General features: G+C 64.2%; 61 protein-coding genes, 5 pseudogenes and 1 riboswitch. Of the genes and pseudogenes, 34 read left to right on the forward strand and 32 right to left on the reverse strand.

All coding sequences use genetic code 11. The features are described from left to right. Positions 1–387 precede the first annotated feature (387 nt). From hemA to murI, 5 genes are read left to right on the forward strand one after another with little or no spacing between them, the layout of a single operon-like run. Positions 388–1665 (forward strand): glutamyl-tRNA reductase, encoded by a 1278-nt coding sequence (gene hemA, locus PPA02S_RS20825; RefSeq protein ID WP_028631686.1) that lies wholly within the window; start codon positions 388–390, stop codon positions 1663–1665. Then, positions 1662–2744 carry a peptide chain release factor 1 gene (prfA, locus tag PPA02S_RS20830; RefSeq protein WP_028631685.1) on the forward strand — a complete coding sequence of 361 codons (1083 nt, stop codon included), beginning with the start codon at positions 1662–1664 and terminating at the stop codon, positions 2742–2744. The genes hemA and prfA overlap by 4 nt, the downstream gene beginning before the upstream one ends. Continuing rightward, complete coding sequence (gene prmC / locus PPA02S_RS20835; RefSeq protein WP_028631684.1) at positions 2744–3574, forward strand: peptide chain release factor N(5)-glutamine methyltransferase; 831 nt, start codon at positions 2744–2746, stop codon at positions 3572–3574. The genes prfA and prmC overlap by 1 nt, the downstream gene beginning before the upstream one ends. Then, a complete protein-coding gene (locus tag PPA02S_RS20840) occupies positions 3568–4323 on the forward strand; it encodes a molybdopterin-synthase adenylyltransferase MoeB (RefSeq protein WP_028631683.1) in 756 nt (251 codons plus the stop codon). The genes prmC and PPA02S_RS20840 overlap by 7 nt, the downstream gene beginning before the upstream one ends. Then, positions 4316–5113: a glutamate racemase gene (gene murI, locus PPA02S_RS20845; RefSeq protein ID WP_028631682.1), complete on the forward strand. Its 798-nt coding sequence runs from the start codon at positions 4316–4318 to the stop codon at positions 5111–5113. Before PPA02S_RS20840 ends, murI begins: the two co-directional genes overlap by 8 nt. A 37-nt stretch (positions 5114–5150) precedes the next feature. Here murI and PPA02S_RS20850 read toward each other — a convergent pair whose 3' ends face one another. The 5 genes and pseudogenes from PPA02S_RS20850 to PPA02S_RS20870 form a co-directional block, all read right to left on the reverse strand. Next, positions 5151–5837 (reverse strand): SDR family NAD(P)-dependent oxidoreductase, encoded by a 687-nt coding sequence (locus PPA02S_RS20850; RefSeq protein ID WP_028631681.1) that lies wholly within the window; start codon positions 5835–5837, stop codon positions 5151–5153. Positions 5838–5860: 23 nt separating this feature from the next. Then, a complete protein-coding gene (phrB, locus tag PPA02S_RS20855; protein ID WP_028631680.1) occupies positions 5861–7279 on the reverse strand; it encodes a deoxyribodipyrimidine photo-lyase in 1419 nt (472 codons plus the stop codon). Then, positions 7270–8170 (reverse strand): annotated as a pseudogene (locus PPA02S_RS20860) (MerR family transcriptional regulator). Before PPA02S_RS20860 ends, phrB begins: the two are co-directional and overlap by 10 nt. After that, positions 8160–9128, reverse strand: a complete 969-nt coding sequence (locus tag PPA02S_RS20865) for a YbgA family protein (RefSeq protein ID WP_028631679.1) — start codon at positions 9126–9128, stop codon at positions 8160–8162. Before PPA02S_RS20865 ends, PPA02S_RS20860 begins: the two are co-directional and overlap by 11 nt. A gap of 98 nt (positions 9129–9226) precedes the next feature. Next, a complete protein-coding gene (locus PPA02S_RS20870; RefSeq protein WP_028631678.1) occupies positions 9227–10213 on the reverse strand; it encodes an NAD(P)/FAD-dependent oxidoreductase in 987 nt (328 codons plus the stop codon). Between the two features lie 186 nt (positions 10214–10399). Here PPA02S_RS20870 and PPA02S_RS20875 point away from each other — a divergent pair, with 186 nt between their 5' ends. Next, on the forward strand, positions 10400–11305 hold the full coding sequence (locus tag PPA02S_RS20875; protein ID WP_028631677.1) for a TIGR01777 family oxidoreductase: 906 nt from the start codon (positions 10400–10402) through the stop codon (positions 11303–11305). 13 nt (positions 11306–11318) lie between these two features. After that, on the forward strand, positions 11319–12335 hold the full coding sequence (hemH, locus tag PPA02S_RS20880; RefSeq protein WP_028631676.1) for a ferrochelatase: 1017 nt from the start codon (positions 11319–11321) through the stop codon (positions 12333–12335). A 66-nt stretch (positions 12336–12401) separates the two neighbouring features. On the opposite strand, the gene PPA02S_RS20885 is transcribed toward hemH, so the two are convergent. After that, positions 12402–13676 (reverse strand): uracil-xanthine permease family protein, encoded by a 1275-nt coding sequence (locus PPA02S_RS20885; protein ID WP_028631675.1) that lies wholly within the window; start codon positions 13674–13676, stop codon positions 12402–12404. Between the two features lie 2 nt (positions 13677–13678). Then, the gene (gene upp / locus PPA02S_RS20890; protein ID WP_028631674.1) at positions 13679–14317 is read right to left on the reverse strand and encodes a uracil phosphoribosyltransferase; all 639 of its coding nucleotides are present in this window, start codon (positions 14315–14317) and stop codon (positions 13679–13681) included. Positions 14318–14477: 160 nt separating this feature from the next. On the opposite strand from upp, the gene PPA02S_RS20895 reads away from it, so the two are divergent. The 3 genes from PPA02S_RS20895 (at position 14478) to PPA02S_RS20905 (ending at position 15931) form a co-directional block, all read left to right on the forward strand. Then, on the forward strand, positions 14478–15035 hold the full coding sequence (locus tag PPA02S_RS20895) for a hypoxanthine-guanine phosphoribosyltransferase (RefSeq protein WP_028631673.1): 558 nt from the start codon (positions 14478–14480) through the stop codon (positions 15033–15035). 66 nt (positions 15036–15101) lie between these two features. Next, complete coding sequence (locus PPA02S_RS20900; RefSeq protein ID WP_028631672.1) at positions 15102–15572, forward strand: hypothetical protein; 471 nt, start codon at positions 15102–15104, stop codon at positions 15570–15572. 68 nt (positions 15573–15640) lie between these two features. After that, positions 15641–15931, forward strand: a complete 291-nt coding sequence (locus PPA02S_RS20905; protein ID WP_028631671.1) for a PA4642 family protein — start codon at positions 15641–15643, stop codon at positions 15929–15931. 39 nt (positions 15932–15970) lie between these two features. Here the strand turns inward: PPA02S_RS20905 and mqo are convergent, their stop codons facing one another. Continuing rightward, complete coding sequence (gene mqo, locus PPA02S_RS20910) at positions 15971–17479, reverse strand: malate dehydrogenase (quinone) (RefSeq protein ID WP_028631670.1); 1509 nt, start codon at positions 17477–17479, stop codon at positions 15971–15973. A 603-nt stretch (positions 17480–18082) separates the two neighbouring features. Continuing rightward, a complete protein-coding gene (locus PPA02S_RS20915) occupies positions 18083–18316 on the reverse strand; it encodes a hypothetical protein (RefSeq protein ID WP_028631669.1) in 234 nt (77 codons plus the stop codon). A 155-nt stretch (positions 18317–18471) separates the two neighbouring features. Here PPA02S_RS20915 and PPA02S_RS20920 point away from each other — a divergent pair, with 155 nt between their 5' ends. Further along, positions 18472–19056 carry a YajG family lipoprotein gene (locus tag PPA02S_RS20920; RefSeq protein WP_028631668.1) on the forward strand — a complete coding sequence of 195 codons (585 nt, stop codon included), beginning with the start codon at positions 18472–18474 and terminating at the stop codon, positions 19054–19056. Positions 19057–19127: 71 nt separating this feature from the next. Here PPA02S_RS20920 and PPA02S_RS20925 read toward each other — a convergent pair whose 3' ends face one another. Then, entirely contained in the window at positions 19128–19334 is a 207-nt protein-coding gene (locus PPA02S_RS20925) for a hypothetical protein (protein ID WP_028631667.1), read from the reverse strand. Positions 19335–19445: 111 nt separating this feature from the next. After that, complete coding sequence (locus tag PPA02S_RS20930) at positions 19446–20612, reverse strand: 1-acyl-sn-glycerol-3-phosphate acyltransferase (protein WP_028631666.1); 1167 nt, start codon at positions 20610–20612, stop codon at positions 19446–19448. Between the two features lie 125 nt (positions 20613–20737). Here PPA02S_RS20930 and PPA02S_RS20935 point away from each other — a divergent pair, with 125 nt between their 5' ends. The 4 genes from PPA02S_RS20935 (at position 20738) to PPA02S_RS20950 (ending at position 22787) form a co-directional block, all read left to right on the forward strand. After that, the gene (locus PPA02S_RS20935) at positions 20738–20923 is read left to right on the forward strand and encodes a CPXCG motif-containing cysteine-rich protein (protein WP_028631665.1); all 186 of its coding nucleotides are present in this window, start codon (positions 20738–20740) and stop codon (positions 20921–20923) included. Beyond that, positions 20923–21183: a putative signal transducing protein gene (locus PPA02S_RS20940; protein WP_028631664.1), complete on the forward strand. Its 261-nt coding sequence runs from the start codon at positions 20923–20925 to the stop codon at positions 21181–21183. The genes PPA02S_RS20935 and PPA02S_RS20940 overlap by 1 nt, the downstream gene beginning before the upstream one ends. 15 nt (positions 21184–21198) lie before the next feature. Beyond that, entirely contained in the window at positions 21199–21819 is a 621-nt protein-coding gene (locus tag PPA02S_RS20945) for an SOS response-associated peptidase (RefSeq protein ID WP_028631663.1), read from the forward strand. Between the two features lie 149 nt (positions 21820–21968). Then, entirely contained in the window at positions 21969–22787 is an 819-nt protein-coding gene (locus PPA02S_RS20950) for a M48 family metallopeptidase (protein ID WP_028631662.1), read from the forward strand. A gap of 44 nt (positions 22788–22831) precedes the next feature. Here PPA02S_RS20950 and PPA02S_RS20955 read toward each other — a convergent pair whose 3' ends face one another. The 3 genes from PPA02S_RS20955 to PPA02S_RS20965 form a co-directional block, all read right to left on the reverse strand. After that, positions 22832–23416 (reverse strand): TMEM165/GDT1 family protein, encoded by a 585-nt coding sequence (locus PPA02S_RS20955; protein WP_028631661.1) that lies wholly within the window; start codon positions 23414–23416, stop codon positions 22832–22834. An 87-nt stretch (positions 23417–23503) separates the two neighbouring features. Continuing rightward, positions 23504–23645, reverse strand: a riboswitch (yybP-ykoY riboswitch). Between the two features lie 38 nt (positions 23646–23683). Beyond that, positions 23684–24682 (reverse strand): methyltransferase, encoded by a 999-nt coding sequence (locus tag PPA02S_RS20960; RefSeq protein WP_028631660.1) that lies wholly within the window; start codon positions 24680–24682, stop codon positions 23684–23686. Between the two features lie 52 nt (positions 24683–24734). After that, positions 24735–25700 (reverse strand): 2-hydroxyacid dehydrogenase, encoded by a 966-nt coding sequence (locus PPA02S_RS20965; protein WP_028631659.1) that lies wholly within the window; start codon positions 25698–25700, stop codon positions 24735–24737. Positions 25701–25884: 184 nt separating this feature from the next. Here PPA02S_RS20965 and PPA02S_RS20970 point away from each other — a divergent pair, with 184 nt between their 5' ends. The 7 genes from PPA02S_RS20970 (at position 25885) to PPA02S_RS21000 (ending at position 37409) form a co-directional block, all read left to right on the forward strand. Further along, a complete protein-coding gene (locus tag PPA02S_RS20970; RefSeq protein ID WP_028631658.1) occupies positions 25885–27567 on the forward strand; it encodes a fatty acid--CoA ligase in 1683 nt (560 codons plus the stop codon). 321 nt (positions 27568–27888) lie between these two features. Continuing rightward, positions 27889–29775 carry a DUF1302 domain-containing protein gene (locus tag PPA02S_RS20975; RefSeq protein ID WP_028631657.1) on the forward strand — a complete coding sequence of 629 codons (1887 nt, stop codon included), beginning with the start codon at positions 27889–27891 and terminating at the stop codon, positions 29773–29775. A 25-nt stretch (positions 29776–29800) separates the two neighbouring features. Next, complete coding sequence (locus tag PPA02S_RS20980; protein WP_028631656.1) at positions 29801–31165, forward strand: DUF1329 domain-containing protein; 1365 nt, start codon at positions 29801–29803, stop codon at positions 31163–31165. Between the two features lie 251 nt (positions 31166–31416). Next, positions 31417–34134 (forward strand): winged helix-turn-helix domain-containing protein, encoded by a 2718-nt coding sequence (locus PPA02S_RS20985; RefSeq protein ID WP_028631655.1) that lies wholly within the window; start codon positions 31417–31419, stop codon positions 34132–34134. A 159-nt stretch (positions 34135–34293) separates the two neighbouring features. After that, on the forward strand, positions 34294–35901 hold the full coding sequence (locus PPA02S_RS20990) for a response regulator (protein WP_028631654.1): 1608 nt from the start codon (positions 34294–34296) through the stop codon (positions 35899–35901). Continuing rightward, the gene (locus PPA02S_RS20995) at positions 35898–36590 is read left to right on the forward strand and encodes a sensor histidine kinase (RefSeq protein ID WP_028631653.1); all 693 of its coding nucleotides are present in this window, start codon (positions 35898–35900) and stop codon (positions 36588–36590) included. The genes PPA02S_RS20990 and PPA02S_RS20995 overlap by 4 nt, the downstream gene beginning before the upstream one ends. Positions 36591–36692: 102 nt before the next feature. Further along, positions 36693–37409, forward strand: coding sequence for a YiaD family glycine zipper/OmpA-like lipoprotein (locus PPA02S_RS21000; RefSeq protein ID WP_028631652.1), 717 nt, complete (start codon positions 36693–36695; stop codon positions 37407–37409). 241 nt (positions 37410–37650) lie between these two features. Here the strand turns inward: PPA02S_RS21000 and pta are convergent, their stop codons facing one another. Both pta and PPA02S_RS23405 read right to left on the reverse strand, forming a co-directional pair. Beyond that, positions 37651–39738 (reverse strand): phosphate acetyltransferase, encoded by a 2088-nt coding sequence (pta, locus tag PPA02S_RS21005; RefSeq protein WP_028631651.1) that lies wholly within the window; start codon positions 39736–39738, stop codon positions 37651–37653. Positions 39739–39832: 94 nt separating this feature from the next. After that, positions 39833–39952, reverse strand: a pseudogene (locus PPA02S_RS23405) (DUF3565 domain-containing protein); the annotation flags it as partial. On the opposite strand from PPA02S_RS23405, the gene PPA02S_RS21010 reads away from it, so the two are divergent. Together PPA02S_RS21010 and PPA02S_RS21015 are read left to right on the forward strand one after the other, a co-directional pair. Beyond that, on the forward strand, positions 39951–40436 hold the full coding sequence (locus PPA02S_RS21010) for an FKBP-type peptidyl-prolyl cis-trans isomerase (RefSeq protein ID WP_028631650.1): 486 nt from the start codon (positions 39951–39953) through the stop codon (positions 40434–40436). The pseudogene PPA02S_RS23405 and the gene PPA02S_RS21010 sit on opposite strands and share 2 nt — an antisense overlap. A gap of 145 nt (positions 40437–40581) precedes the next feature. Further along, positions 40582–41064, forward strand: coding sequence for a glutathione peroxidase (locus tag PPA02S_RS21015; RefSeq protein ID WP_042141859.1), 483 nt, complete (start codon positions 40582–40584; stop codon positions 41062–41064). A gap of 85 nt (positions 41065–41149) precedes the next feature. Here the strand turns inward: PPA02S_RS21015 and PPA02S_RS21020 are convergent. Continuing rightward, positions 41150–42301 (reverse strand): annotated as a pseudogene (locus PPA02S_RS21020) (glycosyltransferase family 4 protein); the annotation flags it as partial. Positions 42302–42562: 261 nt separating this feature from the next. On the opposite strand from PPA02S_RS21020, the pseudogene PPA02S_RS23715 reads away from it, so the two are divergent. Together PPA02S_RS23715 and PPA02S_RS23720 are read left to right on the forward strand one after the other, a co-directional pair. Next, positions 42563–43249, forward strand: a pseudogene (locus PPA02S_RS23715) (PAS domain-containing protein); the annotation flags it as partial. A gap of 126 nt (positions 43250–43375) precedes the next feature. After that, a pseudogene (locus PPA02S_RS23720) lies at positions 43376–43789 on the forward strand (methyl-accepting chemotaxis protein); the annotation flags it as partial. A gap of 90 nt (positions 43790–43879) precedes the next feature. On the opposite strand, the gene cysZ reads toward PPA02S_RS23720, so the two are convergent. Further along, positions 43880–44608, reverse strand: coding sequence for a sulfate transporter CysZ (gene cysZ, locus PPA02S_RS21030; protein WP_028631648.1), 729 nt, complete (start codon positions 44606–44608; stop codon positions 43880–43882). A gap of 332 nt (positions 44609–44940) precedes the next feature. On the opposite strand from cysZ, the gene trxB reads away from it, so the two are divergent. Then, positions 44941–45903, forward strand: a complete 963-nt coding sequence (trxB, locus tag PPA02S_RS21035; RefSeq protein WP_028631647.1) for a thioredoxin-disulfide reductase — start codon at positions 44941–44943, stop codon at positions 45901–45903. A gap of 33 nt (positions 45904–45936) precedes the next feature. On the opposite strand, the gene nadC is transcribed toward trxB, so the two are convergent. Continuing rightward, positions 45937–46785, reverse strand: coding sequence for a carboxylating nicotinate-nucleotide diphosphorylase (nadC, locus tag PPA02S_RS21040; RefSeq protein ID WP_028631646.1), 849 nt, complete (start codon positions 46783–46785; stop codon positions 45937–45939). 239 nt (positions 46786–47024) lie between these two features. Here nadC and PPA02S_RS21045 point away from each other — a divergent pair, with 239 nt between their 5' ends. The 3 genes from PPA02S_RS21045 (at position 47025) to ampE (ending at position 50635) form a co-directional block, all read left to right on the forward strand. Beyond that, entirely contained in the window at positions 47025–49151 is a 2127-nt protein-coding gene (locus PPA02S_RS21045) for a DUF1631 domain-containing protein (protein ID WP_028631645.1), read from the forward strand. Positions 49152–49235: 84 nt separating this feature from the next. Then, positions 49236–49808: a 1,6-anhydro-N-acetylmuramyl-L-alanine amidase AmpD gene (ampD, locus tag PPA02S_RS21050; RefSeq protein WP_028631644.1), complete on the forward strand. Its 573-nt coding sequence runs from the start codon at positions 49236–49238 to the stop codon at positions 49806–49808. Next, on the forward strand, positions 49805–50635 hold the full coding sequence (gene ampE, locus PPA02S_RS21055; RefSeq protein WP_028631643.1) for a regulatory signaling modulator protein AmpE: 831 nt from the start codon (positions 49805–49807) through the stop codon (positions 50633–50635). The genes ampD and ampE overlap by 4 nt, the downstream gene beginning before the upstream one ends. Before the next feature lie 25 nt (positions 50636–50660). On the opposite strand, the gene PPA02S_RS21060 is transcribed toward ampE, so the two are convergent. After that, positions 50661–51449, reverse strand: coding sequence for a TatD family hydrolase (locus PPA02S_RS21060; RefSeq protein WP_028631642.1), 789 nt, complete (start codon positions 51447–51449; stop codon positions 50661–50663). A 2-nt stretch (positions 51450–51451) separates the two neighbouring features. Then, positions 51452–52447: a catabolite repressor/activator gene (gene cra / locus PPA02S_RS21065; RefSeq protein ID WP_028631641.1), complete on the reverse strand. Its 996-nt coding sequence runs from the start codon at positions 52445–52447 to the stop codon at positions 51452–51454. 285 nt (positions 52448–52732) lie between these two features. On the opposite strand from cra, the gene ptsP reads away from it, so the two are divergent. From ptsP to PPA02S_RS21080, 3 genes are read left to right on the forward strand one after another with little or no spacing between them, the layout of a single operon-like run. Then, positions 52733–55585, forward strand: coding sequence for a phosphoenolpyruvate--protein phosphotransferase (ptsP, locus tag PPA02S_RS21070; protein WP_028631640.1), 2853 nt, complete (start codon positions 52733–52735; stop codon positions 55583–55585). After that, entirely contained in the window at positions 55586–56533 is a 948-nt protein-coding gene (gene pfkB / locus PPA02S_RS21075) for a 1-phosphofructokinase (RefSeq protein WP_028631639.1), read from the forward strand. Further along, a complete protein-coding gene (locus PPA02S_RS21080; protein WP_028631638.1) occupies positions 56530–58266 on the forward strand; it encodes a PTS fructose-like transporter subunit IIB in 1737 nt (578 codons plus the stop codon). Before pfkB ends, PPA02S_RS21080 begins: the two co-directional genes overlap by 4 nt. A gap of 58 nt (positions 58267–58324) precedes the next feature. On the opposite strand, the gene PPA02S_RS21085 is transcribed toward PPA02S_RS21080, so the two are convergent. Next, a complete protein-coding gene (locus tag PPA02S_RS21085; protein WP_028631637.1) occupies positions 58325–58549 on the reverse strand; it encodes a DUF3820 family protein in 225 nt (74 codons plus the stop codon). A gap of 201 nt (positions 58550–58750) precedes the next feature. On the opposite strand from PPA02S_RS21085, the gene PPA02S_RS21090 reads away from it, so the two are divergent. Beyond that, on the forward strand, positions 58751–59227 hold the full coding sequence (locus PPA02S_RS21090; RefSeq protein WP_028631636.1) for a ferritin-like domain-containing protein: 477 nt from the start codon (positions 58751–58753) through the stop codon (positions 59225–59227). Here the strand turns inward: PPA02S_RS21090 and PPA02S_RS21095 are convergent. The 10 genes from PPA02S_RS21095 to PPA02S_RS21140 form a co-directional block, all read right to left on the reverse strand. After that, the gene (locus tag PPA02S_RS21095; protein WP_028631635.1) at positions 59224–60720 is read right to left on the reverse strand and encodes a sensor domain-containing diguanylate cyclase; all 1497 of its coding nucleotides are present in this window, start codon (positions 60718–60720) and stop codon (positions 59224–59226) included. The two genes, PPA02S_RS21090 and PPA02S_RS21095, sit on opposite strands and share 4 nt — an antisense overlap. A gap of 143 nt (positions 60721–60863) precedes the next feature. Beyond that, positions 60864–62198 carry an OprD family porin gene (locus tag PPA02S_RS21100; RefSeq protein WP_028631634.1) on the reverse strand — a complete coding sequence of 445 codons (1335 nt, stop codon included), beginning with the start codon at positions 62196–62198 and terminating at the stop codon, positions 60864–60866. 195 nt (positions 62199–62393) lie between these two features. Next, the gene (locus tag PPA02S_RS21105; protein ID WP_028631633.1) at positions 62394–62618 is read right to left on the reverse strand and encodes a hypothetical protein; all 225 of its coding nucleotides are present in this window, start codon (positions 62616–62618) and stop codon (positions 62394–62396) included. Between the two features lie 219 nt (positions 62619–62837). Continuing rightward, a complete protein-coding gene (locus PPA02S_RS21110; protein ID WP_028631632.1) occupies positions 62838–63572 on the reverse strand; it encodes a YkgJ family cysteine cluster protein in 735 nt (244 codons plus the stop codon). Next, a complete protein-coding gene (locus tag PPA02S_RS21115) occupies positions 63569–63880 on the reverse strand; it encodes a hypothetical protein (protein WP_028631631.1) in 312 nt (103 codons plus the stop codon). Before PPA02S_RS21115 ends, PPA02S_RS21110 begins: the two co-directional genes overlap by 4 nt. Positions 63881–63963: 83 nt before the next feature. After that, the gene (locus PPA02S_RS21120; protein ID WP_028631630.1) at positions 63964–64863 is read right to left on the reverse strand and encodes a chemotaxis protein; all 900 of its coding nucleotides are present in this window, start codon (positions 64861–64863) and stop codon (positions 63964–63966) included. A gap of 71 nt (positions 64864–64934) precedes the next feature. Next, positions 64935–66119 carry an HlyD family type I secretion periplasmic adaptor subunit gene (locus PPA02S_RS21125; RefSeq protein WP_028631629.1) on the reverse strand — a complete coding sequence of 395 codons (1185 nt, stop codon included), beginning with the start codon at positions 66117–66119 and terminating at the stop codon, positions 64935–64937. Continuing rightward, on the reverse strand, positions 66116–68278 hold the full coding sequence (locus PPA02S_RS21130) for a type I secretion system permease/ATPase (RefSeq protein ID WP_028631628.1): 2163 nt from the start codon (positions 68276–68278) through the stop codon (positions 66116–66118). The genes PPA02S_RS21125 and PPA02S_RS21130 overlap by 4 nt, the downstream gene beginning before the upstream one ends. Next, positions 68275–69711, reverse strand: a complete 1437-nt coding sequence (locus PPA02S_RS21135; protein ID WP_028631627.1) for a TolC family outer membrane protein — start codon at positions 69709–69711, stop codon at positions 68275–68277. Before PPA02S_RS21135 ends, PPA02S_RS21130 begins: the two co-directional genes overlap by 4 nt. 64 nt (positions 69712–69775) lie before the next feature. Continuing rightward, positions 69776–83509 carry a BapA/Bap/LapF family large adhesin gene (locus tag PPA02S_RS21140; RefSeq protein ID WP_439646129.1) on the reverse strand — a complete coding sequence of 4578 codons (13734 nt, stop codon included), beginning with the start codon at positions 83507–83509 and terminating at the stop codon, positions 69776–69778. Positions 83510–83569: the final 60 nt, after the last annotated feature.

Raw genomic sequence — 83569 nt, forward strand, 5'->3', positions numbered from 1 at the left:
CCATGCCCGTCACCTCCCTCCGCAAGCCCTTCGTTCGGCCTCCTGAAGTCGCGAAGATCAAGATCAAGATCAAAAGCCAGATCAAAAGCCAAGTCAAAAGCGAGAGTAAGAGCACGCGCGAGATTAAGTTTTGCCTGATTAAAAGGCCATGGGAATGGCGAGTGTCGGGGCGTTGACGGAATGCGGCGTAGGGCCGGGAGGGTGTGGAACTTATTTGGCGTGCTTTATAAATAGATGTTAATAATTTACAGCGTATTTTGTGAGTAAGGTTAATTACCGCTTACATACTATCGGTCGTCGTCCGGTTGAAGTTTCCAGCGTCAAGCTTGTCCTGCAACCGCCGAAGGAGGACAATTACCGGCTTCTCGTCACAACCAGCGATTTTGCATGGCCTTTCTCGCACTTGGTATCAACCATAAGACTGCCTCGGTAGACGTACGCGAGCGCGTGGCGTTTACCCCTGAGCAGTTGGTAGACGCCCTGCAGCAGCTCTGCCGCCTCACCTCAAGCCGTGAAGCGGCGATCCTGTCCACCTGCAACCGCAGCGAGCTTTACCTGGCGCAGGATCAGCTGTCCGCCGAGGACGTGCTGCTGTGGCTGGCCGACTATCACCGCCTCAGCCTGGACGAACTGCGTGCCAGCGCCTACGTGCACGAAGAGCACGACGCCGTGAAGCACATGATGCGCGTGGCCTCCGGCCTTGACTCGCTGGTGCTTGGCGAGCCGCAGATTCTCGGCCAGATGAAATCCGCGTATGCCGTGGCCCGCGAGGCCGGTACCGTCGGGCCGTTGCTCGGGCGCCTGTTCCAGGCCACTTTCAGCGCCGCCAAGCAGGTGCGCACCGACACGGCCATTGGCGAAAACCCCGTGTCGGTGGCATTTGCCGCAGTCAGCCTGGCCAAACAGATCTTCAGTGACCTGGCACGCAGCCAGGCCCTGCTCATCGGGGCTGGCGAAACCATCACCCTGGTCGCCCGCCACCTTCACGAGCAAGGTGTACGCCGCATTGTCGTGGCCAACCGTACCCTGGAACGCGCCAGTATCCTGGCCGAGCAGTTCGGTGCCCACGCTGTGCTGCTGGCTGACATCCCCCAGGAACTCGCCAACAGCGACATCGTCATCAGCTCCACCGCCAGCCAGTTGCCGATCCTGGGCAAGGGGGCGGTGGAGAGTGCCTTGAAGCAACGTCGCCACAAGCCCATCTTCATGGTCGACATCGCCGTACCCCGCGATATCGAAACCGAAGTGGGCGAGCTGGATGACGTGTACCTCTACACCGTCGACGACCTGCACGATGTGGTTGCCGAAAACCTCAAGAGCCGCCAGGGCGCCGCTCAGGCCGCCGAAGAGCTGGTTGCCGTGGGTGCTGAAGACTTCATGGCGCGCCTGCGTGAACTGGCTGCGGTGGATGTGCTGCGGGCCTACCGCCAGCAAAGCGAGCGCCTGCGCGACGAAGAACTGCAAAAAGCCCAGCGCCTGCTGGCCAATGGCGGCAACCCCGAAGAGGTGTTGGCCCAGTTGGCCCGGGGGCTTACCAACAAACTGCTGCATGCACCCAGCGTGCACATGAAAAGGCTCTCGGCCGAAGGCCGCCTTGAAGCGCTGGCCATGGCCCAGGAACTGTTTGCCCTCAACGAGGGCTCCACGGACAAATCCCCGCAATGAAAGCGTCGCTGCTGAACAAACTGGACATTCTCCAGGACCGCTTCGAAGAACTCACCGCACTGCTCGGTGATGCCGAAGTTATCTCCGACCAGACTCGCTTTCGTGCCTATTCCCGCGAATACGCCGAAGTTGAGCCGGTGTACGCCGCCTACAGAGAGTGGCGCAAGGTGCAGGCTGACCTTGAGGGCGCCCAGGCGCTGCTCAAGGACAGTGACCCGGACATGCGTGAAATGGCCGTGGAAGAAGTCCGCGAAGCCAAGGAGCAACTGGTGGTGCTGGAGTCCCAGCTGCAGCGCATGCTGTTGCCCAAGGACCCCAACGACGGGCGCAACGTGTTCCTCGAGATCCGCGCCGGTACCGGGGGCGACGAGGCGGCGATTTTCTCGGGTGACCTGTTCCGCATGTACTCGCGGTATGCCGAAAAGCGCGGCTGGCGGCTGGAAATCCTCTCCGAGAACGAGGGCGAGCATGGCGGCTACAAGGAAATCATCGCCCGCGTCGAAGGCGAGAATGTGTACGGCAAGCTCAAGTTCGAGTCCGGCGCGCACCGTGTTCAGCGTGTGCCGGAGACCGAGTCCCAAGGCCGTATCCATACCTCGGCCTGCACTGTGGCGGTACTGCCTGAGCCCGACGAACAGGCTGCCATCGAGATCAACCCTGCCGACTTGCGCGTAGACACTTACCGCGCCTCCGGCGCGGGCGGGCAGCACGTCAACAAAACCGACTCGGCCATCCGCATTACCCACCTGCCGACCGGCATCGTGGTCGAGTGCCAGGAAGAGCGTTCGCAGCACAAGAACCGAGCCCGCGCCATGTCGTGGCTGTCGGCCAAGCTCAATGACATGCAGACCAGCGCCGCACAGAACGCCATTGCCAGCGAGCGCAAGCTGCTGGTGGGGTCCGGTGACCGCTCCGAGCGTATCCGCACCTACAATTATCCACAGGGCCGTGTGACCGACCACCGTATCAACCTCACGCTGTACTCGCTGGACGATGTGCTGGCAGGCGGTGTCGAGGCCGTGATTGAACCGCTGTTGGCCGAATACCAGGCCGATCAACTGGCCGCCCTGGGGGACTGATGACCATCATCGCCAGCCTGCTGCGCAACGCGCAGTTGCCCGAGTCGCCCACCGAGCGCCTGGATGCCGAGCTGTTGTTGGCTGCAGCCATCGGCAAGTCGCGCAGCTACCTGCACACCTGGCCCGAACGCATTGTCAGCAGCGAGGCCGCGCAGACCTACGCCGGTTACCTGCAACGCCGCCGTGGCGGCGAGCCGGTTGCCTATATTCTTGGTCAGCAGGGCTTCTGGAAGATCGACCTGGAAGTGGCACCGCACACGCTGATCCCGCGGCCAGACACCGAACTGCTGGTGGAAACGGCGCTTGAGGTGCAGCCCGCGCTGCCGGCCCGGGTGCTTGACCTGGGTACCGGCACCGGTGCCATCGCCCTGGCCCTGGCCAGCGAGCGCCCGGCCTGGCAGGTGACGGCGGTCGACCGGGTACCCGAGGCCGCAGCGCTGGCCGAGCGCAACCGCCAGCGCCTTGGCCTGGCCAATGCCCGCGTGCAGTTGAGCCACTGGTTCGACAGCCTCGGCGACCAGCGCTTTGACCTGATCGTCAGCAACCCACCCTACATTCGCGCTGCAGACCCGCACCTGGGCGCCGGCGATGTACGGTTCGAGCCCAGCAGTGCACTGGTGGCCGGCGCCGACGGCCTGGATGACCTGCGCATCATCGCCGCCCAGGCACCGGCTTACTTGGTCCCGGGTGGCTGGCTGTTGCTGGAGCACGGTTATGATCAGGCTGCGGCGGTTCGCGCGCTGCTGGCCAGTCACGGTTTTGCTGATGTTGGCAGCCGCACCGACCTTGGCGGCCATGAGCGCATGACCCTGGGGCGTCTGCCATGCTGAGCGACCAGGAGCTGCTGCGCTACAGCCGCCAGGTACTGCTGTCGCAGATCGATATCGAGGGCCAGTTGCGCCTCAAGCAGAGCAAGGCGTTGATCGTCGGCCTGGGGGGGCTGGGGTCCCCTGTGGCCCTGTATCTGGCGGCGGCAGGGGTTGGGGAGCTGCACCTGGCGGACTTCGACACTGTCGACCTGACCAACCTGCAACGCCAGGTGATCCACGACAGCGCCAGCGTTGGCATGACCAAGGTCGACTCGGCCATGCAACGCTTGCAGGCGATCAACCCCGAAATCACCCTGGTTGCCCACCGGCAAGCGCTGGACGATACGTCGTTGGCCGCTGCGGTGGCGGCGGTAGACCTGGTGCTGGACTGCTCGGACAACTTCGCTACCCGCGAGGCGGTGAATGCCGCCTGCGTTGCCGGCAGCAAGCCGCTGGTCAGTGGGGCGGCCATTCGTCTTGAGGGGCAACTGTCGGTTTTCGACCCTCGCCGTGACTACAGCCCGTGCTACCACTGCCTGTATGGGGAGGGTAGCGAGGCTGAGCTGACCTGCAGCGAAGCTGGCGTGATCGGCCCGCTTGTAGGCCTGGTGGGCAGCCTGCAGGCGCTCGAGGCCATGAAGCTGCTGGCTGGCTTTGGTGAACCCCTGGTGGGCAGGCTGTTGCTGATCGATGCGCTGGGTACCCGTATTCGCGAGCTGCGGGTCAAGCGCGACCCGGCCTGCCCGGTCTGCGGCAAGCGCGATGGCTGAGGGCTCGGCGCCCATCGGCGTCATGGACTCGGGCGTGGGTGGCCTGTCAGTGCTGGCCGAGATCCGTCGCCTGCTGCCCAACGAAACGCTGTGGTATGTGGCCGACTGTGGCCATGTGCCCTATGGCGAGAAATCCCCCGATTACATCCGCAGCCGCTGCCGTCGTATCGCGGGGTTCTTCCACGAGCAGGGCGCCAAGGCCATGGTGCTGGCCTGCAACACGGCTACCGTCGCGGCAGTTGCCGACCTTCGCGCGCATTACCCGGGTTGGCCATTGGTGGGCATGGAGCCAGCGGTCAAGCCCGCTGCAGCGGCGACCCGCTCTGGGGTAGTCGGGGTGTTGGCCACAACCGGTACGCTGCAGAGTGCCAAATTTGCTGCCTTGCTCGATCGCTTTGCCAGCGACGTCCGCGTCATCACCCAGCCGTGCCCGGGGCTGGTCGAGTTGATTGAAACCGGAGACCTGGCAAGCCATGCATTGCGTGAACGGCTGCAGGGTTACGTTGAGCCATTGCTGGGCGCCGGATGCGACACGCTGATATTGGGCTGCACCCATTACCCGTTCCTGCGCCCGTTGCTGGCGCAACTGGTGCCTGCTCACGTGGCAATCATCGACACCGGCGCTGCGGTGGCGCGTCAACTGCACAGGCTTCTGGAAGGTGCAGACCTGCTGGCTACCGGGCCAGCACGCGATACGCAGCTGTGGACCAGTGGCGACCCGGCTTCGCTCTTGGGCGTGCTGCCGGTGTTGTGGGGGCAGCCGGGTAGCGTTGAACGGTTTGGGTTGTAGAAGGTAAGCGCGGCAAACGCTGCAATGCGGTTGCTTGTCACTTGCCTGGCATCGGCCAGAGGCTGGCCGGGTGCAGCACCTCGAGCACAAGCTCGGGTAGGCGCTCGGGCAACCGTTTGAGCAGTTCCTGCGCCGCAGTCTCAGCCGTCCACGCCTCAGGTATGACGGGTGCAGCCGTGACCTGGGAATCGACTGCAAGCGGCGCTACCACCGTTACATCAATCCCTTGTGCCTGAAGCGCTACGCGCTGTTCACGCACCCATTGCACCGTGTTGTTCCAGCCGGCGGCGACTTGTGTAGGTGCGTACATCTGCAATGCCGTGTATCGGCTGAATACGGCCATTACCTGAGGCGCGCTACCGCGCTCCAGCAAAGGCACCGCCGCAGCCAGGCTCAGCTGCGTGGCCAGGTGGTTGGACTCGATAAGGTGCTCGAACAGCGCATCACGGGCTATGTCACCGGCCAGGTAATCACTGGTGCCGGCATTGATGATCAGGCAATCAAGCGCCCCCCAGGCCTGCTCGAGCAACTGCCCGGCTTCAGCCGCTTCCGGTGCCCCCTGCAACAGCCCTGGCAGCTGTAGAAACCGGTCATGATGAAGGGGGGCGGCACCGGGGCAATCGCTGGCGGCAACGCGGTGCCCTTGCAGCAGCAGGTGCTCTACCAGCGCCATTCCTAGCCCGTTTGATGCTCCTGTAACCCAGAAACTACGTGAGTTAGACAAGATCGATGCCCTCTATACGACTGCTAGCGCGGGAGAGCTTTGAACGCCTCCAGTGCTCGCTGGCGACTGCTACGGAGATCTACAAGTGGACGTGGATACAGACTAGCACTGATTTTGGCAGCAGAACCGCTAGGGTCATGAATACTTTTGTCATCAAGGTCCCGCAGTTCAGGCACCCACTCACGAATGAAACGCCCCTGGGGATCGAACCGCTGCGATTGCGAGACGGGGTTGAAGATGCGGAAATAGGGCACTGAATCGGTACCGGTCGAGGCACTCCACTGCCAGCCACCATTGTTGGCCGCCAGGTCACCGTCGATGAGGTGGCGCATGAAGTGCCGTTCGCCATGGCGCCAGTCGATCAGCAAATTCTTGCTGAGAAACATGGCAGTGACCATGCGCAGCCGGTTGTGCATCCACCCGGTTTCCAGCAACTGGCGCATGGCCGCATCGATGATCGGGAAGCCCGTACGGCCTTCTTCCCAGGCCTTCAGCTCTTTGGGGGCGTTGCGCCAGGGCAATGCCTCGGTATGGGAGCGGAATGCACGGTGACGCGACACCTGTGGGTAACCGGTCAGGATGTGTTTGTAGAACTCGCGCCAGATCAGCTCGTTGATCCAGGTCTGCACACCTGGGTTGCCACTGTCGAACTCGCCATGGTTGCTGGCCAAGGCGCCGTGCAGGCATTGGCGGGGCGAAATCACGCCAGCTGCCAAGTAGGCGGAAAGGCGGCTGGTACCAGGCTTGGCCGGCAGGTCACGCAAATGTTCATAATCCACGATGGTTTCGTCGGCGAACCGTGACAACCGTTCCTGTGCTTCGGTTTCCCCGGCAGGCCAAAGGTCTCGCAGGGACTTGGCCGGCTTATCGAAGCCGTCTACATGCTGCGGGATGGGGTCGCTGCTGATCGACAGGGCCGCCTGGCGTTTCACCCGCGGCGCCAGTGACGGCAGCCCACGGTGCAGGTGCTCCAGGCAGTTCTTCTTGAATTGGCTGAACACCTGAAAGTAGTCGCCGCTTCGTGTCAGTACGGTGCCCGGGCGGAACAACAACTGGTCCAGGTGGCTGTGGGCCTGAATATCGGAACGCTCCAGCAAGGCCCTGGTTGCGTCATCGCGGCGCTGCTCGTGGATGCCGTATTCCTCGTTCCAGTGCACGCTTTGCACGTGGTGCTTGCGACATACCTGCAGTACGGCGTCCGGTGCCTGGTCCCAGGTGTCGACCTTGCGAATCAACAACGGAATATTCAACGCTTCGAGCGACTGGCGCAGTTCACGCAGGTTGCGCAGCCAGAAGTCGACCTTGCACGGGGCGTCGTCGTGGGCCAGCCATTGTTCGGGGCTGACAAGCCAGAGGGCGAGGGTAGGGCCGCGCTCACTGGCGGCGCTGAGTGCGGTGTTGTCATCGGTGCGCAGGTCGCTGCGTAGCCAGGTCAGGTGCATGGGCTAACGAATTCTCCGGGCTGGCGGCTATGGGTTCTGAAGCAGTCGCAAGGCAGTTTGCGGGGTGTCGAACAGGGCAAGGTTGGGTAAGTCGAGGTGGCTCAGTTGCGCTTGATGCAACGCCACCAGGCTACCGCCAGCGAGTGTCGGCACACCCAGTCCATGCAGCGAACGCTGCAGGGCCCTGGCATCGATGCGGGGCCCCAGGTGCAGCAATACGGCACGTGGGTGCAGCGTCGCCACTGCGCTTTGCAGCTGCGCGCCGGCCAGCGCCTGTTCGAGCACTTCCACGGCAAACCCGTTGCTGGTAAGCAGCCAGGCGCACAACCACAGCTCAGGGTTGAATGCACGATCGCTGTCTTCGGCCAGCAGCACCGCCGGGCCCTGCAGCAACTGATTGTCATGGTAGACGCGCGCGCCCAGCTTGCTGCGCAACCAGGTATGGAAGAACGCCTGTTCCAGGCGTGCGTTGAAATAGGTGCGCCAGCGAAGCTCCAGGTGGTTCAGCAAGGGGAGCAGCAGCTGTTCGCACAGGGTCACGGCCGGGTACAGTGCCATCGCCTGATTGAGCTGATGGTCAAGGGTGCGCTGGGACAGGTTGGCAATGGCCTCCAGCATCTGCACCTGCCTGGCTTGCCAGTCGCTCTGGGGCGGCGTACCCAGCGGTTTGTCGAGCAGCTCGCCCACCTGGCTGACCGACGCGCCGCGCTGTAGCCAGGCCAGGATCGATTCAACGCGCTCGACCTGTTCCACCGGGTACAAGCGATGCCCCTTTGGCGTACGTTGGGGCTTGAGCAGCCCGTAGCGGCGCTCCCAGGCACGTAAGGTAACCGGGTTGACGCCAGTGCGGCGGGCCAGCTCACCGATAGGCAACAGTACTTCAGACCGCATTGCGCAGCCCCAGGCTTTCAGGGTGCGGCTGCAGGTACGCCTGCTGCTGCAGATACGGGTCGGGGTGGTTGCGCAAGTGGTGCTTGAGCAGGGTCAGCGGCACGACCAGGGGTACGACCCCTTGCTGGTATTGGCCGATCAGTTCCTGTAGCTCGCTTTTGTCCGAAGGCGTAAGGGCATCCTTGAAGTAACCGCTCAGGTGCTGCAGCACGTTACTGTGAGTGCCGCGGCTGGCGCAGCGACGCAATGCCTGCATCAGCTCGGAGAAATACTGCGGGCCCACCACCAGCGGATCATCGTCCTTGCTCAGGGTACCCAGCATGCGCCCCAGGGTTCGGTAGGCCTGGGGGTTATTGGCCATCAACAGGTACTTGTAGCGCGAATGGAAATTGACCAGCGCCCCGCGGTTCAGGCCTTCGGCCAGTACTCGCTGCCAGTCGGCGTAGGCATACACACGGCTGATGAAGTTTTCACGCAACACGGGGTCATGCAGGCGGCCTTCTTCTTCCACGGGCAGGTCAGGCCGGCGTTCGCAAAATGCCTGAGCGTAGGCACCGCGCCCGCTGTGGAAGGCGGGGTGGCCGTTGTCCTGGTACACCTTTACCCGCTCCAGGCCACACGAGGGGGACTTCTGCATGAAGATATAGCCGCAGATGTCGTCAAGCTCGTTGGCCATTTGCTCACCATAGGTGCGCAGGGGGCCGGTGAGGTCCATGCCGGGGTTGCGCGTGCCCACCACTTCAGGGTGATCCGGGTTACCGACCAGGCGGATCGGGTCCCTGGGCACACCCAGGCCGATGGCAACCTCGGGGCATACTGGGGTCCATTCGAAATGCTCTTCCAACTGAGTACGGCACAGGTCGGAGGCCTTGTGGCCACCGTTATAGCGAACGCTGTGCCCGGTCAGGCAGGCGCTGATGGCGATGCGTGGCTTGTGGTGGGTTGCAGGGTCGTGCATGGCTGCCTCCGTTAAACCTGTACGTGAATTTAACCTTGTACAAGTTTATTCCAGCACATCGCTGGCTTCATTGAAACCAGTATTTTGTATATACGCCTTCACTCCAGGTGCTCGAGCAGGCGTCTTGCAGCCTCCTGGCCACTGAGCCAGGCGCCCTCCACGCGCCCCGACAGGCACCAGTCACCGCAGGCGTACAAGCCTTGGTCGGCGTCGGCCAGGGCACCCCATTCATGGTTGCCACCTGGGCGTGCATACAACCAGCGGTGTGCAAGGGCGAACGTCGGTGCAGGCACCACGCAGCCTACCAGCTCGGCGAATTCGCCCCACAGCTGCTCTACCACCTCGTCCTTGGCCAGGTCGATATGTTGCCGGCTCCACGTGGAGGTGGCATGCAGCACCCAGGTGTCCAGCTGCTCGTCACGGCCGGGTTTGCTGCGGTTGCGGGCCAGCCAGTCGAGCGGGTTGTCCTGCACGAAGCACCCTTGCATAGGCGTCTCCAGGGTTGCCTGGAAACCGAGTGCAACGGCCCAGGTGGGCTCCATCTGCACGCCTGCCGCGACGGCGGCGAGCTTGGGCGTGGCCGCCAGCAAAGGCGTAGCCTGGGGGGCCGGTACCGCGATGATTACCCGGCTGTAGGGCCCATGGCTGCACCCCTCGGTGTCCTGCAGGTGCCAATACTGCTTGCCGCGAAACACTTCGGCGATGCGGCAACTGAAATTCACCGTCATGTCTGTCAACAGGCCGCGAGTGATCGCACTCATGCGCGGCACGCCCACCCAGCGGGTCTGCTCATCCGGGGAGGGCGTCAGTTGGCCATCGCGGTAGTTGTACAGTTGGGGTTTCCACTGGGCGGCCCAGCCGGCCGCCACCCACTGCTGCACCTGGTCGACGAAGCGACGGTCGCGGGCGGTGAAGTACTGCGCGCCCAGATCAAGGGCGCCAGCCTCGCTGCGTTTGCTGGCCATGCGCCCGCCACTGCCGTGCCCCTTGTCGAACAGGTGCACGGTCTGCCCGGCCTTCTGTAGCGCCTGAGCGGCGGACAGGCCAGCGATTCCGGCCCCGATGATGGCAATAGGTACAGTCATGATGGCCTCTCAAACCTTGCTATGAGCAGACTACGCTGTCAGGCAAACCTGTACAATCCAGAAAATCTGTATAAGGTTATTCCGCTTCCACGGAAAGGTTGGCCTATGTTTATCGGAGAGCGTCGGGTCCAAAAAGTGCCTTGATGTTAAAAATAGACCACCGCCATATTCTGCGAGGACACAGCCATGCACATATTGCTGACGGGCGGCACCGGATTGATTGGGCGGCATCTGTGCCGTCACTGGCTTGCACAGGGCCATCGGCTGACGGTATGGAGCCGCCGCCCGGACCAGGTGCCTGCGCTGTGCGGCAAGGGGGTACGGGGTATCGCTCGGCTGGAGCAGTTACCCGCCGATGAACCGCTGGACGCCGTGGTCAACCTTGCCGGTGCGCCCATCGCTGATCGGCCCTGGACAGCGTCCCGGCGCAGCGTGCTGTGGGCCAGCCGTATCACCCTGACCGAACAGTTGCTGGCGTGGCTGGGTAGCCGCGAACAACGGCCGCAGGTATTGATTTCCGGTTCCGCGGTGGGTTGGTATGGCGATGGCGGCGAACGTGAGCTCACCGAGGAATCCCCGCCAGTACGGGAAGACTTTGCCAGCCAGCTGTGCATTGCCTGGGAAGAAACCGCCCAACGTTCCCAGGCCCAGGGTATTCGTGTGGTACTGGTGCGCACCGGGCTGGTGCTGGCCAGCGATGGCGGGTTCCTGTCACGTCTGCGCTTGCCGTTCAAGCTGGGCCTGGGTGGCCCGTTGGGTAACGGCAGGCAGTGGATGCCGTGGATCCATATAGACGACCAGGTCGCCCTGATTGATTTTCTGTTGCAGCATGGCGAAGCCAGCGGTCCTTATAATGCCTGCGCCCCTGAGCCGGTGCGCAACCGTGACTTTGCCCGGGCGCTGGGCAAGGCGTTGCACCGCCCCGCGGTGCTGCCGGTACCTGCACTGTTGCTCAAGGCTGGGCTAGGTGAAATGTCCAGCCTGCTGCTGGGCGGCCAGCGGGCACGCCCGGCGCGCTTGCTGGCTGCAGGCTTCAGCTTTCGCTTCAACGATCTGCAATCGGCGCTGGGCAACCTGTCCAGCCGCCTCTGACTAAGGATGTTGCATGACTGATCACGCCCTGTTGCTGGTCAACCTGGGTTCACCGGCCTCCACCTCGGTAGCCGACGTGCGCCGCTACCTGAACCAGTTTCTGATGGACCCGTATGTGGTCGACCTGCCCTGGCCTATCCGCCGCCTGCTGGTATCGCTGATCCTGATCAAGCGGCCCGAGCAGTCTGCCCATGCCTACGCCTCTATCTGGTGGGATGAAGGCTCGCCACTGGTGGAGCTGACCCGCCGCTTGCAGGCGGCGATGGTCGAGCACTGGCCCCACGGCCCGGTAGAGATTGCCATGCGCTATGGCCAGCCGGCCCTGCCAGACGTGCTGGAGCGGCTGGCCGCGCAAGGCGTGCGCAAGGTGACCCTGGCGCCGCTGTATCCACAGTTCGCCGACAGCACCGTCACTACGGTAGTTGAGCTTGCCAAGGACACCATCACCGAGCGCCACCTGCCCCTGCAGATGCGCGTGCTGCAGCCGTTCTATGATCAGCCGGACTACATCGATGCGCTGGTGGCCAGCGCACGGCCGTATCTGCAGCAGGATTACGACCACGTGCTGCTCAGCTTCCATGGCCTGCCAGAGCGGCACCTGAAAAAACTCTACCCCAAGGGCACCCGGCATGACTTGCGGGCAGCCGACTGTTGCGAGGGGGCCAGTGCTGAGGTGCAGGCGGTGTGCTACCGCGGCCAGTGCCTGGCTACTGCCAAAGCCTTTGCGCGCAAGATGGGCATACCCGATGGCAAGTGGTCGGTGTCGTTCCAGTCGCGGTTGGGCCGGGACAAATGGATTGAGCCGTACACGGAAACGCGCCTGGACGAACTGGCCAAGGCCGGTGTGAAGAAGCTGCTGGTGATGTGCCCGGCCTTCGTCGCCGACTGCATCGAGACGCTGGAGGAAATCGGCATGCGTGGCAGCGAGCAGTTCATCGAGGCAGGCGGGCGTGAACTGGTGCTGGTGCCCTGCATGAACGACCACCCGGAGTGGGCGAGGGTGCTGGCAGACCTGTGTGACAAGGCCTGACAATCGGGGTATGGCAGGCCCTGTTGCCGCTGAGCGCGCCGCAGGGCCTGTGGGTTTATTGTTGCCTCAAGGCAACTGGTCATCCAGTTTCTTGTGCTTCCAGGCGTCGTTGCCCGGCAGGATCAGGTTCAGTGCAATAGCCACGATGGCGCACAGGGCGATGCCCTTCAGGCCCCAGTCATCCGGCCCGTCACCCGTGCCCACCAGCACGCCGCCGATACCGAACACCAGCGTCACCGAAACGATCACCAGGTTGCGCGCCTCGGCCAAGTCGACCTTGTGGCGGATCATGGTGTTCAGGCCCACGGCGGCAATGGAGCCGAACAGCAGGCACAGAATGCCCCCCATCACAGGGATCGGGATGCTTTGCAGCAGGGCGCCGAACTTGCCGATGAAGGCCAGGGTGATAGCGAACAGCGCAGCCCAGGTCATGATCTTCGGGTTGTAGTTTTTGGTCAGCATCACCGCGCCAGTCACCTCGGCGTAGGTGGTGTTGGGCGGCCCGCCAAACAGGCCGGCTGCTGTGGTGGCCAGGCCGTCACCGAGCAGCGTGCGGTGCAGCCCGGGCGTTTTCAGGTAGTCACGGCCGGTCACGCTGCCCACCGCGATAACGCCACCAATGTGTTCGATTGCCGGCGCCAGGGCGACCGGGACGATGAACAGGATGGCCTGCCAGTTGAACGCCGGAGCGGTGAAGTTGGGCAGCTCCAGCCAGGGTGCAGCGGCGATCTTGGCGGTATCGACCACGCCAAAGGCAAACGACAGGGCAAACCCCACCAGCACACCCGCAATGATCGGCACCAGGCGGAAGATGCCTTTGCCGAATACCGCCACGATCAGGGTGGTGAGCAACGCTGGCATGGAGATAAGCATGGCGGTTTTATAGGGCAGCAGCACGCTGCCATCGCCAGCCTTGCCCATTGCCATGTTGGCCGCGATCGGTGCCATGGCCAGGCCAATGGAGATGATCACCGGGCCGATCACCACGGGCGGTAGCGTGCGGTCAATGAAGCCGGTGCCTTTGATTTTTACCATCAGCCCCATGAAGGTGTACACGAAACCCGCGGCCATCACGCCGCCCATGGTTTCGGCCAGGCCAAACTGGCCTTTGGCGAGGATGATGGGGGTGATGAAGGCAAAGCTGGAGGCCAGGAACACAGGTACCTGGCGGCCGGTGACCAGCTGGAACAGCAGCGTGCCGATGCCAGCGGTGAACAGTGCGACGTTCGGGTCCAGGCCGGTGATCAAGGGCATCAGCACCAGCGCGCCGAATGCCACGAAGAGCATCTGCGCGCCCGAAACGACCTGGCGCCAGAGCGGGTCGTTGAAGCCGTCCTGCATGGTCAGGCGTCCTTCTGCTTGGTGCCGAAGATCTTGTCACCGGCATCACCCAGGCCCGGCACGATGTAGCCGTGCTCGTTCAGGCGCTCGTCGATGGAGGCGGTGAAGATCTGTACGTCCGGGTGGGCTTTCTCGACCACCTGGATGCCCTCGGGGGCGGCGACCAGGACCATGGCACGGATTTCCCGGCAGCCGGCCTTTTTCAGCAGGTCGATGGTCGCGACCATGGAGCCGCCGGTTGCCAGCATCGGGTCGATGATCAGTGCCAGGCGCTGGTTGATATCGGGCGCGAGTTTTTCCAGGTAAGTGTGTGCTTCGAGGGTTTCTTCGTTGCGGGCCACGCCGACGGCGCTGACCTTGGCACCCGGTACCAGGCTGAGCACGCCGTCGAGCATGCCGATACCTGCACGCAGAATCGGCACGACGGTAATTTTCTTGCCGGCGATTTTCTCTACCGCAACTTTGCCACACCAGCCGTCGATCTCGTAGGTTTCGAGGGGCAGGTCCTGGGTGGCTTCATAGGTCAGAAGCGCGCCGACTTCCTGGGCGAGTTCGCGAAAGTTCTTGGTGCTGATATCGGCACGGCGCATGAGGCCGAGCTTGTGGCGGATCAGCGGGTGGCGGATCTCACGGGTGGGCATAGGGGGCTCCGAAAGGCGGGCAAAAAAACCGCGCTAGATTAATCTATTCAGCCTGTGCTGTCGTCTGATCATTCTGCACGTTAGTCCATAAACGCTTGATCTGTGGCGAGCGGATGCGTACCTTTGCCCGCTTTTCCAAAATGCCCCCCTGGAGAGCGCAATGTCCGCCGATCTCGAGCATATTCGCCAAGTGATGCGTGAAGCCGACTGCCTGTATACCGAAGCCGAAGTCGAGGCGGCGATCGCCAAGGTCGGCGAGCAGATCTGCAAGGACCTGCACGACAAGAACCCGGTGGTGTTCTGCGTGATGAACGGTGGCCTGATCTTCTCCGGCAAGCTGCTGACGCACCTGCAGTTCCCGCTCGAAGCCTCGTACCTGCATGCCACCCGTTACCGCAACCAGACCAGCGGCGGCGAGCTGTTCTGGAAGGCCAAGCCAGAGGTATCGTTCATCGATCGCGACGTGCTCATCGTCGATGACATCCTCGACGAAGGCCACACCCTCAGCGCCATCATCGAGTTCTGCAAGCACGCCGGTGCGCGCACGGTGCACACCGCGGTACTGATCGACAAGGAACACGACCGCAAGGCCAGCCCCGACCTCAAAGCCAACTATGTCGGGCTGCCTTGCATCGACCGATACATCTTCGGTTATGGCATGGACTACAAAGGTTACTGGCGCAACGCCAACGGCATTTTTGCCGTCAAAGGCATGTAACACGGCGCCAGTCTTACAGCCCCGGTACAGCGTGCTAGAGTGCTCCTTCATGCCAAGGAGCCTTACATGCGTGCGATTCTCCCGTTCCTGCTGGCGGTCAGCCTGCCCCTGGCCGCCGCACCGATGCACAGCCAGTTCCTTCCGCCTGACGACCAGGCCTTGCGCCAGCAGGCGCCCACCGGCCAGCAACTGCTTCAGGTCACCGACTACGCCGTGGTGGTGGGTGCCCAGCGCCAGTCCGACCAACAGCCCATCCCCATCACCTCCACCTTGCAGGTGCGCCTGAAAGGCAAGCCATTGAGCAAGGGTGCCACCATCAGCCAGGTGCTGTTGACCTTCGATGGAGAGGCCGCCAAAAGCCTGAAAAAGCCGGTATACGACGAGAAAACCAAGACCCTTGGCCTGAACTACCCCGTCAGCGACTACCGGGTGATCATGGACCTGCTGCGCAACGAGACGGTGTATGTGCAGTTTCTGACCTACGGCAACGGCCATATCTGGGCTGACCTGCACACAGGTACCGTACGTACGCGTTGAGGCGCGCTGGCTGCGGGGGGTACACTGCCGGCCTTCGAAATCCCGTGATGGTCCAGTTGGAGTCGGCAATGCGTAAAGACAAGAAACAGGTAATCGGTGACGAAATCAGCGACGACTACATCAAGTCGTTTCTTCAGTTTGAGCCGGCAGATGGTGTGACTTCGCCGTCGCTGCACAAGCTGGTCAAAGCCTACCGTGGCCTGCGCGTCGATGATTTCCAGCGTTTCGTGGGCTTCTTCGTGGCAGCCGGCCTGGACCTGGACGGCAAGGACGAGCACGGCAAGACCTTCGTCGAGCAGATCGCCGACCAGCGTAACGCGCCCGAATACATCGAGATTATCGACAACGCACGTGCGTAAGCGGAAGGGTTGGGGCTGCAACGCAGCCCCAGTCAGTAATCACGCGTAGTGCTTGGCCGCCGGGCTGTCTTCAGCCAGGTCCAATGCTGCGTCGTTGTCCGCGCTGATCTTGTGATACAGCGCCGCGTCGGTCGCCAGGGTCTTTTCCCGTGCCGGGAAGATTTCCTTGAGCTTGGCAGCCCATTCACCCTTGGCCTGCTCCGGGAAGCAGCGCTCGATCAGCTCAAGCATGATCGACACCGTCACCGAAGCGCCAGGCGATGCGCCCAGCAGCGCTGCGAGGCTGCCGTCCTGGGCTGCCACCAGCTCAGTGCCAAACTGCAGCACGCCACCTTTTTTCGGGTCTTTCTTGATGATCTGCACCCGTTGGCCGGCCACTTCCAGGCGCCAGTCTTCGGCCTTGGCGTGCGGGTAGAAGCGGCGCAATGACTCCAGGCGCTGCTCCATCGACTGCATCACTTCGCTGACCAGGTACTTGGTCAGGTCCATGTTGTCGCGGGCCACCGCCAGCATCGGGCCGATGTTGCCCAAGCGCACCGACAGGGGCAGGTCCATCAGCGAACCGTGCTTCAGGAACTTGGTGGTAAAGCCTGCATAGGGGCCGAACAGTAGGGATTTCTTGCCGTCGACCACCCGGGTGTCCAGGTGCGGCACCGACATGGGCGGTGCGCCCACGGCAGCCTGGCTGTAGACCTTGGCCTGGTGCTGGCTGACGATCTCCGGGTTGTCGCAGCGCAGCCACTGGCCACTCACGGGGAAGCCGCCGAAGCCTTTGCTCTCTGGAATGCCGGAAGCCTGCAGCAGAGGCAGGGCAGCGCCACCTGCGCCCAGGAAGACGAAGCGCGCGTCCACCTCGCGGCTACCACCGCTGTTGACGTCCTTGATGCTCACGGTCCAGCCGTCGCCGTTACGGCGCAGGCCCACCACCTTCTTGCAGTACTTGACCTGCGCGTCGGGCGCATCGCCCAGCAGCTTGAGCAGCTTGTTGGTCAGTGCGCCGAAGTTCACGTCGGTGCCCTTGAGCACACGGGTGGCGGCGATGTGCTGGTCGGCTGGGCGCCCCGGCATCATCAGCGGCATCCACTCGTTCATCACGGCCTTGTCTTCGGTGTATTCCATGTCGGCGAAGGCGTGGTGCTGCTTGAGCAGCTCGTAACGCTTCTTGAGGAATGCGACACCCTTGTCACCTTCGACGTAGCTCAAGTGCGGGACCGGGTTGACGAATGCGCGTGCCGGCCCGAAGTTGCCCTTTTTGCTCAGGTAGGCCCAGAACTGGCGGGACACCTCGAACTGGGTATTGATGTGCACCGCCTTCTTGATGTCGATGCTGCCATCGGCGGCCTGGGGCGTATAGTTGAGCTCGCACAGGCCAGCATGGCCGGTGCCTGCGTTGTTCCACGGGTTGGAACTCTCTGCGGCTCCAGAGTCCATCGCCTCGACGACCTCGAGCTTGAGGCCCGGGTCAAGCTCCTTGAGCAGTACGGCCAGGGTGGCACTCATGATGCCCGCGCCTACCAGTACTACATCAACCGATTCGTTCTGCGCCATTTACCGCGTCTCCACACTCTACAGCTACCTAATTGACAGCACGGCATACCGGGTTCGCCGGGATCGCCATGTCCGACTTTTCGCAGTTCTTGAAGCGTTCGCGGACACCGCCAGTCAGTCTTGGGGTTGCTACATTGAACCCTGTTTGCCATGGGTGCGGCAATTCGACTTATGGTCAAGGTGTCGTGCGTGCGATATGGAACGGCTCAGACACGCATCCGGGATGAGGGTTCTTGCCGCCTGTTCAGGGCTGTTCGGGACACATCTGCTGCTTTTGCACATGCCAGATTGTTCATTTGCTCGCCACACTCTTGTGAAGTAGTGAAAACCGTTTTTTCCACGCTCTTTTGGAGACGTGAACCTCAAAAGGGGACTGCGCGATGGCAACCCGCAGGTTCATGCAGTGTGAAGGGCCGGAAAAGCAGGCACGACAGCCGATGCAAGACCTGAGTGGAAGGCTCTCTGTGGGCGAGGCGGATGAAGTTGCCGGGGTCAGACGGCGAGTGCGGGGCCCGATCAGGAGACGTCCTTATAATCGGGGGGAGATTATAGCGATGTCGCGGAGAGAAATGTCGTCAATTCGTGGTTTTATTGCAGCGTTTTTCAAGCGGCGAGGATGCGCTGGTGCCAGGGGCGGCTTGCACGGTTGCAAACCCGGGCGCTGGCCGGCAGTTCGCGGCCCAGCCAGGCGAGGTGGATATCGTGAACCTGCACCCAGCCGCCGCCGCTGGGTAGCTGCCGGCATTGCATGAAGGCCAGGCATTTGCCCGTGCCGTCGAGCCGGGCGTAGGCGTTGCCGGGTTTACGTTGCAGTAGCAGGTTCCAGAGCGAAGCCATGGCAGGTGTCCTGTGCAGTGAGGCCTGGCGCAAGCATAAGGGGCAGCCGGTTAAACGATTGTGACAGCGCGCACTGGCCTCGCATGCCGCTTGCAGGCCAGGCCCCGCCGCTAGGTATACTGTGCACCTTCGCCGCACTTTCTGGAGAAACGCGCATGTTGCAACGTCTGTTGTTCGGTTTGATCGCCGTAGCCAGCCTCAGCCTGGTCGGCTGTGCCCACAGTCCGCAACAACTCAGCCCGCAACCCAAACTGACCGCGCCGCTTGCCCCGGTGGGCAATGGCCAGCCAGTGGTGGTGCGTGTGGTCGATGGCCGGCCGTCGCCGTCCCTGGGGACGCGCGGTGGCATGTACCCGGAAACCAGCACCATCAGCGTCAACGCCAATGACGTGGTGCCCAAGCTACAGGCCCAAGCCGAAGCCGCCGTGCGCCTGCTGGGCTTTACCCCCACTTCCGGTGCAGGCGGTGCGCCGCAGCTGACCGTGACCCTGGCTGAGCTCAAGTACCAGTCGCCCAAAGACAACCTGTACGTGACCGAAGCCACCATTGGCGCCACCTTCCGTGCCGATGTCACCAACAACGGCCGCCGCTACAGTGGCCGCTATGGTGCTTCGCTGGACCAGCGGTTTGGCATGGCCCCCAACCAGGACACCAACACCCAGCTGGTGGGCGATGTACTGAGCGATGCGCTGACCCGGCTGTTCAAGGACCCAAGCATCGGCCAGACGCTGGCGCGGTAATCACCGGCTTTGCAGGCCCCCAGCCGCTGCCCCCACACAGGGCAGCGGTTTTTTTTACGCCTTTGCGGCGCTCAGGCCGCGTCGATGTGAAAGTCCAGCACGCTGATACCGGTGCCGGTGTCCACCTCTGGCCAGTGGTCATGCACGTGCCCGCCGAGGGCGCAGTAAACCAGCCACTGGCGGTCTTGCACGTTGATGGCGAAACCGTCGATCAATGCCTGTTGCTCATCGCTCTGAGCGACCAGATAGAGGCGGTCCTGGTTTTCGGCGTGCAGCATGAACGGGCTCCGGTTCGTTGAAAGGCCGACAGGGTGGCCTGTTCTGATGACGAACGCGTGACAGGTCAAATTAAATGGGGAAGGGGCGCGTGCTGCGCCCCATGCAGGGGATCAGGCTACAGGTGCCTGCTGCTTGACCTGATACTGGTTGCGCACCGGGGTCGCATACTGCAGCACCAAGTAAGGCTGCTGCTCGGGCGGGCAGGCATCCAGGCGGCGCTGCCACTCCTCTTTGGCCTTGGCCAGCTCGTCGGCCGGGAACACCTTATCGGCGCCGGGCACCTGCAGGGTATCGTCCTTGTCTGCCCACATCGCGTAGGCCAGGTAGTGCACCGGGAACAACCGGTAGCCGGCGAGAATCTGCCGGTCGACTGCTGCAGCCAGTTGCTTGGCGTCTTCGTGGTACTCGGTGACCGGCGCGGCAAAGTTGATGTGCACCCGGCCCTTGTAGCCGGTGATGCCCTTGGCGATGCTCTGGTCGTCCTCGCCTGGCGCCTTCTTGTAGGTGCCGGTGGTGGCCCGGATATACAGTTCGCGGGCCTTGGCCTGGTCGCAGGGGTCGTATTCGTAGCTGATCGAAACAGGCGTCAGGTTCAGGCTCTGGATGACCGCACCGAAGGCTTCGTCCTTGCGGCTCATGTGGAACATCTTGAGGATGGCCGAGTCGGTGCGATCATCACCGTCCTTGGCCCGGCCTTCGGCCTGGGCGATCCAGATCGAGATGGCATCGTTGCGGATGGAGTGGTTGATGTAGGCCGAGAGCAACTGGTAGGCCGCCAGCTTCTCGCGGCGCCCGGTGATGGACCGGTGCACGATGAAGCTTTTGTTCAGGCGCATCATGTCGCTGACGAACGGCTTTTGCAGCAGGTTGTCGCCGATGGCAATGCGCGGGGTCGGCAGGCCGGCGTGGTACACCGCGTAATTGACGAAGGCCGGGTCCATGACGATGTCGCGATGGTTGGCCAAAAACAGATAGGCAGTGCCAGCCTTGAGTTGCTCGACCCCGGTATAGGTGACGCCATCGGTAGCACGGTCGATAGTCTGGTCGACGTAGTACTCCACCTTGTCCTGCAAGGTGGAAACGCAGGTCACGCCGGCGAATTCCTGGCGCAGGCGACGGGCGATCAGCGGTTTGAGCAACCAGCCGAAAGCGCCGGCCGCACGGGGGAAACGGAAGTGCGTGAGAATATCGAGAAATGCCGGGTCGCTGAACAGCCTTGCCAGCACGGCAGGGACCTCAGCGTCGTCGTAGGGTCGGATGGCATCGAATTCGCCCATCATGCTCTCTTGTTGGAAACGGCTAGGGTAATAAGGTAGGGGCGGGCTCCGAAAAACGGCTCGGACGCACACGGGCCCTGTAAACAGACCGGCAATTATACGCATAACTCACTGCGGAGGCCCCGATGCTGGAAACCGACTTCTATGATTGCCCGTATTGTGGCGAGCGGGTGGAAACCACCGTCGACCTCTCGGCGGGTGATCAGGTTTACACTGAGGACTGCCAGGTGTGCTGCCAGCCGGTCATCTTCAGCTTGCAGGTGCACGATGACGAATGGATGCTCGAGGTCAGACGTGAGGACGATGCGTGATGCGGCGTATCTACGAACCCGAAAACCTGCTTGAGGCGGAAATGCTGGCCGGTATGCTGGCCAGCGAAGGCGTGCGCGCGCATCTGGTGGGCCGTGACCTGGTGGGCGCAGCCGGTGAGTTGCCGATTCACGGTCTGCTGGGCCTGGCGGTGGACGACGAGCACGCCGAGTACGCACGGCAGTTGATCGATGCGTACAATGACGCCCAGCCGATGGTTGGCGACGAACCGGAGAGTTTCCCCGGCACCTTGATTTGCTAGGTTCAGAATTCCCCCATGTGTGGACGTTATGCCCTGTTTCGCTGGCCTCAGGCACTGGCCAGCCTGCCAGGCTTCCCGGTCGGTCACCCCGCCCAATGGAACATTTCGCCCGGTGCCTCTGTGCTCATCCAGCGCCAGCTCGAGGGTGGGCCGGAGGTGGCGAGGGTGCGCTGGGGCTTGACGCCCGCCTGGCTGACCGACCTGTCACGTACCCCTGCCCATGCCCGGGCCGAAACCCTGGCCGAACAGCCGATGTTCCGCGAAGCCTTTCGCCAGCGCCGCTGCCTGATGCCGGCCAACGGCTTTTACGAATGGCGTGGCAGCGTGCGCAAACGGCCCTACTGGCTAACGCCGGGTGAGGGGGCGTCGTTGTACTTCGCGGCCATCTGGGAGGCGTACCCGGTGCAGGATCAGGTGTGGTTGAGTTGCGCAGTGGTGACGCAGGCCGCGGTCAACCAGCGCCGGCCCTTGATACTGGACGAAGCGGGGCGCGAAGCCTGGCTGGACCCGCTGACACCACTGAGCCGCCTGCAGGAGTTGCTGGCGAGCCCGCCTGCGCCCCTGCGTGAGCGCGCCTTGGCCCATTTCGTCAACGACCCGAAGCTGGATGCCCCGGAGTGCTTGACCCCGGCCTGATGCGATCCAAAGGTGCATGATCAGGTGGGCTGGTGTACACCCACCGATACCTGCGGCCGCGTCTACGTGGGTAAATTCTTACCTGCGGCTATGGCGGGCAACCCTTGAGTCATCCTAGGATACGGCGCATGTCGAAAGGGAGTGATTTCATGCGTAAAGGTTTAGTCGTCAGCCTGCTGAGTGCTGGCATCCTGCTAGCTGGTTGCCAGGCGGTGAACACTACCAGTGGCGGCTCCGTGGGTGTAGAGCGCAAGCAGTACATGTTCAGCATGCTGTCGCCCGATGAAGTGAACAAGATGTACGCCCAGTCTTATCAGCAGACACTGGGCGAGGCCTCCAGCAAAGGGCTGCTGGACAAGTCCAGCGCCGATGCCCGGCGCGTACAGGCCATTGCCAACCGCTTGATCGCCCAGGCCCCCAAGTTCCGGCCCGATGCCGCCCAGTGGAACTGGGAAGTCAACGTGATCAAGAGTGACGAACTCAACGCCAACTGCGGCCCGGGCGGCAAGATCATCGTCTACACCGGCCTGATCGATCAGCTCAACCTCAACGACGCCGAGATCGCCGCCGTGGTAGGCCACGAGATCGCCCACGCCCTGCGTGAACACAGCCGCGAGGCCATGTCCAAAGCTTACGGCGTGCAAATGGCCCGTTCCGGCGCCGGTGCGCTCCTGGGCCTCGGCCAGGACAGCATGGCCCTGGCCGACACCGTGGTGAACTACGCCATGACCCTGCCCAACAGCCGTGCCAACGAGAACGAGGCCGACCTGATCGGGCTTGAGTTGTCGGCCCGTGCCGGCTACGACCCTAACGCAGCCATTACCCTGTGGAACAAGATGAGCAAGGCTTCGGAAGGGGCGCCGCCTGAGTTCATGAGCACTCACCCCGCATCGGCCAGCCGCATTGCGTCGCTGCAGGCCGCCATTCCGAAGGTGATGCCGCTGTACCAGGCAGCTGCCAAGCCATAAAAACCGTGCAAGCCGCCCGCAGATGCCGGCGGCTTGCAGCCCCTTCAGCCCACCCAGCCGCTGGCCTTCATGGCCGAATACACCGCGACGATGGCCAGCACGAAGAACGCAGCCGCTGCCAGGCGGCGGATCAGCGTCAACGGCAGCTTGTCTGCAGCGAAGTTGCCCGCCAGCACCACGGGTACGTTGGCGATCAGCATGCCCAGCGTGGTGCCGACGATCACCATGATCAGGTGCGGGTATTGTGCGGCCAGCATCACCGTGGCCACTTGGGTCTTGTCACCGATTTCGGCCAGGAAGAAGGCGATGAGGGTGGTGAGGAACGGGCCGAAGCGGCGCGCCGGGTTTTCATCGTCGTCCATCTTGTCCGGTACCAGCGTCCACAGTGCGGTGGCGGTGAAACTTGCGGCAAGGATCCAGTGCAGGGCGGCGTCGCTGAAGAAACTGCCAAACCACGCACCTACTGCGCCGGCCGCAGCATGGTTGGCCAGCGTGGCGGCAACGATACCGGCAATGATCGGCCACGGTTTACGAAAACGCGCGGCAAGAATGAGCGCAAGCAATTGCGTCTTGTCGCCGATTTCGGCAAGCGCAACGATGGCGGTGGGGACCAACAGAGATTCCAGCATCAGGATTCCTACGGGGGCGGGTCGACACGGCTATGACACGTACAGCCTTCCCGCCCCGGGTAAGGTGTGCGTGTCATAGGTCTTGTCAAACCCTGGATCTGTCTGCGCAGATCTGGCCATGCAAGGGTGCATGGTGGGTCGCACGCGCCATGGTCTGTGGACCAAGTATGTTGACGCGTACCGGGCGAGCGGGTGGCTCGCGGGAGACTACTCCCCTAGGACGGAGCGGATTCTGCCTAGGCGAAACGGTTTCGGCAAGCGTTGTTTTCAGCCACGTGTCGCCTGATAAATCCGAAACCCATCCGCTTCGTCGCGTACCCGGCAGTTGCTCAGCGCCCCTTCGATAAGGGGTTGGTAGCGCAGAAAACTGTTGGCAACCAGGCGAAGTTCGCCACCTTTTCGCAGGTGTTGGGCGGATTTTTTCAGCATGGTTTCCGAGGCGTGGTAGTCGGTGTGTACGCCGGTATGGAACGGTGGATTGCTCAGCACCAGGCTCAGGTCAAAAGGCGCTGCGTCGATCCCGTCACCGTGAATGACCTCGCCCTCAAGGCCATTGTCAGCCAGGGTCAGGCGGCTGGCAGCAACGGCAAAGGCGTCCACGTCCAGCAGTGTAAGACGGCTTTGTGGATAGCGCCGTTTCACGGCAGCACCCAGCACGCCTGCACCACAACCGAAGTCCAGTACATGGCCGTCCGGCAGCCCATCGAGGTGCTTGAGCAACAGGGCGGTGCCGCGGTCCAGGCGGCCATGGCTGAACACGCCCGGCAGGCTGGTGACGCGCAAGGGGCCGTCTGGCAGGTCCAGCTCGAAACGTTGCGCCAGGCTTTCAAGCGGCTGCGCCTGGGGCGCCTGTTCGACGGTGACCTGCCAGAGCTGGCAGTGGCGGGCGCTGTCGAGCTTGCGAGGTTTGCCAAAGGCCTGCAATTGCCTGGATACGGCCTCGATACCCCCGCGTTTTTCCCCCACCACGTACAGTTCGCCGCCCGCCAGGGGGGCAGCCAGCGCATTGAGCAGGTAGGCAGCCAGTTCGCGTGACTTGGGCAGGAACAGCACGGCCGCAGTGAACGCCACGGCCGGTGGTTCCACCCCGCAGTGGCTGCGCATTGCGTAACGGTTGGCCAAGGCTGCATGGTCGCCGGCGTGCCAGGTCCAGGCATGGGCTTCAGGCAACTGGCCGAGCAGGTCGTCAGCCGGTGCTCCGGCTATCAGCAGCGGGCCTTGGAACAGCTCTGCCTGGCGGAGCAACACTTGACTACGCGGGTCCATGGACGAGGCCTCCGGAAAAAGTGGCGCAGTGTACCAGAGGCGCCACGTTGGCTCAGCTGACCACTCGCTGCGCCTGCCCGGCGAAGAAGGCCTGAGCGTTTTCGGCCAGCTGCCCGACGATGCGCTGGCGGGCCTCCACCGCGCCCCAGGCGCTGTGGGGCGTGACGATCAAGCGTGGGATGCCGGGCTCGAGCAGTGGATTGCCGTGAACCGGCGGCTCGACGCTGAGCACGTCGGTAGCCGCACCGCCCAGGTGGCCACTGCTCAGGGCATCGGCCAGCGCCTGCTCGTCGATCAAACCGCCCCGGGCAGTGTTCACCACCAGGGCGCCGGGCTTGAGCAGCGCCAGCTCGCGGGCACCGATCATGTGCCGGGTCTGTTCGTTGAGCGGGCAGTGCAAGGTCAGGGCATCGACCTGAGGCAGCAGCTCATCGAGCGGCAGGCGGTCGTTGCGGCTGGGTCGCCCGGGTATCTGCCCGCTCAGCACGCGCATGCCAAACGCCTCGGCCAGCCGCGCCACCGCGCCACCCAGTTCCCCATGGCCCAGCAGGCCGAGGGTTTTACCCTCCAGTTCGACGATGGGGAAGTCCAGCAGGCAAAACTGGCTGGCCTGTGCCCAGCGGCCTTCACGCACGGCCTGCTGGTAGTCGCACAGGCGGGTGGCCAGTGCCAGCAACAGGGCCAGGGTATGCTGGGCCACTGAAGGGGTGCCGTAGCCCTGGCAGTTGCAAACGGTGATGCCTTGCGCATGCGCAGCGGCCAGGTCGACGTTGTTGGTGCCAGTGGCAGCCACCAGAATCAGCTTTAGCTGCGGGTTGGCAGCCAGGGTTGCGGCATCCAGTACCACCTTGTTGCTGATGACCGCGGTTGCCCCTTGCAGGCGCTCTGCCACCTGCTCCGGGCGGGTGGCCGCGAACAGTTCGAAGGTGTCGAACTGCTGCTTCAGGGGCGAGAGGTCAAGGTCGCCAAGGTCCAGGGAGTGGTGGTCGAGAAACACGGCGTGACGCGGGCTGGGCATGGAGTTCTCCGGTGGCTGATCGCAGGCTTCAACCCAGTGTCCAGCCCCTTGCAACCGCCCGTCAACGCCTACCCCTCACACCTGCGCCTGGCAAATCATTCCTTCGGCTGATTTGGCTGTCATATCGGCGAACTACAGTAACGGCCACACGTTTCCAGCCTGCTGCTCAATGAAAGGGATATTTATGTTGCAGACCCGCATCATCAAGCCCGCCGAGGGCGCCTATGCGTACCCGCTGCTGATCAAGCGCCTGCTGATGTCTGCAAGCCGCTACGAGAAAACCCGCGAAATCGTCTACCGGGACACGCTGCGCCTGACCTACCCGCAGCTTAACGAACGTATTGCACGGCTGGCCAACGTGCTGACTGCCGCCGGCGTGAAGGCCGGTGATACCGTGGCGGTGATGGACTGGGACAGCCACCGTTACCTGGAGTGCATGTTCGCCATTCCCATGATCGGGGCGGTGGTGCACACCATCAACGTGCGCCTGTCGCCTGAGCAGATCCTCTACACCATGAACCACGCCGAAGACCGCCTGGTGTTGGTCAACAGTGATTTTGCAGGCCTGTACCAGTCCATTGCCGGGCAATTGACCACGGTCGAGCGCACGGTACTGCTGACCGACGATGCGGCCAGCCAGGCCACGTTGCCAGGCATGGAGGGCGAATACGAACAACTGCTGGCCGCTGCCAGCCCGCACTACGACTTCCCCGATTTCGACGAAAACTCGGTGGCCACTACGTTCTACACCACCGGTACCACGGGCAACCCCAAGGGGGTGTATTTCACCCACCGGCAACTGGTGCTGCACACGCTGGCCGAAACGTCGGTGACCGGCAGTATCGACAGCGTGCGCCTGATCGGCAGCGATGACGTGTACATGCCGATAACCCCCATGTTCCATGTGCATGCCTGGGGTATCCCTTATGCCGCCACCATGCTGGGCATGAAGCAGGTGTACCCCGGCCGCTACGAGCCAGAAATGCTGGTCAGGCTGTGGCGTGAAGAACGGGTCACGTTCTCTCACTGCGTGCCTACCATCTTGCAGATGCTGCTGAACTGCCCAAGCGCCCAGGGGCAGCACTTCGGTGGCTGGAAGATCATCATCGGCGGCAGTGCCTTGAACCGTTCGTTGTACCAGGCTGCCCTGGCCCGCGGCATCCAGCTCACGGCGGCGTATGGCATGTCCGAAACCTGCCCGCTGATTTCTGCGGCCCACCTCAATGATGAACTGCGTGCCGGCAGCGAAGATGAACGGGTCAGCTATCGCATCAAGGCCGGCGTGCCGGTGCCCCTGGTGGAAGCTGCCATTGTCGACGGCGAAGCTAACTTCCTGCCTGCCGATGGCGAAACCCAGGGGGAGCTGGTGCTGCGCGCACCCTGGCTGACCCAGGGCTACCTGAACGAACCCGAGAAGAGCGAGGCCCTGTGGCAAGGCGGCTGGCTGCACACAGGTGACGTCGCCACCCTCGACAGCATGGGTTTCATCGATATCCGCGACCGCATCAAGGATGTGATCAAGACCGGCGGCGAGTGGGTATCTTCGCTGGACCTCGAAGACCTGATCAGCCGGCACGCGGCGGTTCGCGAGGTCGCTGTGGTCGGCGTGGCCGACCCACAATGGGGGGAACGGCCATTCGCCCTGCTGGTACTCAGGGAGGGCCAGGCGGTCGATGCCAAGGCACTCAAAGACCATTTGAAGCCGTTCGTGGAGCAAGGGCAGATCAACAAGTGGGCCATTCCAAGCCAGATCGCCGTTGTTACTGAAATTCCCAAGACCAGTGTCGGCAAACTCGACAAGAAACGTATCCGCCAGGACATCGTCCAGTGGCAAGCCAGCAACAGTGCGTTTCTTTCCACCTTGTAACGGGGCGGTAACCGGGGTGCCTGCGGCAATCTGCCCGGGGGTAACCCGCGTGGCAGAGCGGCCCGGCGTCTTGCCAAACGGCGCAAATGCGCCATCCTTGAGCACTGCCAGCCTGCACGCGGAGCAAACACCAGCGGGTTGGCGGCATGGAGCGCAAATCACACTTTAGAGGGATCAAGCGCCTGTGCCTTGCTGGCTATAGTCGGGGTCAGGGGCTTTTCGGGAGGGGAGGGTACGCAGGCGCACGCTTGCATGCCGGTCGTTCAGGCCATTCCTGAAGGGACTCACTGCCATAACAAAAAAGTACATGGAGTAGCGTCGATGAAATCTGCAAACCCGTTCTGGCGCAGGGCCAGGTTGCCCATGGCCGTCAGCCTTGCTTCCACGCTCGCCGGCCCAGCATTCGCAGTCAGCTTCAACATTGGTGAAATCGAAGGCCAGTTCGACTCGTCGCTCTCCATAGGCGCCAGCTGGTCGACCGCCAACCCCAACCGCAACCTCATCGGGGTCAACAACGGCGGCAAGGGCCTGTCGCAAACCTCTGACGATGGCCACCTGAACTTCAAGAAGGGCGAAACCTTCTCCAAGATCTTCAAGGGTATTCACGACCTGGAGCTTAAGTACGGCGACACCGGCATCTTTGTGCGCGGCAAGTACTGGTACGACTTTGAACTCAAGGACGAGCACCGTCAGTTCAAGGACATCAGTGATTCCAACCGCAAGGAGGGCGCCAAGTCGTCCGGTGCCGAACTGCTCGACGCCTTCGTCTACCACAACTACTCCATCGGCGACCAACCGGGCTCGGTGCGCCTGGGCAAGCAAGTGGTGAGCTGGGGCGAAAGCACCTTCATCGGCAGCGGCATCAACGCCATCAACCCCATCGACGTGTCGGCGTTTCGCCGGCCCGGGGCCGAGATCAAGGAAGGCCTGATCCCGGTCAACATGTTCTATATCTCCCAGAGCCTCACCGACAACCTGTCAGCCGAGGCGTTCTACCAGCTTGAGTGGGACCAGACGGTTGTCGACAACTGCGGCACCTTCTTCTCCCAGCCAGACATCATTGCCGACGGCTGCAACAACAACCTGCGCGTGCTCAACAGCAGCCGCACCGTGCCGGCAGCAGCCCGCCAGTTCCTGGCCACGCGGGGTGTGAACATCAACGAGGAAGGGGTGATGGTGCGCCGGGGCGGCGACCGCGATGCCCGTGACAGCGGGCAGTTCGGCGTGGCCATGCGCTACATGTTCGAGCCGCTGGACACCGAGTTCGGTGCCTACTTCATGAACTACCACAGTCGCGCGCCGATCTTCAGCGCCACCGGCGCATCCCCCTCGGTGTTCGCCGCCATCCCGACCCTGCCAGCGCAACTGCGCGCCCTGGCGCCGCTGATCGTTGCCGGCAACTCGCAGTACTTCGTGGAATACCCCGAAGACATCCGCCTGTATGGCCTTAGCTTCTCCACCACACTGCCCACCGGTACAGCGTGGAGTGGTGAACTCAGTTACCGCCCCAACGCACCGGTGCAGTTGAACACCACCGATATTCTGTTTGCTGGCGTACGCCCGCTGGGCGGCGCACTCAGCAATGCTTCGCTGCTGACCGGCACCCCGGGCCAGGACCTGCATGGCTATCGCCGCAAGGAGGTCACCCAGTTCCAGACTACCCTCACACACTTCTTCGACCAGGTGATGGGCGCCAGCCGCATGACCGTGGTGGGTGAGGTGGGCGTGACCCACGTCGGTGGCCTGGAGAGCGCCTACGACACCCGCTATGGCCGCGACCCGGTTTACGGCCCAGGCCCACTGCCTTCTACCGGTGGCGCCAATACCTGCCAGGCACTCAACGCCAGCACCATCGCCGGTGCCGGGCCGGGCAGCTCCACGGCCAACCTGAACCGCAAGTGTGAAAACGACGGCTACACCACCAGCACTTCCTGGGGTTACCGCGCCCGCGTGATCTGGGATTACCCGGACGTGTTCGCCGGGGTCAACCTCAAGCCCAGCGTGGCCTGGTCCCATGATGTGTCCGGTTACTCGCCAGGCCCGGGCGGCAACTTCGAGGAAGGCCGCAAGGCAGTCAGCCTGGGGCTGGACGCCGAGTACCAGAACACCTACACCGCCAGCCTCTCGTACACCAACTTCTTCGACGGCAAGTACACCACCGTGGATGATCGCGACTTCGTCGCCCTCAGCTTCGGTGTGAACTTCTAAGCAAACAGATCCAGGACGACACGACATGAACAAGACCAGAAGTCTGCTGCAAGCCGGTGTGCTGGGCCTGTCCCTGCTGGCGACCAGCGTAATGGCAGCGGTGTCTGCGGACGAGGCGGCGAAGCTGGGCAGCACCCTGACGCCAATGGGCGCGGAAAAAGCCGGCAATGCCGATGGTTCCATCGGCCCCTGGCAGCCGCTGGCCAAAACCGCCGGCAGCGTCGACGGCAAAGGTTTCCTTGCCGACCCTTACGGCAGCGAAAAACCCCTGTTCACCATCACTGCGCAGAATGCTGACCAGTACAAGGACAAGCTCTCACCTGGCCAGTTGGCCATGTTCAAGCGTTACCCGGACACCTACAGAATCCCGGTTTTCAAAACCCATCGGGGGGCGACCGTCCCCGCTGATGTGTTCGCAGCCATCAAGGAAAACGCCACCAAAGCCACTTTGGCTGAGGGCGGCAACGGGCTGAACAACTTCCGCACGGCAGTGCCGTTCCCGATCCCGAAAACCGGGTTGGAGGTGATCTGGAACCACATCACCCGCTACCGTGGCGGCAGCGTCAGCCGGCAGGTGATCCAGGCTACGCCGCAGCAGAACGGCTCCTTCAGCCCCGTGTATTTCTCTGACCAGTTCGTGTTCCGCGACCGGATGAAGGATTACGACCCGAACAACCCGGGCAACATCCTGTTCTACTTCAAACAGGAAGTAACGGCCCCGGCGCGCCTGGCAGGCACCGTGCTGCTGGTTCACGAAACCCTCGACCAGGTGAAGGAGCCGCGCAAGGCCTGGATCTATAACGCCGGGCAACGCCGCGTACGTCAGGCACCGCAGGTGTCGTACGACGGGCCGGGCACAGCAGCCGATGGCCTGCGCACCTCGGATAACCTCGACATGTACAACGGTGCCCCGGACCGCTACGACTGGAAGCTCGAGGGCAAGAAGGAGCTCTACATTGCCTCCAACGCCTTCAAGCTCGATGACCCCAAGCTGAAGTACACCGATATCGTCAAGGCCGGGCACATCAACCAGGACCTCGCCCGTTACGAGTTGCGACGGGTGTGGCATGTGGTTGCCACCCTCAAGCCTGGCCAGCGGCACATCTATGCCAAGCGTGACTTCTACATCGACGAAGACACCTGGCAGGCCGCCGTGATCGACCAGTACGACGGCCGTGGCCAGCTGTGGCGCGTGTCCGAGGCCCACGCCCAGCCGTACTACAACGTGGAGGTGCCGTGGATCACCCTGGAGGCCATCTACGACCTGCAATCGGGCAGGTACCTGGCCTTGGGCATGAAGAACGAAGAGAAGCGTGCATACGACTTCGGCTTCACCGCCAGCAAAGCGGACTTCCAGCCTGCAGCACTGCGCCAGTCCGGCATCCGTTAATCCGTAGCCAAGCGGGGCGATGTAGGCGCGAGCACAGCTCGCGATGGGGCGCAAAGCGCCCCCAGCCCCCCAATAAACCCGCTGAATACCCCACCAAACCCCCGCCTTAGCCTCTGTCCATCGTCGTTGTTGCTTTTTGTCGTAGTCTTTTCCCCAGCATTCGCCCCCCTTTGCCTTCAAATACGCGACGTTAACCGCTAGTCTCGCAAACACCGCTATCGCCGTATTCTTCCAACCAGAACGAGCCGGCCATGTCAGACCTGTCCCGTACGAACGGATTCGCCAGCCAGGCCATGGGCCTGCTGGACGGGCGTTTCTTCCGGCCACCCTTGCCCGATGGCCATGTCGCTCGCCAGCGCCTGTGCCAACGCTTGCACGCGGGCCTGGGTGGGCGTTTGCTGCTGGTCAGTGCACCTGCGGGGTTTGGCAAAAGCTGCCTTGCCATCGAGTTCTGCGAGGCGCTACCGGCCCATTGGCGTAGCCTGTGGCTGGGCTTGAGCCCGCGTGATGCCGACCCGGGTCGCTTCCTCGAGCGCCTGCTCGAGGGCCTGCAACAACACTGCCCGGCCTTGGGCGGGCAGGCCATGGGTTTGCTGAAGATGCGCCAGCGTCATCAGCCGTTCGCCTTCGAGCAATGGCTCGATGGCCTGGTCGATGAGCTGGCGCTGTATTTCCAGGCTGATACGCCATTGCTGCTGGTGCTGGATGACTACCATCTGGCCCAGGGCCCTGTGCTCGATGGTTGCCTGCAGTTCTTCCTCAATCACCTGCCTGCTGGCCTGGTGCTGCTGGTCACCAGCCGACAGCGGCCTGACTGGCACCTGGCTCGCCTGCGCCTGTCACGGCAATTGGCCGAGTTGAGCGAACAGGACCTGCGCCTGACCGTGGATGAAGCCCTGGCGGTTATCGGCCGCAAGCCCACCAGCCTGCGCGGCCAGGCACTGGACAACCTGATCCAGCGCAGTGATGGCTGGGTAGCGGGCCTGCGCTTCTGGCAACTGGCTGCCAGTGAGTCGGCTGACGACCAGGCCTTGCCCCAGGCACTGCATGGCGGGGAAGGGCTGATCCGTGACTATCTGCTCGAAGAGGTCATCGACATGCTGCCTGCCGACGTGCAGGCCTTTCTCGATGAAACTGCTTGCCAAGAACGGTTCTGCGCGCCCCTGTGCGATGCACTACGGGTGCGGGATGACAGCGCCGCCATCCTGGGTTTTCTGCAAGCGCACCAGGTATTTCTGGTGCCCCTGGACGAACACGGCCGCTGGTTCCGCTATCACCACCTGTTTTCCGACCTGCTGCGCAGCCGTCAGCAAAGCGAGCCGCTGGCTGGCCGGCACCTGCGCGCCTGCCGTTGGTTCCAGGCCCAGGGTTTGCTGGATGAAGCCGTAGAGCAGGCGCTGCGCGGCGGGCACCTGGACGTGGCGGCCGACCTTGTGCAAAGCCTTTCAGAAGAACAACTGCTGGCCGAACAGAACGTCGGCATGCTGTTGCGCTGGAAGATGGACCTGCCCGACAGCCTGCTGATCAGTACCCCTCGCCTGATCGTGCTGTACAGCTGGGCACTGGGCCTTGCCTGCCAGCTGGACGCGGCCGAGGAACTGGCCGGCTACCTCAGCCGCTTTCTGCCCGCGCCCTCTGCCAGCGCGCAGAAATCCATGCTGGCGCAATGGCTGGCACTCAGTGGCGTGATCGCCCGCGGCCGCGGTGACCGCGAGCGAACCCTGGCTTACTGCAGCGAAGCGCTGCACAGCCTGCCTTGCAAGCGTTACGGCCAGCGCCTGGTGTGCCTGTCCACCTTGTCCAACCTGGCCATTGCCGAGGGTGACTTCTGGCGTGCCCGCGGCTGGAACCGCGAAGCGCTCGAGCTGGCCCAGCGGGTCGGCAACCCGTTGTTCGAAGCATTGGCCCACTACGACCGTGCGCGCGTGCTGCACGCCCGTGGCGAGGTGCTGCGTGCGCTCGATGAAGTGCGCCAGGGCCTGCAGCGCCTGCAAGGGCTTTCGGCACAACGCCTGTATGCCATTCGCGCACGTCTGACCCTGTACGACGGCTACCTGCAGGTGTCGCGCCTGAACCCCGTGCAGGGCCGTGCCCGCTTGCGCGCGGGCCTCGGTGAAGCGCGCGCCTGCCGCGACATCAGCGTACTCATCGGCCATTGCGTAATTGCCACACTCGACGGGCGTGAAGGGCATTTTGCCGAAGCGTTTGCCGAACTGGCCGAAGCAGAGCGCCTGATGCACATCTGGGACGTGCCGCCTGTGTACTACCTGGCCATGATCACCTTGGTGAAATGCGAGCTGTGGCTGGCACAGGGGCGCACAGACCTGGCCGAGTCCTGGCTGCAGCGCCTGGGCCAGACCTATGGGGGGGAACAACCGGCACTGGCGCCCGAGTTCCACCCCTTGTTGCCGTGCCATGTGGCGTTGCAGCAGGCAGGGCTGGACCGCAGCCGTGCCCGCTACGAGGAGGCCGCACAGCGCCTGGAGGCGCTGGTCGCTCGCGGCCAGCGCTGTGGCGGCATGATGCTCACGGTCAGTGCGCTGGCGCAGTTGCTGGCGCTGTTGTTGGGTACTGGCCAGGCCGGCAAGGCCGCGCAATGGCTGCCGGGTTTGCTGGAAGCTGCGCGTGGCGGGGTACTGCAGCCTTTTCAGGTACTGCTCGAACAGCACCCGCAGTGGCTGGCCGAGCAGTTGCAGGGGCATGCCAGCTGCCCGGTCCAGGGCGAACTGCTGCAGCGCCTGCCAAAAGTTGCCAGTACCGGCGCCCCTGGCATGGAGGCCTTGAGCGGCCGCGAGCTGGCGGTGCTCGAGCTGATCGCTCAAGGCTGGTCTAACCAACAAATCAGCGAGCGCTTGTTCATTTCGCTGCACACCGTCAAAACCCACGCCAGCCATATCAACAGCAAGCTGGGTGTGGAGCGCCGTACCCAGGCCGTGGCCAGGGCAAAATCCCTCGGCTTGCTGGCGTGACGCTGGCCCAGCGGGCGGCTGCTCGCTAAAATGCTGGCTTGGGGCCAGCTTGCAGGAACGCAGCTGCCCGCTTTCATCTTTTCCGAGCAGCTGCCGATACAGCGATCGGTGGCATCGCCTCGCGCGGTTTTTCCCATTATTCCAAGGCAGGTCGTGTTGATGCTGCAGTTCGGGCAAAAGAGCTTTCTGATCGTCGACGACTTCACCGACTTCCGCACCTCGACCCGCTCCATGTTGCGCGAGCTGGGCGTGCGGGACGTCGATACCGCCGACAGTGGCGAGCAGGCATTGCGGATGTGCGCGCAGAAGCGCTACGACTTCATCCTGCAGGATTTTCACCTGGGCGATGGCAAGAAGAACGGCCAGCAGGTGCTTGAAGACCTGATCATCGACAAGCACATCAGCCATGAATGCGTGTTCATCATGGTGACGGCCGAAAGCAGCCAGGCCATTGTGCTCAGCGCCATCGAGCATGAGCCGGACGCCTACCTGACCAAGCCCTTCAACCGGGTTGGCCTGGCCCAGCGGGTCGAGAAACTGTACCAGCGCAAGACCTTGCTCAAGCCCATCCTCCAGGCACTGGACCGTAATCGCCCCGGTGAGGTGCTGGCGGCCTGCGCAGAGCTGTGCAAAAAAGACCCGCGCCTGGCGCCGCTGTGCTTGCGCTACCGGGCCGATGCGTTGCGCAACCTCAACCGGTTCGAAGAGCTGGAGAAGTTTCTCAAGGCCATCCTGGCCAGCCGCCCACAGCCTTGGGTGTACGCCGCATTGGGCAGCCTGATGCACAAGCGTGGGCAGAATGCCCAGGCGCAAGCGGTGTATGAACAAGCGCTCAAGGCCTTCCCCATCATGCCAGCCCTGTACGACGGCATTGCCGAAGTGCTGGTAGCCCAGGGCGAAACCAAACGCGCCCAGGGCCTGCTGGAAGAGGCCGTGCGCCTGTCACCGCTGTCTGTAAGGCGTCAGGCGACGCTGGGCAAGCTGGCACTGGCCAACGAAGACTTCGACAGCGCTTCCAAGGCGTTCCGCCACGCGGTCACCCAGGGGCAAAGCTCGCGTTACAAAGACGCCGAGAACAACCTGGGCCTGGCCCAGGCGCTGATGAACCGCAACGCCGGGTTTGGTCTGGATGCCCGTACCCGTGTCGAGATCAACACCACCCTCAGTGAAGTGGCCAAGGAAAACCCTGAAGACCAGGGTTTGCAGGTTCGGGCGCGCATGATGAAGGCCGCCAGCCTGCAGCAGGCCGGTGACCCTGAAACCGCTGCCAAGCTGACGGAGCAGGCGGTGTTGCGTCTGGAAAAGATGAACCAGTTCTTCTCGGTGGATGCAGCCCTCACGGTTGCCCGGCAGTTGCAGGCCATGGGTCAGGATGCAGCGGCCACCGTGGTGCTCAGGAACTGTGTGGAGAGTTATGGCGACGACCCCAAGGTCATGGAAAAAGTGGGCAAGCTGACCGACGACCCAAGCGTGCTCAACGCCATTACCGAAGCCGTCACGCTCAACCGTCAGGGCGTGCGCAGTTACCAGGGAGGTCAGCTTGGCGAGGCATTGCAGATGTTCCGCAAGGCACTGGGCCTGCAGCCCAAAAACATCAGCATCGCCCTCAACACCGCCCAGGCGCTGCTGCGCATCGGCGGTGAGAATCCTCAGCCTGCGATCATGCAGGAGTGCCGTGACGCCTTGACCAGCGTGGCCGGCATTCCTGCCAGCGATAACCGCTATGACCGCTACCGCAAACTGCATACCCGGGTGTTCGGCGCATGAATCAAGACAATCAGGGGCTGGATTTTTCCACGGTGATCGCCTCCACCGTGCACGACCTGAAAAATTCGCTTTCCGCGCTGATCCAGTCCCACAGCCAGTGGGTACAGCGCCTGCCCGAGGAACTGCGTGGTGGCGTGGAGCAGGGCGTGATGGAGCACGAGTTCCGTCACCTCAATGGCATGCTCGTGCAGCTGCTGGGGCTTTACAAGCTGGGCGTCAACCAGCTGCCTGTGTGCCCCGACTATCACGAGCTGGACGACTTCATCGAAGCCCAGCTGGCGGCTCACGAGGAGGTGCTGCAGCACAATGCCATTCAGGCAAGCTGGCGCATCGACACCGATAACCCGCTGGGCTTCTTCGACCGTGAGCTGGTGGCCTCGGTAATCGCCAACGTGATCACCAACGCCACGCGCTTCGCCGAGCAGGCGCTGTTGATTACCATCGAGGAAGCGGACAACCAGTTGGCCATCTGCGTGAACGATGACGGGCCGGGCTACCCACAGCGCATGATCGACCGGCAGCAGGAGTACATCCAGGGCATCGATTCCAACAGTGGCAGCACGGGGCTGGGCCTTTACTTTGCTGCACGCATTGCCGCCTTGCATGAAAGCAACGGGGTGCAGGGGCGGATCGAGATCTCCAACGGGGGCGAGTTGGGCGGCGGGTTGTTCAAACTGTTCCTGCCGTGATGAAGACTCCTTCATGGAATTTTCCTTTACCGGGGCACTCCAACCCTGGCATAGAGCCGTTTCAGATCTACCGCCTTCACGACTTACAGTAGGAGCTTGCCCATGTTCAACATGCGTCGCCTGATTATCGTCGGAACTGCCGCTGCCATGATGGCCGGCTGTGCTGGCCAGAACCCCTACGAGAACCAGGGGCAAGGCTCCGGTGGCATGAGCAAGACCGCCAAGTACGGTGGCCTGGGTGCGCTGGCAGGTGCCGTTGCCGGTGCTGCCATCGACCATAACCACCGTGGCAAGGGCGCACTGATCGGCGCCGCCGCCATTGGTGCAGCCGCTGCCGGTTATGGCTATTACGCAGACAAGCAGGAAGCCGAACTGCGCGAGAAAATGGCCAACACTGGGGTCGAAGTTCAGCGCCAGGGTGACCAGATCAAGCTGATCATGCCGGGCAACATTACCTTCGCCACCGACTCGGCCAACATTTCCCCAAGCTTCTATGCGCCGCTGAACAACCTGGCAGGCTCGTTCAAGCAATTCAACCAGAACACCATCGAAGTGGTCGGCTTCACCGACAGCACCGGTAGCCGCCAGCACAACATGGACCTGTCCCAGCGCCGTGCGCAGGCGGTCAGTACCTACCTGACTTCCCAGGGCGTCGATGCTTCGCGGGTGTCGGTGCGTGGTATGGGCCCGGACCAGCCGATTGCCAGCAACGCCGATGCCAATGGCCGCGCGCAGAACCGCCGTGTGGAAGTGAACCTCAAGCCAATCCCCGGTCAGCAGTACGACCAGCAACAAGGCCAGGTACAGCAGTACCCTTGATGCTGTTAGGCAGTAAGGGGCTGCGCTGTCGCCCGGCAAGTTGAAGTCGGCAAGCAAGGCGCGGTCCCTTGTGGGAGCGGCGGTGCGGCGATCCGATTTACCCGCGAAGCATCCAGCGCGAAGTATGGCACCGGCTTCGCCGGTGTTCGCGGCTGAAGCCGCTCCCACAGGTCCTGTGAGATCAGCTTGCTACGTGCAGCTCCATGAGCTTGCGATGGGCCGCGAAGCGGCCCCAACCGCCTCAGCCCACCTCACTGGCCTGTATGGCCGTCAACGCGATGGTATGCACAATATCGTCAACCTGCGCGCCACGCGGCAGGTCGTTCACCGGCTTGCGCAACCCCTGCAACATTGGCCCCAGGCTCACACCGTCGGTGCTGCGTTGCACAGCCTTGTGGGTGGTGTTGCCGGTGTTCAGATCTGGGAATACGAACACCGTCGCCCGCCCAGCTACCTGGCTGCCCGGTGCCAGGTCGCGGGCAATCGCCGGGTTGACCGCAGCGTCGTATTGCAACGGCCCATCAATCAACAGCTCTCTGGCCGCCTCTTGGGCAATGCGTGTGGCTTCACGCACCTTGTCCACTTCTTCATCACTGGCCGAGTCGCTTGAATAGCTGATCATCGCCACCCGTGGCGCAATGCCAAACGACTGGGCCGATGCTGCACTCTGCCGGGCGATCTCTGCCAGCTCCGCAGCGCTGGGGTGTGGGTTCATCACGCAATCGCCGTACACCAGCACCTGCTCGGGGAACAGCATGAAGAACACCGAGGACACCAGGCTGGCACCCGGGGCCGTCTTGATCAGTTGCAGGGCCGGGCGAATGGTGTTGGCGGTGGAGTGCACCAGGCCAGAAACCAGGCCATCCACTTCGCCAAGGGCCAGCATCATGGTGCCGATGACCACCGGGTCTTCAAGCTGCTGTTCCGCCATCGGCGCGTTGAGGTTCTTGCTGTTGCGCAGCGTCACCATGGGTTCCACGTAACGGCCACGGATCAGCTCCGGGTCCAGCACTTCCAGGCCATCGGGCAAGGTGATGCCCTGGGCGCGTGCCACGGCGTCCACCTCGTCGGGCTTGGCCAGCAGCACGCAGCGGGCGATACCACGGGCCTGGCAGATAGCCGCCGCCTGTACCAGCAACGGCTCGGCGCCCTCGGGCAGCACGATCCGCTTGTTGGCCTGTTGCGCCCGTTGGATCAACTGGTAGCGGAACACCGCCGGCGACAGACGCAGCTCCCGAGGGGTGCCGCAACGCTGGTGCAGCCAGGCTGCGTCGAGGTGGCTGGCCACGAAGTCGGTGATGAATTCGGCCCGTTCGCGGTCGTCCACCGGGATTTCCCGGTTCAGCGAATTGAGGCGGTTGGCGGTGTCGTAGGAGCCGGTGCTCACCGACAGGATCGGCAGCCCGGCCTGCAGCGCGCCCCGGCACAGGCCAAGGATGCGAGCGTCGGGCTTGCTGTCGCTGGTCAGCAGCAACCCGGCCAGGGGCACGCCGTTGATGGCGGCCAGGCTGACGGCCAGGATGATGTCGTCGCGGTCGCCGGGTGTGACCACCAGCGTACCCGGCGTGAGCAGCGGCACGGTGTTGGCCACGGTGCGTGCGCAGATGATGATCTTGCTCATGCGCCGTTGTTCGTAATCGCCGGCGTTGAGAACCTGGGCGCCCAGCAGGTCAGCCACATCGCGGGTACGCGGGGCGTTCAGTTCGGGCTGGTAAGGGATGCAGCCCAGCAGGCGGAAGTCGTCGCCACGCAACAGCGGCGAGTGCTCGCGAAGGCGGGTGGAGAACGCCGCCATGCTTTCATCGGTGCGTACCTTGTTGAGGATGACGCCGAGCACTTTCGGGTCCCTTGGGCCCCCGAACAGCTGAGCCTGCAGCTCGACCCGGCCAGACAGCTCGCTGAGCACTTCATGCTCGGCGGCCGACACCAGAATCACCTCGGCGTCCAGGCTTTTGGCCAGGTGCAGGTTCACCCGCGCGGCGTAGCTGGCGTGACGGGTAGGCACCATGCCTTCGACCACCACCACGTCGTTACCGACGCAGGCTTGCCGATACAGGGTAATGATACCTTCAAGCAGTTCGTCCAGCTGGCCATCGCCCAGCATCCGCTCCACCTGCCCCAGGCTCATGGGCGTGGGGGGCTTGATGCCATGGGTGCGGGCAACCAGCTCGGTGGACCTTTCCGGGCCCGTGTCGCCTGGGTGCGGCTGGGCGATCGGTTTGAAGAACCCGACCTTCAACCCGGCGCGTTCCAGGGTGCGGATAAGGCCCAGGCTGATGGAGGTAAGGCCGACGCCGAAGTCGGTTGGCGCTATGAAAAAAGTCTGCATGCGTGCTTCTCAAGATAAGCGGTGCAATGAATCAACGCTCAAGGGTAGCGCTATCGGTTGCCGGTGCGCACCCGTTGCACATCAATGCCGGGTGCTGATGCAGCGCAATGATCCGACTGGTGGACCGTTGCTCGTCAGCAGGGCGTTCGCATTCGGGCGATGGCTTGGTTACACTTGCCCGTTCTACATTCTTTTGCAAAAGGTCTTGCCCCATGCTGATCGCCGCCAACAAGGCAGTCTCCATCGACTATACCCTGACCAACGACGCCGGGGAGACCATCGACAGCTCCGCCGGTGGCGCGCCGCTGGTTTACCTGCACGGTGCCGGCAACATCATCCCAGGCCTGGAAAAGGCCCTGGAAGGCAAGCAGGCCGGTGACGAGCTGAACGTCGCCATCGAGCCGGAAGACGCCTACGGCGAGTACCTCGCCGAGCTGGTAAGCACCCTGAACCGCAGCATGTTCGAAGGCGTTGACCAACTGGAAGTGGGCATGCAGTTCCACGCTTCTGCGCCCGATGGCCAGATGCAGATCGTCACCATCCGCGACATCGACGGCGATGACGTCACCGTTGATGGCAACCACCCACTGGCTGGCCAGCGCCTGAACTTTCAGGTCAAGGTCGTCGAAGTGCGTGACGCCACCGAGGAAGAAATTGCCCACCGTCACATCCACGGTGAAGGTGGCCATCACCACTGATTTTCTGCGCTAAGCTCAGAGAGTCGCCAGGCGCTCGGGCAAACCGTTCGGCCTTCCCCAGGGAAGCGGGCGGTTTGGACGAGCGCCTTTTTAGTGGGCGCAATTTGCCTGCGGGGTTGTCGGCATCCTGAGAGGGGGTTTCATCATGAGTGCATTTCACGACCTGAAGTTGAACGCGCTGAACGGCGGTGAGCTGCCCCTGGCGCCTTTCAAAGGCCAAGTGGTGCTGGTGGTCAACGTCGCCTCCAAATGTGGCCTGACGCCTCAGTACAAAGCGTTGGAGAACCTCTACCAGGATTACCGTGACCGCGGTTTCAACGTACTTGGCCTGCCGTGCAACCAGTTTGCCGGGCAGGAGCCGGGCACTGACCAGGACATTCAGGACTTCTGCAGCCTTAACTACGGGGTGAACTTCCCGCTGGGTGCCAAACTGGAAGTGAACGGGCCGCAGCGCCATGCGCTGTATCGGCTGTTGGCAGGCGAGGGGGCCGAGTTCCCGGGTGACATCACCTGGAATTTCGAGAAGTTTCTGGTGGGCAAGGATGGGCGGGTACTGGCGCGCTTTTCACCGCGCACGGCGCCGGATGACCCGGCAGTGGTGCAGGCGATCGAGAAAGCGTTGGGCTGATTGCCGGGTGGTTGGTTTGAGGGGCGCCGTTTGCACGGCGTATGGCCAGCAAGCTGCCGCCAACCGGGTGGGCGCATGCGGGTAGGCTGCCTTGTTGCTGGCAAGCGCTGTGCAGGTAGCTTTCGAACTGCTCGACGATGGCCGGCCAGCCCTGGTGGCTGGCATGCTGGCGGGCATTCAGGCGCACGCGGCGCAGGGTTTCTTCTTCTTCCAGTAACCAGCAGGCAGCATCCATGAAGGCTGCCTGGTCACCTGGCATGGCCAGCGCACCGCTGTGACCGTGGCGGATATGCTGGGCGGCGGCGGCCTCGTCGTAAGCGACCACAGCCAGGCCTGAGGCCATGGCTTCGAGTACCACATTGCCAAAGGTTTCGGTCAGGCTGGGGAACAGGAACAGGTCGCCACTGGCGTAATGCTCGGCCAGCGCTTCGCCGCGCTGGGCACCGCAGAATATGGCATCAGGCATTTGCTGCTGCAGCGCAGCGCGCTGCGGCCCATCCCCCACCACGATCAGGCGTAGACGGCATCGGGGGTGCGCCTGCTGCAAGGCGTGCATGCTTGGCGCCAGCAGGCCCAGGTTCTTTTCCACTGCCAGCCGGCCCACATGCAGCACGGCGATGTCTTCCGGGCCCAACCCCCAGCCGGCGCGCAGGGCCTGGTTGCGCCGGGCGGGGTGGAACAGGCAGGCGTCCACCCCGCGCGCCAACAATGCCAGGCGCTCGAACCCGCGGCGCTCCAGCTCCAGACGCTGGCTGAGGCTAGGGACCAGGGTGACCGCCGTGCGCCGGTGGAACCAGCGCAGGTAATGGGTGAGCAGGCGTGCCAGCAGGCCCAGGCCATACTGGCCCGAGTACTGCGGGAAGTTGGTATGAAACCCGCTGACCACCGCGACCCCCAGGCGCCTGGCGGCGCGCAGGGCACTGAGCCCCAGCGGCCCCTCGGTGGCGATGTAGAGCACATCCGGGCGTTCCCGGCGCCAGCGGCGCAACAGCCTGTGCATCGACACCTCGCCCCATTGCAGCCCAGGGTAGCCAGGTAGCGCCCAGCCCCTGCACAGCACGACTGCGGGGTCGCTCTCTGCCGCCCCGTCACCGGCCTGCCGGGGACGCACTACCGTCACCTTGTGGCCGCGCTGGCACAGCCCCTCGCTAAGGCGGCCAAGGGTGTTGGCCACGCCGTTGATCTCGGGTGGGAAGGTTTCGCTGACCAGGACGATACGCAGGGCGGGTGTGTTCATAAAGAAAGTTTCCGCCGGCAGGGTTGCGCCAATGTGACGTGAACATGACGTAAAGATGACGCCTGATTTGTGCCACTTCATTTTTATGAAATTTTGCGTGGCGAACGCTCAAGACCCTGCCGCGCCCGCCGATTAAAGGGGTATTCGCCCTTACGCTCCAGGAGAGCGGTGATGTTCAATAACAAGCTCAAGCAAGAAATTCGGCAGTTGCGTGAAGACCTGATGACCGTCGAACAGGTCAAGAGCAGCCTCGATAGCGAGATGCTGGTCCTGCAGCTCGACCCTAACGGGCGAATTGAAATGGTCAACGGCAACTTCGAGAGCGAAATGCTCTACCGTGCCGACCAATTGCTGGGGCGCAACATCGAAGACATCGTGCCCACCCACGTCAAGTCGCTGGATTTCTACAAGCGGCTGAAGACCGCCATCAGCCGGGGCGAGCACCTGCACGGTGCGGTACGCCTGTTGCGTGGCGATGGCCAGGAAGCCTGGCTGCGATCGATCCTGCAACCCGTGAAGGGCATCGATGGGCGTATCAAGTATTTCTCGCTGCACTCAAGCGACCTTACCCGCACCATCGTCACCTCCCGCGAGCATGAGAGCCTGATCAAGGCACTGATGCGTTCTACGGCGGTGATCGAGTTCGACCTCGACGGCAATATCCTCACGGCCAACGACCGTTTTCTGTCTGCGGTGGGGTACCGGCTGGACCAGATTCGCGGCAAGCATCACCGCATCTTCTGCGAACCTGAAGAAGCCAACTCCACGGCCTACCAGGCGTTCTGGGACAAGCTGCGCCGTGGCGAGTACATTGCCGAGCGCTTCAAGCGCATCGATGCCCACGGGCGGGTGATCTGGCTGGAGGCGTCCTACAACCCCATCTTCAATGCCCACGATGAACTGTACAAAGTGGTGAAGTTCGCCACTGTGATCACCGACCAGGTCAACCAGGAGCAGGCGGTGGCCAGTGCTGCAGATGTGGCCTACAACACCTCGCGCGACACCGACGACAGCGCGCGCAGGGCCACCGATGTGGTCACCCAGTCCGTCAGCGTGATGCGTGGGCTTGAGGCATCCATGCAGCAGGCCGCCGAAGGTATCCAGGCGCTGGACACGCAGTCGCGGGTGATCGGCTCGATCATCAAGACCATCAGCGATATCGCTGGGCAGACCAACCTGCTGGCGCTCAACGCTGCCATCGAAGCAGCCCGTGCAGGCGAGCAAGGCCGTGGTTTTGCCGTGGTGGCCGATGAGGTACGCCAGCTGGCGTCACGCACCAGCACGGCTACCGAGGAAATCGCCCGGGTGGTCCAGCAGAATGAGCAACTGGCTCAGGCCGCAGTGGCAATCATTGACACCAGCAAGCGGCAGGCTGAGGAAGGTATGGCTTTGGCGGACCAGACAGGTAACGTGATCATCGAGATTCAGGATGGGGCCAAGCGGGTTGTGGACATTGTGGGCCAGTTTTCCAGCAGGCTTGGGCAGTAGTACGCGGTTAAGCGCCTCTCCGATGTGTAGGTAAGGGGGGCGCTGGGCGCCCCATCGCGACCTGCGGTCCCTCCTACGGGCGGTCGTTGGTCAGTTTCGCTCCCGCACCCAGAACAACGTCGCGCCGGCCACCGCCGCCGGCATCATCAGCACGTTCACCCCGGGGAGCAGCAACGCCAGGTACGTCACCCCGCCAAACCCCAGGCTCTGCCAGCGCTTCTGGCGCAGCCAGGCGAGCATGTCCTGCCAGCTCATCTTGTTGTTGTCGGCCGGGTAGTCGATGTACTGGATGGCCATCATCCAGATGCCGAAAATCAACCACAATGGCGCAGCCACCACGTTCACCACCGGGACCAGCGAGAGGATGAACAGCCCAATGGCACGCGGTAAAAAATACCCCAGCTTGCGCATTTCGCGGCTGAGGGTGCGGGGCACCATGGCTGCCAGCTCGCCCCAGCTGAACGCTGGGAAGTTGTCCTTGCCCCGTACCACCACCTCGACCTTTTCTGCCAGAAACCCGTTGAATGGGGCGGCGATTACGTTGGCTACCAAGGTGAAGGTAAAGAACACCATCAGGATGACCAGCGCCACGAACAAAGGCCACAGGATGTACGTGAGAAAGCTCAGCCAGCTGGGCAGGGTAGGCATGAGCGTGTCCACCCACAGGCTGAACTGATGGCCGGCAAAGTAGATCAGGCCACCGAACAGCAATAGGTTCACGGCCAGTGGCAGCAGCACGAACAGCCGCAGGTTGGGGCTCAGCACCAGTTTCAGGCCTTCACGCAGATACTGGGGGCCAGAGAGGACGGGGGCTTGCATCGGGGTACTCCGCAGAGGGTTGAAAACGCGCTGACCTTACCCGAGTTTGCCGCCTGCACCAAAGGCAACACGCTGGCGGGAAACTGCTGGTAACAAACCCGTAGACCACGGAAAGCTGGCAAATTCACCGTATAGACAATGGCTATGAGGTGGATTGTCGAAGGATATTTCCTTAATCTTTGCCACCTCGCTACAGTGCGCTCAACTTTCAGCTTTACGGGCCTGCGCGTCGTAGCCTTCCCCAAAGTGCTGCGCGGGCCCCTTTTATTTCCACAGCTGGCCGGGCCGGTCCATCATGGCCGGTCTCGCAGCCCGCTCGACAGGAGTTCGACATGTCCGAAGTACGTCATTCGCGCGTCATCATTCTGGGTTCCGGCCCTGCCGGTTACAGCGCAGCAGTGTATGCCGCCCGTGCCAACCTCAAGCCGCTGCTGATCACCGGCATGCAGGCCGGTGGCCAGCTGACCACCACGACCGAAGTCGACAACTGGCCGGGTGACCCCCACGGCCTGACCGGCCCGGCGCTGATGCAGCGCATGCAGGAGCACGCCGAGCGCTTCGAGACCGAAATCGTGTTTGACCACATCAACGCGGTAGACCTGGCCAACAAGCCGTTCACCCTCAAAGGTGACAGCGGCACCTACACCTGCGACGCCCTGATCGTTGCCACCGGTGCCAGTGCCCGCTACCTGGGCCTGCCTTCCGAAGAAGCGTTCATGGGCAAGGGCGTGTCGGCCTGCGCCACGTGCGATGGGTTCTTCTACCGCAACAAGCCGGTAGCCGTGGTAGGTGGTGGCAACACTGCCGTGGAAGAGGCGCTGTACCTGGCCAATATCGCCAGCAAGGTGACCCTGGTTCACCGCCGTGACACCTTCCGTGCCGAGAAGATTCTGGTCGACAAGCTGCACGCTCGCGTTGCCGAAGGCAAGATCGAGCTCAAGCTCAACGCCACGCTGGACGAAGTGCTGGGCGACAACATGGGTGTGACCGGTGCCCGCCTGAAGAACAACGACGGCAGCAGCGACGAGCTGAAGGTCGACGGTGTGTTCATCGCCATTGGCCACACCCCGAACACCTCGCTGTTCGAGGGCCAGTTGACCCTGAAGGACGGCTACCTGGTGGTCAGCGGTAGCCGCGAAGGCAATGCTACCGCCACCAACGTAGAAGGTGTGTTTGCCGCTGGCGACGTAGCCGACCACGTCTACCGTCAGGCGATCACGTCGGCGGGTGCGGGCTGCATGGCCGCGCTGGACGTCGAGCGTTACCTCGACGGCCTGGCCAACGCCGCCTTCTGACCTGGCAAGCCGGGGCCGCTTGGCGGCCCCGTGCTACAGGCTGAGGCGCATCGACAGGTCGACCGCCTTTACGTCCTTGGTCATTGCACCGATCGAAATATAGTCCACGCCCGTTTCGGCAATTTCCCGCAGGGTTTCCTCCCTGACCCCACCGCTGGCTTCCAGCTTCGCTTTGCCTGCAGTGATCCCCACCGCCTCGCGCATCTCGTCCAGGGTCAGCTCATCAAGCATGATGATGTCGGCGCCCGCCGCCAGCGCCTGGCGCAGCTCGTCCAGGGTTTCTACTTCAATCTCCACCGGCTTGCCTGGGGCGATGCGGTGCGCGGCGGTTACCGCTTCTGCCACGCCACCACTGGCGGCAATGTGGTTCTCCTTGATCAGGAACGCGTCGTACAAGCCGATGCGATGGTTGTGGCAACCGCCGCAGGTGACTGCGTATTTCTGCGCCAGGCGCAGCCCCGGCAGCGTCTTGCGGGTGTCGAGCAGGCGCACCTGGGTGCCCTGCACCAGGTCGGCCAGCAGCCGGGCGCGGGTAGCTACGCCGGACAGCATCTGCAGGAAGTTCAGGGCACTGCGTTCACCGCTGAGCAGCGACCGCGCCGGCCCCTCCAGGTGGAACAGCGGCTGGTTGGCCTGGGCACGGTCACCGTCGGCTACCTGCCAATGCACCGCAACGCGCGGGTCCAGCTGCCGGAATACCGCATCCACCCACGCAGTGCCAGCGATCACGCACGCCTCACGGGTGATGATGGTCGCTTTGGCCAGGCGCTCGGCCGGGATCAACTGCGCGGTGATGTCGCCACTGCCGATGTCCTCCAGCAACGCGCGGCGCACATTGGCTTCGATTTCAGCGGTCAGGTCGGCAAGGCGTAGGTTCGGCATGTTCGGCTCCACAAGCTAGATGCCGGCGATTATAGGGCAGGGCGCAGGTGTGTACAGCCGCATGGGCGACAACCTCTGGTCACGTGCAGGGAGTCATTTCTGATAAATGCAGGTCACTGTCCCTAGGAAAACGGTGCTGGCAGCAGTGGAATTTTTTGCTGATAATGGCGTCCGTTATTTGGCGTCATAGCTTTGACGATCAAGGGCCATGAACGGCCAGACCCTGCAAGGAGTACAGGATGCGCAAAGAGGGCAAGGTTGTGCCTCTGGCGGCAGCCAGCGACCAAGGACGACGCCCGCCGCTGGCTGGCCTTCCCGTGCTGTTGCTGCAGGTGCGTGACAAGGCCGCCTTGCAACTGCGCCAGGGCCTGCACGACCTGTTCGACAATGCCGACGACACGCTGTTCGAGATGGCGGACAAGGCGGCCGATCGCGGCGGCCAGCACCTGTACTTCGAGGCCATGCGCGACCTGCGCCTCAAGCGCAAGAGCATTGAACGCGGGGTCATCGACACCTTCCATGACAGCTTCGCCTGCCTAGGCGACAACGACCTGGTGGGTGGCTTGATGGTGCCTGCGCCCGTACGCCGTGCGGTTCATCCTCAACTCACAGCCACCATCGACGCCATGGTTGCAAGGGTCAGTGCTCGCGACGCCACCGCGCTGCAGCACATGGGCCTGCGCTTTCAGGCCCTGCTGGAGTGGCCCTTGCCTGAACAGCTCAACCCGCTGGCGCCTGCGGCCCTGTGTGGCTACTTCATCGATGCGGTCCGTAGCCTGGGCGTGGCGGCACGGGTGAAGGATGTGTTGCTCAAGCTGTTCGAGCGCTACGTGCTGCGTGATGCGGACGTCATCTATGACGAAGCCAACCGGTTGATGGCCGCCGCCGGGGTATTGAGCCATTTGCCGCCCAGCCCGCGCCGCCGTGCCGAGGACCGCCCGTTGTCAGTCCGCCAGCCGCTGGACGAAGGTGAAGGCGCGATAGCTGCGGATGCCTCCGGGCAGTTGCTATTCGACACTTTGCAGCCGTTGCTGGCGCGATCGCGCGGGCTGTTTGCCCCGCGGTTGCAGGCCAACGGCAATGCGCAGCCCGTCGACACCGCCGACGTGCTGCGACTGCTGTCGCACTTGCAGCATTACGTACCAGGCCCAGAAGCCATCGACGAGTTCGAGCTGGGGCAGCAGCTTGAACAATTGCTGCTGAGGGTGAGCGTGCGCAGTGGGACGCGGCGGCGAATTCACCCGGCCGACGAAGACATGATCAACCTCATGGGCTGCGTGTTCACCTTTATCGGCTGCGATGAAAACCTCCCGCCTGTTCTTCGCTCGCTGCTCAAGCGCCTGCAAATTCCACTGCTGAAAGTCGCGTTGCTGGACAAGAGCGTGCTGAGCCGGTCTGGCCACCCGGCCCGGCGCTTGCTCAACGAAATCGCCGGGGCCAGCCTGGGTTGCAACCACGACAAGAACGGCCTGGGTGGCAACCTGCAACTGCGGGTAGAGCGAATCGTGCAGCGTGTTCTCAACGACTTCGCTGAAGACCCGCGCCTGTTCGCCGAGCTGCTTGAAGAGTTCCTCGGCCAGAACCAGCACGAGCGGCGCCGTAACGAGCTGTTCGAGCAGCGCACGCGTGACGCCGAAGAGGGGCGGGTCCAGGCCCTCCAGGCCAGGCGGCAGGTTCAGGCGGTGCTGAACCAGCGCTTGCGCGGGCGTGTGCTGCCGCAGGGCGTGGTGCACATGCTGGTGAAGCACTGGAGCCAAGTGCTGATGCTGGCGTGGTTGAAACAGGGTGAGGCGTCGTGGGCCTGGCGCACGGCAGTGCACACCATGGACACACTGCTTGCCAGCGTAACCCCGCCTCATGAACCCGAAGCGCTCGTGCAGCAGGTGCCCGCGCTTCTGAAAGCACTGCGTGAGGGCCTTGCCAGCGTGGCGACCGACTCGGCTACAACTCGCGACTTCTTCTTGCAGTTGGAACAACTGCACCTGCGCGCTTGCACCGGCGAGCAGCTGCCCACGGAGGATGATGTTCTGGTTGCCCAGGACATCATGCTCGATGCGGCGCAAGAGGAGGGCGCCGTGATGCCTCGCCCGGCAGATGGCCCGCTGAGCCAGGTGAACGGTTTGCGTATCGGTACCTGGATCGAGGTGTTGGACGAACAGGAAGCCCAGCGCTGCAAGCTGGTAGCCCGCATCGATAGCCGCGACAGGCTGGTATTCGCCAACCACACCGGCATGAAAGTGCGCGAGTGGGACGTCGCCGGCCTGGGCCTGGCCCTGCAACAGGGCACCGTCCGGGTGCTGGACGACGGCCCCTTGTTCGACCGGGCGCTCGATGCGGTGATCATAAGCCTGCATGACCTGAAGTAGGCCGCATTACAATCATTCACATGCCAAGGGCGATGGCCGCAGGGCATACTGTGCCCCTGTCTGGCGCTTTTCAGGATCTGCCCCATGCAATTGGACCGTGCCAGTGGTTGGTTCCACGGAGACGGAATCACGCACTGCCCCTCGCCAAATTTCAATGCGCGCCCCCAGGGCGAGCCTATCTCCCTGCTGGTTATCCACAACATCAGCCTGCCACCTGCGTGCTTTGGAAGTGGCAAGGTGCAGCAGTTTTTCCAGAACCGGTTGAACCCGGATGAGCACCCTTACTTTGCAGGCATCTGCCACCTGACGGTATCGGCTCACCTGTTCATCGAACGTGACGGCGCCGTGACGCAGTTCGTGTCATTGTGCGACCGCGCCTGGCACGCGGGTGTGTCCAGCTTCGACGGGCGCGAAGACTGCAACGACTTCTCCATCGGCATCGAGCTCGAAGGCACCGACGAGTTGCCCTACACCGATGCCCAGTACCGGGTACTGGAACAGGTGACCCGGCTTATCCGCAGCGTCTTGCCTGCCATTGGGGTGGATCGCATTATCGGCCACAGCGACATTGCCCCGCAGCGCAAGACCGACCCAGGCCCTGCATTCGACTGGTCGCGCTACCGCGAGGCGCTGAACAACGGCGAGGAAAAGGCATGAGTTTTCTGGTGTTGTTGATGGCGCTGTGGTTCGAGAAGTTTTCGGCCATGCGCCACGGGGTGCAGCGCGACAGCTTCTTCCTGGGCGAACTGGTGCGGCTTGAGCGCAGCGGCAAACGGCAGCCAGGCTGGGTGTTGGCTATCGTGGTACTGGCACCGGTCGCCTTGCTGGTGCTGCTATTGCACGTGCTAGAGCCGGTTGCCTATGGCCTGTTGGCCCTGCCCGTGCACCTGCTGGTACTCATCTACAGCCTGGGCCGTGGCGACGTCAAAGCGCCGCTGGGGCCGTTGCGTGATGCCTGGCGCCGGGGCGATGAACAGGCGGCGCTGCATGTGGCAGAGCGCGACCTTGGCCTGGTGGCCGACGGGCCGCGCAGCTTGATGGAGCGGGTGCAGAGCCAGTTGCTCTGGCAGGTGTACCAAGGCTTTTTCGCCGTCATTTTCTGGTACTTCGTGTTGGGCCCCGCCGCCGCGCTGGCTTATCGGCTGCTGGCGCTGTGCACCGAGCACAGCAGGCAACCCGCACTGCAAACCCGTGCTGAACAGCTGCGCCATATCATGGACTGGCTACCCGTGCGTGTGGTGGCGTTGAGCTTTGCCCTGGTGGGCAATTTTGTCGCGGTCACCCGGGTGATGCTCCATGAAGTGCTGAACTGGCACATCAGCGCTGCGCACCTGGTTGCCCGCGTTGGGCGCATTGCTGACGATATCCCCGATGAAGAAGACACCGAACGTGGGCTCGGCCGGCTGGACAGCCTGTGGGAGCTGGTGCTGCGTTGTGGGGTGCTGTGGTATGCGGTGTTCGCGCTGTTAACGGTGCTGCTCTGAATTGCAGATAACGCTATACCCGGCGTTACTGCAACGCCTGCCAGCCGAATAGCTGGCAGGCGTTGCGGGTGCTGGCATCGGCCAGCGCTTGCACATCCACTCCCATCACCTCGGCCAACGCCTGGGCAATGTCTGGCAGATGTTCCGGGCTGTTGCGCACGCCCGGGTGCATAACAGGGGCCATGTCGGGCGCGTCGGTTTCAAGTACCACGGCGTCTAGCGGCAGCCTGGCCAGGGTCTTGCGCAGGCGCAGCGCCTGCGGCCAGGTGCCGGCACCGCCGAGCCCAAGGCGGAACCCCAGCTTGAGGTATTCGCGCGCTTCTTCGTAGCTGCCGGCAAACGCATGAATGATACCGGCCCGTGCCGGCCGGTAGCGCTTGAGGGTTGCGATCACCTGGGCATGGCTGCGGCGCACGTGCAGCAGGGCGGGGAGCTGGAAGTCGCAAGCCATTTGCAGCTGCGATTCGAACAGATGTTGCTGCTGCGCCTTGTCCAGGTGCGGCAGGTAGTAGTCCAGGCCGAACTCACCTACCGCACACAGCCGAGGGTCGCCCTGCAGGCGCTCGAGCCACCCTCGCAGGTGCTCGAGGTCGGCTGGCCGATGCTGCTCAAGGTATACCGGGTGCAGCCCCAGCGCTGCGGGCAGGCGCGGGTCGGCGCAGGCCAGGTCCCACACCCGCTGGAAATTGGCCTGATACACCCCCAGTACCACCATCCTCATCACGCCACGCGCCTGCGCGCGGGCCAGCAGGCCTGCGCGATCGGCATCGAAGTCGGGGAAATCCAGGTGGGTGTGGGTATCGATCAGGCGCATGGTCAGGCCCGGGTGATGCGCTGCTTGAAGGTGCGGCCAACCGCGTGAACCCCGGGCTGGTAGCGTTGTTCTTCGATAGCGGCCAATGCCAGCTCCAGCGCCGTCGCCGCAATCTGGCCGTGCTGCTGGGCCATGGCGTTGACCGGAAGCGGCAGGAAGTCCAGCAGTTGGTTGTCGCCAAAGGTACCCAGTTGTAGCTGACGGGCTCCGGGCGGGCATGCCTGCAGGGTATCGAACACCCCCTGCAGCAGCACGTAGGACGTGGTGATCAAGGCGTCCGGCAGGCTACCCAGGTCATCGATGAGTTGCTGCATCAGTTGCTGGCCGCAGGCACGGCTGAACGCATCGCCCTGATAACGGCGCACTTCGCCGGTGTAACCCTGCAAGGCTTCATCAAAACCGCCGGCGCGGGCCTGGCTGACGGACAGTTCCAGGCGCGCGCCAATCAGCGCGATGCTGTTGGGCGATGCGCTCAGCAGGCTGGCTGCCAGCCGGCGGCTGGCATCGCGGTCATCACTGATCACCGAGCAGAAGTGTGCCGGGTCCAGGCTACGGTCGATGGCGATCACCGGCAGGCCTTTGTCCTGCAGTTCGCGGTAGCTCTGGTCTTCGGGCGGCAGGCAACTGGCGACGAACAGGGCATCGCAACGCCGCGCCCGGAACAACTGCTGCAGTTGCCGTTCGCTGTCAGGCTGGTCGTCGCTGCTGGCAATCAGCAGTTGGTAGCCGCGGGCCCGGGCGCCTTGTTCCAGCTGCTTGGCGATCCGGGCGTAGCTGGGGTTTTCGAGGTCCGGCAGGATGAAGCCCAGGGTACGGGTATGCCGGCTGCGCAGCCCGGCCGCTTGGGGGTTGGGGGTAAAGCCATGGGCCTCCACCACCGCACGAACCCGTTCCACGGTCGTGTTGCTGATGCGCTGCTGTTCGGCCTTGCCATTGATGACGTAGCTGGCAGTGGTCACGGACACACCGGCCAGACGGGCGATATCGCTGAGTTTCACCGAATTTTCCTTGTTATTACCGGGGCTGGCTATAAGCGTTGGCCGGGCATTCTGCCTGGCGGGTGGCTTGCGGCGCAGACGACTATTGTCGCAATTGTCCGACAGGATGGGGCTTTTTCCTCGGAAGATTATCGAGTAACGTGGCCGCCTGGTCAGGTTAAACGTTTCAGCCTCCGAATTTTCTGCCTCGGCTGCCCTCTGTGCAAGGCTGTTGAGCTGGCCATTTCCGTGAATTTCACAACAATACTCCAGTACCCACCTCGGGAACTGCAAAAGGAGAAGGTCATGCTCGAGCTCGCCAGAGAGCAGATAGCCATGGGCCAGACGGCCCCAGACAAGGCGCACGCATTGCGCCTGCTGGCGGACCGGCTGGTTGCTGACGGGCTGGTCGCCGACGGTTACCTGCAAGGTTTGCAGGACCGCGAGGCGCAAGGCTCCACCTTCCTCGGCCAGGGGATCGCCATCCCCCATGGCACCCCGCAAACCCGCGACCTGGTGTTCGCCACCGGTGTGCGCCTGTTGCAGTTCCCCGAGGGTGTGGACTGGGGTGATGGCCAGAGGGTCTACCTGGCCATTGGCATTGCTGCCCGCTCCGACGAGCACCTGCGGCTGCTGCAACTGTTGACCCGCGCCCTGGGCGAAACCGACCTGGCCGAGGCGTTGCGCCGGGCCAGCACGGCCGACGCGCTGCTCAAGCTGCTGCAAGGCGCCCCTCAGGAACTGGCGCTGGACGCCCAATTGGTGGGCCTGAACCTGGCCGCCGAAGATTTCGACGAACTGGCCTGGCGCGGCGCTCGCCTGCTCCAGCGTGCCGAGTGCGTGGACAGCGGTTTTGCCGCCGTGCTGCAGCAGGCCGAGCCTCTGCCCCTGGGCGAAGGCCTGTGGTGGTTGCACAGCGAGCGCCAGGTCCGCCAGCCAGGCCTGGCCTTCGTGACCCCGCAGCAGCCGCTGCGTTACCGCGACCAGCCGCTCAACGGCCTGTTCTGCCTGGCCAGCCTGGGTGCGGCGCACCAGGCCCTGCTGGAACGCCTGTGCGAAGTGCTGATCGAAGGCCGTGGCCAGACGCTGTACCAGGCGACCAGCAGCCGGGCCGTGCTCCAGGTGTTGGGTGGCGAGGCGCCAGCAGACTGGCCCAGCGCGCGCATCGTGCTGGCCAACCCCCATGGCCTGCATGCCCGTCCGGCCAAGGTGCTAGCGCAGTTGGCCAAGGGCTTTGAAGGCGAGATCCGCGTACGCCTGGTCGACAGTGCCCAGCCCGCCGTGTCGGTGAAGAGCCTGAGCAAGCTGCTGAGCCTGGGCGCCCGCCGTGGGCAGGAACTGGAACTGGTGGCCGAGCCTGACATTGCTGCCGACGCCTTGCCGGTGCTGCTTGCCGCCATCGAACAGGGCCTGGGTGAAGACGTCGAGCCGCTGCCAACCAGCCCGGCCCCGGTAAGCACCCCGGCCCCAGAGGTGTTGCGGGCGCCCGCGCCGGGCAGCCGTGTGCAGGGTGTGGGCGCTGCGCCGGGCATCGCTTGCGGGCCAGCCCATGTGGTCACCGAACGCGCTTTCGACTACCCGCTGCGTGGCGAGTCGTGCAGCGCCGAGCGCCAGAAGCTGCGCGATGCCATTGCCAGTGTGAACACCGACTTGCAGGCGCTTGTGCAACGCAGCGAGGCGAGCATCGGCGAGATTTTTGTCACCCACCAGGAAATGCTCGCCGACCCGGCCCTGACCGATGACGTCGAACAGCGCCTGGGGCAGGGCGAGAGCGCCGCCGCCGCCTGGATGGCCGTGATCGAAGCCGCCGCCAGCCAGCAGGAGGCCCTGCATGATGCCTTGCTGGCCGAGCGCGCGGCCGACCTGCGTGACGTGGGCCGGCGGGTCCTTGCCCAGCTGTGTGGCATACAGGCACAGGCCGAACCTGACCAGCCCTACGTGCTGGTGATGACCGAGGTCGGCCCGTCCGACGTCGCCCGCCTGGACCCGGCACGGGTCGCCGGTATCGTCACCGCCCAAGGGGGCGCCACCGCACACAGTGCCATCGTCGCCCGGGCCTTGGGCATTCCGGCAGTGGTGGGTGCAGGTGCCGCGATGCTGCTGCTGGAAAACGGCACGCCGCTGTTGCTGGATGGCCAGCGCGGCGTGGTCAATGTCGCCCCGCCGGCAGAAGACCTGCAGCGGGCATTGGCCGAGCGCGACCTGCGCGAGCAACGCCTGCAGGCGGCGTGGGAGAAACGCCTGGAACCTGCGGTCACCCGCGATGGCCACGCCATCGAAGTGTTCGCCAACATCGGCGAGAGCAGCGGCATCGCCAAGGTGGTCGACCAAGGCGCCGAAGGCGTGGGCTTGTTGCGTACCGAGCTGATTTTCATGGCCCACCCCCAGGCCCCTGACGTCGCCACCCAGGAGGCTGAGTACCGCCGGGTGCTGGACGGCCTGGGCGGCCGCCCGCTGGTGGTGCGTACTTTGGACGTGGGCGGCGACAAGCCTTTGCCCTACTGGCCGATCGCTGCCGAAGAAAACCCCTTCCTGGGTGTGCGCGGGGTGCGCCTGACCCTGCAGCGCCCACTGGTGATGGAAGACCAGCTGCGCGCCCTGCTGCGTGCCGCCGACAACCGCCCGCTGCGCATCATGTTCCCCATGGTCGGCCAGGTGCATGAGTGGCGCGAGGCACGGGCCATGGTCGAGCGCCTGCGGGCGGAAATACCAGTGGCAGACCTGCAGCTGGGGATCATGGTCGAGGTGCCGTCGGCAGCGCTGCTGGCGCCGCAACTGGCCCGCGAAGTGGACTTCTTCAGCATCGGCACCAACGACCTGACCCAATACACCCTGGCCATCGACCGCGGCCACCCCAGCCTGTCGGCCCAGGCCGACGGCCTGCACCCGGCAGTGCTCAGCCTGATCGACATGACCGTGCGCGCCGCCCATGCCCATGGCAAATGGGTAGGGGTATGCGGCGAACTGGCCGCCGACCCGCAAGCGGTGGCTGTGCTGCTGGGGCTGCAGGTGGACGAGCTGAGCGTCGCGTCGCGCAGCATCGCCGAGGTCAAGGCACTGGTGCGCCAGGCCGATTATTCGACGGCCCGCGCCCTGGCGCAGGAGGCCTTGCAACAAGACAGCGCCGCAGCGGTGCGTGCGCTGGTGGAGCGTTACTGAATGGCCAAGATACTGACCCTTACCCTGAACCCCGCACTGGATATCACCATCGGCCTGGACACCCTGCGCCCCGGGCACGTCAACCGCAGCCTGGCCCAGCAAAGCCACGCCGCCGGCAAGGGCCTGAATGTGGCGCAGGTGCTGGCCGACCTGGGGCACAGCGTAACCGTTGCCGGCTTCCTCGGGCAGGACAACCTGCAGGCGTTTGAAGCCCTGATCGACTGGCGCGGCTTTGCCGACTGCTTCGTGCGCGTGCCCGGTGAAACCCGCAGCAACCTCAAGTTGGTCGAAGCCGATGGCCGGGTCACCGACATCAACGGCCAAGGCCCTGCAATCGACGACGCCGCCCGCAGCGCCCTGTTGCGTCTGCTGCTGCAAGTCGCCCCCGGCCATGATGCGGTGGTGGTCGCCGGCAGCCTGCCCCGTGGCGTAGACCCGCACTGGTTCCGGCAACTGCTCGACACGCTCAAGGCGCAGGGCCTGAAAGTAGCCCTGGACAGCAGTGGCGAGGCCCTGCGTGCAGGCCTGCAGAGCGCGCCATGGCTGGTTAAACCCAATACCGAAGAGCTGGGCGAAGTGCTTGGCCTGGCTGTGGATGAGCCCGCGCAGCAAGGCGAAGCTGCCCAGCGCTTGCTGGCAACCGGTATCGAGCACGTGGTGGTGTCTGCCGGCGAGCAGGGCGTGCGCTGGTTCCGCCAAGGGACAACCCTGGCCGCTGTACCGCCCAAGGTGACGGTGGCAAGTACCGTCGGGGCCGGCGATTCACTGGTGGCGGGCATGGTGCACGGCCTGCTGCAGCATGAGGCCCCTGCCCGAACCTTGGCCCGGGCCACCGCCATCGCGGCCCAGGCCGTCACCCAGGTGGGCTTCGGCATCCGCGACCAGGCGCAACTGGCGCACTTGGAAGCCGGGGTGCAACTGACAGAACAACAAGAGGGTTGCCGATGAACATTGCCATTGTCACCGCCTGCCCCAACGGGCAGGTGTCGAGCGTGCTGAGTGCGCGGCTGCTGTCCGCCGCTGCCCAGCGCCGCGGCTGGAGCACCAGCGTTGAGGTGCAGGATACCGAGCACCCGGAGCGCCAGCTCAGCGCTGCGCAGATCGCCGAGGCCGACTGGGTGCTGGTGGTCAGCACCGGATCTGTGGACCTGAGCCGCTTTGTGGGCAAGCGTGTTTACCAGAGTACGCCGTCCCAGGCCCTGGCCGACCGCGAAGGTTTTCTGGATGAAGCCGCCGCCCATGCCAGCCTGTTGGCTGCCGCTGCGCCCGAGACCGCGGTCGCTACCCACACCGCCGTACGCATCGTGGCCGTCACCGCCTGCCCGACCGGCGTTGCGCATACCTTCATGGCAGCCGAGGCTTTGCAGCAGGCGGCGCAGCAGCTGGGCTACCAGCTTACGGTCGAGACCCAAGGCTCGGTGGGCGCGCGCAACCCGTTGTCTGCCGACGCCATCGCGGCGGCCGATGTGGTGCTGCTGGCCGCCGACATCGAAGTGCCCACGGCGCGGTTCGCCGGCAAGCGCATCTACCGCTGCGGTACCGGCATCGCCTTGAAGCAGGCGCGAGCCACCCTGGATAAGGCCTTGGCCGAGGCGAAAGTGGAAGGGGCTGCCGATGCGGCAGCTGCCGCCCCGGCCAAGGGCGAGAAAACCGGGGTGTACAAGCACCTGCTGACCGGTGTGTCCTTCATGTTGCCCATGGTGGTGGCGGGCGGCCTGCTGATTGCACTGTCGTTCGTATTCGGCATCGAGGCGTACAAGGAACCCGGTACCCTGCCTGCAGCTTTGATGCAAATCGGTGGCGAAGCCGCCTTCAAGTTGATGGTGCCGCTGTTGGCCGGTTACATCGCCTGGTCCATCGCCGACCGCCCCGGGCTGGCCCCCGGCATGATAGGCGGCCTGCTGGCCAGTACCCTGGGCGCAGGCTTCATTGGCGGCATCGTGGCGGGTTTCCTGGCCGGTTACAGCGCAAAAGCCATTGCCCGCTGGGCGCGGCTACCCACCAGCCTGGAAGCGCTCAAGCCAATCCTGATCATCCCGTTGCTGGCCAGCCTGTTCACCGGCCTGATCATGATCTATGTGGTCGGCCAGCCGGTGGCGGCCATGCTCGAGGGCCTTACCCATTTCCTCGACAGCATGGGCACCACCAATGCCATCCTGCTGGGCCTGTTGCTGGGCGGCATGATGTGCGTGGACCTGGGCGGGCCGATTAACAAGGCGGCCTACGCGTTTTCGGTCGGGCTGCTGGCTTCGTCCAGCTACGCACCCATGGCGGCCACCATGGCGGCGGGCATGGTGCCGCCGATTGGCCTGGGTATCGCCACCTTCCTGGCGCGTCGCAAGTTCGCGCAAAGCGAGCGGGAGGCGGGCAAGGCTGCACTGGCGCTGGGGTTGTGCTTTATCTCTGAAGGTGCAATTCCGTTCGCCGCCAAGGACCCGCTGCGGGTGATCCCCGCAAGCATTGCGGGCGGCGCGCTCACCGGGGCGTTGTCGATGTATTTCGGCTGCAAGCTGATGGCGCCCCACGGCGGGCTGTTCGTGTTGCTGATCCCCAATGCCATCAACCATGCCTTGCTTTACCTGCTGGCAATCGTCGCGGGTAGCCTGGTGACGGCAGTGATTTACGCGGTGATCAAGAAGAGCGAGCAGGTAGAACTGGCCGTGGCGCCCGCCAAAGGCTGACCCGTTCACCTTTCACCCATGCCCTGGGGCCACTCAGCCGCTCCAGGGCATGGACGCGTCAGCGTGATTGATGCTTGTGCCGCAATGGCACCAGCAGGTCACTCAGGCCGTTATGGTCGATTTCGTGCATCAATGCCAGTAACCCACCCAGTTCCCCCTGCGGAAAACCCTTTCGGGCAAACCAGGCCAGGTAGTCCCCCGGCAGTTCAGCGATGGCGCGACCCTGATATTTGCCGAACGGCATGGTGCGGGTAACGAGTAATTCCAGGGTTTCTGGGTTCATGTCTGTTCACTGAGTCCGATTGATGCGGTGACGATACTGCAATCTGCACGAGCGCCGAAGTCGCGATCATGCAGAACGCCGCTGCCGAGAGTTTACGGTCATCATTTAAATCATTGATATATATATAGTTTTATTTATTTGTCAGGTTGGCACGATCGCTGCTCTTATCTAGAGGACTACCACCTGCCAAGGAGTTTTGCCATGAGCAACCCGAACAAAGACGTTGTGGATGTACTGAACGACCTGATCGAGTACAGCAAAGACGGCGAGAAGGGTTTCCGTGAATCGGCCGACGATGTGAAGAACACTGAGCTCAAGGCATTCTTCGCACAGCGTGCTGGCGAGTGCGCCAACGCCGCAGCAGAGCTGCAAAGCGAAGTGCGTCGCCTGGGTGGCGACCCTGAGACTTCCACCAGCATCAGCGGTGACCTGCACCGTGGTTGGGTGAACCTTAAGTCCATGGTCACCGGCAAAGACGAAGAGGCCGTTCTGAACGAAGTGGAACGTGGTGAAGACCACGCCCTGAAGGCCTACAAAGAAGCCCGCGAAAAACTGGTCAAGCTTGGGCGCGCAGCTACCGATACCGCTTATGCGCTGGTTGAGAAGCAACTGCAAGGCGTACAGCGTAACCACGACCAGGTCAAAGCCCTGCGCGACGCCGCCCGCGCTCGCTCTTAACGGCCGGGCCCCTCGACACGGTTGCGGCCATTGGCTTTAGCCCTGTAGAGCGCTTCATCCGCAGCACCCAGCAGGCCTGCCAGGTCATGCTGGGTGTTTGCCGTGTGGGCACTGACGCCAATGCTCACCGTGACAGGTTGTGTGTCCTGGCCAAACGGCGCCAGCCGCTCAACCCGGGCGCGTATTATCTCTGCCAGCAGCATCGCCCCCGCCTCATCGGTTTCCGGCAATACCACCTGAAATTCCTCACCCCCGTAACGGGCTGCCAAGTCGGCAGGCCGCCTGATCGACGCCTCGATGGCCTTGGCTACCTCGCGCAAGGCATGGTCGCCCCCTGCATGGCCGTGGCGCTGGTTGAATGCCTTGAAATGGTCCACATCCACCATCAGCACGGCGAGTGGCTTGCGGTTGCGCTGGGTACGCGCCCATTCCTGGCGCAGCACCTGGTCGAGCCGCCTGCGGTTGGCCAGGCCGGTCAGGCTGTCGGTTGCAGCCAGGGCGGCAAGGCCCTGTTCAGCCTGTTGGCGCCGACGCAGTTCTCGGCCCAGCAGCAGTGTCAGCCACAGGATGCCTGCGCACAGCAGGCCCGTGGCGACACTGACCATGATGGCGGTGCGGCGCCACGAGGCGAATACGTCGTCGGCAGAATGCACCACCAGCACGATCAGGGGCAATTGCGCGACCCTGGCGAAGGTGTACATGCGCGGGCGACCGTCGGTTGCCGACGCCGCAGTAAAACTGCCGCTCTGCTGGCTGAGCATGCGGCGGAAATTCGGTCGGTCTGCATAATTGCTGCCGATGGGTGGGTCCTGCGCGCGTGCGGGTTGACGCGCCAGCAGCTGGCCATCGGTATTGAACAGGTTGATGTTGCTGTCCGCACCAATGTCCAACCTGCGGAACAGGTCCACGAAGTAAGACAGGCGCAGGGCACCGGCGGCAACACCGGCAAATTCGCCACCAGGCCCCGTGATGCGCCGGCTGAAGCTGATGCACCAGTCCAGGCCGCCCAGCCGCGCCTTGAACGGTGGGCCAACCAGCAACCCCAGGCTTTCATTGCGCGCGTGGGCCTGAAATACCCCGGTGTCGGCGAAATTGGCCTTGCGTGGCACAGTGCTGGTTGAGTCCCCCACCACATCGCCTTGCTTGTCCAGCCATAGCACGTCCCCGCGCTTGCGGTCGACGAACGCTTCGTTGAACAGCAAGCGCTGGCGCACCGGGCCCGGCATGCTCGGCAGCTCGCTGCGCCCAACGGCCCATATCAGACCCTTGAGGGATTGGTCGTAAAGCTCGGCATTGCGCAAAATGTCACTTTCGATCAGCTGCACGATGTTGCTGGCCGAGCGCACGGCCGACAACTCCACGCTGTCCCGCTCACGGGCCAGCAGGTAACTGACGATGGCCACGATCGCCAGCACGGCCACGCAGCTGCCCAGGGTAAGCGCCAGTTCGGGGTGTGACCTGTGAAGTGCGAAACGCGGTGAGGGGGTTGGCATGTTCGCTACTGCAGGGGCAGGGCCATTCGCGGCGGCGACATTCTAGGGAACTGTGGATTGTCGGACAAGTTTGCCCGACAGAATCCCCATGCGGCAGTGTTCAGCACTGCCGCAGGTTCAGGCCGAGGGGCGGCAGACCCAGGTCAGAACACGTTGAACGGGTAGTCGACGATAACCCGCACTTCATCGTTGTCGCTGTTGCTGTCGATGGACGCATAGCCCTGGCTGCCACGGTGGGTGGCGTAGCGCAGCAATACCGACAGGTCCTTGAAGTCACCTTCCTGGAACACGTATTTCACATCCAGGTCGCGCTCCCAGTGGGTGGCGTTCTTGCCGTCGGCGCGGTAGTAGTCGTAGTGGGTATTGCCCTGGTCGGCCTTGGTCAGGTCTGCCTTACCCCGCGAGTACGACAGCGACGTGCTCAAGCCAGGCATGCCCAGGCCGGCGAAATCGTAGCCGTATTGCAGCTTCCACGAGCGCTCGTTGGGCGCGTTGAAGTCCGAGTACATGCGCGAGTTGTCCAGGTACACGCTGTCACCCAGGTTGATGTAGTCGAACGGCGTGTCACCGTTGACCCGCTGGTAGGCCGCCGTCACGCTGTGGTGCCCGGCGTTCAACGTCAGGTGCAGGCTGTAGGTATTGTTGTCGATGCGCCCGAGCAGCGCCCTGCCGGTGTTCTGGGTGTGGTAGAAGTGCGCGCCAGGGTTCAGGCTGAGCTGGTCGTTGACCACGTAGGTGTAGTCGAAGTCAGCGTAGTACTGGTTCCAGATGTCCTTGAGCTCAGCGGCATACAGGCTGGTGGTGATGCTTGGCGTGCCGGTCCAGGCGGCACCGGCCCAGCTCAGGTGTCGGCTTTTGTCGTGGCCGTCGAGGGTGCCGTAGTAGCTGTCGATGCGGCGGTGTCCGCTTTGGTTGTATGGCTTGGTGAAACTCACCTGGCCACCTTCGAGCAACAGGCCGTCGATGCTGTGGTTGCTCAGGCTGACGCCGCGGAAGGTCTGCGGCAGCATGCGGGTTTCACCACCGGCGATCACCGGGTTGGTCAGAAACAGGTCGCCGGCTTTCAGTTCGGTATCCAGTGCCCTGAGCTTCACCGCAGCCCCCGCGGTGGAGAATGAACGCGGGGCGGCGCCCAGTTCGCCATCAGCTTTGACATGGGCAGGCAGGATGCTGGTACCAGCATAACCGCCACCGCCGTCCAGCTTCAGCCCCAGCATGGCATGAGCATCGAGACCAAAACCGACCGTGCCAGGGGTATAGCCCGATTCGAAACGCGCCACGGCACCCTGGCCCCATTCACGTTTGTCGCGAACGCTGGGGTTGTGGTTGTCGCGGTTGAAGTAGGCATTGCGCAGGTTCAGGTTCAGGGACGAGCCTTCGACAAAACCCTGGGCCGGGCTGTCATCTGCCTGGGCGGCGCATGGAATAGTTGCAGTCAATGCAATGAACAACGGGGTAAAACGGAACGCGGAAGGCACCGGGACAAGCTCCTTGTTTCTGTCGGTGGGGCAGTTTTTGTTGTCGATGTTTGCGCTTTATATCAAGGGACGATAGGGCCGGGCAGAAAACCAGCGCCTATAAAAAAAGCCGCTGATCGGCAGCGGCTTTCAAAGGCTAACATATCGACACAAACCCTGGCCATGTCACCCAAGGCCCACCGCGGCACAGCGGCTTCAGCTGTCGGCATTGGCATCCACGGTAGCTTTTGCAGCGGTCTGTTTTGCGCCTTTCACGGCATCCAGCTGTTGTGCGGCAACGGCTTCGCGAGCCTCTTCGTGGGTGCTGGCGAATGCTGCATTGCGGGCGACGAACGCCGGGGACTCTTCGGCCATGGCCAGGGGTGACAACAACAGGGAAGACAGGACGAACACGCTGGCAATACCCATACTGTTGGACATTTGTAACTACCTTCTTGCGGTGCAAGTGTTAATGAGGACAGGGCTGAAGTTAGCCCTTCACCGGCCTTGGAAACAGAGTGAAGTTGGATAAGCACTCTTGCACGAAAGGTAACTATCTTCGGCAAACAGGTGGCGTCCAGGCGTAAACCTGCGGGCTAGAGCCTTTCAAGCCCATCGCCCGTTACGCCTGGGGCAGGCGTGCGCAATCAATAGGGGCGTTCAGAACCCGATAAAAGCGTAATAAACAGGCGGTTCGCTGGTGGTTTGCATCCCCCAGGCCTGCAAGTCTGAAACCAGTGCTTCATTCTCCACATGCAAGGTCCAGCGCTCACCGTCGGTTTCTGCAACCTGCGACAGGGCCGTTGCGAAAGCGCCCATGTCGGGCAGGTAGGCGGTAAAGCCATTGCCTTTCACTGCGCTGGTGGTCATGCCCAGCCTCTGGCACACCGCAACCTTCGCGGCGATGTCGTCACGGTCAGCCTGGCGGGATGCCTGCACCAACGCCTCCAGGCCAGCATCCAGCAACTGTGTGCCGTGAATCAGTTGCGGGCCCTGCTGCCAGGCTTCGGGTGGGCAGTCCTTGCTCTCCGGCCGCAGCGGGATATGCGGGTTGATTTCTACCGGGTAGATACGGCACACCAGCGGCCGTTGCTCGTAGATGGTGCACAGGTCGTTGTCGTCCAGGTTGCGACAACGGCCCGGGTTGAAGGCGGCGAAGGTCACCGACACCCGGGCCTCACCACTGCCGCACGGCACCGGGTGGGAGCGACGCAGCACATGGTCGCGCTGCTCAGCCGGCATGCCCGGGCCGTCCGTCACGAACGCCTCGATCAGAACCACCACCTGCCCACCCGCATCCGCCCACTGGCGGGCCTCGCTCAAGGTCAGGGGTACGTGATGCCCGGTGCAGCACTTGCCGCAACCGGTGCAGGCGAAACGTAGGCTGTCGGTCACTTGCTCTGCGGGCTCCACTCACTGACGTACGCCTGCTGCTGACGGCGATCGTACAGGCACAGCTCGGTGCCGGTGCGCTGCTTCATGTGCTTTTGCGGGTACACGCCTTCAATCAGCAGGGCGCTCATGGCCACCCGGTCATCGAACTCTGCAGGCTTGCCGCGGGCATGGGCGTTCTTGAACTGGCTGGCGGCCAGGCACGCCTTGATCATCTGCTGGCGGTGTTCGTTCCAGGCCTCATTGCTGGAGGCTTGGGCAACGCCGCTGAACAGGGCGCAACTGATCACAATGGAGCTGAGGCACTTCATGAATGGCTTCCCACAGGTCGCTGGCTGAGAGGGAATTATGCCCCAGTCACACCTGAGGGCAAGCCGGGTGTGGTCACAGCCGGTCAGCGCTCGGCGAACACCACGGCCCGCGCCGCCACCACCAGGCAGTCGGTCAGCTCCGGGGAAGAAAATTTGGTAAGGATGGCGTTGGCCCCGGCCTGGGTCGCCTTCTCGCTGCTCATGGCACTGTCCAGCGAGGTGTGCAGCAGCACGTAGAGGTGTTGAAAGTCCGGGGTCTGGCGCAAGGTGCGGGTGAACGCGTAGCCGTCCATTTCGCTCATCTCGATGTCCGAGACGATGATGTTGATTTCCTGCGCCGTGCCTTGCAGTTCCAGCAGCACGTTGATGGCGTCCTTGGCACTGCGTGCGGTGCGGCATTCGATGCCCAGGTTGCGCAGGGTATGCACCGACTGCTGCAGGGCCACGTTGCTGTCGTCCACCACCAGGATGTTGGCAGCGGCCAGCAGGCTGGCATCTTCCTCGCTGAGCCCACCAGGGTGAGGCTCCGGCGCAGGCGGGGCGATGCCGTGGATGACTTTTTCGATGTCCAGTACCTGTACCAGGGCGTTGTCCACCCGCGTTACACCGGTGATGAACGAGCGGTTGCCCGAGCCGAAGGGCGGGGGTTTGATGTCGGTGCTCAGGCAATGCACGATGCGGCTTACCGCCTGCACGTGCAGGCCCTGGCGCGAGCGGCTGATCTCGGTGACGATGAGGCAGCCACCGTTCGGGTCGGCCAGCGGCATCTCGCCGATGGCGCGGGACAGGTCGATGACCGACAGCGGGTGGCCACGCAAGGTGGCCACGCCCTTCACGTGCGGGTGCGATTCAGGCAGCTTGGTCAGCGCTGGGCAGGGGATGATTTCGCTGACCTTGAGCAGGTTGATTGCCATCAGCTTGCCGCTGCGCAGGGTGAACAGCAGCAGGGACAAAGCGTCCGCGCGGGCATTTTGCGTGGCCATGGTGACCTTCGGTGGGGAACAGGGGATAACAGGCTATCGGCCTGTTCCGTGCAGGCTTTAGGGTGGATTGACTAACGTTCGCGCAACGCCTCCTTGGCCCGGTTGAGCGGCTTGATCAGGTAGTCGAGGATGGTCTTTTCGCCGGTGCGGATATCCACCGTGGCAATCATCCCCGGCACGATCGCAAAGTGCTTGCCAGCCTTGTTCTGCAGGCTGTCCTGCTCGGTGCGGATGAACACCCGGTAGTAGTAGATTTCCGGTTTAACCTCGTCCTGCAGGGTATCGGGCGAGATCCCCACCACCTTGCCATCCAGGCCGCCATACACCGAATAGTCATAGGCGCTGATCTTTACCTTGGCCTGCTGGTCGGGGTGGATGAAGGCGATGTCGCGCGGTGCGATGCGGGTTTCGATCAGCAGGCGTTCGTCCATCGGCACGATCTTCATCACCTGGCCGCCCGGTTGCACCACGCCGCCCAAGGTATTGACCTCGATGTCCTTGACGATACCCCGCACCGGCGAGCGCAGCGTCAGGCGGGTGAGCGAATCGCTGCGCCCACGAATGACCTCCGACAAACTGTCGGCCTCGGCACTGGCCTTGGCCAGTTCTTCCCTGGCGCGCACCAGGTAGTCCGACCGCGCCTCGGTGGCCTTGAGTTCCAGTTCCGAGCGCTGGCGGTTCAGGCGAATCACCTCCACCCGGCTGGAAGCGCCCATCTTGGCCAGGTTTTCGGTGATTTTCAGCTCGCTGCGCACCAGCCGCAGCGAGTCCTCGATGCCGGCCAGGGTCTGCTCCAGGCCACGGCGGCGGGTCTGGTACAGCGCGGTTTCGGCATCAATCAGCTCCGGCGATTCGCGCAAACCGGGCGGAAACACCAGGGGCTTGCCAGTGACCTCTGCCTGCAGGCGCGCCTGGCTGGCCTTTGCCGCGCGGTACTTGGCCTCGCTCTCGCCCACGCTGGAGGCCGTCTTGGTCGGGTCGAGCTGAGCCAGCACCTGGCCACGCTCGACCAGGTCGCCTTCGGCCACACTCATCTGCGCGACGATTCCGCCTTCGAACGACTGGATCACCTGCTCCCGCGAACTGGGGATGACCTTGCCAGTGCCGGTGGATACCTCGGTCACTTCGAACCAGGCCGCCCAGGCCAGGAACGCCGCCAGCATCAGAGCGCACAAGGTGATCAGGCGGCTGGCGCGGAACACCGCCTGGTCGTCCTGCCCATCGAGGTAAGAGGCGGGGAGTTCATGGTTGCTCATGCCTGCGCTCCTTGCAGCTTGGCCAGCGCGGCTTCGCGCGCATCATCGATGACGACCCGCCCGCCATCGAGGACCACGATGCGGTCTACCCGCTGCAGCACGCTCAGGCGGTGGGTGGCGATCACCAGGGTGCGGCCCTGGCAGAAGCGGTCGAGGTTATCCAGCAGCCGGCGTTCGGTGATGTCGTCCAGCGAGGCGGTCGGCTCATCCAGCAGCAGCACCTGCGGCTGGCGCACCAGCAGGCGTGACAGCACCAGGGCCTGACGCTGGCCGCCAGACAACCCCAGCCCGCCCTCCAGAATCAGGTGGTCCATGCCCTTGGGCAGGCGTCGCACGAAGTCCAGGGCGCCGGTGGCAGCCAGCGCAGCCACCAGTTCCTGGTCGCTGGCTTGCCCGGCCCCCAGGGTGAGGTTTTCCCGCAGGGTGCCGTGGAACAGCCGTGCGTACTGGGCGAGCAGCCCCACGTCGCGGCGCAGGTCGGCAGGGTCGAGGTGGGCCATGGCGATGCCATCCAGGCTGACTTCACCCTGGCTCAGGTCCATTGCGCCGGCAAGGGCCTGCAGCAGTGTCGACTTGCCTGCACCGTTGCGACCCAGTACGGCAATGCGTTCGCCTGGGCGAATGTCCAGCCGGGCGATGTTGAGCACCGGTGGGGTGTCTTCGCTGTAGCGGAAGGTGGCCTGGCGCAGGCTGTACTCCCCGCGAATGGCGGGCAGGTGCACCCGTGCCTCACCCTCCGGGTGGTCGACGGGCGACTGCATCAGCTTGTCCAGCCCCTGCAAGGCCACCTTGGCCTGCTGCCAGCGGGTGAGCACATGAGTAAGCTGGGCCAGCGGCGCCATCATGCGCGAAGACAGCATGGACGCGGCCACCAGGCTGCCGGTGGTGAGGTCCCCGGCAATGACCATGGGCGCGCCGATGACGATGACCACGGCGAACACCGCGCCCTGTACGTTCTGCGTCCAGGCCACCAGGCCATTGGTGAGTGTGCGCAGGCGCAGGTTGGTGTGGGCGCAGGCGGCGTTGTACTGGTTCCATTGCCGCTCGAAGCGCGCCTCGGCCTGCAGTGCCTTGATTTCGTCCAGGCCTTGCACGCTTTCCACCAGCATGGCATTGCGCAGCGACGACTCGCGCATCGACGCATTGGCCAGCCGGGCCAGGCGCCGCTGCGCCAGCAGGCCCGGCAGCACCATGGCCAGCAAGGCCACCAGCGGCACGAACACCAGCACGCCGCCGATCAGCCAGAACACCAGCAGGAACAACAGGAAGAAGGGCAGGTCGGCCAGCGCCGTGGCCGTGCTGGAGGTGATCAGGTCACGCACCGACTCCAGCTCGCGCAATTGCGAGATGAACGAGCCGGTGGATTTGGGCCGTACCGAGTTGCGCAGGCGCAGGGCATGCCCGTACACCAGGTCGCTCACCCGCAGGTCTGCACGCTTGCCCAGCAGGTCGGTCACCTTCAGCCGCAACAGGCGCATGCTGAAGTCGAACACCAGCGCCAGCACCACACCACCAAACAGCACGTACAGGGTGGGCAGCGATTCGGCCGGGATCACCCGGTCGTACACCTGCATGGAAAACAGCACACCCGCCAGCGCCAGCACATTGGCCACCAGCGAAGCGACCATCACCTGGCCATAGGGGCGCAGGTCGCGCAGCACGATGCGGGCGAACCAGTGGCGGTCGTAGGGGGCGGTGTAGTCGTCGGTGCGCACGTCGCGCAGCGGGCGTGCCGGGCGCAGCAGGGCGACGCGGGTGATTCTGTCCACCAGGGTATCGCGTGGCAGGCGTGATGCGAGGCCTTGATCGCCGGCAAACACCACGGCCAGTTCGTCTTCCTGGGTGACCGACTCCACCACCGCCAGCTGGCCGTCGTCCAGCTCCAGCACCAGCGGCGTGCGCCACTGGCGCAGCCCTTTGGCGTCGAAGCGCACGAAGCGCAGCGCCAGGCCCGCCTGGCGCGCCATGTGGCGCAGGATTTCGTCCAGCGGGCGGGCATCTTCGTCAGCCGCCAGGCGGATACGCTGGGGCGATACGTCCAGGCGGTAGTGGTGGGCCACCTGCAGCATCACCTCAAGCCACGGGCCCAGGTCTGCGCGGGGCGCGGGTGCAGGGGCCGCGGCCTGTTCAGGCAGCGTCACATTGATCGGGTCGCTCATGGCTGGATCTCCACACCTTGCAGGTTGCGCCCCTCAAGGCCCAGGGCGGCCCGCAGAGCGCCGGTGTTGTACAGGCAGTCCACGTCCAGGCGCAGCAGGTCGGAGCGGGTGCCGGCCAGCTCGAAACGTGATTGGTAGATTTCCTGCTCGGCGTTCAGCAGGTCGAGCAGTGGCCGGGTGCCCAGGTCCAGGTATTGGCGGCCGTACAGCATGCGCGCCTCCTGAATGCTGACCTGGCGCGCTTCCAGCGAACCCAGGCGACGGCCCAGGCCGGAGGTTTGCGCCATGGCTTCGGCCAGCCCACGGCGCGCCTGCAGGCGGGCGGCGTCTTCGGCGGAGTCGGCGGCGGTGAGCGCATAGCCGGCTGCCCGGGTGCGCGCGCTGATGGCCCCGCCCTGGTAGATAGGCACTTCCACGTTCAGGTAGATACCGGCCTGGGTTCGGTCCAGGCGACCGTTGTCGCGGTTGTAGTCGTTGTCCAGGTAGTGGTTGACCTGCGGCTGCAACGACACCGTCGGGTAAGCCTCGGCCTTGGCCTGGGCCAGTTCGGCCTGGCCCTGAGCGCGCTGGGCCAGGGCCATCAGCACACCTGGCAGGCGCTCGTCGCCCTGCGCCGGGCGCTGGCAAGCCTGGGCCAGTTCCGGGGGCGGCTGCTCGGTGAGGGAGACGGGCGTGACGCGCCCCAGCAAGGCGGCCAGGGTGGAACGCCAGCGTTCGTACTGCGAACGGTATTCTTCCAGCACGGCGCGGGCGCTTTGCACCCGGGACTCGGCCTGCACCACGTCGGAACGGGTACTGGCACCCATGTCGCTGCGCTGACGGGCCATGCTGGCAATGTCACCGACCCCGCGGATCTGCTCGCGGGCGATGGCGATCAACTGCTCGTAGCGGCGGGTTTCGATCCAGGCATAGGCGGTATCGCGCGCCAGGTCGTCCACTACCAGCAGGATGTTGGCCTGGGCACGGGCGGCAGCGGCCTGGGCGGCACTGACCGCATGGTCCACCTTGCCGAAGTCGTACAGCATCTGCTTGAGCGAAAGGTTTACCGCCTGGCTGTTGCGGTCGCCCCCATAGCCGGTGTCATAGCCGGTGCGGATACCCCCGGAAATCTGCGGGTAATAGCCCGCGCGGGCGACGTTGATGCCCTCGCCCTGCTTGTAGAGGTCGCCGATGGCCTCGGCGATACTCGGGTGCCATTGCGCAGCCTGCAGCACCGCATCGGACAACCCCAGGCGCTGGGCGCTGGCGACCGGCGCCATGCCGGTGGCGGGGCGGGTGGGTACGGCACCTGGCGCATCGCGCAACAGCGATGGGCCAATTTGGCGCAACGTCGGGTCCAGGTCATCGGCGGCCTGGGCCGCCGGGTAAAGGTTCATGGCCAGGAGCCCGAAGGCCCCCAGCAACAACGGTGACAGCGCACTGCTTCGCTTCACTGAGTGTCCTTACTGCTGATCATCATCCATGCCGCCGGGTAAACCCGGCGGGTGTGCAACGGCTTCAAACCACATGAATACCGTTCTGTACCCACAATTGATGGCTCGGGTCCTCCTGGGCCGTGTATTGGTTATAGTCGATACCGTCCAGGCTGTGGTTGCCGATGCGGTTCCAGGTGTCGGTCATCAGCACCGTGTCGTGCTCGTCACCCTTGATGATCAAGGTGTCGTTGGCGCTGTCGGTCACCGCCACCACGTCAGCCAAGCTGAGGGTGAGCGCCACGGCGCTGGTGGCGTTGAGGTCGATCACTTCCAGGTCGTGCACCTGCCCGGCCAGGTTGGTCAGGTCGATGCTGGCATCGCCACCGCCCCACAGCAGGGCATCGTTGCCGGTGCCGGTATCCACGCTGACGAAACCGCTGTCCACGGTGAGCTGGGTGCCGGCAGCAGCGTGGCTGGCCACCGCCGTGTCGCTGCCATCATCGCTGTCGACGGCCACCTCGCCGACGGTTGCCGCCGCCAGGGTGGTCAGCGCGCCCCCTTCGTCACTGGCATCTGCCACCAAGGCACTGTTGGTTGTGAAGCCGGTGACAGGGTCCAGGTTGATGGTGAGTGTGGCCGTGTCGGTGGTGCCATTGGGGTGGGTCAGCTCGTAGGTGAAGGTTTCTTTCTGGCCGACCACTGTCGAGGTCAGCCCGGCGTTGAGTGTGTAGTTGTAGCTGCCGTCGGCAAACACCACCAAGGTGCCGTACGTGCCCTGCACGCTGGCACCGTTGTAGCCGGGCAGGGTGAAGGTGTTGGCTGCGGTCAGCACGCTGAGCACCGTCAGTGGCGAGCCCAGGTTGTCCGCCCCCGCGCCGTCGGTCAGCAGGTTGCCTGACACAGGCGTGTAGTTGCCGACCACGAACTCGTTGAGGTGAGTGGCCGTGGCATTGACGGTGGTAGTGAGCGAGCTGAGCAGGCCGATACCGCCGGCCGTTACGCGCACGTGGTAGGTACCCGTCCCCTGGTTCTGGAAGGTGTACCCGGCGCCCCCGCCCAGCAGGCTGAGCAGCGAGGTACCGGCCACGGTCTGCACGGTCACGTACTGCCCGGTGGTGGGGTTGAGCTTGAGCAGCTCCAGCGTGGTGCCATTGAGCAGGCCCAGCAGGTTGGTGGAGTTGAGCACCACTTGCAGGTCGGCGGAGGTATTGGCCGCCACGGTGGTTGTGTAGGTTGCCGAGCGGCTGCCGAGCACTGGCAGCGACAGCGCCGCGAACGTGGTACTGCTGGAGGTCTGCAGGTTAACCAGGCTGATGTTGGTGTTGTCTACGTCGTTCACCGCATCCACCACGGTGGCAGGCGCTGCGTAGTTGTTGTCATTCCAGGTTTCGGCAGCCTGCGGGCTATCGATGCGCACATACAGGTTGGCCGTGTCGGATTTGCCGTTTGGGTGCACCAGCTGGTAGCTGAACACATCCACCTTGCCAACGCTGGCGGGGCTGCCGTTGGGGGTGTAGGTGTAGCTGCCATCCCCGCGGATCACCAGCGTGCCATACAGCCCTTGCACGGTGGTGGCGCTGCCTGCGCTGATGTAGCTGCCGGCCTTGAGCACCTGTAGCACCGCTTCGCTGTCGGGGCCGCGTGCGTCCACGCTGCCGTCAATGCCCACATCGGTAATCACGTTGCCCGAAGCGGCAGTGCCGGTACCGGTGAACTGCGTCAGGCTGGTGGTTTGCACCTCCAGCGCGGTCGTCACGGTGGTCAGCAGGCCGATACCGCCGCTGCCTACCGTCAGCCGATAGTCACCGGCCAGCAGTTCACCGATGCCCACGCGTATGCCCTGGCCCAGCGGCAGCAGCACCAGGTCGAGCAGGCCCTGGCTGTTGCCGGTCGCCAGGGTTACCCAGTTGCCGCTGGCATTCTTCACCTGCAGGGTGAAGGTGGCGTTGTCCAGCAGCGCCAGGGCACTGTCGGTGCTCAGTGTCAGGGTAGGGTCAGCCGTGGTCCCGGCTGCGACGGTCCAGGTGAAAGTTTTGCTGAAGCCCGCGAGCAAGGTGCTGAACGTGTCCTGGTACACCCGCGTGCTCACCACCGGCGCCAGGTTGACCACGGCGGTGGCCAGGTTGTCGCTGGCAATGACCGGCGCGTTGGCATCCACATCGGGCGCCGTTACGGTGACATTGCCGGACAGGTTACCGCGTGGGTCGCTGAGGGTGACAGACACCACCTGGCCGTTGTCCTGCGGCGGGTTCAGGGTGAGGGTGAAGGTACCGTTGGCCTGCACCGTGCCGGTCTGCAGCACTGTGCCGGTGGCACTGCGTACGGTGACCGTGGCACCCACTTCACCGGTACCGGTCAGGCTGCTGCCGTCGGCGCTGAACTGCAGGTTGCCGGCAGCGGCGGGCGGGGTGAGGTCTGGCGCGGTCAGCGCAGTGCTGGTCGAGACGTTACCTGCACCGTCGGTAAGCGTCACCGTGAGGGCCTGGTTGTCGATTTGCGCAGCGGCCAGGCTGACCACGAACAGCCCGTTGCTGCCCACCGTCGCGGTCCCCAGCACGGTACCTGCGCTGTTGCGCACGGTGGCTGTACTACCCACCTGGCCAGAGCCGCTTACCGCAGTACCCAGGGCGTTGATGGTGGCCACGGGTGCGGCCGGTGGCGTGATGTCCGGGGCGGCCAGGCTGACACTGCCCGACAGGTTGCCAGCCGCATCGGCCTGGCGCACCACCAGCAACTGGCCGTCGTTCTGTGGTGTGGTCAGGGTAATGCTGAAGGTGCCATTGGCCTGCACCAGGCCGCTGCCCACCTGCCCACCAGGGCCCTGCACGGTCACGGTAGCGCCCGCCTCACCGTTGCCGGTCAGTACAGTACCTGTGTCGTTTACGGCAACGTTGGTGGGTGCGGCGGGGGGCTGCACGTCGGCAGCGGTGAAGCTGGTGCTGGCAGACACGTTGCCTGCTCGGTCGGCCTGGCTCACGCTCAACACCTGGCCGTTCAACTGGGCAGCATTCAGGTTGACGCTGAAGTTGCCGGCGGTATTCACCACCGCAGTGCCCAGCACGGCATTGCTGGCATCACGCACGGTGACGGTGGCACCTGCCTCGCCGCTGCCGGTCAGTACCAGGCCATTGGGCGACAGTGCGATTACCACCGGGCTGGCCGGTGGGGTGATGTCCGCTGCCACCACGAAGGTTGGCTGCGATTCGCCCCCCACCAGCGCCACGGCGGTTACCGTCAGTTGCTGGCCGTTCAGTTGCGGTGTATTCAGTTGTAGGCTGAAGGCGCCGTTGAGGGTAGTGCCGCCCACGCCGATCTGATTGCCCGCGGCATCGTAAACCCGAATGCCGGTACCGGTAGGCGCGTTGCCCGTCAGCGTCAGGCCGTCGCCGGCCAGCACTACGTTGGTGGGCGGCACGGGTGGCGCTGCCAAGGGGGTGATGTACGTCACGCTGGCAGAGGTGTTGGACGCCGCGTCGGTCTGGTAGATCACCAGGCTGGCCACCGACCCTGCGGCTGGCTGCGTGACGATCTGGAACGTACCCGCCTCGCTTACCTCGCCAGTGCCGATCACCTGGTTGTTCTTGCTGATGGTGACGGTGGCGCCAGGTTCGCCACGGCCCGTGATCACGGTGAACGTGTTGTCCACCGCCAGGTCGGTGACGGGGGCAGGGGGGGAGGTATCCCGGGCCTGCAGGGTCGCAGGTATCGACTCGTTGCCGGCCGCGTCTGTAGACACGATGGTGAGCAACTGGCCGTTGTTCTGCAGAGGGTTCAGCGCAACCGTGAAAGCCCCACCCTCTGGCACTTGCACAGTACCCACTTCGGCACCGTTCGGGCCGCGTACGCTAATGGTGCTGCCTGCCTCTGCAGTACCGGTCAGTGTCGCGCCCAAGGGGTCCAGCACCAGGTTTGACGGCTGTACCGGGGGTGTCAGGTCAGGCGCATCGAGTGCCAGAGCCGGTGATGGATTGCCGGTAGCATCCTGGGCAATCACCGAGAGTGTCTGGCCGTTGACCTGAGCCGGCACCAACGCCAACACGAAGGTGCCATCAGCCGCCACCACGCCCTGACCAACCAGGTCGCCTGCATTGTTCAGCACAGTGACGCGCGCGCCGGCTTCGGCCGTGCCCACCACCTGGGTACCACTGTCGTTGATGGTGGCTACCACGGCAGCCGGTGGGGTGATGTCCAGGGCTGTGAGGCTGCTGATGGGGGAGACGTTGCCCGCCGCGTCGGTCAGGGTTACCTGCAGCACCTGGCCGTTGAGCTGGGCAGCGTCCAGTTGCACGGTGAAGATGCCGGCTGGTGTCACCTGGCCGGTACCGATCTGGGTGGTGCCGACGAATACCCGCACGGTGGCGCCCGGTTCGCCGATACCGCCCAGCGTGTCACCCGCCACGCTCAGCTGCAACGCCGTGGCTGCGGCCGGCGGGGTCAGGTCTGGTGCCACTACGCTGACCGGTTCGCTGACGTTGCCGGGTGGGTCGGCCTGTTGTACCGACAGCACTTGGTTGTCGATTTGCGCAGGCGACAGTTCCACGCGGAAGCTGCCATCGGCAAGCACCGTGCCGGTGCCAAGCCGTACGCCGGCCGCGTTGCTGACGGTGACCGTGGCGCCGGCCTCACCCCGGCCGGTGACCACGCTGCCGTCGGCGTTGATGGTGACTTGGGTGAGGGCGTCAGGTGGGGTGAAGTCCGGCGTTTGCAGGGTCGCCACTGCAGATACGTTACCGGCAGCGTCTGCCTGGGTGAAGCTGAGCAATTCGGCATTGCTCAGCGCGGGGTTGAGGTCAAGGGTGAAGTGGCCGCTGGCGTCTACCGTGGCGTTGCCAAGGGTTTCACCCTCGGCGTTTTTCACCGTGACCAGCGCGCCGGCTTCGCCACGGCCCGTAATGGTGACACCGTTGCTGGAGATGGCGAGCTCGCCGGGGGCAGCCGGCGGTGTGGTGTCCGGTGCGGTTATGACGCTGGGGAGCGACTGGTTGCCGGCCGCATCGGTGAGCAGCACTTCCACTTGTTGCCCATTGGCCTGGGGCGCCGCCAGGCTGACCTGGAAGGTGCCGTCGCCGCGCACGGTCGAGGTGCCCAGCACACTGCCGTCGGCAGCCAATACCCGTACCGCTGCGCCTGCCTCGCCCGTGCCGTTGAGCAGCGAACCGCCGCCGGCAAATGCCAGGCCCTGGGCAGGCTCGGGTGCGATGCGGTCAGGCACCACCAGGCTGACGCTGTTGGACTCGTTACCGGCCGCGTCGGTCTGGCTGGCGCTCAACACTTCGCCGTTGAGTTGGGCCACCAGCAGGGTGGCGCTGAAGCGGCCATCGGTGTTCACCACAGCGGTGCCGAGGTCGACGCCGCCTGCGCCGGTAATGGTCACGGTTGCACCGGGCTCACCGAGGCCGGTCAGTACCAGGCCGTCGTTGGACAGCACCAGTGCACTCAGTGGTTGCGGCGCAGTGGTGTCAGGGGCCTGCAGGGTTGCAGGCAGCGACACCGCACCATCGGTGCCGAGCGCGTCTACCCGCAGAACCTCGCCGTTGGCCTGGGCGCTGCCCAGGTTGACGGTGAAGGTTCCATCGTTGGCTACCTGGCCACTGCCCAGCAATTCATCGTTGGGGCCATAGACCCTGACCGTGGTGCCACTGGCGGCCGTGCCTGACACCGACAGGCCGTTGGCGGCCAGCGTCAGGTTTTCGGGTGTCTGCGGTGCAAGCACGCCAGGTGCCGTTATGGTCTGGGCAACCGAGAGGTTCTGCGCCGCATCGGCCTGCACCACGCTCAAGAGCGTGCCTACAGGCGCGGCTGGGTCGAGGGCGACGCTGAAGCGGCCATCCGCTGCGACCTGGGCAGTGCCCAGCAGGGTGCCGTCGGCGGCGCTGACCCTGACCGTGGCCCCCACTTCACCATGGCCTACCAGGGAGGTGCCGTCGGCCGACACGGCCAGGTTGGTCACCGCTGCTGGCGGTGTGGTGTCCAGGGCCGTATAGGTGGCCACGGGCGACACATTGCCTGCGGCATCGGTCGCCGTTACCTGCAAGGTCTGCCCGTTGGTCTGTGGCGTATCCAGGGTGATCTGGAAGGTGCCGTTGCTGGCCACCCGAGCAGAGCCCAGGACACTGCCAGTGGCATCGCGCACGGCCACCGTGCTGCCTGCCTCGGCACTGCCGGTGAGTTGCAACCCACTGGCCGCCAACAGCAGATTGGCGGGCGCAGCCGGTGGCGTGAAGTCCGGTGCGGTGATCGCCACGGCGGGCGAGGTGTTGTTGCCGGCGTCGGTCTGGGTCACGCTCAGGCGCTGGGCATTGAGCTGGGCGCTGTCCAGGGTCAGGGTGAAACTGCCATTGGCCGCGACCAGGCCGGTACCGATGATGGTGCCGTCGATGCCGCGCACGGTAACCGTGGCGCCTGCTTCACCCAGGCCGGTGAGGGTCAGGCCATTGTTGTTCAGGGCTACGTTGGTCAGCGCAGCGGGCGGGGTCAGGTCCGGGGTGAGCAGCGTGACAGCGGTGGACGTGTTGCCGGCTGCGTCTACCTGGGTTACCCCAATCGCCTGGCCACTGGCCTGCGGCGTATCGAACACCACAGTGAAGCGGCCATCGGCACCCACGCTGGCAGTGCCCAGTACGGCGCCGGAGGCGTTGCGCACCTGCACCGTGGCGCCTGGCTCACCGCTGCCGGACAGCTGCCGGCCATCCAGGCTCAGCTGCGGGTTGCCCACCGCCGCAGGCGGGGTGCGGTCGGGCGTCAGCACGCTGGCAGGGCCGGACACGTTACCCGCAGCATCGCTCAAGGTTACCTGCAGGGCACTGCCGGTGGCCTGGGCGCTGGGCAGGGTGACCTGGAACTGCCCGCTCTGGTTGACCGTACCGGTAGCCAGCACGGCGCCGCTGGCATCACGTACCGTGACGGTGGCGCCGGCCTCGCCCTGCCCGCTGAGCACCGTGGCGGCACTGTTGAGGCTAAGGTTGCTGGCGGCCGGTGGGGCCTGCAGGTCGGGTGCCTGCAAGGTGGCCGCCAGCGACACGTTGCCGGCGGCATCGGCCTGGGTCACCACCAGGTTCTGTGCGTTGACCACGGCAGGGACGAAGTTGACCGTGAACAAGCCGTTGGCGGCCACGGTCGCCGTACCCAACAGGTTGCCCTGGCCATCCGTGACCCTGACGGTGGCGCCGACTTCCCCTTGGCCGGTCAGCGTGCTGCCAATCCGGTCGATGGCAATGGCGGTGGGGGCGTCCGGTGCCGTGGTGTCTTCTGCCACTACGGTGGCAGGCACCGAAGGCTGCCCGCCAGCGCTGGCGCGAGCGGTCACGTGCAACGTCTGGGCATTGAGTTGCGCATTCAGGAAGAACACGCGGAAGATGCCATCACTGCCCACTGTGGCGGTGCCGAGCGTTGCCCCTGCCGAGGTCACGGTAATCAGCGACCCCACGGTGCCTTGCCCGGTCAGCAGGAACCCGTCGGCGCTGATGGCCAGGCCACTCGGGGTGGCCAGTTCATTGCCGGTCGGGCCTGCCAGCGGCACATCGGGAGACGTATTGCCTGCCGGGTCGACCACCACCACGGTAACGGTTTCGCCAGCCGCCAGCGGCGGCACTACCGGTACCACGAAGGTGCCATCTGCACCCACGGTTTCACTGCCGCGCTCGCTGCCATCGGGGTTGCGGATAACCACCGTGCTGCCAGGCTCGGCGCCGCCGCCTACCACAGCGCCATCGGGGCTGATGGTGACATTGGTCGCCGGCAGCGGTGGGGTGGTGTCCGGGGCGGTAACGGTGATGGGGGCGGTGGCGTTGCCCGCTTGGTCGGTGACCACCACAGTCAGCGGCTCACCATTGAGTAGCGGAGTCGGCAGAGGGACGCTGAAGCTGCCGTCGCCAGTGACCGGCACGGTGATTTCCAGGCCGGTGCTGTCGCGTACGGTCACGGTCGCTGCGCCCGGCGCACTGCCGGAGACCTCGATGCCGTCTTCGCTCACTTGCACCCCGGTGGGCAGTTGAGGCGGGGTGATGTCGGGGGCGGTGATCTGCCCAGGTTGCGATGGGTTGCCGGCAGCGTCTACCAACACCACGTTCAGCAACTGGCCATCCAGCTGGGCGGGCGACAGCGGCACCGTGAAGTTGCCACCTGCCGGCACCTGCACACTGCCCAATATGTCGCCGTTGGCATTGCGCACTTCTACTGTGGCACCAGGCTCGCCGATGCCCTGCAGGGCGTCACCACCCGGATTGATCGCAAGGCCGGTGGCAGTGGCGGGTGGGGTGATGTCATCGGCGATGAACGTGGCCGAGGGGGAGACATTGCCCTGGCTGTCGCTCAACACCACCGACAACACTTCGCCGTTGGTTTGTGGCGGGGTGAGTGACACCTCGAAGTTGCCCTGTGCATCTACCAGCACGCTGCCGAGCAACGCACCACTGGCACTGCGTACTTCAACGGTGGTACCCGCCTCACCCTGGCCGGTCAGCAGTGTGCCAGCCAAGTTCAGCGCCAGCCCATCTGCTGGCAAAGGTGGCTCCAGGTCTGGCGCGATGAGGGTGCCTGCAGGTGAGAGGTTGCCAGCGGGGTCCGCCTGGGTCACCGACAGGGTCTGCCCGTTGAGCTGGGGCGGTGAGAGGGTAACGCTGAAGCTGCCATCTGCCTGCACCACGGCGGTACCGAGGGTCGTGCCAGTGCTGCCGGTAACGGTAACCCGTGCACCCGGTTCGCCGATGCCGGCCAGCAACACGCCATCGGCGGTCAGGGTGAGTTCACCGGGCACTGCCGGTGGCTCGTTGTCTGGCGCCATCAGGTCAACGGCCACAGACAGGTTGCCGGCCAGGTCGCGCTGCTCGATGCTCAGCATCTGGCCGTTGGTCTGCGGGGGCACCAGTGCTACTTCGAAGGCGCCGTTGGCGCCCACCTGGGCAGTGCCAAGCACGGTGCCGTCCGGGGCGCGCACGCTCACTGTCGCACCTGGCTCGCCAGTGCCTGTGACCACGCTGCCTTCGCCGTTGATCGCCGCACCGGTGACGGCTAGCGGTGGTGTGGTATCGGGCGCCGTGAAGGGCACTGGCCCGGCGCTGTTGCCCAGGCTGTCGGTCGCCTCGACGGTGAGGTTTTCACCATTGCGCTGCGCGGCTGCAAGGGTGACATCGAAGCGGCCATCGGCACCGACGGTGGTGACACCCAGTACAGCGCCATTTGCAGCGCGCACGGTGATGATCGACCCAACCTGGCCCACCCCGGTGAGGTGCAGGCCGGCAGTGTCGATAGTCAAACCCGACGGCTGCAGCGGGCCGTCCAGGTCGGGTGCGGTGACAGTAGTGCTCGAGCTGTTGCCGGCAGCATCGCGGAGCACCACTTCAAGTACCTGGCCATCGGTTTGTGGCGGGGTCAGTTGCACGCTGATCACGCCGTTGGCGCCTACCTGCGCCGTACCCAGCAGCGTGCCCTGGGCATCGGTGACCTCGACGGTGGTGCCGGCCTCACCGCGGCCGGTCAGCACGCTGCCATTGGCGCTCAGTTGCAGGTCGGTCGGCTCGCTGGGGGCGGTGATGTCCGGGGCAATCACTTGCACCGGCAGGGAGCGGTTGCCACCGTTATCGATGGCTACCAAGTCCAGGGTTTCACCGTTGGCCTGCGGCGGTTGCAGGCCGAGGGTGAAATCGCCGTTGGCGCCGGCTTGGGCGCTGCCCAGCAGGGTGCCCTGGGCGTCGCGTACTTCAACTTGGCTATTGGCCGGCGCAGTACCGCTGACGCTGCTACCGTCAGCGGCCACCACGATTGCACTCGGGCTGGCCGGTATCGGCGCCTGCGGCACGGTCACATTAGTGGCAATGGACGTGTTGCCGGCGGCATCGGTTTGCACCAGCACCAGGGCCTCGCCTGCGCTCAGCGCAGTACCCAGGTTCACGACGAAGGTGCCGTTGGCAGCCACCGTGGCGGTGCCCAGCACGTCGCCATTGGTATTGCGTACCTGCACCGTGGCACCCGCTTCGCCATGCCCGGCAACGGCAAGGCTACCGGCGCCGGTGACCACATCGGTAATGGCGGCCGGTGGGGTGATGTCCGGGGCGGTGTAGGCCAATGGCAGTGAGGTGTTGCCGGCAGCGTCGGTCACGGTAATCGACAGTGCCTCGCCATTGGCCTGCGGCGGAGTCAGCGTGAGGCTGAACGTGCCTGAGCCTTGCACGATGGCATTGCCGATCAGGTTGCCTGCTGCATCGCGGACCTCGACCCGTGCGCCGGCTTCGGCGGTACCGGTCAGGGTGACGCCCGCATTGAGTACCAGGTCAGTTGGCTGCGCAGGCGGCACCTGGTCGGGTGCGCTCAGCGAAACCGGCGCAGACACGTTACCCGCCGCATCGGTCAGGGTGACCTGCAGCGCAGAACCATCCACCACTGGCGGCTGCAGCTGCACCACGAAGCTGCCGTCGGCCTGCACGGTCGCGCTTGCCAGCAGTTGCCCCTGGTCATTGCGCACCTGCACGGTGGTGCCTGCTTCGCCACGGCCCGAGACGGTGCCGCCGTTGGCACTGATGGCCAGGTCTGTTGCAGGTTGGGGTGGGGTGGTATCGATGCCGGTGTCGATGGTCGGCGCAGTCACCAACCCGGGGGCGGAGGTATTGCCCGCCGTGTCGGTGGCCGTGACCTGCAATTGCTCGCCCGCCACCTGCGCAGGTGTCAGGCCGATGCTGAAGGCACCGGTGGCACCCACCACAGCCGAGCCCAATACCGTGATGCCATCCGCCGCGAGTACGCGCACGGTGCTGCCGGCCTCGGCGCGGCCTGTCACCACACTACCGTCAGCGCTGACCAGCAGCTGACCCGGTTCCTGTGGCGGGGTGATGTCCGGCGCTGTGATCTGTACGGGCAGCGACGCGGCGCCATTGCTGTCGACGGCCACCACGTCCAGCAACTGACCGTTGGCCTGGGCAGGTTGAAGGGGGACGGTGAAGGTGCCTTCGGCCCCGACCACCACACTGCCTACCAGCGTGCCATCGGCATCGCGTACTTGCACGCCGCTGCCAGCAGGGGCAGTGCCGCTGATGCTGCTGCCGTCCTCGGCAACGACCAGGCCAGTTGGGCTGGCAGGCGTCGGCAGGGTCGGTAACTCGAACACCAGCGCCTGAGAAGCATTGCCGCTGGGGTCGGTCTGCACGAGCGTCAATTGCGCGCCGGGCAGGGCAGGCGTGTCAAGGTTGAGCAGGAATGTGCCGTTGACACCCACCACGCCGCTGCCGATCAGCACACCATTGCCATCGCGCACTTCGATAGACGCGCCGGCTTCGCCGCGACCGCTCAGGGTGAGGCCGGCGTTGCCGACCACGATGTTGCTGACGGGGGCTGGCGGGGTGATGTCCGGGGCGTCGAACTGCAGTGGCGTAGAGCGGTTGCCAGCAGCGTCCACCAGGCGTACGTCCAGCACTTCACCGTTGGCTTGAGTTGGCGACAGGGTAAGGCTGAAGGTGCCGTCTGCTGCAACGCTGCCGGTGCCGACCAATACGCCGGCCGCTGTGCGTACCTCTACGGTGGCGCCAGGTTCACCGCGGCCGGTAAACGTGGCCCCGGCGTCCAGGGCAAGGTCGGTGGGCTGTGCCGGGGCCTGCAGGTCTGGGCTGACTACCGTTGCCGGTGGCGAAACATTGCCTGCGGCATCAGTGAGCACTACTTGCAGGCTGCTGCCATCCTTTACTGCAGGGTCGAGAGTGAGCTGGAACGTGCCATCCGCGTTCACGCTGCCGCTGACCAGCAGGTTGCCTTGGGTGTCACGCACTTGCACCGTGGCGCCGGCTTCGCCTCGGCCGCTCAGCAGGGCGCCGGCCAAGCCGATGACCAGGTCAGTGGGCGCGAGCGGCGGGGTGGTGTCGCTGCCATCGATATCCGGGGCGGTGATGCTGCCTGCGCCGGAGACGTTGCCGGCGCCATCGGTGGCAGTCACTTGCAGCACCTCGCCATTCACTTGTGGCGGGGCCAGGGTGACGCTGAAGCTGCCGGTGGCACCCACCACGACGCTGCCTAGCACCGTGGTGCCGTCGGCAGCCAGGACTCGGACGGTGCTGCCCGGCTCGCCGCGCCCACTTACCTGGGTGCCATCTGCATTGATCGCCAGTTCGCTTGGGGTGGCCGGGGGTGTGATGTCGGGGGCTGTGATTTGGGCAGGCAGGGAAGACAGGCCGTTTTCGATGGCGACTACGTCCAGCAATTCACCGTTGGCTTGAGCGGGATTGAGCGGGATGTTGAAGGTACCATCGGCATCGGCGGTGGCGCTGCCGATCAGCGTGCCGTCCGTGTCGCGGACTTCGACGCGTGCACCCGCGGGTGCGGTACCGGTGAGCACTGTACCGTCCGCGTTGACGGTCAGGTTGGTCGGGCTCTCCGGCGCGGTGGTAAGAGGGACCTCGTAATCGACGGCAACCGAAGCGTTACCGCTTGGGTCGACCTGCACCAGGCTCAATTGCTCGCCGGGCTGTGCGGCAGGATCGAGGCTGACCAGGAAGGTGCCGTTGGCGGTGACCACGCCACGGCCCAGTAGATTGCCATCGGCATCTCGCACCTCGACGGTGGCGCCGGCTTCGCCTCGCCCACTCAGAGCAGTGCCGCCAGGGCCGACCAGGATATTGGTCACAGCATCGGGCGGGGTGATGTCGGGTGCATCAAATTGCAGAGGTGCAGAAACGTTACCGGTAGCATCGACCAGCCGTACATCCAGGGCTTGGCCGTTGGCTTGGGCTGGCGACAACGTCAGGCTGAACAGCCCGTCAGCCCCGACAACGCCAGTGCCGATCAGGGCGCCAGCGGCATCACGCACCTGAACAGTAGCGCCCGGTTCACCGCGACCCGAGAAGGTCACGCCATCTGCCAGGGCCAGGTCGGTGGGTTGTGCGGGAGCAGTGAGGTCCGGCGAGGCGACGCTGCCGGGGGGCGATACGTTGCCAGCGGCATCGGTAAGGGTAACCTGCAGGGTGCTGCCGTCTTTCACTGCGGGGTTCAGCGACACTGCAAATGTGCCATCCGGTCCTACAGTCCCAGTGGCGATGACATTACCTGCGGCATCACGAATCTGCACGCTAGCACCGGCTTCGCCGCGACCGGTGAGCTGAGTGCCGGCAAGAGCAATGACCAAATCGATAGGTGCGTTTGGCGGCGTGGTGTCCACACCATCGATGTCCGGCGCGGTCACGGTGCTGGCGGTTGATATATTGCCAGCGGCATCAGTGGCGGTGGCTTGCAGCACTTCGCCATCCACTTGAGGTGGCGTCAGGTTGATGCTGAACAAGCCCGTTGCGCCGACCACTGCGGTGCCAAGCTCAGTGCCGTTAGCCGCCAATATACGTACGGTGCTACCCGGTTCTGCGCGACCAGTAATCACAGTCCCGTCTGCACTGACGGCCAATTCGGTCGGTGCCGCAGGTGCGGTGATATCGGGTGCTGTGACCTGAGCGGGGAGGGAAGACAGGCCGTCTTGAATGGCGACCACATCCAGCAATTCACCGTTGGCCTGGGCTGGATTGAGCGGGATGCTGAAGGTGCCATCGGCATTGGCGGTGGCGCTGCCGATCAGGGCTCCATCCGTGCCGCGTACCTCTACCCGAGCACCGGCAGGTGCTGTGCCGGTTAGAACCGTGCCGTCCGCGTTGACGGTCAGGTTGGTCGGGCTCTCCGGCGCGGTGGTAAGAGGAACCTCGTAATCCACGGCAACCGAAGCGTTACCGCTTGGGTCAATCTGCACCAGGCTCAATTGCTCGCCGGGCTGTGCAGCAGGATCGAGGCTGACCAGGAAGGTGCCATTGGCAGTGACCACGCCACGGCCCAGTAGATTACCGTCGGCGTCACGCACTTCGACAGTGGCGCCGGCTTCGCCTCGCCCGCTCAGGGCAGTGCCGCCAGGGCCGACCAG

This window comes from Pseudomonas parafulva NBRC 16636 = DSM 17004 (genome assembly GCF_000730645.1).
In the GTDB taxonomy this organism is placed as follows: Bacteria; Pseudomonadota; Gammaproteobacteria; order Pseudomonadales; family Pseudomonadaceae; genus Aquipseudomonas; species Aquipseudomonas parafulva.

Excerpts from the sequence above, each read along its gene's own strand:
- hemA (WP_028631686.1), top strand. The coding sequence starts at position 388 with ATGGCCTTTCTCGCACTTGGTATCAACCATAAGACTGCCTCGGTAGAC.
- prfA (WP_028631685.1), top strand. The coding sequence starts at position 1,662 with ATGAAAGCGTCGCTGCTGAACAAACTGGACATTCTCCAGGACCGCTTC.
- prmC (WP_028631684.1), top strand. The coding sequence starts at position 2,744 with ATGACCATCATCGCCAGCCTGCTGCGCAACGCGCAGTTGCCCGAGTCG.
- PPA02S_RS20840 (WP_028631683.1), top strand. The coding sequence starts at position 3,568 with ATGCTGAGCGACCAGGAGCTGCTGCGCTACAGCCGCCAGGTACTGCTG.
- murI (WP_028631682.1), top strand. The coding sequence starts at position 4,316 with ATGGCTGAGGGCTCGGCGCCCATCGGCGTCATGGACTCGGGCGTGGGT.
- phrB (WP_028631680.1), bottom strand. The coding sequence starts at position 7,279 with ATGCACCTGACCTGGCTACGCAGCGACCTGCGCACCGATGACAACACC.
- PPA02S_RS20865 (WP_028631679.1), bottom strand. The coding sequence starts at position 9,128 with ATGCACGACCCTGCAACCCACCACAAGCCACGCATCGCCATCAGCGCC.
- PPA02S_RS20870 (WP_028631678.1), bottom strand. The coding sequence starts at position 10,213 with ATGACTGTACCTATTGCCATCATCGGGGCCGGAATCGCTGGCCTGTCC.
- PPA02S_RS20875 (WP_028631677.1), top strand. The coding sequence starts at position 10,400 with ATGCACATATTGCTGACGGGCGGCACCGGATTGATTGGGCGGCATCTG.
- hemH (WP_028631676.1), top strand. The coding sequence starts at position 11,319 with ATGACTGATCACGCCCTGTTGCTGGTCAACCTGGGTTCACCGGCCTCC.
- PPA02S_RS20885 (WP_028631675.1), bottom strand. The coding sequence starts at position 13,676 with ATGCAGGACGGCTTCAACGACCCGCTCTGGCGCCAGGTCGTTTCGGGC.
- upp (WP_028631674.1), bottom strand. The coding sequence starts at position 14,317 with ATGCCCACCCGTGAGATCCGCCACCCGCTGATCCGCCACAAGCTCGGC.
- PPA02S_RS20895 (WP_028631673.1), top strand. The coding sequence starts at position 14,478 with ATGTCCGCCGATCTCGAGCATATTCGCCAAGTGATGCGTGAAGCCGAC.
- PPA02S_RS20900 (WP_028631672.1), top strand. The coding sequence starts at position 15,102 with ATGCGTGCGATTCTCCCGTTCCTGCTGGCGGTCAGCCTGCCCCTGGCC.
- PPA02S_RS20905 (WP_028631671.1), top strand. The coding sequence starts at position 15,641 with ATGCGTAAAGACAAGAAACAGGTAATCGGTGACGAAATCAGCGACGAC.
- mqo (WP_028631670.1), bottom strand. The coding sequence starts at position 17,479 with ATGGCGCAGAACGAATCGGTTGATGTAGTACTGGTAGGCGCGGGCATC.
- PPA02S_RS20915 (WP_028631669.1), bottom strand. The coding sequence starts at position 18,316 with ATGGCTTCGCTCTGGAACCTGCTACTGCAACGTAAACCCGGCAACGCC.
- PPA02S_RS20920 (WP_028631668.1), top strand. The coding sequence starts at position 18,472 with ATGTTGCAACGTCTGTTGTTCGGTTTGATCGCCGTAGCCAGCCTCAGC.
- PPA02S_RS20925 (WP_028631667.1), bottom strand. The coding sequence starts at position 19,334 with ATGCTGCACGCCGAAAACCAGGACCGCCTCTATCTGGTCGCTCAGAGC.
- PPA02S_RS20930 (WP_028631666.1), bottom strand. The coding sequence starts at position 20,612 with ATGGGCGAATTCGATGCCATCCGACCCTACGACGACGCTGAGGTCCCT.
- PPA02S_RS20935 (WP_028631665.1), top strand. The coding sequence starts at position 20,738 with ATGCTGGAAACCGACTTCTATGATTGCCCGTATTGTGGCGAGCGGGTG.
- PPA02S_RS20940 (WP_028631664.1), top strand. The coding sequence starts at position 20,923 with ATGCGGCGTATCTACGAACCCGAAAACCTGCTTGAGGCGGAAATGCTG.
- PPA02S_RS20945 (WP_028631663.1), top strand. The coding sequence starts at position 21,199 with ATGTGTGGACGTTATGCCCTGTTTCGCTGGCCTCAGGCACTGGCCAGC.
- PPA02S_RS20950 (WP_028631662.1), top strand. The coding sequence starts at position 21,969 with ATGCGTAAAGGTTTAGTCGTCAGCCTGCTGAGTGCTGGCATCCTGCTA.
- PPA02S_RS20955 (WP_028631661.1), bottom strand. The coding sequence starts at position 23,416 with ATGCTGGAATCTCTGTTGGTCCCCACCGCCATCGTTGCGCTTGCCGAA.
- PPA02S_RS20960 (WP_028631660.1), bottom strand. The coding sequence starts at position 24,682 with ATGGACCCGCGTAGTCAAGTGTTGCTCCGCCAGGCAGAGCTGTTCCAA.
- PPA02S_RS20965 (WP_028631659.1), bottom strand. The coding sequence starts at position 25,700 with ATGCCCAGCCCGCGTCACGCCGTGTTTCTCGACCACCACTCCCTGGAC.
- PPA02S_RS20970 (WP_028631658.1), top strand. The coding sequence starts at position 25,885 with ATGTTGCAGACCCGCATCATCAAGCCCGCCGAGGGCGCCTATGCGTAC.
- PPA02S_RS20975 (WP_028631657.1), top strand. The coding sequence starts at position 27,889 with ATGAAATCTGCAAACCCGTTCTGGCGCAGGGCCAGGTTGCCCATGGCC.
- PPA02S_RS20980 (WP_028631656.1), top strand. The coding sequence starts at position 29,801 with ATGAACAAGACCAGAAGTCTGCTGCAAGCCGGTGTGCTGGGCCTGTCC.
- PPA02S_RS20985 (WP_028631655.1), top strand. The coding sequence starts at position 31,417 with ATGTCAGACCTGTCCCGTACGAACGGATTCGCCAGCCAGGCCATGGGC.
- PPA02S_RS20990 (WP_028631654.1), top strand. The coding sequence starts at position 34,294 with ATGCTGCAGTTCGGGCAAAAGAGCTTTCTGATCGTCGACGACTTCACC.
- PPA02S_RS20995 (WP_028631653.1), top strand. The coding sequence starts at position 35,898 with ATGAATCAAGACAATCAGGGGCTGGATTTTTCCACGGTGATCGCCTCC.
- PPA02S_RS21000 (WP_028631652.1), top strand. The coding sequence starts at position 36,693 with ATGTTCAACATGCGTCGCCTGATTATCGTCGGAACTGCCGCTGCCATG.
- pta (WP_028631651.1), bottom strand. The coding sequence starts at position 39,738 with ATGCAGACTTTTTTCATAGCGCCAACCGACTTCGGCGTCGGCCTTACC.
- PPA02S_RS21010 (WP_028631650.1), top strand. The coding sequence starts at position 39,951 with ATGCTGATCGCCGCCAACAAGGCAGTCTCCATCGACTATACCCTGACC.
- PPA02S_RS21015 (WP_042141859.1), top strand. The coding sequence starts at position 40,582 with ATGAGTGCATTTCACGACCTGAAGTTGAACGCGCTGAACGGCGGTGAG.
- cysZ (WP_028631648.1), bottom strand. The coding sequence starts at position 44,608 with ATGCAAGCCCCCGTCCTCTCTGGCCCCCAGTATCTGCGTGAAGGCCTG.
- trxB (WP_028631647.1), top strand. The coding sequence starts at position 44,941 with ATGTCCGAAGTACGTCATTCGCGCGTCATCATTCTGGGTTCCGGCCCT.
- nadC (WP_028631646.1), bottom strand. The coding sequence starts at position 46,785 with ATGCCGAACCTACGCCTTGCCGACCTGACCGCTGAAATCGAAGCCAAT.
- PPA02S_RS21045 (WP_028631645.1), top strand. The coding sequence starts at position 47,025 with ATGCGCAAAGAGGGCAAGGTTGTGCCTCTGGCGGCAGCCAGCGACCAA.
- ampD (WP_028631644.1), top strand. The coding sequence starts at position 49,236 with ATGCAATTGGACCGTGCCAGTGGTTGGTTCCACGGAGACGGAATCACG.
- ampE (WP_028631643.1), top strand. The coding sequence starts at position 49,805 with ATGAGTTTTCTGGTGTTGTTGATGGCGCTGTGGTTCGAGAAGTTTTCG.
- PPA02S_RS21060 (WP_028631642.1), bottom strand. The coding sequence starts at position 51,449 with ATGCGCCTGATCGATACCCACACCCACCTGGATTTCCCCGACTTCGAT.
- ptsP (WP_028631640.1), top strand. The coding sequence starts at position 52,733 with ATGCTCGAGCTCGCCAGAGAGCAGATAGCCATGGGCCAGACGGCCCCA.
- pfkB (WP_028631639.1), top strand. The coding sequence starts at position 55,586 with ATGGCCAAGATACTGACCCTTACCCTGAACCCCGCACTGGATATCACC.
- PPA02S_RS21080 (WP_028631638.1), top strand. The coding sequence starts at position 56,530 with ATGAACATTGCCATTGTCACCGCCTGCCCCAACGGGCAGGTGTCGAGC.
- PPA02S_RS21085 (WP_028631637.1), bottom strand. The coding sequence starts at position 58,549 with ATGAACCCAGAAACCCTGGAATTACTCGTTACCCGCACCATGCCGTTC.
- PPA02S_RS21090 (WP_028631636.1), top strand. The coding sequence starts at position 58,751 with ATGAGCAACCCGAACAAAGACGTTGTGGATGTACTGAACGACCTGATC.
- PPA02S_RS21095 (WP_028631635.1), bottom strand. The coding sequence starts at position 60,720 with ATGCCAACCCCCTCACCGCGTTTCGCACTTCACAGGTCACACCCCGAA.
- PPA02S_RS21105 (WP_028631633.1), bottom strand. The coding sequence starts at position 62,618 with ATGTCCAACAGTATGGGTATTGCCAGCGTGTTCGTCCTGTCTTCCCTG.
- PPA02S_RS21115 (WP_028631631.1), bottom strand. The coding sequence starts at position 63,880 with ATGAAGTGCCTCAGCTCCATTGTGATCAGTTGCGCCCTGTTCAGCGGC.
- PPA02S_RS21120 (WP_028631630.1), bottom strand. The coding sequence starts at position 64,863 with ATGGCCACGCAAAATGCCCGCGCGGACGCTTTGTCCCTGCTGCTGTTC.
- PPA02S_RS21125 (WP_028631629.1), bottom strand. The coding sequence starts at position 66,119 with ATGAGCAACCATGAACTCCCCGCCTCTTACCTCGATGGGCAGGACGAC.
- PPA02S_RS21130 (WP_028631628.1), bottom strand. The coding sequence starts at position 68,278 with ATGAGCGACCCGATCAATGTGACGCTGCCTGAACAGGCCGCGGCCCCT.